Source organism: Microbispora bryophytorum (assembly GCF_006874465.1).
In the GTDB taxonomy this organism is placed as follows: Bacteria; Actinomycetota; Actinomycetes; order Streptosporangiales; family Streptosporangiaceae; genus Microbispora; species Microbispora bryophytorum.
This window is the reverse complement of sequence record NZ_VIRL01000023.1, coordinates 1-113,232: the sequence shown is the minus strand read 5'-3', so window position 1 is coordinate 113,232 and position 113,232 is coordinate 1. Positions and strand designations below refer to the sequence as shown.

The window sequence follows — 113,232 nt, the reverse complement described above, 5'->3', positions numbered from 1 at the left end:
CTCGAGCTCGTCGAGGATGTCAGCCATCTCCGACGTCGGCACGAGGTTGCCTGAAATTGCGGTCACGGTCGTGGCTTTCGCTTATCGATGGTGGATGCACGGGCTTCCGTACAAGCCTGCCTGATCACGAAACCTTATCGCCACTTCTTACCTACGCGTCAGCTCATGGCTCGGCCTCGACGCCGGGGAACGTGGGCGCGGTATGGCGAGACGGTGGGGTCGCCGTCGATCCAGAACCTCCAGGGCGTCTCGGCCCCCGTCGACACGCCGGTGCGAGGACCTGTCCTGATCTGGCTGGACGGCACGGGCCGGCCCTCGTGCGCCCGGATCGGACCGCCGGAGCAGCAGTCCGTTCCGTTGTGGTCCCTGACCAGGCCGAGCGCCACGGTGAGCCTGGCCGGCCCACGCGCGAGATCGCGATCCGGGACACGCCGCACCAACCCCTCCAGGTCCGGCCCGTCGGCGTGCGGCATGCGCCGGATGCGCGCGGTGTGCACACCCGCGATCACTTCGCCGGCGCGTAACAGGACGGCCGAGGCGCTGCCCGCGGGCATGCACACGAGATTGGCGCAGAAGTGCATGCCGTACGTGAAGTAGACGTAGAGGTGCCCCGGGGGACCGAACATGACCGAGTTACGCGGAGTGCGACCCCGATAGGTGTGGGAGGCCGGGTCCTGCCCCGGCCCGCCGTACGCCTCGACCTCACTCAGCCGCACCGCCACCGACCCGTGCACGACCACGCGCCCGAGCAGGTCGGGCGCGACCACGTCGGAAGGGCGGTCGAAGAAGTCGCGGCCGAGCGGGGCGCCCGCGACGTCCCCGATCAGCTCTCGTTCGCCCATGCCGCCTGACCGTCGACGACCTCACGGAGGTTCGCGATCTGGTCGCGGACCCGGTCGGGCGCGGTGCCGCCGAAGGCGCTGCGGGCGGCCAGCGCGCCGTGCACGTTCAGCACGTCGCGAACGCTCGCACCCGTGGCGTCGACGGCGAAGTGCGGCGATACCTTGGCCAGCTCGTCGTCGGTGAGCTCACCGAGGTCCTTGTCGTTCACCTGGCACCACACCACCAGGTGGCCGACCGCCTCGTGCGCCTCGCGGAACGGCACCCCGCGGCGGACCAACAGTTCGGCGAGGTCGGTGGCCAGGGCGAAGCCGTCGGGCGCGCTGGCCTCCAGCTTGGCCTTGTTCACGCGCATCGTGGAGATCATGCCCGACACGGCGGGGAGCACCAGGAGTAGGGTGTCGACCGCGTCGAACACCGGCTCCTTGTCCTCCTGCAGGTCGCGGTTGTAGGTGAGCGGCAGGCCCTTGAGGGTCGTCAGCAGCGACATCAGCGCACCGATCAGCCGGCCGCTCTTGCCCCTGGCCAGCTCGGCCACGTCGGGGTTCTTCTTCTGCGGCATGATCGACGAGCCGGTGGAATAGGCGTCGTCCACCTCGATCCACCGGAACTCCTGCGAGGCCCACAGCACGATCTCCTCGCCGAGCCGGGAGATGTGCACGCCGATCAGCGCCGCGCAGAACAGGAACTCGGCCGCGAAGTCGCGGTCGGCGACGGCGTCCATCGAGTTCGGCGCGGGCGCGTCGAACCCGAGTTCGGCGGCGACGGCGGCGGGGTCGAGCGGCAGGGAGGACCCGGCCAGCGCGCCCGAGCCGAGCGGCGAGACCGCCGCGCGCGTGTCCCAGTCACGGAGGCGGTGCACGTCCCTGGTGAGCGCGTGGACATGGGCCAGAAGCTGGTGGCCGAAGGACACGGGCTGGGCGTGCTGCAGATGCGTCATGCCAGGCGCGGCGACGTCGGCGTTCTCCTCGGCCTGGCTGATCAGCGCCGTCTCCAGCTCGACAAGCCGGGAGACGATCACGCGGACGTGGTCACGCAGGTAGAGGCGCAGGTCGGTGGCGATCTGGTCATTGCGGCTGCGGCCGGCGCGGAGTTTGCCGCCCAGGGAGCCGAGCCGTTCGAGCAGGCCGCGCTCCAGCGCCGTGTGCACGTCCTCGTCGGCCACGGTGGGGCGGAACTCCCCCTTGCGGCATGCCTGATCGAGGTCGTCGAGCGCGCCCAGCATGCGGCCGAGCTCCTCCTGCGTGAGCAGCCCGGCGCGGTGCAGCACGCGCGCGTGCGCGCGCGAGGCCAGCAGATCGTACGGCGCGAGCCGCCAGTCGAACTGCACGCTCACCGACAGGCGCGTGAGGGCGTCCGCGGGTCCCCCCTCGAACCTGCCACCCCAGAGCCGCATCGGCTTGTTGTCCGCCACCGTCTTCTCCCTCCGATATTCAAGTCCCTGCAGAAAAAAATGACCGCGCGCCGTTCCCGCCCGGGGCCGTCATATATGGATCCGTGCGCCTTATCCGGTTTCTCGGATGAACCTTCGACGCGAATCCTTCACGCGGATCCTTCTGCGGGACTAATCCGCGACCTTAGCCGACGTACGCCCCGGTCCCTGCACCGGAACCGGGGCGTATACCGGGTGAATCAGGCCTGGCGGGTATCCGCGCGGCCGCGATTTCCGTGTGGTCCATCGAGTGCGGCGATCTCCTGCCGACCTCGGCCGGCGGGCCCTTCTCCCACGGTCTGCGCACCGGTCCTCCCGGTAAGGGAGAAGACGGCCACCGATGCGCCGAGTCCGCCCGTGAGTGGGCCCGGCACGTCATGGTTCCTGTTTCTCACTGCCATGATCGCGGACCTCCACGGCGAGCTTGTGCCTGGTCACGTCGGGCGGGCGGCGGGTCGCCAGGTTGAGCAGGGTCTTGGCCAGCGCCTGCCCCCCGGTCGGATCACGGCTGATGACGAGGATCGTGTCGTCGCCGGCCACCGTGCCGAGAATCGACTCCCAGCCCGCGTGGTCGATGGCCGAGGCGAGGAACTGTGCCGCTCCCGGCGGCGTGCGCAGGATCACGAGGTTGGCCGACGCCTCGGCCGACACCAGGAGCTCCTCCGCGATTCTCCGCAGCCGCGCGTCGGGGTTCTCCAGCACGCTGGTGGCGGCACCGGTCCGGTAGATCGGTATCCGTCCCCCGCCCTCGCCGGGCAGCGCGTAGACCAGCGTGCCGTCGTCGGCCCGCAGCTTCAGCGCGCCCAGCTCGTCGAGATCGCGGGAGAGCGTGGCCTGGGTGACCTCCACTCCCTGCTCCGCCAGGAGCTTGGCCAGCTCGGGCTGTGAGCGGACCTTGTGCCTGGTCAGCAGCTCCACTATCCGCGCGTGCCGGGCCGCCTTGGTCAGCGGGATGGTCACGACCCCTCCGCACCCCGCGTCGCCAGCCAGTGCAGCAGCGCCTTCTGAGCGTGCAGCCGGTTCTCCGCCTGGTCCCACACCACGCTCTGCGGTCCGTCGATGACATCCGCGGCGATCTCCAGCCCTCGGTACGCCGGGAGGCAGTGAAGCACGATCGCGCCCGGATCCGCCAGGCCGAGCAGGGCCGTGGACACCTGATAGGAGGCGAAGGCCGCGACCCGCTCGTCCTTGCCGTCCTGGCCCATGGACACCCAGGTGTCGGTCGCGACGACGTGCGCCCCGGCCACCGCGGCCTCCGGATCGGTCACCGCCGTGACGGATCCGCCCGTGGCCGCCGCGATCTCGGCAGCCCGCTCCATGACCAGGGCGTCGGGCAGGTAGCCCGCCGGCGCCCCGATCCGGACGTGCATGCCGGCCGTGGCCCCGCCCAGCAGGTAGGAGTGGGCCATGTTGTTGGCGCCGTCGCCGAGATAGGCGAGCGTGAGGCCCCGCGGCGTGCCCTTGTGCTCCCGGATCGTCTGCAGATCGGCGAGGATCTGGCAGGGATGGAACTCGTCGGTCAGCGCGTTCACCACCGGCACCGTGGAGTGGGCCGCCATCACCTCGATGCGCTCCTGGCCCGCCGTCCGCCACACGATCGCCGCGACCTGCCGGGACAGCACCCGCGCGGTGTCCTCGATCGGCTCTCCGCGTCCCATCTGCGACGTGCCGAGGTCCATGAGCAGAGGCTGGCCGCCCAACTCGGCGACACCGACGGTGAAGGAGACCCGGGTGCGGGTGGACGGCTTGTCGAACAGCACGGCGACCGTGCGGGGGCCCTCGAAGGGCCGGTAGCCGAACCGGTCCTTCTTCATCGCTTCGGCGAGGTCGAGCACCTGCGCCTGCTCTTCCGGCGAGAGGTCGTCGTCCCGCAGGAAGTGTCTTACCTGCGCCGGGTCCGCGCCCTGGCCGACTCGCGCCGGGTCCGCGCCCTGTCCAACTTGCGCCGGGTCCGCGCCCTGTCTCACCCACTCCGTCTGACCACCCTGGCCCGGGCCGGCGACGGGGTTCACAAGGTCGTTGTCAGGCATCTGCGGCCTCCAGGATGCCGGGCAGCGCGTCGAGGAAGGTCTGCACATCGGATTCGGTGATGACAAGCGGCGGCGCGAGCCGCACCGCGTCGGGCTGCAGGGCGTTGACCAGGAATCCGGCCTCCTGCGCCGCCGCCTGCACCTGCGCCGACTTCGGCGCGGTGAGCACGGCGGCGAGCCAGAGCCCGCGTCCCCTGACTCCCTTGAGCAATGGATGCCGCACGGCGGCGATTCCCTCGGACAGCAGCGCCCCCACCGTCGCGACATTGCCGAGCAGTCCGTCGCGCTCGATCGTGTCGAGCACCGCGAGTGCCGCCGCGCACGAGACCGGGTTGCCACCGAAGGTCGAGCCGTGGTCGCCCTTGGCAAAGACCTCGCCGGCCTCGCCGAAGCCGATGCAGGCACCGATGGGCATGCCTCCGCCGAGGCCCTTGGCCAGCGTCAGGACGTCGGGGACGACCCCCTCCGCCTGGTGGGCGAACCAGTGCCCGGTGCGGCCGATGGCCGACTGGATCTCGTCGGCGACGAGCAGCGCCCCCGCCGAGGAGCAGATCTCCCTGGCGGTGCGGAAGTAGCCGTCGGGCGGCGGTATGACACCGGCCTCACCCTGGGTGGGCTCCAGGAAGACCGCGGAGCAGTCCTCGGTCACCGCGTTCTTGAGCGCGTCCGCGTCCCCGTACGGAACGAACCTGACGTCGAGTGGGAACGGCCCGAACTGGTCGCGGATCGAGGGCTTGCCCGTCAGTGACAGCGCGCCGAGCGTGCGGCCGTGGAAGCCGTTCTCCGCCGCCACCATGTAGCCGCGGCCATGCGTCTTGCCGTACTTGATGGCGATCTTGACTGCCGCCTCGTTGGCCTCGGTGCCGGAGTTGGACAGGAAGACCCGCGCGGGCTCTCCGAGCAGGGCGAGCAGCTTCTCGGCGAGCAGCACCTCGGGCTCGTTCAGGAACAGGTTCGAGGTGTGCGCGAGCGTGGACACCTGCCGGGACACCGCCTCGACCAGGACCGGGTGGTTGTGGCCGAGCGAGGTCACCGCGATGCCGCCGATGAGGTCGAGGTAGCGGCGCCCGTCCACGTCCCAGACCGCGCAGCCCTCGCCGCGTGCTATGGCGACCGGCGGCACCCCGTAGTTGCGCATGAACACCGCTTCGAAGCGTCCGCGTAGTTCGTCGTTGGTGGTCACCTGGCAACCTCCCCGTTCACGGCGCCGTCCGCCGTCGCTCCGATCCCGCCTCGCCCCGCCGGGGCGGCGTCGTCGGGCTCGACCATCGTCCCGATGCCCTCGTCGGTGAAGACCTCCAGCAGCAGCGCGTGCGGCACCCGCCCGTCGAGCACGTGGGCCTGTGGGACGCCACCGCGCACGGCCGCCAGGCATGCCTCCATCTTCGGCACCATGCCACTGGACAGCGAGGGCAGCAACCTGGCGAGTTCGGACGCCCCGATGCGGCTGATGACCTCCTCACCCGAGCCTGATTCCCCGCCTTCGGCAGGAGGTTGCCAGTCGGCGTACAGCCCTTCGACGTCGGTGAGGACGATGAGCTTCGACGCCTGGAGCGCCACGGCGAGAGCGGCCGCGGCGGTGTCGGCGTTGACGTTGTAGATCCCGCCGTCCTCGCCCCGGGCCACGGACGACACCACCGGGATGCGGCCGTCGTCCAGCAGGGCCCGCACGGCGCCGGCCTCGACCCGGACGATCTCCCCGACCTGTCCGATGTCGACCTTGACGCCGTCCACGACGACGTGCTTGCGCTCGGCGGTGAACAGGTGGGCGTCCTCGCCGGACATGCCGACCGCGAACGGCCCATGCCCGTTGATCAGCCCGACCACGTCGCGGTTGACCTGGCCGACCAGGACCATCCGGACGACCTGCATCGCCTCGGGCGTGGTCACCCGCAGCCCGGACACGAAGTGGCTGTCGATCCCGAGCAGATCGAGGTGCGACTGGATCTGCGGGCCGCCGCCGTGCACGATCACCGGCCGCAGGCCGGCGTAGCGCAGGAACACCACATCGGCCGCGAACTTGGCCCGCAGGTGCTCCTCCGTCATCGCGTTGCCGCCGTATTTGATGACGATGGTCGCGCCGTGGAAGCGCGCGAGCCAGGGCAGCGCCTCGATCAGGGTGTGCGCCTTGTCCAGGGCGCCGTTCCGTCTGACGTTCATGACGAGTACGCCGAGTTCTCGTGCACGTAGGCCGCCGTGAGGTCCGTGGTGTGCACGGTCGCGGAATGCGGGCCGGCGGACAGGTCGATGGTGATGGTCACGTCGCGGGGCCGCAGGTCGACCTTGGCGCGGTCGTCTCCCGCCGCGCCGCCGCGGCAGATCCAGATGCCGTTGACCGCCACGTTCACCCGCTCCGCGTCGAACACGGCGTCGGTGGTGCCGACCGCGCTGACCACCCGGCCCCAGTTGGGGTCCTCACCGTGGATCGCGCACTTGAGCAGGTTCGAGCGGGCGACCGAACGGCCCACCGCCACCGCGTCCTCCTCCGACGCCGCGCCGACGACCTCGATGGCGATCGCCTTCGAGGCGCCCTCGGCATCGACCAGAAGCTGCCGGGACAGGTCCCCGCACACAGCGGTGACGACCTTCTCGAACTCGGCGACGTCGGGGCGCACGCCCGACGCTCCGCTCGCGAGCAGCAGCACGGTGTCGTTGGTCGACATGCAGCCGTCGGTGTCGAGCCGGTCGAACGTCACGGAGGTCGCCCTGCGCAGCACCGTGTCGAGTTCCTCCGACGTGAGGTCGGCGTCGGTGGTCAGCACGCACAGCATCGTGGCGAGCGCGGGCGCGAGCATTCCAGCACCCTTGGCCATGCCGCCGACCATGTAGCCGTTCTCCCCGCGGCGGAACGAGATCTTGCTTACGGTGTCGGTGGTCCGGATCGCGTCGGCCGCCGCCAGGCCGCCGTCGCGGCTGAGCTGGGCGGCCGCGGTCCCGACGCCGCCGAGCAGCGCGTCCAGCGGCAGCCGCTCACCGATCAGGCCGGTGGAGCAGACCGCGATCTCCGCCGCGGAGTCGTCCAGGACCTCCGCCACCTTCTCGGCGGTGGCATGGGTGTCCTGAAAGCCCAGCGGACCGGTGCAGGCGTTGGCGCCGCCGGAGTTGAGGACGACGGCCCTCACCCGGCCGCCGTTGAGGACCTGAACCGACCACAGGACGGGCGCGGCCTTGAAGCGATTGCGGGTGAAGACTCCGGCCGCGGCACGTGAGGGGCCGTCGTTGACGACCAGGGCCAGGTCGCGGGCGCCGCCACTCTTGATTCCGGCGACAATTCCTGCGGCGCGGAAGCCAAGCGGTGCGGTCACGCTCATGCGTGCTCCTCACAGGGGACGATCTTGGTCACGGTGCGACTCCATTGATGGGAAGGCCGACTTCTTCCGGCAGGCCGAGAGCGAGGTTGGCACTCTGGATCGCGCCGCCCGCCGTCCCCTTGGTGAGATTGTCGATGGCGACGACGGCGACGATCCGCCCGGCCCGCTCGTCGACGGTCACCTGCAGGGCCGCGGTGTTGGCCCCGACCGTCATCGCGGTCGCCGGCCAGACCCCCTCGGGCAGCAGGCGGAGGAACGGCTCGTCCTTCACCGCCGCCTCGTACGCCTCCCGGACCGCGGCGGGGGTGACGCCTGGGGCGGCGGGAGCCGTGCAGGTCGCCAGGATGCCGCGGCTCATCGGCGCGAGGGTCGGCGTGAAGGACACCCGCACCGGCCCTCCGGCGACCGCCGACAGGTTCTGCTCCATCTCCGGGGTGTGCCGGTGCACCCCGCCCACGCCGTACGCGCTGACCGAGCCCATGACCTCACTGCCGAGCAGGTGGGTCTTGGGCGCCCGGCCGGCTCCGGAGGTGCCGCTCGCGGCGACGACCACGACGTCGGGCTCGGCCAGCCCGGCCGCGAAGGCGGGGAACATCGCCAGCGTCGCGGCCGTCGGGTAGCAGCCCGGGACCGCGATGCGCCGGGCGCCGCGCAGGACCTCTCGCTGACCGGGCAGCTCGGGCAGGCCGTAGGGCCACGTGCCGGCGTGGACGCCGCCGTAGAATGCCGTCCACTCTTGTGCGTCGGTCAGCCGGAAGTCGGCGCCGCAGTCGACGACGAGCGTGTCGTCGCCGAGTTCGGCGGCGACCGCGGCCGACTGACCGTGCGGGAGGGCGAGGAAGACGACGTCGTGACCGGCGAGCACGTCGGGGGTGGTCTGCTCGATCACCCGGTCGGCCAGCGACGGCAGGTGGGGCTGGTGGGCGCCGAGCCTGGTGCCCGCGCTGGACGCGGCGGTCAGCGCGCCGATCTCGACGGCGGGGTGTCCGAGCAGCAGACGTAGCAGCTCTCCTCCCGCGTAGCCGCTGGCTCCGGCGATCGCCGCCCTCATCCGTGCCCCCCGACTCCTGACGAGCCCTGCATGATCATGCAGGAGACCTCATGTTCTTGCTGGTGTAGAGAGTATGCATCGCAAAGCATGAGCATGCAAGCGGCGTTCCGAAGAATGGACATCTAGCAGACGTACCTACCGGTCGGTATCGTGAAACCTCCGGTTAACGAACGAATCCGGGAGTGCGCCAGCATGACGATCACGAACGAACAGGTCCAGGCCCAGCTCACGGCGCCGGGGCAGCTCTTCGAGATGGAAGAGGTCGAGGTCGGCGGTCACAAGATCCGGGCGTGGAAGCACGCGCCAGCGACCTTCCGGGCCCTCCTGGAGATCACCCGGTTTCACGGGGACAAGGTGTTCGTCGTCTACGAGGACGAGCGCATCACGTACGAGGAGCACTTCCGGCTGGCCGCGACGCTCGCCAACCGCCTGGTTGACGACTACGGCGTACGCGAGGGCGACCGCGTCGCCGTGGCCATGCGCAACTACCCCGAGTGGATCGTCTCCTTCTCCGCGGTGCTCGCCGCCGGGGCGGTGGCCGTGCCGCTCAACGCCTGGTGGACCGAGCAGGAGCTGGAGTACGGCCTGAGCGACTCCGGCGCCAAGGTCGTGATCGCCGACGGCGAGCGGGCCGCCCGGATGGCCGGCAGCGGCCTGCCGATGATCGTCACCCGGGGCGAGGGGGCCAACTGGGCGGAGGTCCTCGGCGAGGTCCGCGCCGACGTGACGCTGCCGGCGGTGGAGATCGGCCCCGACGACCCCGCCACGATCTTCTACACCTCCGGCACCACGGGCAGGTCCAAGGGCGCCCTCGGCAGCCACCGCAACCTCGGCCAGGCGCCGATGACCGTCGCGTACGCGATGATGCGGACGGTGGCGATGGCCGGCAGGGACGTGGCCGCGGCGGCGGAAAAGCGCAGGATCACCCTGCTGACCGTGCCCCTCTTCCACGTCACCGGCTGCTTCGCCGTACTGATGACCACGATGTTCAGCGGCGGCGGGCTCGTGCTGATGTACAGGTGGGACCCCAAGCGGGCCCTGGAGCTCATCGAGCGCGAGAAGGTCACCGTGATGAGCGGCGTGCCGACCAACGCCTGGCAGCTGCTGTCGCACGCCGACCTGGACAAGCACGACATCTCCTCGCTCGGCTCCATCTCGTACGGTGGCGCCCCGGCTCCCCCGAAGCTGCTGGAGCGGATCACCGAGTCGCTCCCCAACCGCACGCCCGCCAACGGATACGGCATGACCGAGACGACGGCGCTGGCGATCTACAACAGCGGCGGGGACTACCTGGCCAAGCCCGACAGCATCGGGCTGCCGCTCGCCGTCGTGGACGTCAAGGTCTGCGACCCGCTCGGTGCCGAGCTGCCGCGCGGCCAGGTCGGTGAGCTGTGCATGCGCGGGCCGATCGTGATCATGGGCTACTGGAACCGCCCGGACGCCACCGCGGAGACGCTCGTGGACGGCTGGCTGTACACGGGCGACCTGGCCCGCATCGACGAGGACGGCTACGTCTACATCGTCGACCGCGCCAAGGACATGGTCATCAGGGGCGGCGAGAACGTCTACTGCGCCGAAGTCGAGGCCGCCCTGTTCGAGCATCCCGCGGTGGACGACGCGGCCGTGATCGGCATCCCGGACGACGAGATGGGCGAGCAGGTCGGCGCGGTCGTACGGCTCAGGCAGGGCGCCGAGGCCGGCGGCGAGGAGCTCCAGGAGTTCCTGCGCGGCCGCATCGCGGCGTTCAAGGTGCCGGTGCGGTTCTGGTTCAGGGAGGCCGAACTGCCGCGCAACCCCGGCGGCAAGGTGCTCAAGACCCACCTGCGCAAGGAGACCCTGGGCCTCTAGCCGTCCGCAGGGCGACGGGGCAGCGATCGGCGGGGGCCCGGTTACCTCCCGCGTAATCGCCTCTTCTCGGGGCCGCGTGACACCGTTCACGTGTCGTCACGGAAGACATCCCCGAAGGAGTGGACAATGACCGACTACACCGCCCTGGCCGAGCGTTACATCGCCACCTGGAACGAGCGCGACGACGAGGCCAGGGCGAAGGCGGTGGCGGACCTGTGGACCGAGGACGGCGGCTACGTCGACCCGCTGGCCGCCGTCGCCGGGCACGAGGGGATCGCCGCCGTGATCGCCGGGGCGCAGGAGATGTTCCCCGGGTTCGTGTTCACCCTGGGCGGGCCCGTGGACGGCCATCACGACATCGCGCGCTTCACCTGGCACCTGGGCCCGGAAGCCGCCGGCGAACCCGTCGTGATCGGCTTCGACGTCGTGACGCTCACCGGAGACGGCCGGATCCGCAACGTGTACGGCTTCCTCGACAAGGTCCCCGCCTGATCGCGCACCCGCTCCGGAGCCGCGCGGGACTTCCACCCCCGGGCGGCTCCGGAAGGCCGGCCACGTCGCCGCGTTCCTCAGGCTGCCGGTCGCCCCATGCGCCCTCGGGAGAGGGCCGGGCGCGGGCCTCGCGGAGTCGCCGGACGCAGTGCTCGCCGGCGTGAAATGTTCATCGGCGTTTCGGCATTACAGGTCGTCTTTTATCGGTCCGTGGCCCCGAAATTTTTCAGCCGTTCTTTGACATGTTTCAAAGCCGGTTCTCACAATGATCCTCCGGCGAACCCCGGGGCCGGGCGGCGCTCCCCTACCGGCGATAACGCCGCCCGGCCGTCCCCCTCGATCGGAGGAGCAGACATGGTCGACAGCGCCGCGCCCAGTGCAAGACGTAAAGGCTTACGCAGAACTCTCGCCACGGCGCTCGCGGGCGTCGTGACCGCGGCGCTCGCCACCGTGACCTTCTCGGCCACCGCCGCACAGGCGGCCGACTGCAGCAGCGGGTACGTCGGCCTGACCTACGACGACGGCCCCAACCCCAGCAACACCACCAACCTGCTCAACACCCTCAGATCGAACGGCCTGCGCGCCACGTTCTTCAACATCGGCCAAAACGCCCAGAACAACCCCTCCCTGGTCAGAGCCCAAGTCGACGCAGGCATGTGGGTCGGCAACCACAGCTGGACCCACCCCCACCTCACCCAGATGAGCAGCTCCCAAATCCAGTCAGAACTCCAGCGCACCCAGCAGGCCATCCAACAGGCCACCGGCACCGCACCCAAACTGTTCCGCCCCCCATACGGCGAAACCAACTCCACACTCAAGTCAGTCGAACAACAACTCGGACTCAGAGAGATCATCTGGGACGTCGACTCCCAAGACTGGAACGGCGCCAGCACCTCACAAATCGTCCAAGCCGCCGGCCGCCTCCAGAACGGCCAAATCATCCTCATGCACGCCCAATACTCCACACCCGTCCAAGCCATCTCACAAATCGCCGCCACCCTCCGCAGCCGCACCCTCTGCGCCGGCATGATCTCCCCCCCCACCGGACGCGCCGTCGCCCCCGACGGCAGCGGACCCGCCTCCCCGTCCCCGACAAGCCCCCAGTCCCCCAGCCCAAGCCCCAGCCGCAGCCCCTCTCCGTCTCCGTCTCCCTCGTTCACGCCTCCGCCGGGAACGGGCGGCTGCACCGCGACGATTGAGACCGTGAACTCCTGGACCGGCGGGTTCCAGTCCAACGTGACGGTGCGTGCGGGCAGTTCGGCGATCAGCGGCTGGACGGTGACCTGGAGCTGGCCCGGTTCCCAGACCATCAGCCAGCTGTGGGGAGGCCTCCTGGCCGGTTCCGGCTCCGCCGTCAGTGTGCGCAACGAGTCGTGGAACGGCACTTTGGGCGCGAGCGCCTCCACCACCTTCGGCTTCCTCGGCAACGGCACCGCCGCCACGCCGACGCTGACCTGCAGCGCGTCCTGACGGAGAACACGACGGGACTCCCTTGATCTCAGGGAGACCCGACGGCCGTACGGCGGGAGGGGACGACCCTCTCGCCGTACGGCCGTCGTGTTTCCGGGTGCTCCACACCGGCACGCGCGAGGCGGAAAAGCAGTTGCCCTCGTAGGGGCGTCTCGTTGAGATGACTCGCCGAGTTCGTACCGATGGTGGTGTGCGGCCTGTGGGGCGGCGCGATCGCCGACGCGCGCGACCGGCGCACGATCGTGATACTGAGCGAGCCGGGTTGTGCCTCTCCTCGGGTGCTCCTGCTCGTCAACGCGCTGCTGCCCAGGCCGCAGGTGTGGGTGCTGTACGCCGCGGGGGCGCTGGCCGCCGGGCTCGGCAGCGTACGCAGGCCAAGCGAGCAGGCACTGATCAACCGGGTGCTGCCGCTGGACCGGATGCCCGCGGCGTTCGCCTTGCAGGGCCTGGTCCTCAACGCCGCCATGATCGCGGGACCGGCCGCGGGGGGTCTCATCGTGGCCACCCTCGGTCCGGCCGCCTCCTACGGCGTCGACGTCGCCACGTTCCTGCTGTCCCTGGCGCTGCTGGTGAGGGTCGGCGCGGTCCCCCGCGCCGAGGAGCCCACCCCCGCGTCACTGCGTTCCTTGCTGGAAGGCGTGCGGTACGCGCTGCGACGGCCGGATCTGATGGGCACCTATCTCGTGGACATCGCCGCGATGGCCTTCGCCAGTTCCACCGCCCTGTTCCCCTTCCTGGCCGAGAACCTCGGCGCGCCCAAGGCCGTCGGAGTGCTGTACGCGGCCGGCGGCGTGGGCGTGGTGATCGCCTCACTCACCTCGGGCTGGACGGCCCACGTCCATCGGCACGGGCTCGCCGTCATCGTCTCGGCCACCCTGTGGGGCGTCGCCGTGGCGCTCGCCGCCCTGATGCCGGACATCTGGCTCGTCTTCCTGTTCCTCGCCGTCGCGGGCGGCGCCCGCCTCTCCTTGGGGGTGGGCGGGCTGCTGTGCGTGGCCGCGGTCGGCATGATGGCGGCGGCGCTGCCCAAGTTCCGCGGGTACGACGCGCGGACCGACGAGCACGCGATCGCCCTCCGCCCTCGGGAGACCGTAGAGGCATGAAATGTTCATCGGCGTTTCGGCTGGGCAACGCGGACTTGATCGGTTCATCCAGCTGAAACATTTCTAATGACCCTTTGACATGTTTCAGTGATGCTTTCCAGAATGATGCCCCGGCGAACCCCTGGGCCGGGCGGCGCTCACCCACCGGTGGACAGCACCGTCCGGCCCTCCCCGATCCGAGGAGCACACATGGCCGACAGCGCCGCACCCATCGGAAGACGTAAAGGCTTACGCACGACCCTCGCCACGGCGCTCGCGGGCGTCGTGACCGCGGCGCTCGCCACCGTGACCTTCTCGGCCACCGCCGCACAGGCGGCCGACTGCAGCAGCGGGTACGTCGGCCTGACCTACGACGACGGCCCCAACCCCAGCAACACCACCAACCTGCTCAACACCCTCAGATCGAACGGCCTGCGCGCCACGTTCTTCAACATCGGCCAAAACGCCCAGAACAACCCCTCCCTGGTCAGAGCCCAAGTCGACGCAGGCATGTGGGTCGGCAACCACAGCTGGACCCACCCCCACCTCACCCAGATGAGCAGCTCCCAAATCCAGTCAGAACTCCAGCGCACCCAGCAGGCCATCCAACAGGCCACCGGCACCGCACCCAAACTGTTCCGCCCCCCATACGGCGAAACCAACTCCACACTCAAGTCAGTCGAACAACAACTCGGACTCAGAGAGATCATCTGGGACGTCGACTCCCAAGACTGGAACGGCGCCAGCACCTCACAAATCGTCCAAGCCGCCGGCCGCCTCCAGAACGGCCAAATCATCCTCATGCACGACCAATACTCCACAACCGTCCAAGCCATCTCACAAATCGCCGCCAACCTCCGCAGCCGCAACCTCTGCGCCGGCATGATCTCCCCCACCACCGGACGCGCCGTCGCCCCCGACGGCAGCGGACCCGCCTCCCCGTCCCCGACAAGCCCCCAGTCCCCCAGCGCGACTCCCACCTCTGGTGGTGGCAGTGGGTCGATCAGGGGTGTCGCCTCGGGCCGCTGCGTGGACGTGCCGAACGCGAGCACCGCCGACGGCACGCAGGTGCAGCTGTACGACTGCAACGGCCAGACCAACCAGACCTGGAGCTCCACCTCTGCCGGTGAGATCCGCGTGTACGGCAACAAGTGCCTGGACGCGGCCGGCACCGGCAACGGCGCCAAGGTGCAGATCTACGGCTGCTGGGGCGGCGACAACCAGAAGTGGCGCATCAACTCCGACGGCTCCATCCAGGGCGTTCAGTCCGGGCTGTGCCTGGACGCCGTCGGGCAGGGCACCGGCAATGGCACCCAGATCCAGCTGTATGCCTGCCACGGCGGCACCAACCAGAAGTGGACCTGGAACAGATAGCCCGACCTGTGGCCCGTAGTGCGGAACACCCCCGGCACATCGCGGGCCACGACCCGGCCGCCCTTGTCGTATGAACCTGGCCGTCGGTCTCCTGCCGCGTGGGCTGACCGCCAGGAACGGTGCGGCGCTCTCCCTGAGCGCCGCACCTTCATCGACGCTCTCTGCGCAGGACGGACCGGCGCTCCCCGGCCGCCGGAACACAAACAGCCGGGTAAGACGACGGCTCAACCGCAGATGTCCCTCGCGATGAAAACCGTGATCCAGCGGCGCGGGGGTCGTCGCACCAGGTGACGGCGACGGAGGGGGCGCCGTCCTGGGACCTCATGACGCTGACCGCGCCCCCTCTCGTTGCGTGCAGGCGGCGAGTACGGCCACAAGCGTGGAGGTGGCCGCGACGGCGGATAGGAAGCGGCCTCCTAACGTTGCGTGTATCTTCCGCCCTTCCATCCGGCCTGCTGCTCGAACGTGATTCCCCAAGGATCAGAGCCTTTCAGGAAGTAGAGGATGGCGAAGGCGTACCATCCGCCCGTCCTATCCGCAGAGCAATTCCACTGCTGAGCGCGATGATATTCGTGGTGCAGTAGATCCCGGCGCTTGTCAGCCGACACGACGCCCTCGGGAAGCTCGGTCAGGAACACACCTTCGATCGTGACCCGCGCCCCCTGCGACGCCGTCACCGACCGGAAACGCGAACGCGAAAAAGGGCGCGCCGGCCCCCTGCGTTCCGGTCGGGAAAAAGAGAAAGCCCACACGGCCGTTCCAACGCACCGAGAATTTCATATGCCGGACCGGTGTTCCGGCCGCGATCAGGCGGGCAGACGTGATCACCGCTGAATGGGCATTGATCCTCTGGTTACCCGCGCGTATCGTCCGGAGTTGAGCACCACTCACATTCACGCGCGTGAACAGCACGAACCTTGGTCCCTTCACACCCCCCCGACATCGCGAAGGGAAGTTCCCCCATGTACGCGCGCCTTCGACGGGCGATCACCGCTGCCGCCGCGCTGGCTCTCGTCGCCGTCTGCCTGCCGGCGGCGCCGGCCGCCGCGGCCCCCTACTACCCTCCCGACGACTACTGCCTGGGCCAGTGCGCGGACGTCCTGCCACCCGGGCAGAACGGTAACGCCACCCTCGTCGACATCCTCGGCAACCAGGCCCTCGGCACGTACCCGGTCCACAGCAAGGACCAGCTCGGCAAGTACGCCGACCTCGTCTCGGGCTACACCGGCCTGACCGACGAGCAGATCACCGCGTTCTTCAACGACAGCTCGTTCGGCGTGCCGGCGGACCAGGTCGGCAGCACGGTCAGCCCGCGCTCGGATGTCACCATCGTCCGCGACAAGGCGACCGGTGTCCCGCACGTCACCGGCACCACCCGCGAGGGCACCATGTTCGGGGCGGGATACGCCGGTGCGCAGGACCGCCTGTGGCTGATGGACCTCATGCGCCACGTCGGCCGGGGCGAGCTGACGCCGTTCGCCGGTGGCGCCGCTGGCAACAGGGAGCTGGAGCAGAGCGTCTGGCGCAACTCCCCCTACACCGAGGCCGACCTCCAGGCCCAGATCGACCGGTTGAAGACGGCCGGGACCCGGGGCGCCCAGCTCTACGCGGACGTGCAGAACTACGTCGACGGGATCAACGCGTACATCGACCACTGCATGGCCGGCCGCAACTGCCCGGGTGAGTACGTGCTCACCGGCCACCTCGACGCGATCACGAACAAGGGCGGCCCGGAGGCCTTCCGGATGACCGACCTGATCGCGGTCTCCGGCGTGATCGGCGGTCTGTTCGGCGGTGGTGGCGGCGCCGAGATGCAGTCCGCCCTCGTACGCGTGGCCGCGCGGGCGAAGTACGGCGCCGCCGAGGGCGACCGAACGTGGGCGGCCCTCCGCTCGCAGAACGACCCGGAGACCGTGCTCACCCTGCACAACGGGCAGAGCTTCCCCTTCGGGACGGCCCCGGCCGGCGCGACCGGAGTGGTGCTGCCCGACGCGGGCACGACCGCGCCGGTCGACATCACGGCCAACGAGACCGGCACCGCGACGTCCGCGACCACGCAGGTCAAGAGCGCGCTGACCGGGCTCACGGTGGACAACTCCAAGCCGGAGATGTCCAACGCCATCGTGGTCTCGGCCGCCAAGGCGACCGGCGGCCATCCGATCGCCGTATTCGGTCCGCAGACCGGCTATTTCGCGCCGCAACTGCTCATGCTGGAGGAGCTGTCCGGGCCCGGTATCCGGGCGCGTGGCGCGGCCTTCGCCGGGCTCAACCTCTACGTGCTGCTCGGACGCGGCACCGACTACGCCTGGAGCGCCACCTCCGCCGCCGAGGACATCACCGACACCTACGCCGTGACGCTGTGCGACCCGAACGGCGGCACGCCCGCGGTCTCCAGCGACCACTACCTCTACCACGGCGTCTGCACGCCGATGGAGACCCTGAAGAAGACCAACTCCTGGAAGCCCAACACGGCCGACTCCACCGCCGCCGGGTCGTATGACCTGGTCATCAAGCGGACCAAGTATGGCCTGGTCACCTGGCGGGGCACGGTCGGCGGCGTGCCGACGGCGTTCACCGCGCTGCGCTCGACCTATCAGCACGAGGCGGACTCCGCGATCGGCTTCCAGATGTTCAACGACCCCGCGGAGATGGGCTCGGCGACCGCCTTCCGCGACTCGGCCTCCACCATCGGCTTCGCGTTCAACTGGTTCTACGTGAATTCCGCAGACGCGGCGTACTTCATGTCCGGCAACGTTCCCGTGCGGTCGGCGGTGTCCGATCCGAACCTGCCCATGACGGGCGACGCCGCCCACGAGTGGAGCGGCTTCGACCCGGCGGTCAACACGGCGTCCTATCTCCCGCCCTCGGCCCACCCGCAGGCGGTCAACCAGGACTACTTCGTGAGCTGGAACAACAAGCAGGCCACCGACTTCGGCGCGGCCGACGGCAACTTCAGCTTCGGCGCGGTCCACCGGGCCGACCTGCTGGACGCACCGGTCAAGGCGGCCCTGTCCTCGGGCACCCTCGACCGCGCCGGGGTCGTGAAGGTCATGGCGTCGGCCGCGACGACCGACCTGCGCGGATGGAAGGTGCTGCCCACGCTGCTGCGCGTGGTCAACAGCACGTCCGTCTCCGACCCCGCCCTGGCCTCGGCCGTCTCCAAGCTGTCCGCCTGGGCCGCCGCGGGCGCCAAACGGCAGGAGACCGCCAAGGGCAGCAAGACCTATGCGCACGCCGACGCCATCCGGATCTTCGACGCGTGGTGGCCGAAGCTGGTGCGGGCGCAGTTCCGGCCCGGGCTGGGCGACGGGCTCTACCAGGCGCTGGTCAACGCGCTGCAGATCAACGAGTCGCCGTCCGGGCACCAGCAGGGCGACGTCTCCTCGCTGCCCGGCTCGGCCGGCGAGGCGCAGGCGCACAAGGGGTCGTCGTTCCAGTACGGGTGGTGGGGCTACGTCGACAAGGACATCCGGGCCGTGCTGGGCGACCCGGTGGCCGCTCCCCTGCCCGCGAAGTACTGCGGGGCGAGTGTGGTGGCCTGCCGTACGGTCCTGCTGGACAGCCTGTCCGCGGCGCTGGCCGAACCGGCGGCGACGACCTACCCGGGTGACGACTCCTGCTCGGCGGGCGACCAGTGGTGCGCCGACGCCGTTCGGCAGTCGCCGCTCGGAGGCGTCAAGCACTCGCTGATCTCCTGGCAGAACCGGCCGACCTACCAGCAGGTCGTCTCATTCCCCGCGCACCGCGGCGACGACGTGACCGACCTCGCCCTGGGCCGTACGGCGAGCGCGTCGAGCACGCAGGGCTCCTACAGCCCCGCCAAGGCCGTCGACGGAGACCCCGCCAGCCGGTGGGCCAGCGGGTGGAGCGACAACCAGTACATCCAGGTCGATCTCGGCTCGGCGAAGACCGTGGGACGGGTGATCCTGCGCTGGGAGACGGCCTACGGCTCGTCGTACCGGATCCAGACCTCGGCGGACGGCGCGACGTGGACCAGTGTCGCGCAGACGACCACGGGCGACGGCGGCGTGGACACGATCACGTTCGCGCCGACCGGCGCGCGGTACGTGCGGATGCAGGGCGTCAAGCGCGGCACCGGCTACGGCTACTCGCTGTACTCCTTCGAGGTGTACGGCAGGTAGGACGCCGGTCAGCCCGGCTCGCGCCAGCCCTCGCCCTCCTCGGCGAGGGCGTCGAGCCGGGCGAGATCGGCCGGGCCGAGGGCGCCGGCCGGGTCGTCCACGACGACCACCCACTGGGCGTCCTCGGCGTCGTCCTCACCCGCGAGCAGCTCACGGACGACGCCGGGAACGCCGAGTGCCGGGAACAGCTCGGCCACGCTCTCGGCGGACTCCTCCGCGCTGTCCCGCTCGGGGAACACCAGCAGGTGACGCACCGATCCTCCGGAAGAGACGACCGCGGGTGCCGGCACCGTGCCCACTGAAGCACGGTGCCCCATCAGAGCACCGTGTTCCACTGAAGCACGATGCCCCCGTGAAGCACGATGCCCGGCTAAGCACTGTGCCCGGCTGGAGCACGCGAGGCGAAGCACGCTTGCTTCGCCTCGTGCCGGCACCCGCTCAGGCGATCATGCCCTAGTGATCATTGCTCAGGCGCCGCGGAGCTGGGCTCCGGTGCGCTCGGCGGCGAGGGCGACGGCGGCGTCGCGCGCCGCCGTGGTCTCCTCGACCGTGAGCGTACGGTCGAGCGCCCGGAACCGCAGCGTGTAGGCCAGGGACTTGTTGCCCTCGCCCACCTGCGGGCCGGTGTAGACGTCGAACAGCCTGATCGACTCCAGCAGCTCGCCCGCCCCCGCCCGGAGGGCGGCCTCCACCTCGGCGACCGGGGTGGACACGGCGACGGTCAGCGCGACGTCCTGCGTGGCCACCGGGTAGGCGGACACGGCGGGCGCCTGCACCGGCCCGTCGGGGCTGAGCAGCGACAGCTCCAGCTCCATCGCGCAGGTGCGCGGCGGCAGCCCGTAGGCCTCGACGACCCGGGGGTGCAGCTCGCCGGCGTGACCGACCGGCACCGGCTCGCCGGTCTCCGCGTCGGTGACGGTCAGCGCGGCGCACCGCCCTGGGTGCCACGGCTCGTGCTGGTCGGCCCGGACGCCGAGCTCCACGCCCGCCGCCCGCGCGACCGTGCGGGCCGCCTCGACGGCGTCCGCCCAGGACGCCTGCCGGCCCTCACCCCACCAGCCGGAGCGCTCGAACTCGCCCGCCAGCACCACGGCCACCCGGAGCGGCTGCCTCGGCAGCGCCGTCTCGATCGCCGCCAGCTCCTCCTGCGTGGGCCTGCGGTCGACCGGCAGGACCGGAGCAGTCGCGGGGGCCTGCGGCTCGGGCCGATAGACCAGCCCGGACTCGAACAGCGCCACGTCGGAGAAGCCGCGGCCCACGTTGCGCACCAGGGTCTTCAGCAGGCCCGGCAGCAGCGTGGTCCGCATGTACGGCTCGTCCTCGCTGAGCGGATTGACCAGCCGGGTCGCCCGCCTGCGCGCGTCCTGCTCGGGCAGCAGCAGGTTGTCGAGGTCGCGCGGCCCCATGAACGGGTAGGCGAGCACCTCCACGTAGCCCGCCTGCGCCAGGGCCCGGCCCACCCGGCGGCGCAGCCGCTGCGCCTCGGTCAGCCCGCCCCCGGCCGGAGCGGGCGGCAGCACCGACGGGATGCGGTCATACCCCTCAAGCCGGACGACCTCCTCCGCGAGGTCGTTCGGGTCGGTCAGGTCGGGGCGCCACGTCGGCGGCGTCACCGTGATCAGGTCGTCGCCGTGGACGGCCAGCCGGTCGGCGAGGTCGCCGGAGGCGAGCACGCCGGTGGCCGCGACGCCGTGCCCGGCCGAGGCGGCGGGGGCGGCGCCCTCCGTCACCACGCAGCCGATCTGCTCCAGCCTGCGGATCACGCTCTCCCGCTCGTACGTCACGCCCGCCACTCGGCTGGGGTGGTCGGCCGGGATGGTGATCCGCACCGGCGAGACGTCCACCTGTGCGTGGGTCACGCCGGGATCGGCGACGGCCCCGCCCAGCTCGACCAGGAGCTGGACCGCACGCCACGACGCGGCCAGGGGCAGCTCGCGGTCGACGCCGCGCTCGAACCGCTTGGACGCCTCGCTCACCAGGTTGTGCCGTCGCGACTCACGGGCGATGCCGGTGGCGGAGAAGTGCGCCGCCTCGATGACGATGTCGATCGAGGTCTCGGAGATCTCCGTGTGCAGGCCGCCCATCGTGCCGGCCATCGAGATCGGGCCCGAGTCGTCGGTGATGAGGATGTCCTCGTCGTGGAGCGTGCGCACCACGTGGTCGAGCGTCTCCAGCGTCTCCCCCGGCCGGGCACGCCGTACGACGATCGGGCCGGACAGGCGCGACCGGTCGAAGGCGTGCAGGGGCTGGCCGAGCTCCAGCATCACGTAGTTGGTGATGTCGACGGCCAGCGAGACCGAGCGCATGCCGGCGCGGGCCAGCCGCATCCGCATCCACAGCGGAGACTCGGCGTCGGGGTCGAACCCGGTGACAGAGCGCAGCACGAAGCGGTCGCAGGCGGTGGGGTCGGCGATCGCCGCGGGCCAGGACTCGCCGCCGCCGGACTCCGCCTCGCTCGCGGCCGGGTCGCGGAACGGCACGCCGAACGCGATGGCCGCCTCACGGGCGACGCCGCGGATCGACAGGGCGTACCCGCGGTCGGTGGCGACCTCCAGTTCGAGCACGTCGTCACGCAGGCCGAGCAGCTCGACCACGTCGGCGCCGATCGGGGTGTCGCGCGGCAGCAGCAGGATGCCCGGGGAGGACTCGGCGATGCCGAGCTCTGCCTCCGAGCAGATCATGCCGTCGGACAGGCGCCCGTAGGTCTTGCGGGAGCCGATCTCGAAGCCGCCGGGAAGCACCGCGCCGGGCAGCGCGACCGGGACCACGGCGCCCTCGGAGAAGTTCGTCGCGCCGCAGACGATCTCGCGCGGCGTCGCCTCCCCCACCTCGACCTTGCAGTGCCGGATGGGCTTCTTGAACCCGGCCAGCTCCTCGATCTCGAGGACCCGGCCGACCACGACGTTCTTGATCTCGTGGCCGTGCGAGTGGATGGCCTCCAGCTTGAGGCCGGCGGCGGTGAGCCGGTCGGCCACTTCCTGGGCGGTGACCGCGGGGAGATCGACGTACTCCCGCAGCCATGAAAGCGGGACCTTCATCAGACCTCCATTCCGAACGGCAGGGTGAACCGGATGTCGCCCTCGACCATGTCACGCATGTCCTCGGCGTTGTGGCGGAACATCAGCGTCCGCTCCACGCCCATGCCGAAGGCGAATCCCGAGTAGACGGCGGGGTCGACGCCGCAGGCGAGCAGCACGCGCGGGTTGACCATGCCGCAGCCGCCCCACTCGATCCAGCCCTCCGACTTGCAGGTGCGGCAGGGCGGATTGCCCGGCACCGCCGAGGAACCGCGGCAGACGAAGCAGCGCAGGTCGAGCTCGGCCGACGGCTCGGTGAACGGGAAGTAGTGCGGCCGGAAGCGGGTGGTGATCCCCGCGCCGAACATCACCTCGGCGAACCGGTCGAGCGTGCCCTTCAGGTGGGCCATCGTCAGCCCCTTGTCGATCGCCAGGCCCTCGACCTGGTGGAAGACCGGGGTGTGCGTGGCGTCCAGCTCGTCGGTACGGAAGGTCTTGCCCGGCGACACCACGTACACCGGCAGCGGGCGCGACAGCAGGGCCCTGATCTGCACCGGCGAGGTCTGGGTGCGCAGCACCTTGCCGGAGTCGACGCTCTCCACGAAGAACGTGTCGTGGTCGGACCTGGCCGGGTGGTCGGGGGCGATGTTCAGCGCGTCGAAGTTGAACCACTCGCCCTCGAGCTCTGGCCCCTCCGCCACCTCGTACCCCATCGCCACGAACGCGTCGGCGATGCGCTCCTGCAGGGTGGTCAGCGGGTGCCGGGCGCCGCGCGGCGCCCGATCCCAGGGCAACGTGACGTCGACCGTCTCCTCGATGAGGACCCGCGCGTCCCGCTCGGCCTCCAGCTCGGCCTGGCGCGCGGCGAGCGCCTCGCCGATCGCCTTGCGCGCGGTGCCGATCCGCTTGCCCGCCTCGGCGCGCGCGGCGGGCGGCAGCGCGCCGATCTCACGGTTCGCCAGCGCGATGGGCGAGCGGTCGCCCACGTGCGTCAGCCTGGCCTGCTTCAAATCGTCGAGGTCGCGGGCCGCGGCGATGGCGGCGAGAGCGTCGGCCTGCGCCCGCGCGACCTCGTCGGCGTGCAGCGGCGTCACCTCGACCGGGTCATAGGTATTCGACAAGAGAGAGCTCCGTATCCAGGGGCCTGCGAGCGCCCTGCGCTCAGCGTGGTCAGTTTAGTCCGATCAGCCCACCGGGCCGTCCTCCGCGCGATCGGCCTGTGGAAAAGGCTCAGGCGAAGTCAGGGGTGCCGGTGGGCAAGGTAAATCGGAACTCCGCGCCGCCGCCGGGCGCGCGCTGCACGCTGATGGTGCCGCCGTGGGCCTCGATGAGGCCCTTGACGATGAACAGGCCGAGGCCGGTCCCCCCGCGGCGGCGGCCGTTGCCCCGCCAGAACTGGCGGAAGACGCGGCCGACCAGCTCGGGCGCCACGCCCTCACCCTGGTCCCGCACCGACACCGCCACACCCCATTCGACCGGCTCCACCACTATGGTCACCGTACCGCGCCCGTGGCGCACCGCGTTTTCCACCAGGTTCGCGAGAATCTGGTCAATCTTGTCCTGGTCGAGCCACATCTCCGGCAGTTCGCCGAGGATTTCCAGCCGGAAGCGGTCCTCGGGCTCCCCCGCCGCCACCCGGCCCGCGACGATCCTGCGGACCCGGGCCGGCACGTCCACGATCTGGCGGTGGATCTCCACCCTGCCCGACTCGATGCGCGAGACGTCGAGCAGCTCGGTGATCAGCCGCGTCACCCGGTCGGCGTCGGCGTTGACCGTCTCCAGCATGACGCGCTTCTGCGCGTCGGTGAAGCGCTCCCACTTTGCCAGCAGCGTCGCGGTGAACCCCTTGACGCTGGTCAGCGGCGAGCGCAGCTCATGGGCCACGGTCGAGACCAGGTCGGCGCGGCTGCGCTCGATCCGGGCACGGGCGGAGGCGTCGCGCAGCGTGATCACGACGCGCTCCACCTCTCCGCCGCGCGGCGGCGTGCGGACGAAGCGCGCGGCGACCAGCATCTCCTGGCGGCCGGGCAGGTGCAGCGGCCGTTCCGGCTGGCGACTTCGGATGGACAGCCCGCCCTGCGGGTCGAGCCACTTCCACCAGTCGCGACCGTCCTGGTCCCGCATCGGCAGCACGTCGCCGACGAACCTGCCCACCGCCGCCTGTCTGGTCACCCCGGTCAGCCGCTCCGCGGCCCGGTTGACCATCAGGATCACACCGTCGGCGTCGGTGGCGACGAGGCCGTCGGGAAGGTCGTCGACGTCGATGCGCGCCCGCCCTCCGGCGTCCCCCTCAAGGGTGCCGCCGGGGGTGTCGTCACCTCGCACGAGAGCGCCTCCTCGAGCTCCGGAACTGCGCGCGCCGCCGCGTCCTGCGCGACTCCTTCGCCGACAATAGCGGGTTTCCCGGGCTCGGCAGCAGCCTCAGAGCGTGGGGGTAGTGGGATCTTCCACGGAATGTAAGGTCTGCCTCTGAGCGCGCGCGGAGGCGTACAGGCAGACTGCGGCCGCGGTGGCGAGGTTGAGGCTCTCCGCCCGCCCGTAGATCGGGACGCGCACCACCTCGTCGGCCAGGGCGAGGAGCTCGGGCGGCAGCCCCCACGCCTCGTTGCCGAACAGCCAGGCGGTGGGCACGTCGAGGGCGACCTCGTCGAGCGTCCGGGTGCCCGCGCCGTCGGCCGCGAGCACGCGCAGCCCCGCCTCCTTAGCGTGCCGTACGGCGTCCGCCACGGGGATGCCGGTCACGACCGGCAGGTGGAACAGGCTGCCCGCGCTGGCCCGCACGCACTTGGCGTTGTACGGGTCCACGGACGCGTCGGTGAACACCACCGAGTCGGCGCCCGCGGCGTCGGCCGTACGCAGGACCGTGCCCGCGTTGCCGGGATCACGCACATGGGCGAGGATCGCCACCAGCCGGGCCCCCCGCGGCACCGCCTCGGCCGCCGGGACGTGCACGAACCGGCACACGGCCAGCAGGCCCTGCGGAGTGACCGTCTGGGTCAGCTCCGACATGACCTCACCGCTCGCGCGGTGGACCGGGACGCCCGCCGCGACGGCGGCGGCCACGATGTCGGCGTGCCGCGTCTCCGCCTCGACCGTCGTGAACAGTTCGACCGTGACGTCCTTGAGCGCGAGTGCCTCGCGGACCGCCTGCGGCCCTTCCGCCAGGAACGCCCGGTCGCGGTCCCGGAAAGCCCGCTTGGTCAGCCTGCGGGCCGCCTTGACGCGCGGCGACTTGATGTTGGTGAGCTCCGCCATGCCCGCTTGTCCCCCTTGACGTGAATGAGGGCCCGCCGTAGGCGGCGGGCCCTCGTCTGTGCGCAGGTGTCAGGCGACCGGCGCGTTCACGTCGGACGGGAGCGCCTTCTTGGCGGACTCGACCAGCGTGGCGAAGGTCTGCGTGTCGTTCACCGCGAGGTCCGCGAGGATCTTGCGGTCCACCTCGATGCCGGCCAGGCGCAGGCCCTGGATGAACCGGTTGTAGGTGACGCCGTTCGCGCGGGCGGCGGCGTTGATCCGCTGGATCCACAGCCGGCGGAACGTGCCCTTCTTGTCCTTGCGGTCCCGGTACGCATAGGTCATCGAGTGGAGCATCTGCTCCTTGGCCTTGCGGTAGAGCCGCGACCGCTGCCCGCGGTAACCGCTTGCCCGCTCAAGGACGACCCGGCGCTTCTTCTTGGCGTTGAGCGCCCGCTTCACGCGTGCCATGTTGTTCTATCTCCCCGGGTCGTTACTTCGCGAGCAGCTTCTTGATCTTCTTGGTGTCGGCGTCGGACATGACGACGACACCCTCGAGACGGCGCGTGCGAGTGGACGGCTTGTGCTCGAACAGGTGCTTCCGGTTGGCGCGGCGGCGGACAACCTTGCCGGTTCCGGTGAGCCGGAACCGCTTCTTCGCACCGCTGTGCGTCTTCATCTTCGGCATCTCAGCCGTCTCTCCTCTTTCGTCCGTGCCGACGGCCCGGGCCGGTGACCCGGGCCGACGGCCTGCCTTACCGCGAGACCGTCCCGGTCTCGGTTTCCATGTGCGTCTGCGGCGCCCCGCCTGGTGGCTCAGGCGGACGTCACTGCGGCTGCGCGGCCTGCTCCTCGGCGGGCTCCGCCTCCAGCGGGTCGGTGTCGGTGCCGCGGGCCTTTGCGGCGGCCTTCTCGGCCTTCGCCTCGGCCTTCTTCTTGTGCGGCCCGATCACCATGATCATGTTGCGACCGTCCTGCTTCGGCTGCGACTCGACGAACCCCAGGTCGGTCACGTCCTCGGCAAGGCGCTGCAGGAGCCGGAAGCCCAGCTCCGGCCGGGACTGCTCGCGACCCCGGAACATGATCGTGACCTTGACCTTGTCTCCCGCCTTGAGGAAGCGCACGACGTGACCCTTCTTGGTCTCGTAGTCGTGCGGGTCGATCTTCGGCCGGAGCTTGATCTCCTTGATGATCGTGTGGGCCTGGTTGCGGCGGGCCTCGCGCGCCTTCATGGCCGACTCGTACTTGAACTTGCCGTAGTCCATGAGCTTGCAGACGGGCGGGCGTGCCGTGGCCGCGACCTCCACCAGGTCGAGATCGCTCTCCTGCGCCAGCTTCAGTGCGTCGCCTATGGAGACGATGCCGACCTGTTCGCCGTTCGGGCCGACGAGGCGCACCTCGGGCACGCGAATACGGTCGTTGATGCGGGGCTCGGTGCTGATGGGACCTCCAAAAGACTTCCGCTTGTCTCGACCGCGCGGGGCAAAACAAAACCCCGCACGTCACGCATGCGGGGTCACTGAGCTCTCCTGCCGAAAACTCCGGTGGATCCTGGACCCGTCCGCCTTTCGGCGGAGCAGGTGGGAGGTGGACCTCCGCTTGCGCGTCCAGCTCATGCCGGACCGATCGAGTTCCTACGCTACCACAAGCCCGAAGACCCCTCGACGTATTCCGGGCCTGCCACCAGAGCGCCACGGGAGCGCTCCCCCCGTGGCGCTCCTGTGGTGCTCCCGCGGCGCTCAGGGGCCGCTCAGCCGGCGCTCAGGCGGCCGCGCGCCGGGCGATCTCGGCCTCGCCGGCGGAGCGCATCGCCTCCACCGGCACGTCCGCCTGGCCGGTCATCAGCTCGACCTGCCGCGCCGCCTGGTGCAGCAGCATCGGGAACCCGCCGATCACCGTGCGGCCCCGCGCGCCTGCGGCCGCGGCCAGCGGCGTCGGCCAGGGCGCGTAGACGACGTCGAACAGGGCCGCCTTCTCGGGCAGGCCGGCCGCGACCCGCTCGGCCAGCGCGTCGGCCGCGCCGGACGGCAGCGTGGAGACGACCAGGTCGGCCGCGGGGTCGAAGTCGCCGAAGGAGCGCACGGTCACCGTGGTGCCGAGGTGCTCGGCGACCCGCAGAGTCTCTCCCGCGCGGGCCGGGTCGCGCACGACCAGCGTGACCTCCGCGAGGCCCGTCTCCCGCAGGGCGGCGACGGCCGAGGCCGCGGTGGCGCCGCCGCCCAGGACCACCGCCGAGGCGGGGGCGGGCACGCCCGCCTCCGCGAGCGCCTGGACGATGCCGTACACGTCGGTGTTCTCACCGTGCCGCGCGCCGTCGCGGAACACCACCGTGTTGGCGCCGCCGACCGCGACGGCGAGGTCGGAGACGGTGTCGAGCAGCGGCAGCACGGCCCGCTTGAGCGGCATCGTGAGCGACAGCCCCGCCCACTGCGGGCCGCACCCGCCGACCAGGTCTGCCAGCCCGTCCTCCGCGCACTCGATCGCGTCGTAGCGCCAGTCCGCCAGGCCCATCGCCGCGTACGCCGCCCGGTGCAGCACCGGGGACAGCGAGTGCGCGATCGGGGAGCCCAGCACGGCGGCACGCCTGCCGGTGGCGGTCATTTGTTGTTCCTGTTGAACTCGTCGCGGAGCTTCCAGAACTCCGACTCCTTGTCGGTGAACTTGGTGATGCCCCGCTTGGGGTCGACCGTCACGAAGTACAGCCAGTTGCCGTCCGCCGGGTGCAGCGCGGCCTCGATCGCGTGGTCGCCGGGGTTGGCGATCGGGCCGGGCGGCAGGCCGAAGTACTTGTAGGTGTTGTACCGCGAGGTGCTCTCCAGGTCGGCGTGCGAGGCCGCGATGCCGTACTTGTTCAGGCCGTACATGACCGTGCTGTCCATGCCCAGCTTCATCTGGGGATTGGAAGTCAGCCGGTTGTAGATGACCCGGGCGACCTTCGGCATGTCCTCGGCGCTGCCGGACTCGGCCTGCACGATGCTGGCGATGACGATGATCTGCTTGGCGGTGAAGCCGAGCTGCTTGGCCTGGCCCTCCAGGTCGACCCGATCCGCGGTCTGGTTGAACCGGTCGACCATCTTGGTGAGGATCTGCTGCGGGGTGAGCTTGCTGCTGATCTCGTACGTGGCCGGGAACGCGAAGCCCTCCAGCCGGCCCTTGGCGTACGAGGGAAGCCCGATGTCGGCGCGGGCGGCCTTCTTGAAGTCCTCGACCGGCTTGCCGGTGGCGGTCGACAGCTCCTCGTAGATCTTGCTGAGCCGCAGCCCCTCGCGGATGGTCAGGCGGTTGAGCATCCGGTTCTTGGGGTCGAGCAGGGTCAGGGCCGAGGCGGCGGACATGCCCTTGCGCATCTCGTACTGGCCCGGCTGGAGCGAGGAGCTCTTGCCCGCGGCGCCGATGGCGTTGACGAACGCCCTGGCGCTGGCGACGACGCCCTCGTCCTCCAGCATCTGGGCGACGTCGGTGGCGCTCGCGCCCTCCTCGATCTCGACGACGACCTCCCCGCGCCCCTCCCCGCTGTAGTCCTTGGGGATCATCACGCTGCGCGCCCAGGTGAACCCGAAATAGCCGAGGCCGCCGAGGACCCCGATGATGATCACAACGGCGAAAAGCGTGGCGACCCTGCCCTTGCGCCGCTGCTTCTTGCGGCGTCTGCGGCTGCGCCGCTGCTGGGTCCGGCTACCAGAGGTCCGGCGCCGGGGAGAACCGTCGTCGTCCTCGGCGCCGAGCAGGATGTCCATGTCCAGATCATTCATAGTGCGCTGGCCAATCTCTCGGTACGAGAGGCCTCCCGTCAAGCGAGTGTGCCAAACCGAGGGGGTTCGGGACAGGGGGTTCCGCGGGGGGCGTTCCCGATATGTGGAGCCCCGCCCGGGGGCGGCGGGGCCGTGCGGACGCACCGGGCGCGCTCCGGAACGCCGCGGGACGGCGCCACGCGGATGACCCGGCGGCGGTCAGTTCGTCCCGAGATACCTGTTCAGCTCCTCCCGATATTTCCTGAACTCCGCCTCTTTGTCAGTGAATTTGGTGATTTTACGCCGGGGATCTGTGGTGACGAACCACCACCACGCGCCCTCGGCGGGGTGGAGGGCGGCCGCGAGCGCGCTCTCCCCCGGATTGCCGATGGGCCCGGGCGGCAGCCCGGGGCGCGCATAGGTGTTGTACGGCGAGTCGACCCGCGTGTCCTGAGTGCTGACCTTGAGGGTGTGGCGGTTCAGCACGTAGTTGACCGTGCTGTCCATCTCCAGCTTCGCGCCGCGCGCGAGACGGTTGTACACCACTCTGGCGATCTTGGGGTAGTCGGCCGGGACGCCGCCCTCGGCCTGCACGATGCTGGCGACCGTCACCGCCTGTCTGGGCGTGAGCCGCACCCGCGGCGCCAGCTCCTCCAGCTTCACCTTCGTGGCGGCGACGCGGAACCGGGCCGTCATCTTCCTGAGCAGATCGACGGCCGTCATCCCCGGCTCGATCTCGTACGTCGCGGGGAACAGGAAGCCCTCCGCCGCCCCCTCCGCGTACGCGGGCAGCCGCAGGCGCCGCGGCTCGGCGACGGCGTCGGTGAAGTCCTTCAAAGGGATGCCGGTCCGGTCGGCAAGCGTGCGCAGCGCCTCGCTCGTGCGCAGTCCCTCGGGCACGGTGACCGTGCGCATGACCCTGCTCGCGGGCGACAGCAGCAGATCGAGGGCTCCGGCGGCGGCCATGCGACGCCGCAGAGTGTAACGGCCCGGGTGCAGGCCGCTCTCCTTGGAGCGCGTGATCACCTGCTCGACGAACGACCGGGCGCTGGCCACCACGCCGGCCCGCTCCAGCGTCTCACCGATCTCGGCGGCGCTCGCCCCCGGTGTGATCTCGACCGTGACCGTGCCCGAGCCGCCCCCGGAGTAGTCGGGAGCCTTGTCGGCCTGCCCGACCACCTGGTGCACGCCGTACGCCACCGCCACCGCGACCAGGGCGAGACCCCCGGCCACGGCGGCCGCGGTCCGCCTCACCGCGGTGTCCCGCCGCTCGCTTCCTCACCGGGCCCGTTGCCGGGCCGCGGTGGTTCGAGAGGTCTGCCGGGGGGATTGCCGGTGGCCCGCTCGCCGTCGAGCGCGGCCTGCAGCAGCACGACGGCCGCCGCCTGGTCGATCACGTCACGCTGGTTGCGCGCCTTCACACCGCTGGAGCGCAGGCCCTGCTGGGCGCTGACCGTGGTGAGCCGTTCGTCCACCAGCCTGATCGGGACCGGAGCCACCCGGGCGGCCAGCCGCACGGCGAACTCGCGCGCGGCCCCGGCGGCGTGGCTCTCCCTGCCCGACAGCGACGTGGGCAGCCCGACCACGATCTCGATCGCCTCGTACTCGGCCGCGATCTCCTCGATCCTCGCCAGGTCGCCGCGGCCGCGCCGTACGGTCTCCACCGGCGTGGCCAGCAGACCGGACGGGTCGCTGCGGGCCACGCCGATGCGGACGGAGCCGACGTCGACCCCGATCCTGGCACCGTGCCTCATCGGCGGCTCACACCACCGCGGAGGAGATGGCCTCCTCGACCGCGCGAAGCGCGTCCCCGATCGCCTCGGGCCGCGTGCCACCGCCCTGGGCCACATCGTCCTTGCCGCCACCGCCACCCCCGAGTGCCTTGGCGGCGACGCCGACGAGCCGGCCCGCCTTCAGGCCACGCGCGCGTCCCGCCTCGTTGACCGCGGCGACGACGACCGGCCGGTCAGAGGGGACGCCGGAGACGACGACGACCGCGGCGCGATCGCCAGGGAACCTGCCGCGCACATCGAGGGCGAGTTTACGCAGGTCGTCGGCGGTGGTGCCATCAGGCGCGCGGTGCGTCACGACGGAGACGCCCTGCACGTCGCCGGCCTGTGCGGCGAGTTCGCCGGCCACCGCGAGCACCTGGGCCGAGCGGAGCTTGTCCAGCTCCTTCTCCGCCGTCCGCAGCCGGGTGACGATGCCCTCGATGCGCTCGGGCAGCTCCTCGCGGCGGGTCTTGAGCTGCTCGCTGAGCTGGGCGACCAGCACGCTCTCCCGGGCCAGGAACCGGAATGCGTCGAGGCCGACGAGCGCCTCCACCCGGCGCACCCCCGCGCCGATGGACGACTCGCCCAGCACCTTCACCAGGCCGAGCTGGCCGGAGCTGGCCACGTGCGTGCCGCCGCACAGCTCGCGGGAGTAGTCGCCGACCTCGACCACCCGGACCTCGTCGCCGTACTTCTCGCCGAACAGCGCGAGCGCGCCCATCGCGCGGGCCTGCGCCTGGCTGGTGTAGAAGGCGTTGACCTTGAGGTCGTTTATCAGGACGGCGTTCACCTCGTCCTCGACGTCGCGCAGCATCGACGGGGAGACGGCCCCGGCCGCGGTGAAGTCGAAGCGGAAGCGGCCCGGGGAGTTCTCCGAGCCCGCCTGGGCCGCCGACTCGCCGAGGGCGTTGCGGAACCCGCGGTGGACCAGGTGGGTCGCGGTGTGGCTGCGGGAGATCGCGCGGCGCCGCTCCAGGTCGATGTCGGCATGCGCCTGGTCGCCCACCCGCACCTCGCCGGTGCGCACCTTGCCGCGGTGCACGACCAGGCCGGACACCGGCGACTGGACGTCCACGATCTCGATCTCCGCGCCGCCGGTGCGGATCAGGCCCTGGTCGGAAAGCTGACCGCCGCCCTCCGCGTAGAACGGGGTGCGGTCGAGCACGACCTCCAGCGTGGTCCCCGCGCCGGCCGCCGGGACGGACGCGCCGTCGACGAGCAGGCCGATGACGTTGGCCTCGGCGGTGGTGTGGTCGTATCCGAGGAAGTCGACCTTCCCGGCCTTCTCCAGGATGCCGGTGAACACCGAGATGTCGGCGTTGCCGGTCTTCTTCGCCGCGGCGTCGGCCTTGGCCCGGTCCCGCTGCTCCTTCATGAGCCGGCGGAAGCCCTCCTCGTCCACCTGGAGGCCCTGCTCGGCGGCCATCTCCAGGGTGAGGTCGATCGGGAAGCCGAAGGTGTCGTGGAGCTGGAACGCCTGGTCGCCGCTGAGTGTCGCGGCGCCCTTGCGTTTGGTCTCCTCCACCGCGACGTCGAAGATCGCCGTGCCGGTGCGGAGTGTGCCGATGAACGACGCCTCCTCGGCGTCGATGACCGTGTGGATGTTGGCGGCGTCGGCCTTGAGCTCGGGATACTGCTCGCCCATCACGTCGATGGTCACGGCGGTGAGCGCGTGCAGGTGCCGCTCCTCGCCCGCGCCGAGCAGGCGGAGGTTGCGGATCGCGCGGCGCAGCATGCGGCGCAGCACGTAGCCGCGGCCCTCGTTGGACGGCAGCACGCCGTCGCCGACGAGCATGACGCCCGCCCGCATGTGGTCGGCGATCACCCGCAGCGACACGTCGGCGCGCTTGTCACGCCCGTAGCGCGACCGGGTGAGGTCGGCCGCCGTGTCGAGGATCTTGTACGTCGTGTCGATCTCGTAGATGTTGTCGACACCCTGCAGGATGGCCGCCATGCGCTCCAGGCCCATGCCGGTGTCGATGTTCTTGGCCGGCAGCTCGCCCGCCACGTCGAAGTCGATCTTGTTGCGGACCGTGCTGAGCTGGAACTGCATGAAGACGAGGTTCCACACCTCGAGGTAACGGTTCTCGTCCGCGATCGGCCCGCCCTCGCGGCCGTACTCGGGCCCGCGGTCGTAGTAGATCTCCGAGCACGGGCCGCCGGGCCCGGGGACCCCCATGTGCCAGTAGTTGTCGGCGAGGTCGCGGCGCTGGATGCGGTCGAGCGGCAGGCCCACCTCGCGGTGCCAGATGTTCTGGGCCTCGTCGTCGTCCAGGTAGACGGTCGCCCACAGGCGGTCCTCCGGGAAGCCGAAGCCGCCGTCGGACTCGGGCCGGGTGAGCAGCTCCCAGGCGAACGGGATCGCCTGGGCCTTGAAGTAGTCACCGAAGGAGAAGTTGCCGAGCATCTGGAAGAAGCTGGCGTGCCGGGTGGTCTTGCCGACCTCGTCGATGTCGAGGGTGCGCATGACCTTCTGCGCGCTTGTCGCCCGCCGGAACGGCGGCGTCTGCTGCGCCAGGAAGAAGGGCTTGAACGGGACCATCCCCGCGTTCACGAGGAGCAGTGTCGGGTCCTCGGCGACCAGGCTGGCCGAGGGCACGACTGTGTGCCCGCGCTCCTCGAAGAAGCGCAGGAAGCGGCGCGCGATCTCTGCCGACTCCATTTCAGCGGCCATCCTTTACGTCGTAGATTCTGTTCTTGCCTGTGGTGGTTCCATCAACCGTGTCGAGCCCGAGCTCGGCGCGCAACTCGGTTTCCCTGCTCGCCGACAGGTGGCGCACCTCGCCGGCGAAGTCCCTGAGCTGGTCGGCGAGGGTCACCGCGCGGTCGGCGGTGCGCCTGGCCACGTGGTCGGGCCGCAACGACTGAAGCTTACGCATGGTCCAGACCGTGAGGAACGCGCCCAGGGCCATGTAGAAGAGCCGCCGGATCATCCGCGTCCCCTCCCGATCGCCCGGCGCTCCACGGCACGCTCGGCCGCGTGCCGCTCGCTGAGCCTGTCCCCGGCGCGGGGGCCGGTGCGCGGTGCCGTACGCGGGCCGCCGCGGGCCACCCGCCGGGCCGGGACCCTGCGGGCGGCGCGCCGGGCCAGCGCCATGCGCAAGCCGTCCCTGAAGGCGGAGATCTTGAGCACCGGACCCGCGAACAGCGTGGACGCCACCCCGGTGATCCTGACCATGTTGCCGCTGACGTCACGCATGTTGTCCGTGATCTCCTCGGCCGCCACCAGCCGCCGGTTGGCCTCGGAGACGGTCTGGCTCATGTCGTCGAGAAGCGGGGCGATGCGGTCGCTCAGCTCGGCCACCGACTTGCGGGTCTCGGTCAGCAGTCTGGCCAGCCTGACCAGCACGACGACCATGAAGCAGACCAGGATCACCCAGAAAATGGCGACCACGAGGCCCGCCAGCTCTCCCGCGGTAAGCATGTGCCGATCTCCCTGGATCAACGGAGCTGGAATGGCAAGACCTTACCGCGAACGACCTGCCCGCCGTTCCGCACCACACACCCGGGCCGCTCCGCATCACGCGCACCGGGCCTCATACCGGACGGCACAGCGGCGGTGCTCAGCCGCCGCGCAGGAAGCTCCGGATCTTCGCCCAGCGCTCGGCGAACCGCGCCTCCGCGCCGTGCGTGGTCGGCTCGTAGTAGCGACGCTCGCGGAGCTCCTCGGGCGCGTAGTCCTGGCGGACGAGGCCGTGCTCGAAGTCGTGCGGGTACTGGTAGCCCCTGCCGTGGCCGAGCTTCTTCGCGCCCGGGTAGTGGGCGTCGCGCAGGTGGTCCGGGATGCGGCCCACCATGCCGCGCCGCACGTCGTCGGAGGCCGCGCCGATCGCCTTCACGACCGCGTTCGACTTGGGCGCCAGCGCGCAGTGGACAACCGCCTGCGCGAGGTTGATCCTGCCCTCGGGCAGGCCGATGAACTCCACCGCCTGCGCGGCGGCCACCGCGACCTGCAGGCAGGTCGGATCGGCCATTCCCACGTCCTCGCTCGCGAAGATTACGATCCGGCGGGCGACGAACCGCGGGTCCTCCCCCGCCTCCACCATCCGGGCGAGGTAGTGCAGCGCCGCGTCGGCGTCCGAGCCTCGCATGCTCTTGATGAACGCGCTGACCACGTCGTAGTGCTGGTCGCCCTGCCGGTCGTAGCGCACCGCCGCCTTGTCGACGGCCTTCTCCACCACCTCCACCGTGACCTCCGCGGCGACCTCCGCCGTGCGCTCCGCGGTGGGCCCCGCGGTGGGCTCGTCGGTCAGCATCGCGGCGGCTTCCAGGTAGGTCAGCGAGCGCCGCGCGTCGCCGCCGGCCAGCCGTACGAGCTGGTCGAGGGCGTCGGGGTGCAGCGTGACGCGCCCGCCGAGGCCGCGCGGGTCGGCCACCGCGCGTTCCAGGACGGCGCGGACGTCGTCCTCGGCCAGCGGCTCAAGGGTGAGCAGCAGCGAACGGGACAGCAGCGGGGAGATGACGGAGAAGAACGGGTTCTCCGTCGTCGCGCCGATGAACGTGACCCAGCGGTTCTCCACCGCGGGCAGCAGCGCGTCCTGCTGCGCCTTGTTGAACCGGTGGACCTCGTCGACGAACAGCACGGTCTGCCTGCCGGACATGCCGAGCTCGCGGCGGGCCTGGTCGATGGCGGCGCGCACGTCCTTGACCCCGGCGGAGACCGCCGAGATCTCCACGAACCTCCGTTTGGTCGCGCCCGCCACGACGTAGGCCAGCGTGGTCTTGCCGGTGCCCGGGGGTCCCCACAGGAACAGCGACATCGGGGCGTCGCTCTCCACCAGCCGGCGCAGCGGCGTGCCGGTCCCCAGCAGGTGCCGCTGGCCGATCACCTCCTCCAGCGAGCGCGGCCGCATCCGCACGGCCAACGGCTCCTGGCCCCGGTGCGCCTCCTCGGCGGCCGAATCGAACAGGCTCTCCACGTCGCCGACATTACCGTCAGCCGCCCCACACGGCCGTCGCGCCCGTGTGCCCGGTCCGTACGACGTAGTAGCCGACGACCACGGCGAGGATCACGGCGACGGCCGACACGACCAGGGCGACGGCCCGCGAGCGGCCGCCCTCGGGGGCGCGGCGGGCCCGGGTGAGCCACACCATCAGCAGCGACGCGACGGTCAGCAGCGCGGTCACCGGCACGAGGATGTCCGCGAACCCGCTGTGAACCTCGATCGCCGGGGAGGGCTGGCCCTGGAACATCCGGGCCTCCAGCGCCTCCCCGCTCTCCTTGGCCGCGTACGCCGCGCCGAGGGCCACCACGGCGGTCGCCACCAGGGCCCAGTCGAGCTTGTGCCGCAGACGGGGCAGCGCGGCGTACGCGATCGACAACGCCGCGAGCAGCGGCACGAAGATCACTGCCGCGTGGACGATGAGAGCATGGGCCGGGAGCCCGAGGACCTGGTCGAACATCGTGCATCGCTCCTGGAGACGGCGGCCGGGGCACGAATCGCGGGTTGTCCCCCGGTGTACGGATTCGCTCGGCAGGAGGTTCCCAGGCAGATCTGAGAGCAAGATGAGCGCAAACCGTCGTGATACCCCTGGGACGTCCGTTTTACACGAAGCCAACGGGATCACGGATAGAGTGACGCCTCAGTCGTAACAAAAGGGGAAAGGGAAGGCATAGCGGTGACCGACACTGATCGGCAGAAGCAACCGGCTTCGCGCGTGAGCACGGCCGGGCGCGCGACCACACCCCGTCGCCGCCTGCGTGGCACCCTCGGCGCCGGGCTGGGGCTCCTCGCACTGGCGGGCAGCCTGGTGGCCTGCAGTGACGGCTCGGCCGACAACGCAGCGCAGGCCACCCCGTCGGCCTCACCCTCGGCCTCCGATTCCACGGGCCCCACGGTGAAGCACACCGAGCTGACGCAGCCCACGCCGTCGGCCGCGCCCACCAGCCTGCGTCAGGTCACCTGCGAGTACCGCAAGGACGACACGGGCGCCCCGTCGAAGTTCGTGGGCTTCCCGCCCAGCAAGCTGAGCAGAGGGGTCATCGCGGCCAAGAGGATGGTCATCACCACGAACCAGGGCCGGATCATCATCGACCTGGCCACCAAGGACGTGCCGTGCGCGGTGAACTCCTTCGCCTTCCTGGCCAAGAAGAACTTCTTCGACAACACCGTCTGCCACCGCCTCGCGACCGTGGAGACCGTCGGCCTTGGCATGCTGCAGTGCGGCGACCCGCTGGCCAAGGGCGACGGCAAGAGCAAGGACGACGGCGCGGGCGGCCCGGGATACCTGTTCAACGACGAGAACCTCGGCGGCCTGCCGCTCAGCCGCGGCACGGTGGGGCTGGCGCAGGCCACGGAGGACGCCAACTCCAACGGCAGCCAGTTCTTCATCTCCTTCACGGACGAGAACACCCAGCTGACCGCCATGGGCGCCGCCTTCACGATGATCGGTGTCGTGACCAAGGGCATGGACGTCATCGACAAGATCGCCAAGGGTGGGATCATCCCGTTCAACGGCGACCCCACGGCCGACGTACGGGGCGAGGGCTCCAACGCCCCCAAGAAGAAGGTCGTGATCAGGGACGTGTCCATCGTCTGACCGGGCCTCAGGCACAGGACGGCCCCCGCGACCGGTGTCGCGGGGGCCGTCTCGCGTTCTACCGCCGTTCTACTGCGCGGGCGCGGGCTCGGGCTTGTCGGACTCGCCCTTGTCGGCCTTCGGCGTGGCGTCCACGCCGGCCTCCTTGCGCTGCTCCGGGCTGATCGGGGTGGGCGCCCCGCTCAGCGGGTCGTAGCCGGACGCCGTCTTCGGGAAAGCGATCACGTCCCGGATCGACTCGCCGCCCGCCAGCAGCATGCAGACGCGGTCCCAGCCGTAGGCGATGCCTCCGTGCGGCGGCGGGCCGTACTTGAACGCCTCGAGCAGCCAGCCGAACTTGCTCTCGGCCTCCCCCTTGGAGATGCCGAGCACGTCGAACACGCGCTGCTGCATCTCGGCGCGGTGGATACGGATCGAGCCGCCGCCGATCTCCATGCCGTTGCAGACCATGTCGTAGGCGTAGGCCAGAGCCTCGCCCGGCTTGTCCTGGAAGGTGTCGGCCCACTCCGGCTTCGGGGAGGTGAACGGGTGGTGGACGGGGGTCCAGCCGCCCTCTCCATCCTCCTCGAACATCGGGGCGTCGACGATCCACAGGAATGACCACTGCGACTCGTCGATCAGGTCGCAGCGGCGGCCGATCTCCAGACGGGCCGCACCCAGCAGGTCGCGGGAGGCCGCGCGTGCGCCGGCCGCGAAGAAGATCGCGTCGCCGGGCTTGGCTCCGGTCTTCCCGGCGAGGCCGGCCAGCTCGGTCTCCGACAGGTTCTTGGCCACCGGGCCGCCCAGCGTGCCGTCCTCCTGCACCAGCACGTACGCGAGGCCGCGGGCGCCGCGCGACTTGGCCCACTCCTGCCAGGCGTCGAGCTCCTTGCGGGTCTGCGAGCCCCCGCCGGGCATCACGACCGCGCCCACGTACGGCGCCTGGAAGACGCGGAACGAGGTGCCGGAGAAGTAGTCCGTGAGGTCGGTCAGCTCGACGCCGAAGCGCAGGTCCGGCTTGTCCGAGCCGTACCGCGCCATGGCCTCGGCGTACGTCATCCGGGGCAGCGGCGTGGGCAGCTCGTAGCCGAGCGTCTCCTTCCAGATCCGCCCGATCAGCGCCTCGCCCAGCTCGATCACGTCGTCCTGGTCCACGAAGGACATCTCGATGTCGATCTGGGTGAACTCGGGCTGCCGGTCGGCCCGCAGGTCCTCGTCGCGGAAACAGCGGGCGAGCTGGTAGTAGCGCTCCAGGCCGGAGACCATGAGGAGCTGCTTGAACAGCTGCGGCGACTGCGGCAGGGCATACCAGCTGCCCGGCTGGAGCCGCACGGGCACCAGGAAGTCGCGGGCGCCCTCGGGCGTCGAGCGGGTCAGGCTCGGGGTCTCGACATAGACGAACCCGCGCTCGCGCATGACCTCGTTGGCGAGGTAGGTCGCCTGCGAGCGGATCCGCAGGGCGTCGGCGATGTGCTGGCGGCGGATGTCGAGGTAGCGGTACTTCAGCCGCGCCTCCTCCGACACGCCCGAGCCGCCCTCGATCGGGAACGGCAGCGGGGCCGACTCGCTCAGCACCTCCACCTCGGAGGCGACGACCTCGATCTCGCCGGTGGGCAGATCGGGGTTGTCGTTGCCGGCCGGGCGGTGGCGTACCTCGCCGGTGACCTTCACGCAGTATTCCGCGCGCAGGTCGTGGGCGTGGTCCTCCTCGCGGAAGACCACCTGGGCCGAGCCGGAGGCGTCGCGCAGGTCGATGAAGACCACGCCGCCGTGGTCGCGCCGGCGCGCCACCCATCCGGCGAGCGTCACCTTCTGGCCCGCGTGCTCCTTGCGGAGCGTGCCTGCCTCGTGGGTGCGGATCACGAGAGTTTCCCCTTCAAGAACTCGACGACCTCCGCGAGTGGAACCGCGGTCTGGTCGGCTGTGGTCAGGTCTTTCACTTGCACGGCGCCCGCCTCGATATCTCGGTCGCCGAGGATGAGCGCGTACCGCGCGCCGCTGCGGTCGGCGGCCTTCATCGCGCCCTTGACGCCACGGCCGCCGAAGGCCATGTCCACGGCGAGACCGGCCCGGCGCAGCTCGCTCACGAGCGGGAACACGCGCCGCCTGGCCTCCTCGCCGAGCGGCACGGCGAACACCTCGACGCCGCGGGGCCGCTCGGCCAGCAGGCCCTCGGCCTCCATCGCGAGCACCGTGCGGTCCACCCCGAGGGCCCAGCCCACGCTGGGCAGCGCCGGGCCGCCGATCTGCTCGCTCAGCCCGTCGTAGCGTCCTCCCCCGCCGACTGCGGACTGGGCGCCCAGGCCGTCGTGCAGGAACTCGAAGGTCGTACGCGTGTAGTAGTCCAGGCCGCGCACGAGCCGGGGGTCGTCCTCGTACGCCACCCCGGCGGCCGTCAGCAGGCCCCTGACCTCCTCGTGATAGGCCTTGCAGGCCCCGCACAGGTGATCGGTGACCAGCGGCGCGTTCTCCAGCTGTGCGCGCACCTCGGGGCGCTTGTCGTCGAGCACCCGCAGCGGGTTGATCTCGATCCGGTCGCGGGTGGGCTCGTCGAGGTCCAGACCGCGCAGGAAGTCCTGCAGCGCGGCGCGGTAGGCCGGGCGGCACTCCTTGCAGCCCAGCGAGTTCAGCAGCAGCCGGACGCCGCGCAGGCCCAGCGAGGCGTAGCCGTCCATCGCGAGGACGATGAGCTCGGCGTCGAGCGCCGGGTCCTCGGCACCCAGGGCCTCCGCCCCCACCTGGGAGAAGTGGCGGTAGCGTCCGGCCTGGGCCCGCTCGTAGCGGAAGTAGCTGCCCGAGTACCACAGCTTGATCGGCAGCGGCCCGCCGTACAGGCCGTGTTCGAGCACGGCCCGCATCACGCTCGCGGTGCCCTCGGGGCGCAGCGTCAGCGACTGGCCGCCCCGGCTCGTGAACGTGTACATCTCCTTGGTCACGATGTCGGTCGACTCGCCGACGCCGCGCGAGAACAGCGAGGTGTCCTCGAAGGCCGGCGTCTCGATGTAGCCGTAGCCGGCGCGGCGGGCCGGCGCGGCCAGGGCGTCCCGTACGGCGAGAGCCCACTCCGAACGCGGGGGCATCCAGTCGAAGGTGCCCTTGGGCGCCTGAAAGGTCATCACAATCCCCTGGTCGGGCCTGCGTGCGGCGCGACGTCCCTGAGGAAGGGGTTGGTCGCGCGCTCGCGGCCGATGGTCGTCTGAGGTCCGTGGCCGGGCAGGACCGTTGTCTCGTCCGGCAGCGTCAGCGTCTTGGCGAGGCTGCGCAGGATGGCGGCGTGGTCGCCGCCGGGCAGGTCGGTGCGGCCGATGGAGCCGGCGAACAGCAGGTCGCCCGCGAACAGGACCTGGAAGTCCTCGACGGGGGTCCGGAACGTCACCGACCCCCTGGTATGCCCCGGCCTGTGCTCGACCGTGAGCTCGAGCCCGGCCAGCGACAGCACGGCCCCGTCGGCCAGCTCCCGCACGTCGTCGGGCTCGGAAAGTTTCAGCCCGCCGAACACCTGGCCCGTCTGCGGCGAGAACCCCTTCGCCGGGTCCGACAGCAGATCGCGGTCCTCCGGGTGGATCCACGCGGGCACGTCGCGGGCGCCGCACACCGGGGCCACCGACCACACGTGGTCGATGTGGCCGTGGGTGAGCAGCACCGCGACCGGCTTCAGCCGGTGCTCACCCAGCAGCGCGTCGAGATCCGCAACAGCGTCCTGACCTGGGTCGATGACCACGCACTCCTCGCCTGCTGCGGGAGCGACGACGTAACAGTTGGTCTGGAACGACCCTGCGGGAAACCCGGCGACGAGCACGGAAGCGGCCTCTGCGTCTCTACGGATCAATCAAGGATTGCGCGAGCGAATGTAACCGAAGGGTACCGGTGCGGGTCGGCAGGCTGCGAACCAATACCCGTCAGCCGATACGATTCGCCCACCTCAATAGTCATTCTTGGAGCAGTCGAGCCGGATGCTATAGAACAGGCCACCGTTCCCGGAGCACCTCCCGGGTGTGGCGGGCCGCCCCGGCGAGATCGCGTCCGGGCGTACGACCATGAGAAACAGGACGAGTCGGGAGGTCGAAGTGGTCACCGGCAAGGACCGGCAGAAGCAGCTGGCCCGGGAACACTACGAACGGCAGTTGCGGGCACGCGTGGAGCGCGAGCAGAAGACACGACGCAACGCGATCATAGGCACCACCGCGGCCGTGGTGGTGGTGATCGGCGGCGTGGTGGCGGCGACGACCCTGATGGGCGGCGGCGACGGCGACGCCACGGCGTCCGCGTCCGCGTCGGCCTCGGCGAGCAGCCAGCCCCTCGCGAACGACCCCAAGCCGTACGACCCCGCCAAGGGCACCTGCGGCTACGTCGCCGACGAGAGCAGCGGTCAGGTCAAGAACGTGGGGACGCCGCCGGAGAAGGTGAGCACCGCCCCGGCGACCATGACCATCAAGACCAACCTCGGCGACATCGTCGCGAGGCTGGACAGCGAGAAGGCGCCCTGCACGGTCAACTCGTTCAAGTTCCTGGCCTCCAAGGACTACTTCGACGACACGAAGTGCCACCGGATGGGCACGGACTTCCCGATCCTGCAGTGCGGGGACCCGCTGGCCAAGGCCGACGGCAAGAACCCGACCGACGGCCAGGGCGGCCCGGGCTACCGCTTCGCCAACGAGAACCTCGCGGGCGCGAAGTACACCCGGGGCGTGCTCGCGATGGCGAACAGCGGACCGAACACCAACGGAAGCCAGTTCTTCATCGTGTTCGGAGACACCGGGCTGACGCCCGACTACACGCCTTTCGGTACGGTGACCAAAGGACTCGAAATCGTGGACAAGGTCGCCAAGAAGGGCGTCATCGCCAGCGCCGGCGGGGACGGCACTGGTGCCCCGAAGCAGCCCGTGGTCATCAAAGACGTGACAATCACCAGCAAGAGCTGACGTAATACAACCAAGGGCACATCGAGCCCTGGAGGCTGATTCAAGTGCGGGAGGACACGGTGAGCACCGACCCGTGGGGCCGGGTAGACGAGGACGGCACCGTCTACGTGCGTACGGCTGAGGGAGAACGGGCCGTCGGGTCCTGGCAGGCCGGTGAGCCGGAGGAGGCGCTGGCCTACTACCGCCGGAAGTTCGACGAGCTGGCGGGCCAGGTGCAGCTCCTGGAGCAGCGGGTGCGCGGCACCGACCTCGCGCCGGCCCAGGCCGAGGCGAGCATCACCAAGTTGCGGGAGTCGGTGACCGAGGCGCACGCGGTCGGCGACCTCGGCTCGCTGCAGGACCGGTTGACGGCGCTGACCGAGCTGGTCGGCAAGCGGCGCGAGGAACTGCGGGCCGCGCGCGACCAGGCTCGGGTGCACGCGCGCGAGGTGAAGGAGCGCATCGTCGCCGAGGCCGAGCGCATCGCCGAGGAGACGACGCACTGGAAGTCCGGCGGCGAGCGGCTTCGGCAGCTCGTCGAGGAGTGGAAGGCCGCCGAGCGGGTCGACCGGGCCACCGAGGCGACCCTGTGGAAGAAGCTGTCCACGGCGCGTACGGCCTTCGCCAAGCGGCGCAAGGCGTACTTCTCCTCGCTCGACCAGCAGCGTGACGCGGTGCGCGGCACCAAGGAGCGCATCGTGAGCGAGGCGGAGGCGCTGGCGGACTCCACGGACTGGAACGCCACCGCGGCGGCCTATCGGGAGCTGATGCGCGAGTGGAAGGCCGCCGGGCGCGCCTCCCGCGAGGTCGAGGACGAGCTGTGGACGCGGTTCAAGGGCGCCCAGGACCAGTTCTTCCAGGCCCGCTCGGCGGTGTTCGCGGAGCGGGACGCCTCCTTCGCGGCCAACGCGGAGGCGAAGGAGGCCCTGCTGGCGGAGGCCGAGAAGCTGCTGCCGGTCACCGACGCGCGCACCGCGCGCTCGGCGCTGCGCGGCATCCTGGAGCGCTGGGAGGCCGCGGGCCCGGTGCCGCGCGAGCAGCGCGACCGCCTGGAGGGCGGGCTGCGCAAGATCGACGACGCGGTGCGCAGGGCCGAGGACACCGAGTGGAAGCGCTCCAACCCGGAGGCCAGGGCCCGCGCCCAGGACACGGTCAACCAGCTCCTCAGGTCGATCGACCAGCTGGAGACGCGGCTGGCCAAGGCCCAGACGGCCGGCCGGGACAAGGACGCCAAGGAGGCGGAGGAGGCGCTGGCCGCCCGGCGCTCCTGGCTCCAGGAGGCGGAGCGGACGCTCGCCGAGTTCTCCTGACCCCTCCCTCCACCCCCCACTCCCCCTCGGCGTGATCTTGTAGTTTGTCGCACGCCGGGGGGCTGAGCTGGGCAGACGCATTCCGTGATCTTGCACTGATTCGGCCCCACTCCACCCCGGCCTGGGCGAAGAGGCTTCGTGATCATGCATCGAGGTCGGGACGCGCGGCTGCACGCCCGTCGATTGCATGATCACGCACAGCGTGTCTGCAGCTCGTTCATGCCGTGAATGCGTTCAGTGCAAGATCACGGAGTGCGTCCGCGCACGTCGCGCGCCCTCCCTGCGACAAACTACAAGATCACGCCCGTGGAGAGGGTTAGCTGGTGACGCGGTAGACGTCGTAGACGCCCCCGACGGTGCGCACCGCCTTGAGCACGTGGCCGAGGTGCTTGGGGTCGCCCATCTCGAAGGTGAACTTGCTGATCGCCACCCGGTCGCGGCTGGTCGTCACCGAGGCCGACAGGATGTTCACGTGCTGGTCGGACAGGGTCCGCGTGACGTCCGACAGCAGGCGGGGCCGGTCGAGCGCCTCCACCTGAATGGCGACGAGGAAGACCGAGTCGTCCCCGGGCGACCAGGAGACCTCCACCAGCCGGTCGGGGTGGGAGTTGAGCTGCTCCACGTTGGGGCAGTTGTTGCGGTGCACGGACACGCCGTGCCCCCGCGTCACGAACCCGACGATCTCGTCTCCCGGCACCGGGGTGCAGCAGCGCGACAGGCGGACCCACACGTCGGGGTCGCCCGCGACCATCACGCCGGCGTTCGAGTTGGCCCTCAGACGGCCCTTGAGCCGCGTGGGCACCTGGGCCTCGGCGATGTCCTCCTCGGCCCCCTCGACGCCGCCCAGGGCCTGTACGAGCTTGTCCACGACCGACTGCGCGGTGAGGTGCCCCTCGCCGACGGCCGCGTACAGGGCCGAGACGTCGGCGTAGCGCAGGTCCCTGGCCAGGGCCAGCAGCGCCTCGCCGGACATCAGCCGCTGCAGCGGCAGGCCCTGCTTGCGCATGGCCCGCCCGATCGCCTCCTTGCCCGCCTCGATGGCGGTCTCGCGGCGCTCCTTGGTGAACCACTGGCGGATCTTGTTGCGGGCCCGGCCGCTCTTGACGAACTTGAGCCAGTCCCGCGACGGCCCCGCGTCCGGCGACTTCGACGTGAAGATCTCGACGGTGTCGCCGTTGCCGAGGCGGGACTCCAGCGGGACCAGCCTGCCGTTCACCCGCGCGCCGATACATCGGTGGCCGACCTCGGTGTGCACGGCGTACGCGAAGTCGACAGGGGTGGCGCCCTCGGGCAGGGCGATCACCTGGCCGCGCGGGGTGAAGACGAACACCTCCGACACCGACAGGTCGAAGCGCAGCGACTCCAGGAACTCCCCGGGATCGGAGGTCTCCTTCTGCCAGTCCAGCAGCTGGCGGAGCCAGGCCATGTCGTTGACCTGCTTGACCTTGCCGGGACCGGACCCGACCGTCTCCTCCTTGTACTTCCAGTGCGCGGCCACGCCGTACTCGGCGCGGTTGTGCATGGCCCGCGTGCGGATCTGGAGCTCGATGGCCTTGCCCTCGGGGCCCATGACCGTCGTGTGCAGCGACTGGTACATGTTGAACTTGGGCATGGCGATGTAGTCCTTGAACCGCCCCGGCACCGGCTTCCACTGGGCGTGGATCGTTCCGAGCGCCGCGTAGCAGTCGCGGACCGTGTCGACCAGCACGCGGATGCCCACCAGGTCGTAGATGTCGTCGAAGGCCACACCCTTGGCGATCATCTTCTGGTAGATCGAGTAGTAGTGCTTGGGCCGGCCGCGCACGGTCGCCTTGATCTTCGCCTCGCGCAGGTCGGCGGAGACCTTCTCGATGACCTCGTGCAGGAACAGGTCGCGGCGCGGCGCGCGCTCCGACACCATCCGGGCGATCTCGTCGTACCGCTTCGGGTAGAGCATGGCGAACGCGAGGTCCTCCAGCTCCCACTTGATGGTGTTCATGCCGAGCCGGTGGGCCAGCGGCGCGAAGATCTCCAGCGTCTCCCGCGACTTCTGCTGGCGCTTGTGCTCGGGCATGTAGCGCATGGTCCGCATGTTGTGCAGCCGGTCGGCCAGCTTGATCACCAGCACGCGGATGTCGCGCGACATCGCGACGACCATCTTGCGCACGGTCTCGGCCTGCGCCGCGTCGCCGAACTTCACCTTGTCGAGCTTGGTCACGCCGTCGACGAGCAACGCGATGTTGTCGCCGAAGTCGGCCCGTAACTCGTCGAGGCTGTAGGCGGTGTCCTCGACGGTGTCGTGCAGCAGGGCGGCGCACAGCGTCTCGTCGTCCGTGCCCAGCTCAGCCAGGATCGTCGCCACCGCGAGCGGGTGGGTGATGTACGGGTCACCGCTCTTGCGCTTCTGATCGCGGTGATGATACGCGGCGACGTCGTACGCGCGCTCGATCAGCCGCAGGTCTGCTTTGGGATGGGTGGCACGGACCGTCTTGAAGAGCGGTTCCAACACCGGATTCATGGCACCCCACTGCCCCCCGAAACGGGCGAGCCTCCGTCGCGTGGCCGGCGACGCCGGCTTGTCCTCCGGGACCGCCGCAGGGTCGCGCGCCGCGTCGGGGGGCACGTCTGCGACGGGCTCGGGGACGTCGCGGGAGATGACTCCGCGATCGACCCGCGCGCTGTCGGGCACGACCACATCACGGGGCACACAGACTCCTCACGTCGAGTCCAGATTCCACAGTGTATCCGTGCTGCCACAGCACTCTCCGCCGCGTGCCCCCTGACCGGCCCACGGCTCAGACGGTGAGCAGAGTGCGCACGTCCAGGCCAGGCAGCCGGTCACGGCCGGAGAGGAAGGACAGCTCCATCAGGAAGGACACGGCCACGATCTGCGCGCCCGTCCTTTTGACCAGCTCCACGGCCGCCCGAGCCGTGCCGCCCGTGGCGAGGACGTCGTCCACGATCAGAACACGGTCGCCGGGGTCGAAGGCATCGGCGTGCACCTCGATCGTCGCGGAGCCGTACTCGAGATCATAGGACGCCTCGTACGTGTCGGCGGGCAACTTGCCCTTTTTGCGCACCGGTACGAACCCCGCGCCGCTTCGGTAGGCCACCGGCGCGGCGAGGATGAACCCCCGCGCCTCGATGCCGACCACCTTGTCGAACGCCAGGCCGTCCCCGAGCTCGTCCACGACCTGCGTGAAGGCCGCGTGGTCCGCCAGTATCGGGGTGATGTCCTTGAAGAGGATGCCCGGCTTGGGGTAGTCCGGGACATCTCTGATGAGAGCCGTCCAGTCAGTCACGACGCCCAAGCCTAACGTGGCCGGGGAAGACGACAGCGCCCCCGGAACGGCGGGTTCCGGGGGCGCCTGCGAACGAGCCGGGGATCAGCGCTTCTTGCGCTTCTCCGCGACGGTGACGTTCTGCGAGCCGGCGGAGACGGGCTCCTTGGTCGCGCGGCCGGCCTTGGCCGCGGAGACCTCCTTGGCGTGCACCCGCTGGGCCAGCGCCTGCCACTTGGGCTCCCGCTCCTTGAGCGTGACCAGGATCGGCGTCGCCACGCACAGGGACGAGTAGGTTCCGACGATCATGCCGACGAACAGGGCCAGCGACAGGTCCTTCAGCGTGCCCGCGCCGAGCAGCGTGGTGCCGATGAACAGGATCGCCGCCACCGGCAGGATCGCCACCAGCGAGGTGTTCAGCGACCGGATCAGCGTGTGGCTGAGCGCGTTGTTGGCGGCCTGCGTGTAGGTCATCTTCGCGCTCGTGCCGAGCTTGCCCGTGACCTCCTTGATCATGTCGAAGACGACGACCGCGTCGTACAACGAGTAACCGAGGATCGTGAGGAAGCCCAGCATCGTCGCCGGGGTGACCTCGAAGCCCGACCAGGCGTAGACGCCCGCCGTGATCACGAGGTCGTGGACGAGGGCGACGATCGCCGCGAGGGCCATCCGCCACTCGAAGGCCACCGACAGGTACAGCATGATCGCGATCATGAAGACCGCGAGGCCGATCCAGGCCTTCTGCGAGACCTCGCCACCCCAGGTCGCGCCGATGACCTGCGAGCTGACCTCGTCCTCCGTGACGCCGTACTTCTGGGCGACCGTCCGCTGGACCTTGGTCACCTCCTCGCCCTTGAGGGCCTCGGTGGTGACCCGCCAGTTCGGTCCGGCCTGCTGCACGATGACCTGGTGGACTCCGGCGTCCGTGACCGTGTCGCGAACCTGCTCGATGCTGGAGCCCGGCGTGCGCTTGAAGTCGAAGACCGAACCGCCGCGGAACTCCACGCCCAGGTTCAGCCCGTTGAGCGCCAGGCCCAGGATCGAGACGGCCAGCAGGAACACCGACAGGCCGTACCAGATCTTGCGCTTGCCGACGAAGTCGATGTTGATGTCGCCGCGGTAGAGGCGGCTGATCACTCCCGGCATCACGCCTCCTGCAGGGTCTGCTCGGCGCTGGTACGGCCCATGCGCTCCGCGTCGAGTCCGGACAGCTTGTGGCCCTTCGAGAAGAACCGCAGCTTCGCCACAAGGGACATCAGCGGCTTGGTGAACAGGAACACGACCACGATGTCGATGAGCGTCGTCAGGCCCATCGCGAACGCGAAGCCGGCCACGTCGCCGACCGCGAGGAAGAAGAGCACCAGCGCGGCGATGAACATGACGGCGTCGGCGACCAGGATGGTCCTGCGGGCGCGCCGCCAGGCCACCTCGACCGCCGAGCGCAGCGTGCGATGGCCCTCCTTGATCTCGTCGCGGATCCGTTCGAAGTAGACGATGAACGAGTCCGCGGTGATGCCGATCGAGACCACCAGACCGATGATGTGCGGCAGCGAGAGCCGGAAGCCCGCGTTGTGGCTCAGGATGTCCACGGTCAGGTACGTGAACACGGTGGCCACGCAGAGGCTGGCGATGCCGATGACCCCCAGGCCGCGGTAGTAGAGCAGCAGGTAGATCATGACCACGATCAGGCCGAGCGCGCCGGCGATCAGACCGCCGTGAAGCTGGTCCTGGCCGAGGGTCGAGGAGACCGACACGACCGAGCTCTGCTGGAACTTCAGCGGCAGCGCGCCGTACTTGAGCTGGTCGGCCAGCTCGGTGGAGGTCGTCTGGGTGAAGCTGCCGGAGATGCGGGCGCTGCCGCCGGGGATGGCCTCTTCGATCGTCGGAGCGACGATGACCACGCCGTCCAGCACGTTGGCGAGCTGGTTGCGCGGGGCGGGCAGAGTGGTGATGCGCCGGGTGATGTCGGCGAACTGCGTGGCGCCCTTCGACTTGAAGTCGACCTGGACGATCCACTCACCGGTGGTGGGGTCGGTGCCCGCCTGCGCGCCGCTGATCTCGGTGCCCTGCACCGCGGCCTTGTCCAGGATGTATCGCGCCGAGCCGTCGTCGCTGCAGGCGACGATCTGCTTGTTCGGGTCGTCGATCGCGCCCTGGCCGCGGTTCTTCGCGGTGCAGTCGATCGTGCGGAACTCGTTGAGCAGCGCCGGGTCGATGCCGCTGGTGTCCTGACCGGCCAGTGGGTCGCCCATGTCCTGCGGAGCGGCCGTCGGCGTGGGGGTCGGAGCCGCCGAGGGCGAGGCCTTGGCCCGGGCGGCCCGCGTGGACCGGGCGGTCCCTGCGTCGGCGCCCGCCCTGCGGTGCGTCGTGGCCCTCGTCGAGGTGCTCGGGTCCGGCGACGGCGCGGTCAGCGCCTTCGACAGGGCACGCCCGGCGGGAGTCGCGTTGCCGTTGGGGGCCGCGCTCTCCGCGGCCGGCGCGGACGCCTTCGACGTGGCCGCGGGCGTCGCCGCCGCCGACCCGCTGGGCGTGGGAGCCGCTGTGGGCACCTCGGCCGGCTGGTTCGTGGCGGCGGCCACCGCGAGCACCTGCCGCATGCGCAGTTCGGCGGTGGTCGACACCAGCCGGAGCGCCTCGTCACGGCCCGCGCCCGGGATCTGGATCACGATGTTGTCGTTCGACTTCGCGACCTGGGCGTCGGAGATGCCGGTGCCGTTGACGCGCTGCCGGATGATCGTCACGGCGCGGTCGAGGCTCTCCTGCGACGGTGCCTTGCCGTTCTGCGTGACCGGCGAGAGCGTCACCGTGGTTCCGCCCGCGAGGTCGAGGCCGAACTTGGGAACGAACGCCTTCTGGAGGGCGACCGTCGCGCCCATGACGAGGATGAGCGCAAGGAGCAACAGGAGTGTGCGTCCAGGCTTGCTCTGGCTACTGGTCGGTGGGGCCACTGGAGGTCAGTTCTTTCGTCGAAAGGTTGTGATCAGCCTACTCAGGACTGCTTGGTGCTCGTGTCGTCACCGTTCCCCGTGTCGGAGCCGTCCGTCACGGTCTCCTCGCTTGTCACCTCGTCCACGGGAGTGAGCACCCTGCCGATCGCCGCCTTGGTCCAGCGCGTCTCGACGCCGGGGGCCACCTCCAGCACGACGTCGTCGTCCTGGAGGGCGACGACCGTCGCGAACAAGCCTGTCGTGGTCATGACCCGGGCGCCCGGGCTGAGGGAGTTCTGCATCTGGACCTGCTCCTGCTGCCGCTTGCGCTGGGGGCGGATCAGGAGGAAGTAGAACACCACTACCAGCAAGATCAGTGGCAGGAACGTCCCAAGCGGGTTGTTACCCACGGGGGCCACCCTTCCGTTACGTGATGAACCGGCCTGACGCCGGAGGTCTTGTGCGCTTCACACGCGGGCCCACCGCGAGTGCTCGCGTGTGCGGCCAGTCAAGCCACGCAGTGTATGCGAGCTCGCAGAAGCCCGGCAACGAACCCACGGCCTGGCGGGCAGGAAAGTTCCCGTTTCATGGGCTTCGCAATCGGTCTGTTACCTCTTTGCCCCGGTTTCCGCTTCCGTCCGCCACGCCGGCGCAAAGCTCGGCGAGACGGGCATCAGGCGTCGTCGAAGAGCGTGGACACCGCCACCGAGCCGACCGCGTCAGGAGGCGGAGTCAGGCCGAGGTGCGCCCAGGCGGCGGCGGTGGCGACGCGGCCCCTCGGGGTGCGGGCCAGCAGCCCCTGCCGCACCAGGAAGGGCTCGGCCACGACCTCGACGGTCTCCGGCTCCTCCCCCACGGCCACCGCGAGCGTCGACAGGCCGACCGGGCCGCCGCCGAACTTGCGCAGCAACGCGTCGAGCACGGCGCGGTCGAGCCGGTCCAGCCCCTCGGCGTCGACCTCGTACAGGTTGAGCGCCGCCGCCGTGACCTCCCGGGTGATCACGCCCTCCGCGCGGACCTCGGCGAAGTCGCGCACCCGCCGGAGCAGGCGGTTGGCGATGCGGGGTGTGCCGCGCGACCGGCGGGCGATCTCGTGGGCGCCCTCGTCCGGCAGCTCGACCGACAGCAGCCGGGCGGAGCGCCGCAGCACCTGTTCGAGCTCGGCCACCTCGTAGAAGTCCATGTGGGCGGTGAAGCCGAACCTGTCGCGCAGCGGTGCGGGCAGCAGCCCCGCCCGGGTGGTGGCCCCGACCAGTGTGAAGGGGGCGATGTCGAGGGGGATCGAGGTGGCGCCGGGGCCCTTGCCGACGACGATGTCCACCCGGAAGTCCTCCATGGCGAGATAGAGCATCTCCTCCGCCGGGCGGGCCATGCGGTGGATCTCGTCGACGAACAGGACCTCGCCCTCGGTCAGCGTGGACAGGATCGCGGCGAGGTCGCCCGCGCGCTCCAGCGCCGGGCCCGAGGTCATCCGCAGCGGCGCGCCGAGCTCGGAGGCGACGATCATGGCGAGCGTCGTCTTGCCGAGCCCCGGGCCGCCGCTCATCAGGACGTGGTCGGGCGGGCGGTTGCGGCGCAGGGCGCTCTCCAGCACCAGCGACAGCTGCTCGCGCACCCGGCCCTGCCCGATGAACTCGTCCAGGCGCCGGGGGCGCAGCGCGGCCTCGATCGCCCGCTCGTCGCCCTCCGGTTCCGGCGACACGAGATCCCGCTCGAAGCTCACTCGACACCATCCGCTCGACCTGCCGGGACCCGTCCGCTTCCCGGTGAAACTTTCATCGAACCGTCAGCCCGCCGTTCGTCCCGCACGGCGGGCGAGGCGCGGCCCCTCACGAGGTCACCGCACGCTCAGCGTGCGCAGGGCGGACTTGAGCAGCGCGGCCACCTGCGGGGTGCGGCCGGCGGCGACCTCCGTCTCGGCCTCCGGGGTGACCGCCGCGACCGCCTCGTCGGCGTCCCTGGACGAGTAGCCGAGCCCGACCAGTCCCGCGTGCACCTGGTCGCGCCAGACGGGCGGCGCCGCCGCGCCGTTGATCGCGGCGCCGACGGCCGCCGACGGGGTGCCGAGCTTGTCCTTGAGTTCGAGCACGATGCGCTGCGCGCCCTTCTGGCCGATGCCGGGCACCATCGTCAGGGCCTTGATGTCGGCGCTCGCCACCGCGACCCGCAGCGCGTTGGGCGCGTGGACCGCGAGCATGGCCAGGGCCAGGCGCGGCCCGACCCCGCTGGCCGACTGGAGCAGTTCGAAGACCGTGCGCTCGTCGTCGGAGGCGAAGCCGTACAGCGTGAGCGATTCCTCGCGGACGACGAGCGAGGTCGACAGCCGCGCGGGTTCGCCGACGCGCAGCCCGGCCAGGGTGCCCGGGGCACAGTGCACGAGCATCCCGACGCCGCCCACCTCGACCACGGCGCTGTCGGCTCCGATCGCCGCCACCTGCCCCGCAACGGATGCGATCACCGCGTGTCCCCTCCCCGGTCCGGACGCCCGGCCGCGACTTCGCCGGGCCTCCCAGTCCTACCAGAGCTCCCAGAGCCCCCACTGCCTGCTGAGCCCCCAGAGCCCCCAGATCCGACAGTGCCGACAGAGCCGGCAGTGCCCGCACCCGCCGAACGGGCCCGGGCCAGGGCGTCGGCCAGGCGATTCTGCGCGCCGCCGCGCCAGACGTGGCAGATGGCCAGGGCGAGCGCGTCGGCCGCGTCCGCGGGCTTGGGCATGGCGTCGAGCCGCAGCAGCCGGGTGACCATCGTGCCGACCTGCTTCTTGTCGGCGTTGCCGTTGCCCGTGATGGCGGCCTTGACCTCGCTGGGCGTGTGCAGCGCGACCGGCAGCCCCCGCCGGGCCGCGCAGACGATCGCGACCGCCGACGCCTGGGCCGTCCCCATGACCGTACGGACGTTGTGCTGGGCGAAGACCCGCTCGACGGCGACCGCGTCGGGCCTGATCTCGTCGAGCCAGCGCTCGATCTCCGCCTCGATGACGACCAGCCGGGATCCGATGTCGTCCTCAGCCGGGGTGCGGACCACTCCGACCGACACCAGGCTCAGCGGCGCGCCCGGACGGCCCTCCACCGCGCCGAGACCACACCGCGTCAGCCCCGGGTCCACGCCCATCACCCGCAGTTGGGGCAACCGCACCGGCACGCCTCCCTGATCCCGGCGGCGGGGCCGCCGCCGACCGAACATCTGTTCGGCCGGTCACTCTATCGCGATCAGCGGCCGCGCGGGCGCGTCAGAAGTAATCAATCATGTACGCGGCGCAGCCGAACGCGGCGTCCAACGCGTCGTCGGCGTCGGGAGAGCCGCCGCTCAGCAGGCCGGAACGGCGGAGCGTGGCCGTGGGCACGCCGGCGAACAGCGCGGACATCCCGCCGATCGTGAGCCTCGTCGCGTCCCCGGCGGGCGCGTCGCGCCGCGTCACTGAGCCGGCGCCGCCGTCCACCCGCAGCACCCAGGCGCCCGCGTTACCCGGGCGCAGGGAGTCGGTCACCTCGACGGGGGTCTCGACGCGGACCCCGGCGGGGAAGCCGCGCCCCCCGACCGCGGCGGGCAGGTCGATCAGCCGGAACATCCACCGGGTCTGGGTGACCTCGTCCTTCGACCGCTCCCGCAGCATCCAAAGCACCGGATCGGCGGGGTCGGCGCAGGCGGTCACCGACTTCGCGACGGTCGAAGCGCTGCCGACGATCGACCACAGGGCCCTGGCCGTCGCCTCCGAGCCCGCCAGCAGGTTGTCGACCTCGATGTCCCCATCGCTCCACCGATAGACGACGAACCCGTCCTCGGCCAGGTAGCAGAAGTCGTCGTCGTCCTCCAGCCACAGCCGCCAGGTCCGCTCGTCGAGGCACAGCGGCCCGCTCGCGCGGGTGGCGGCGTACACCCTGCCGATCAGGGCCACGAGCTCGGCCGCGTCGGCGGGGCCCATACGGCGCAGCTTGACCGCTGCCGCGGCCGCCGCCCCGGAGGCGCCGCCGGGGCCACCCAGCGTGCGCAGCGCCTCGGCGGGCACGGTGATCCGCTGGAGCACGCCCGCGTGCTCGTAGCCCGCGCTGCGGTACACCGGCGTGGTGGCCGGATAGAGCGCGGAGACCGCGTGGCCGAGCTCCGCGCAGCGCTCGACGGCCGCACGCGTGAGCGCCCGGCCCACCCCCCTGCCCCGGTCCTCCGGCGACACCGTCACGCCCGCAACGCCGCCCATGGACAGGGGACGGCCGTGCCACCACTGGACGTACGGGTTGATCCTGGCCGCGCCGACGAGGCGGGGACCGTCGAAGGCGCCCAGGTAACGGCCCTCGGGCAGCATCGGGGAGACGAGCTTGCGCCAGGTCTCGGCGCCGCCGCCGGACAGCGGGCCGAAGGCGCGCCTGCGGTTGTCGAGGACGGCGTCCAGGTCGTCGCTCGCGATATGACGGATCTCCACAACCGGCCAAGCTATGCGGGGCCCGGCGGCCTCTGCCACCGGTTTTCCGCCCCCTCGCCCACTGGGGCCAGGGGCCCGTGCCCGTCTCGGACCAAGGGCCTGCGCCCACGCGGGGCCAGGGGCCCGTGCCGACTTGGGGCCAAGGGCCCGTGACCGCCTCCGGCGTCAGGCCTCGACCTTCTCCATGACCTCGTCGCTCACGTCGAAGTTCGCCCAGACGTTCTGGACGTCGTCGCTGTCCTCAAGCGCGTCGATGAGCTTGAAGATCTTGCGGGCGCCGTCCTCGTCCAGCGGGACGTTGAGCGTCGGGACGAAGCTCATCTCGGCCGACTCGTAGTCGACGTCGGCGTCCTGCAGCGCCTTACGCACCGGGATGAGGTCGGAGGCCTCACAGACCACCTCGAAGCTCTCGCCGAGGTCGTTGACCTCCTCGGCCCCCGCGTCGAGGACGGCCATGAGCACGTCGTCCTCGGTCAGCGACCCCTTGGGGACGATCACGACGCCCTTGCGGTTGAACATGTACGACACCGAGCCGGGGTCGGCGAGCGAGCCGCCGTTGCGGGTCAGCGCCACGCGCACCTCGGACGCCGCACGGTTGCGGTTGTCGGTGAGACACTCGATGAGGACCGCGACGCCGCCGGGGGCGTAGCCCTCGTACATGATCGTCTGCCAGTCGGCGCCGCCGGCCTCGAGGCCGCCGCCGCGCTTGCGGGCCCGCTCGATGTTGTCGATCGGGACCGAGTTCTTCCTGGCCTTGGTGATGGCGTCGAACAGCGTGGGGTTGCCGTCCGGGTCGGGCCCGCCGGTCCTGGCCGCGACCTCGATGTTCTTGATGAGCTTGGCGAAAAGCTTGCCGCGCTTGGAGTCCAGCGCCGCCTTCTTGTGCTTCGTCGTCGCCCATTTGGAGTGGCCGGACATCGCCTAGAGCTCCCTCACCATCTCGACAAAATACGAGTGCACTCGCGCGTCGCCGGTCAACTCCGGGTGGAAGGACGTCGCGAGCAACGGTCCCTGTCGGACCGCGACGATCCTATCCCCAGCTTCGGTGCGGCCCAGCACCTCCACGTCGGGCCCCACCGACTCGACCCAGGGCGCTCGGATGAAGACGGCCCTGATCGTCCCGCGCCCGGCGAAGTCGAGATCGGCCTCGAACGAGTCGACCTGGCGGCCGAACGCGTTGCGCCGGACCGCCATGTCGATGCCGCCCAGCGTCTCCTGGCCCTCGATGCCGCCCTCGATCCGGTCGGCCAGCATGATCATCCCGGCGCACGAGCCGTAGGCGGGCATGCCCTCCTTGATCCGCAGCCGCAGCGGTTCGAGCAGCTCGAAGGTGGAGGCGAGCTTCCACATCGTGGTCGACTCCCCGCCCGGGACGACCAGCGCGTCGACCGCGGCGAGCTCCTCCTGCCTGCGCACCGGCGTGGCGGACGCGCCCGACTCCTCCAGAGCCCGAATGTGCTCGCGCACGTCGCCCTGCAGGGCGAGCACGCCGATCTTGGGTGCGGACGTCACGGTTTCCCTTCCTGTGTGACCCCGTTCAGGGTATGGCCACGGTCCTGCGCGCCCCAAACGACGGATCAGGAGCGGCCCAGCTTGGCCAGGGCGGGCAGGGCGCGGGCGATGTCCGCGCGCTCCTCGGGGGTCAGCGCGCCCAGCCGGCCGGACAGGTAGGCGATCCTGGCCCGCCGTACGGCCCGGAGGCGGTCGCGGCCCTCACCCGTCAGCTCGACCGTGCGCACCCGCGCGTCGGAGGCGTCGGTGCCCCGCGCGACGAGACCGGCCTCCTCCAGGCGGTTGACCTGCACGCTCATCGTCGGCAGCTGCACGCCGTGCTCCTCGGCCAGCTCGGTCATCCGGCACGCGCCGTTCTCCAGGGAGCCGAGCACGGAGTACTGCTGGACGGTGACCGGCTGCCCCGCCGTCGTGCGGCGCAGCAGCATCACGATGTGGCGCAGCTCGCGTGACAGGTTCTCGGCGAGCCGTCCGGTGTCGTCGGTCGTCATAGCAGGTCACCATAACGGTGGCCGCGGACAGCGAGACGCCCGGCTGGGATGTCCAGCCGGGCGTCCGCCCCGTGGCCTCCGGGGACGTCTACCAGCCGCGCTCGGCGAGGCGGTGCGGCGCCGGGATGTCGTCGACGTTGATGCCGACCATCGCCTCGCCCAGGCCGCGCGAGACCTTGGCGATCACGTCGGGGTCGTCGTGGAACGTGGTGGCCTTGACGATGGCGGCGGCGCGCTTGGCGGGGTCGCCGGACTTGAAGATGCCCGAGCCGACGAACACGCCCTCGGCGCCGAGCTGCATCATCATCGCGGCGTCGGCCGGGGTGGCGATGCCGCCCGCGGTGAACAGCACCACCGGCAGCTTGCCGGTCTTGGCGACCTCGGCCACCAGCTCGTACGGCGCCTGCAGTTCCTTGGCGGCGACGAACAGCTCGTCCTCGGGCAGCGAGGTGAGGCGCTTGAGCTCGCCCCGGATCTTGCGCATGTGGGTGGTGGCGTTGGAGACGTCGCCGGTGCCGGCCTCACCCTTGGAGCGGATCATCGCGGCGCCCTCGGTGATGCGGCGCAGCGCCTCGCCGAGGTTGGTGGCCCCGCACACGAAGGGGACGGTGAACTGCCACTTGTCGATGTGGTTGGCGTAGTCGGCCGGGGTGAGGACCTCGGACTCGTCGATGTAGTCGACCCCCAGCGCCTGGAGCACCCGGGCCTCGACGAAGTGGCCGATCCTGGCCTTGGCCATCACCGGGATCGAGACGGCCTCGATGATGCCGTCGATCATGTCGGGATCGCTCATTCGGGACACGCCGCCCTGGGCGCGGATGTCGGCGGGGACACGCTCCAGCGCCATGACCGCGACGGCTCCGGCGTCCTCGGCGATCTTCGCCTGCTCCGGGGTGACGACGTCCATGATGACACCGCCCTTGAGCATCTCGGCCATGCCGCGCTTCACGCGGGCGGTGCCGACGGCGGTGGTCTCGTTGACTTCGGGGGTGCTGCTGGACACGGTGCTACCTCACGACGGCGGGCCTACGGATTCCCCTCCATGGTAGGCGCTGGCCGATCCCGCACCCGACGCGCCCTTATGTCAGAGTCGATCACGCTGTTTGTCCGTCACGGCGCGACGGGCTTGCGCGAGGCGAGCACGACCCAGACCTGGCCGCGCGCGAACGGCATGGGCGTGCCGTCGGCCATGGTGTAGGTGGTGCCCTTCTTCTCCGAGGGGCGCGACCACTTCACCCGGTAGGCCTGGCCGTCCCTGAGCACGACGCCGGTGCCCTTGCCCACCGTGTGCACGAGCGGCGTGTAGCTGCCGGTGAAGTCGTGGAACTCCGAGCGATCGGTCTTCACCCACTGGATGACGATCGTCGGGGCACCCTGCTGGCCGCCCTCCGCCGCCATGTCCTTCTCACCGTCCTGCGTCACCAGCCAGCGCTTCTGGGCGGCCGACCAGGCGAACGTGAAGCGGGCCGCGGGATAGCGGACGCTGACGCTCTTCTGCGGCGTGCCCCCGGCCGGCGGTTCGTCGGAGAAGACGAAGCCGATGTCGTCCGCCTTGCTCGCCTGCGGCGCCTTGGCCAGCAGCTTCCTTGGGCTGCCGACCAGGTTGTACGGCGCGACCCGCCCGGCGGCGCGGGTGTAGGCGCCGGGGACCCGGCTGTCGGACACGTCGAACAGCGAGGCCTTCTGGACGTAGGGGATCATCTTCGTCTGCACGCCGGAGTAGGCCAGGGCGGGCTTGCCGAACATGGGGAGGATGTGCAGGTCGGAGATGCGGGCGCTGCGGACCGGCCCCACCTGGGCGGGCAGCTTCGAGGAGAAGATCGCCATGAGCCGGGTGAGTCCGCCTTCGACCTGCTCGACGAAGACGACGTCGGCGCTGCGCAGACCCATCTGCGGCTTGCCCGCGTGGGTATTCTCGATCTTCACGGCGAGGACCGGTCTGCGGGCGGCGACGGGGCGGCCCGTGAACGGATGCTCGGGAGGCGGCGTCGGCGAGGGGGACGCCAGCGGGCTCGCGTCCTGAGACTGGGCGGCAGGCTTGTCACCGCCCGAGCACGCGGTTCCGGTCAGGATGACCGCCATGGCCAGCGTGAAGCCGATCCCTGCCCGCACCGTACCCGCTCCTCCCGGTGGAGAGCCCCCCGCCGCCAGGCACGACGAACCTGGCCCACGCGGACCCGTTGATCAGCATGGCGATGAAACGCGATGAGCTTACCGGGATCAGACCGTAATGCCCGACAAAAGGTGACTATCCAGTAGCGAGGGATTCGGGTGGTTCGTCGTCGATGTCGAAGAAGCGGGGCGGATCGGTGTGCCCGGCCAGGCGCAGCGACCGGGCCAGCCAGCGCCGCTGCGCCGTACGGGTGACGCCGGCGGCGTTGTTGTAGAACCGGCGCGAGTAGCCGACCTTGGCGACGGCCGTGTCCAGCTCCTCCAGCAGCGCCGCCCCCGCGGGATGCTCGGCCAGCTTCTCCCGGAACCGCTCCTGGCCGACCACCGCCCGCAGCGTCCTCGACAGGTCGCTCTCTGCGTGCTCGCGCTCGTCCGGCCCCGCCGTACGGGCCTCGTGGGCGGCCGCGGCGAGCACCAGCGAGGTGGCGGGGTCGAGGATGCGCGAGCCGGCGAGCTCAAGGCAGACCGCGGCGCGGCGCAGCAGCGCGGCGTCGAGCGCGGCCTGCGCGGTCTCCAGGCGGATGTGGAGACGGTCGAGCCGCCCGGCCCGCCAGGAGACGTAGACGGCGAACAGCACGACGACCACGGCGGCCACGAGGATCAGGGTCGTGGTCACGCAGGCACCTCCCCGTGCGGCGCCGGGCCGCAGGGCCCGGCCGCGCCAGTGTCGACGGTCACGGCAGCGCCTCCTCCACCACGCCCCCGCCGGCGTGGGTGACCGTCTCGTAGACGCGCACGACCTCCCGCGCGACCGTCGACCAGTCGTACTTCCACACCGCGTGGCGGGCCTCGTCGGAGAGCTTGGCGCGCCGCTCGGCGTCGTCGAGCAGCCGGGCGGCCTCCCCGGCCAGGGCGGCGGGGTCCCCGGTGGCGAACAGCGCCCCCGCCTGCCCCTCGCCCAGCACGCGACGGAAGGCGGGGATGTCGCTGGCGAGGATCGGCGCCCCGGCCGACATGGCCTCGGTGAGCACGATGCCGAAGCTCTCCCCGCCCAGGTTGGGCGCGCAGAAGACGTCCACGGAGTGGTAGGCGCGCACCTTGTCGGCCTCGCTGACCAAGCCGAGCAGCCCGACCCTGTCCCGGTACGGCTTGGGCACCCGCCCGAGCACGTCGTCGGGGTCGCCGGGGCCGGCGATCAGCAGGCGCAGCGCGGGCCGCTCGGGGGCCAGCAGGGCGAACGCCTCCAGCAGCACGGCCAGGCCCTTGCGCGGCTCGTCCATCCGCCCGAGGAAGCCGATCACGTTGCCGTCCGGGCCCCAGCCCGGCAGCGGCTCGCCCTCGGCGTACCTGCGCACCGTGACGCCGTTCGGGATCAGCACCGCGTCGCCGCCGAGATGCTCCACCAGCGTCTTGCGGGCGGCGTCGGAGACCGCGATCCTGCCCGTGATCTTCTCCAGCGCGCTCTGCAGCATCGGCGCGGCCACCGACATCGCCCGCGACCGCTCGTAGGAGGCGTGGAAGGTCGCCACGATGGGCCCGCGGGCGACCCAGCAGGCGAGCACGCCGAGGGACGGCACGCCGGGCTCGTGCACGTGCAGCACGTCGAACCCGCCCTCCCTGATCCATCTGCGCACCCGGTTGGCCGACAGGAACCCGAAAGCCAGGCGGGCGACCGACCCGTTGTACGGCACGGGCACGGCGCGGCCCGCCGAGGTCACGTACGCGGGCAGCTCGGCGTCGTCGGCCGCGGGGGTGATGACGGACACCTTGTGCCCGTCGTCGATGAGCGCCTCGGCGAGGTCCCTGATGTGCGCCTGCACACCCCCGGGGACCTCCCAGGTGTAGGGGCAGACGATGCCGATCTTCACGACTCGGTCCCGGCGCGGGGCTCCAGGTCGTCGAGCCACAGGCGCTGGAGCATGTGCCAGTCCTCCGGATGCTCGGCGATGCCCTTCTCGAACACCGCCGCCAGGGCCTGGGTCATCACCTGGGTCTTCTGCTTCCGCGTCCCCTCGGTGGGGACGGGGATCTCCTCGTGGATGCGGATGCCCCAGCCGTCGCCGTCGAACCACAGCACGGCGGGCAGCAGTGCGGCGCCCGTCTGGATCGCCAGCACGGCGGGGCCGGCGACCATGCGCGTCCTGGCGTCGAAGAACTCGACCTCGACCCCGGAGGCGGTCAGGTCGCGCTCGGCGGGCAGGCAGACCGGCCTGCCCGCGCGCAGCCGCCTGGCGAGCGTGCCGAACGCCATGGCGCTGCCGCCGTCCCTGCCGGTCAGCGGCAGCACCTCCATGCCGAGTCGCTCGCGGTAGACGGCGAAGCGCTCGAACAGCGACTCCGGCTTCAGCCGCTCGGTGACGGTGGTGAAGCGGTGACCCATGTGGACCAGCCAGGCGCCGGCGAGGTCGTAGTTGCCCATGTGGGGCAGCGCGACCACCACTCCCCTGCCCCGGGCCAGGTTGTCGAAGATGTGCTCGCCCCCGGTGGCCCGGGTGCCGTCGAGGATGCGCTCGCGCGTGTAGGCGGTGAAGCGGAACGACTCCATCCAGTACCGGAAGTAGGAGCGCATGCCGGCCCGGCTCAGCTCGCGTACGGCGTGGTCGCCGGGGTCACCGCCGACGACGCGGGCCAGGTTGGCCTCCAGGCGGCGCACGGACTTGCCCCGCCTGAGCCACAGCCAGTCGGCGAGGACCCGGAAGAACCAGGCGGCCGCCCGTTCCGGCACGTATCGGACCACGGCCCAGCCGGCGGTGTACGCCGCCGCGACCAACCGGTCGGCGAGCGGCACCCTGCCGGATCGCGGGGGCCGCCCGGGGGGTGGGCCGGCCGTGCCCTTCATTTGACCACCGCCTGTCTGTAGACGTGCACCATCCGCTGGACCACCGTGACGGAGCTGGCCGCGGCGAGCAGCCAGAGCCCGGCCGCCAGGATGTACGGCACGCCGAGGCCGGACAGTCCGGCCGCGACGAGCACGACCACGAGACGCTCCCCCCGTTCGGCGATGCCGACGTTCGCGGTCATGCCGAGGCCCTCGGCCCTGGCCTTGGCGTAGGAGACCAATGCTCCCGCGACGAGGCAGAAGAGCGCGACGATCGCGAGGACGATCTCAGGCTCGTCCTTGAGGACGAAGTAGAGGATCAGCCCCGAGAAGATCGAGGAGTCACCGAGACGGTCGAGGGTGGAGTCCAGGAAGGCGCCCCACGTGCTCCCCTTGCCCGTCATCCGGGCCAGCACGCCGTCCAGGAGGTCGGCGAGCACGAAGAACGTGATGACGAGCGTTCCCGCGAACAGATGCCCGAGCGGGTAGAAGACGAGGGCCGAGGCCACCACTCCGAGTGTGCCGATCGTGGTGATCACGTCGGGCGAGATCCCCCAGCGGGCGAGGGCTCGCCCCAGCGGGGTCATGACCCGGGTGACGGCGGGGCGCAGGATGTTCAACATCGCCGTCCGATCGTAGGCCATCCGGCGCCGCCGCACCTCGCAAGCACATTCCGCCGAAAAGTCTTGTGATATGCGCCACATGGGTAAAGGGTGAAGAACACGCGCCCGCAGGACCGCGCGGAGATGTCACGGAGGTGAACCGCCGTGTCAGCCGCCGCCGCACGGTCCTGGAAGGGCGAGGCCCCCGGGCGCGGACAGCGACGGCACGAGCGGCCGGCGCGGGGTGCGTGCCACGTGCCCATCCCGACCGCTCAGAGATTCGGGAGGCGATGTGGCCGAAAGATCAACCGGCGCGACAGCAGGGGCCGCGGGCAGGGCACCCGCGGCCGATCGGCCGGACATGGTGCGCAATGTCGTGCTGGTCGGCCATTCCGGGGCCGGGAAGACCACGCTGGTCGAGGCGCTGCTCGCGGAGACGGGCACCATCCAGCGTCCCGGCCGGGTCGAGGACGGCACGACGGTCAGCGACTTCGACGAGGTGGAGGTGCGCCAGCAGCGTTCCGTCAACCTGTCGGTCGCCCCCGTCGTCCACAACGGCATCAAGATCAATTTTCTGGACACCCCCGGGTACGCGGACTTCGTCGGCGACCTGCGGGCCGGGCTGCGCGCGGCCGACGCGGCGCTGTTCGTCGTCTCCGCGGCCGAGGGCGTGGACGGGCTCACCCGCATGCTCTGGGAGGAGTGCGCACTCGTCGGGATGCCCCGCGCCGTGGTCATCACCAAGATCGACCACCAGCGCGCCAACTTCGACGAGGTGCTCGCCACCTGCCAGGACGCGTTCGGCGACGGCGTGGCGCCGCTCTACCTGCCGGTGGACGGCACCGGGCTGCTCGGCCTGCTGTCGCATCGGCTGTTCGACTACAGCGGCGGGCGCCGGACCGAGCGGGAGCCGGACGCCGACCAGCTCGCGCTCATCGAGCAGTACCGCGGCGACCTCATCGAGGGGATCATCCAGGAGAGCGAGGACGAGTCCCTGATGGACCGCTACCTCTCCGGCGAGACGATCGACACCAAGGTGCTCATCGACGACCTGGAGAAGGCGGTCGCCCGGGCCGGCTTCTACCCGGTCCTCGCCACCGCGCCGGGCGTCGGCATGCTGGAGCTGCTGGAGATCGTCACACAGGGCTTCCCGTCGCCTCTGGAGCACCCGCTGCCGAAGATCACCTCGATCGACGGCAAGCCGTGCAGGCAGATCACCGCCGATCCCGACGGCCCTCTCGTGGCCGAGGTCGTGAAGACCACGAGCGATCCGTACGTGGGACGGATCAGCCTGGTCCGGGTCTTCTCGGGCACACTGCGCCCGGACATGACGGTGCACGTCTCCGGTCACGGCCTGGCCGAGCGGGGGCACGAGGACCACGACGTCGACGAGCGGGTGGGCGCGCTCTCGTCGCCGCTCGGCAAAGCGCAGCGGACCCTGGGCAAGTGCGTCGCCGGGGACATCTGCGCGGTCGCCAAGCTGTCGCGGACCGAGACGGGCGACACGCTCTCGGACAAGGACGACCCGCTGCTGGTCGAGGCGTGGACCATGCCGGAACCGCTGCTGCCGGTCGCCGTCAGGGCCAGGTCGAAGGCCGACGAGGACAAGCTCAGCCAGGCCCTGAGCCGCCTGGTGGCCGAGGACCCGACCCTGCGGCTGGAGAACAACGCCGAGACCCGCCAGCTCGTGTTGTGGTGCATGGGTGAGGCGCACTCCGACGTCCTGCTCGACCGCCTGGCCAAGCGGCACGGGGTGGAGGTCGAGAAGATCGGCCTGCGCGTGCCGCTGCGGGAGACGTTCGCCGGCAAGGCGCAGGGCCTGGGGCGCAACGTCAAGCAGACCGGCGGCCACGGTCAGTACGCGATCTGCCACATCGAGGTCGAGCCGCTGCCGTCGGGCGGCGGGTTCGAGTTCGTGGACAAGATCGTGGGCGGCGTGGTGCCGAGGCAGTTCATCCCGTCCGTGGAGAAGGGCGTGCGGGCCCAGATGGAACGCGGGGTCGTCGCCGGCTATCCGATGGTCGACGTGCGCGTCACGCTCTACGACGGCAAGGCCCACTCGGTCGACTCCTCCGACATGGCCTTCCAGATCGCCGGTCAGCTCGCGCTCAAGGAGGCCGCGTCCAAGGTGGCGACGCACCTGCTCGAACCGGTGGACGAGGTGTCGGTGCTCGTGTCGGACGAGTACGTCGGAGCCGTGATGTCCGACCTGTCCTCCCGCCGCGGCAGGGTGCTCGGCACCGAGCCGGTCGGCACCGGCCGCACGCTCGTGCGCGCCGAGGTGCCGCAACTGGAGATCACGCGGTACTCGATCGACCTGCGGTCGCTGTCCCACGGGGCGGGCACGTTCAGCCGCTCCTTCCTTCGGTACGAGCCCCTGCCCGCCCACCTTGCCGACAAGGTGGCCGCGACGGGCGAGTAGCGGAGCGATTCGCAGCCCCGGCGGCCCGCCTCCCGGCCGCCGGGGTTTTCGCAGCTCACCCATGCCGTCGCCGACGCCGGGTTTCGCGCCTCCCGGGTAAGGGGAGCCCCAGAAGGTGCCCCGCGTCACGTCTGTATCACAAATGTATTTCGTTTTTCTGGCTAAACCGCTCTTTTGCCGATGTAAGACTTGTGGCCGGACTTACTGGCAAATCGGAGGGGTAGCCACGTGACCGAGCGGAGACAGGTCGTCCGCCCGCTGATCGCGACCACCGTCATCGCCGCCCTCGCCGTCGGAGCCGCATACACGTTCGGTCCCGGCGCCCAGGCCGAGAAGGTCAGCGCCGAGAAGGACGGCCGTACGGCGGTGCCGAAGGCGACGCGGCAGCACGTCGACGCGGAGACTCTCACGGCGGCGGCCACCTGCGCCACCAGCGCGCAGTACCCCAAGCGCCAGCTTCGCGGCGTCTGGATCGCCACCGTGCACAATCTCGACTGGCCGTCGAAATCGGGGCTGTCACCCGATAGGCAGAAGGCCGAATATGTGAAACTCCTCGACAACGCGGTCAAAAGGCATCTGAACGCGGTGTTCTTCCAGGTGCGGCCCGCCTCGGACGCGATCTACCGCTCGTCGCTGGAGCCGTGGTCCCAGTGGCTCACCGGCACGGCCGGCAGGGACCCGGGCTGGGATCCGCTGCCGTTCCTCGTGGATGAGGCCCACAAGCGCGGCCTGCAGTTCCACGCGTGGTTCAACCCGTACCGGGCGGCCGACTCGGCCTCCTCGAAGCTGCCCGCCGGGCACCCGGCGCTGCTGCATCCCGACTGGACCGTCAAGCACGAGGGCAAGCTGTACTACAACCCCGGCCTGCCGCAGGTGCGCGACTGGGTGACCAAGGTCGTGACGGACGTCGTCAAGCGCTACGACGTCGACGGCGTCCACTTCGACGACTATTTCTACCCCTACCCCGGCCAGGGCACGCGCTTCGCCGACCAGGCCGCGTACAAGAAGTACGGCAAGGGCCTGACGCTGGCCGACTGGCGGCGGCGCAACGTGAACCAGCTCGTCGCCCAGGTCTCGCGGGCGGTCCACACGGCCAAGCCGTACACCGTCTTCGGGATCAGCCCGTTCGGCATCTGGCGCAACAAGAACGAGGACCCGGCGGGCTCGGCCACCAAGGGCATGTCCGCCTACGACTCGATCTACGCGGACGCCAAGGCGTGGATCAAGGCGGGCTCGGTCGACTACGTGATGCCCCAGCTCTACTGGCCCCGGGGATTCGCCGCCGCCGACTACTCCGTGCTCGCCAAGTGGTGGGCCGACGCGGTGAAGGGCACCGGCGTCGGCCTCTACATCGGGCAGGCGCTCTACCGGGTGGGCACCGCCGACACCCCGGCCTGGACCAAGGCGGGCGAGCTGCCCGCCCACCTCACACTGAACCGCAGGTATCCGGAGATCTCGGGCGACGTCTACTTCAGCGCCGCGCAACTGGTGAAGAACCCGCTGGGCGTGCTCGACCGGATCGTGAAGAGCCACTACGCCCGCCCGGCGCTGCCGCCGGTGCTCAGGCAGGGGTCCGCGCCCGCGGCCCCGCGCGGGGTGAAGGCCGCCGGTGGGACGCTGACGTGGCAGGCCCAGCCGGGCGCCCAGTCATACGGGATCTACCGGGTGACAGGTAAGAACGCCTCCTGCGCCACGGCGGACGCGCGCAACCTGGTGGCCGTCGTGGCGGCGTCCCAGGCTCCGTCGTACGCCACCCGCGGCCCCGGCGCGTATTACGTCACCGCCGTCGACCGCCTCGGCAACGAGAGCCCCGCGACCCGGGCCTGACCACCCGGGCCGCGGCCCTGCATCCGCCGGAACGGGTCGCCGTGGATTGCTGCGCGGCCGTCAGCGGGTCCGATAGCGTGGTCGCGAGTTTTTTCAAGATCACGCACCGGGACTGCACGTACGGGGACTGCGTATACGGGGACTGGGGGTCGCCGGTGAGAGGCACGTGGATGAAGCGGGCGGTCGTCGCCGTGGTGTTCGGCGTGTCGGCCGTGGCCTCCGCTCCCGCGGCGTCCGCGTCCGCCGGGCTCACCGCCGCGTCCGCCGGGCTCACGACCGCGTCCGCCGGGCTCACCGCCGGACCGGCGACGGCGGCCGGTGAACGGGTCGTGCTCGTCGGAATCCCCGGCCTGATGTGGAGCGACGTCACCCCGGCCGACACCCCGAACCTCTGGCGGCTCGCCGGTGACTCCGCCGTCGGCTCCCTGTCGGTGCGGGCCGTGCGCAAGGACACCTGCCCGTACGACGCCTGGCTCACGGTCTCGGCCGGGGTGCGGTCGGCGGTGGGGGGAGCGTGCGGCATGGCCCCCACGCCGAAGGCCGACGGCGAGGGGGCGGTGATCCCCGAGTTCTCCTGGCTGTGGGAGGTGCGGGAGCAGCGCGAGGCGGGCACGCTCGGGCAGGCTCTGCACGCGGCCGGGCGGACGACGATGGCCGTCGGCCCGGGAGCGGCGCTCGCGCTGGCCGACCGCGAGGGCCGGGTGGACGTCTACGCCCCCTCCCCCGCCGAGGTCGCGCAGTGGACGCGCGGCGACGTGGTCGCCGTGGAGATCCCCGACCTCGTGGCGCCCTACGTCTCCGGCGACCGGCTGACCGACGTGCCCGAGCGCCTGCCCGCCGACGCGCGGCGGGCCGCCGCGCGGGCGGCCGACGCGAAGCTGGGCGCGTTCCTGCCGCGGCTCGGATCGGCGACGGTGCTGGTCGCCGGGCTCTCCGACCACGGTTCCGTCCCCCACCTCAGAACCGCGATGCTGCACGGCCCCGGCAGTGACCCCGGCAGTGCATCCAGCGGCGGACCGGCGCGGACGCTCGGCGCCCGGTCCACCCACAGGGACAACATGATCATCCTGCCGGACATCACCGCCACGATCCTGGCCAGGACCGGGGTGGCCGCTCCCCCGGCCGTCGTCGGCGTGCCGGTCGAGACCCACGCGACGGATGCGAACCTGGACGAACGTGTGGCGGCCCTGCGCACCGCCGACGTCGCCGGGCAGACCATCCGCGACACGACGGGCGTCTTCTTCACCACGCTCGCCGTGCTCCAGGTGGTCTTCTACGTCACCGCGTTCCTGCTGCTGCGCCGCCGCGACGGGCTGCCCGCCGTACGGGCCGCCGCCGTGGCGCTCGCCGCGATCCCCGTCTCGACCTATCTCGTTAACCTCACCCCGTGGGCCCGTACGGCGCAGCCCGCCGTCATGCTCTTCGCCTCGATCGCGGCGATCGCCGTGGCGCTGACCGTGGCGGCCCTCGCGGGACCGTGGCGGCGCGGCGTGCTCGGGCCGCTGACCGTGATCGCGGCGGTGACCGCTGCCGTGCTGCTCGGCGACCTGCTGACCGGCACGCCCCTGCAGCTCAACAGCCTGATGGGCTACACGGGCGTGGTCGGCGCCCGCTACTACGGCCTCGGCAACATCCCCTTCGCGTTGCTCGCCACGGCCGTGCTGCTCGTCACCACGGCCGCCGCCGACCGGCTGGTCAGGGCGGGTCGCAAGACCGTCGCGGTGGCTCTGGTCGCCGCGCTCGGGGCCTTCGCGATGCTGCTCGACGGCTGGCCGGGCGTGGGCAGCGACTTCGGGGGCGTCATCGCCTTCGTCCCGGGCATCGCGGTCACCGCCCTGATCGTGGCGGGCAAGCGGGTGTCGATCGTCAAGCTGGGCGCGTTCTGCGCCGCGGGCGGCGTTCTGGTGATGGCCATCGCCTACCTCGACTATCTGCGTCCCCCGGCCAGCCAGACGCACCTGGGCCGCTTCGTGGGGCAGGTGGCCGACGGCACGTTCCTGCCGGTGATCTCCCGCAAGCTCGGCGCGATGCTCTCCACGCTGCTCAGCCCCAACCTGATGCCCGTGGTGATCACCGCGTTCGCGTTCCTCGTCTTCGCGCTGCTGCGGCCGGGGGCGGCGAGCGCCGGCGTCCTGCCGATCGCGTTCGAACGGGCGCCCATGCTCAGGGCAGGCCTGCTCGGCGCGCTCGTGAGCGGCCTGGTCGGCATGCTCGTCAACGACTCGGGGGCCGCGGTGCTGTCCATGGCCCTGGCTCTGGCCGTGCCGCTCGTCCTCAGCGCCGGCATCCGCGCCCTGCAGCACGGCGAGGCGGTCCTGCCCGCCGGATCGCCGGGCCCGGCCGCGAGCCCCGCGGCGGCCTGACGGCCGTCCGGGCAACCGGGCTCGTGGCCGAGGAGCGGTCGGTCAGGAGGCGGGCCAGGCCTCGGCGAGCAGGTCGCGCGTGTCGCGCAGCAGTTGCGGCAGCACCCTGGTGTGCCCGACCACCGGCATGAAGTTGGTGTCGCCGCCCCACCGGGGCACCACATGCTGGTGAAGGTGGGCGGCGATGCCCGCGCCCGCCACACCGCCCAGGTTCATGCCGACGTTGAAGCCCTGCGCCCCGCTCGCCTTGCGCAGCGCGTGCGTCGCGCGCTTGGTGAACTCGGCCAGCTCTGCCGTCTCGGGCCCGTCGAGGTCGGCGTAGTCGGACACGTGCCGGTAGGGGCACACCATCAGGTGCCCGGAGTTGTACGGATAGAGGTTGAGGACGGCGAAAACGGCCGATCCCCGGGCCACGATCAGCCCGTCCTCGTCGGGGAGCCGGGGAATCTCGCAGAACGGGCAGCCCTCATCCGCGCCGGACCCGCTGGGCTTGTTCTCGCCCTTGATGTAGGCCATCCGGTGCGGGGTCCACAGGCGCTGGAAGCTGTCGGGAATCCCGGCGCCCGCCTGCTCGATCGGCTCTGAATCCACGGCCGCGATCTCCTCCGCTCCCGTTGCCCCGGTGCGTTCAGCACTGGCAGCAGCATATGACCCCGCGGATCTCCTCTCACCGGCCGGGTTGCACCAGACTCTCGACCATCAGGGCCGCACCCACCCGGACTCTCGACCACCCAGACTCTCGACCACTCAGCCCGCGACCACCGGGGCCGCGACCACCGGGGCCGCGACCGACGGACACCGATATCCGCGGACACCGGACGGCTCGGGTGATCATCGGGCAGAATGCACCTGCCGGACGCCCACCCCCCGAGGAGCCGTCACATGAGCGAGGCCGCCGCCGTCGTCGAGGAGCGAGTGGAAGACCAGACCGACGCGTACGCCGAGGGGAGCCTCGACGACCCGGCGGGCGTGGAGGCGGCCGTTCCGGCCGAGCCGGACCTCTCCCCGGAGACGCCGAGGCCCGGGACGCCGGCCGCCGACGTCCTCAAGGGCCGGATCAAGGTCGCCGACGAGGTGGTGGAGAAGGTGGCCGCGCTGGCCGCCCTTGAGATCCCCGGCGTGGCCGACCTGGGTGGCGACCTGGAGCGTGCCTTCGAATCCGTGCGCGACCGCATCGGCGTGGGGACCAAGCGGGCGACGCAGGGCGTGCAGGCCAGCATCCAGGACCGGCAGGTCTCGGTCGACGTGACCATCGTCATCGTGTACGGCCACGTGGTGATGGACGTCGCCACCGAGGTCAAGGTCAACGTGGCCAGGTCGGTGAGCCGGATGCTCGGCATGCGCGTGGTCGAGGTCAACGTGACCGTCGACGACGTCCGCCTCCCCGGTCAGGACGCCCCCGGCGAGGACGCCCCGGCCGCCTGAGCCCGCCCGGTGTAGGCGCGGTGCTGGCCCAGTGCTGGCCGGTGTCAGCGCGGTGCCGGCCGGTGTCAGCCGATATCGGCCCGGTGCCGGTTTGGTGCCGACCGGTGTCCGGCCGGTGCCGCCGGAGGACCTTCCCACAGCCGCGGGATTCCCCACGCTGCCGGGAGGAGCGAGAACGCGGGGGCCCCGGATGGGGGCCGCCCGCGTTCGCGGCGATGACGGGTCAGACCTGGACGCGGCGGCGGACCGCGTCGACGATCTCGTCGATCGCCTGGTCGATCGGCACACCGTTCTTCTGCTCGCCGTTGCGGTAGCGGAAGGACACCGCGCCGGCCGCGATGTCGTCGTCGCCCGCGAGCAGCATGTACGGCACCTTGGCCTTCTGGGCGTTGCGGATCTTCTTCTGCATGCGGTCGTCGCTCTCGTCGACCTCGATCCTGATGCCCTGCTCGCGCAGCCGCTTGGCGACGTCCTGCAGGTAGGGCGCGTGGGCGTCGGCGATCGGGATGCCGACGACCTGCACCGGGGCGAGCCACGCGGGGAACGCACCCGCGTAGTGCTCGACCAGCACGCCGAAGAAGCGCTCGATCGAGCCGAACAGCGCGCGGTGAATCATGACGGGCTGCTGCCGGGTGCCGTCGGAAGCCTGGTATTCGAGGCCGAAGCGCTCGGGCAGGTTGAAGTCGAGCTGGATGGTCGACATCTGCCAGGACCGGCCGATGGCGTCCCGGGCCTGCACCGAGATCTTGGGCCCGTAGAAGGCCGCGCCGCCCGGGTCGAGGACCAGCTCCAGCTTCTCGGACTCGGCCACCTCCCGCAGGGTCTGGGTGGCCTCCTCCCAGGTCTCGTCGGAGCCGACGAACTTCTCCGGGTCCTTGGTGGACAGCTCCAGGTAGAAGTCCTCCAGGCCGTAGTCGCGCAGCAGGTCGAGCACGAACCGCAGCAGCGAGGTGAGCTCGTCGCGCATCTGCTCGCGGGTGCAGTAGATGTGCGCGTCGTCCTGGGTCAGGCCGCGTACGCGGGTGAGGCCGTGCACGACGCCCGACTTCTCGTAGCGGTAGACCGTGCCGAACTCGAACAGCCGCAGCGGCAGCTCACGGTAGGACCGCCCGCGCGCCCCGAAGATCAGGTTGTGCATCGGGCAGTTCATCGGCTTGAGGTAGTAGCGCGCGCCCTCCAGCTCCATGGGAGGGAACATGCCGTCGGCGTACCAGTCGAGGTGGCCGGAGATCTTGTAGAGGTTGTCCTTCGTGATGTGCGGGGTGTTGACGAAGGAGTAACCCGCCTCCTCGTGCCTGCGGCGCGAGTAGTCCTCCATCACCCGGCGGATCACGCCGCCCTTGGGGTGGAACACCGGCAGGCCGGAGCCCAGCTCGTCCGGGAAGGAGAACAGGTCGAGCTCGGCGCCGAGCTTGCGGTGGTCGCGCTTCTCGGCCTCCTCCAGGAGCTTGAGGTACTCGTCCTGCTTCTCGCGGGTCTCCCAGGCGGTGCCGTAGATGCGCTGGAGCTGCGGGTTCTTCTCGCTGCCCCGCCAGTAGGCGCCGCCGGACCGCATGAGCTTGAAGGCCGGGATGACCCGGGTGCTCGGCAGGTGCGGCCCCCGGCACAGGTCCTTCCAGCACAGCTCGCCCGACTTGGCGTCGAGGTTGTCGTAGATGGTGAGCTGGCCGCCGCCGACCTCGACGTTCGCGCCGTCGGCCGCGTCGGCCGCGCCGCCCTTGAGCCCGATGAGCTCCAGCTTGTACGGCTCGGCGGCGAGCTCGGCGCGGGCCTCGTCGTCGCCGATCGGGCGGCGCCGGAAGGTCTGCCCCTGCTTGACGATCTCGCGCATGCGCTTCTCGATGCGCTTGAGGTCGTCGGGGGTGAACGGCTCGCGGACGTCGAAGTCGTAGTAGAAGCCGTTCTCGACCGGCGGGCCGATGCCGAGCTTGGCGTCGGGGAAGATCTCCTGGACGGCCTGGGCCATGACGTGCGCGGTGGAGTGGCGCAGGATGGCCCGGCCGTCGGGGCTGTCGATCGCGACCGGCTCGACCACGTCGCCCTCGGCGACCTCGGTGGCCAGGTCGCGCAGCTCGCCGTCGATCCGGGCGGCGATCACCGACCTGCCGTCGGCGCCGAGCGCCTCCCCGGCCGTCGTACCCGCCGCCACCACGCGCTCGGCTCCGGCGAGGGTGATGCGTATCTCAAGGGCGGCGGACACGGTGGCTCCTTAGGACAGGTCGGCGCATGGATCTCGGATGGCCGCGCGCCCGAGGCGGCGGCTCCGGTCGCATCCGATGCTACCGGTGCCGTCGCCCCCGAATGGCGGTGATGCGCCGCGTCCGCCGCCATGCCCGCCGCCATGCCCGCCGTCGGACTCGCCGCCGTCCCCGCTGCCGACTCGCCTCCCGGAATCAGTAGGGCCACGTCCAGTCGCGGATCTCGGCGGGGTCCTCGCCGAACTCGCGGGTGTACGCGCGGGCGCGCAGCCGGGCGTCGGCCATGCGCTGGCGCAGGTGGGCCGTCCTGCCGCCCAGGCCGGGCACCCGGTCGATCACGTCCATCACCAGGTGGAAGCGGTCGATGTCGTTGAGCATCGCCATGTCGAACGGCGTGGTCGTGGTGCCCTCCTCCTTGTAGCCGCGCACGTGCAGGTTGTCGTGCCCAGTGCGGCGGTAGGTCAGGCGGTGGATCAGCCACGGGTAGCCGTGGAAGTTGAAGATGATCGGCTTGTCCGTGGTGAACAGCGCGTCGAACTCGGCGTCGCTCATGCCGTGCGGGTGCTCGGAGGCCGGCTGCAGCCGCATGAGGTCGACCACGTTGATCACCCGGATCCGCAGTTCGGGCAGGTGCTCGCGCAGCAGCGCGGCGGCGGCCAGGGTCTCCAGCGTGGGCACGTCACCGGCGCAGCCGAGCACGACGTCGGGCTCGGCGCCCGCGTCGGTGGAGGCCCACTCGAGGATGCCCAGCCCGCGGGTGCAGTGGACGACCGCCTCGTCCATGCTCATCAAGTCGAGCACGGGCTGCTTGCCCGCCACGACGACGTTGACGTAGTCGCGCGAGCGCAGGCAGTGGTCGGCGACCGACAGCAGGGTGTTGGCGTCCGGCGGCAGGTAGACCCGGACGACCTCGGCCTTCTTGTTGAGGACGACGTCGAGGAAGCCGGGGTCCTGGTGGCTGAAGCCGTTGTGGTCCTGACGCCAGACGTGGGAGGACAGCAGGTAGTTCAGCGAGGCGACCGGCCGCCGCCACGGGATCTTGCGGGAGGACTCCAGCCACTTGGCGTGCTGGTTGAACATCGCGTCCACGATGTGGATGAACGCCTCGTAGCAGTTGAACAGCCCGTGGCGGCCGGTCAGCAGGTAGCCCTCCAGCCAGCCCTGGCACTGGTGCTCGCTGAGCACCTCCATGACCCTGCCCCGGGGGCCGAGGTTCTCGTCGGTCGGCAGCAGGGCGGCCTCCCACTCCTTGTCGGTCGCCTCGAATACGGCCGACAGGCGGTTGGAGGCGGTCTCGTCCGGGCCGAGCAGCCGGAAGTTCGCAGGGTTGGCCGCGATGACATCGCGCAGGAACGCCCCGAGGACGCGGGTCGGCTCGCTGGAGGCGCTCGCCGGCGCCTTGACCTCGACCGCGTAGTCGCGGAAGTCGGGCAGCACGAGCGGGCGCAGCAGCTCCCCGCCGTTGGCGTGCGGGCTGGCGCTCATCCGCAGCGGCCCGTCCGGGACGGTCCGCGTGATGATCTCGACCGGACGTCCGTCGACGTCGAAGAGCTCTTCGGGCCGGTAGGAGCGCATCCACTCCTCCAGGGCCTCCAGCCGGTCGGGCCGGTTCCGCACGTCGGTCAGCGGCACCTGGTGGGCGCGCCACGTGCCCTCGACCGGGAGCCCGTCGACCTCGCGCGGCCCGGTCCAGCCCTTCGGCGTACGCAGGATGATCATCGGCAGCGGGCCGCGGTCGGCCATCTGCTCGAAGACGGTGTCGAGGGTCTCGGCCATGAGCTCGTGCATCTCCGCCGGTTCCTGGCCGGCGACGATGTGCGGGCGGTAGCCGTACCCCTCGAAGAGCTTGACCAGCTCGTCCTCCGGGATCCTGGCCAGCACGGCCGGATTGGCGATCTTGTAGCCGTTCAGGTGCAGGATCGGCAGGACCACCCCGTCGGTGTCCCGGTTGAGGAACTTGTTGGAATGCCAGCCGGTGGCGAGCGGGCCGGTCTCGGCCTCGCCGTCGCCGACGACGCAGGCCACCACCAGGCTGGGGTTGTCGAAGGCCGCGCCGTACGCGTGGGAGAGGGCGTAGCCGAGCTCGCCGCCCTCGTGGATGGAGCCCGGCGTCTCGGGGGCGACGTGGCTGGGGATGCCACCGGGGAAGGAGAACTGGCGGAAGAGCCTGCGCATGCCCTCGGCGTCCTGGGTCACATGGGGGTAGCGCTCGGTGTAGGTGCCTTCGAGCCACGCGTGGGCGACCGCCGCCGGGCCGCCGTGACCGGGGCCGGCGATGTAGATCATGTCCTGGCCGCGCTCCCGGATGATCCGGTTGAGGTGCGCGAAGCAGAAGTTGAGCCCCGGCGTCGTGCCCCAGTGGCCGAGCAGCCGCGGCTTGACGTGCTCGGGGCTGAGCGGCTCGGTCAGCAGCGGGTTGTCCATCAGGTAGATCTGGCCGACGGACAGATAGTTCGCGGCCCGCCAGTAGGCGTCGATGTTCCCGTATGCGTCCATGCCCCTGACACTTTCCCAGCGGTGGCGGGTGAACCAGGGTCTTTCGCCCACAAAACAGCGTGCCCACCGACGGTAGTCTTGGCGCCATGTCCGGCACCCGATGGCTCGACGAGGAGGAGCAGCACACCTGGCGTTCCTACCTGCGGACCAGCCAGCTCCTGCAGGAGGCCCTCGAACGGCAGCTGCAGCGCGACTCGGGCATGCCGCACGCCTACTACATGATCCTGGTGGTCCTCTCCGAGTCGCCCGGGCGGACCATGACGATGACCGAGCTGTCGGCCATCCTCCAGTATTCGGTGAGCCGCCTGTCCCACGCCGTCTCCCGGCTGGAGGAGAAGAGCTGGGTGCGGCGGCTCAAGCGGCCGGAGGACCGGCGAACGACCGTCGCCGAGCTCACCGACGAGGGCTTCGCCGCGCTCGTGGAGGCGGCGCCGGGCCATGTCGAGGAGGTCCGCCGGGTGCTGTTCGACCCCCTCACCCCTGGTCAGGTGCGGCAGTTCGGCGAGATCCTCGACACGATCCTGTCGGCCTTCGAGTACCACAGGGCCGCGGAGGCCGAGGGTTCGCCCGCGCTCGACGCCGCCGCCCAGTGAGATCCGACCGCACCGAGATCCGGCCGCAGCGAGATCCGGCCGCACCAAGATCCGGCGCAGTGAGATCCGGCCGCGGCCGGTCTCGCGCGCGACATGGTCACGCCTGATCAGCGCAGCAGGAGATCGATGGCTACCTCCAGCCGTTCGAGGTAGACCTCCCGTGACGCGACCTGATGCTTGATTCCGATCGACGCGCTGATCATCGTCTGCGCGACAAGGGGAGCCGCCTCGCGTCCCGACGTGATGGCGACCGCGTCTGTGATCAGTTCCTCGAAACGTCGCCGCGGAGTCTTGATGATCTCTCCGAGGAGGTCGGGATTGTCCTCGATGACCATCGCGACATCGCTCGCCAGCGGGCCGATGTAGCGGCCTGCCCACTGATCGAACGCTTCGACGAGACGCTCCGAAAGGGGTCGGCCGGTGTCGGCCAGGACGTGTTCGACCGCTGTGATATCGCGATTCAGGGCCTGGGTGACCGCCGCACGGAACAGAGTCTCCTTCGAGGAGAAGAGGAAATAGAGCCCGGGCCGCGAGATGCCCGCCGCCCGCGCGACCTCCTCCATCGAGGTCTTCCGGTAACCGAATCGCGCGAACGTGACCATCGCGGAGTCCAGAACCGTGATCCGACGATCGGTATCGGCGACTGTCGACGGTGGGTGACCGACCTCGGGACTGCTCATGAAACGAGCATACGAGCGAGCGGCGCACTATACAAAACCCATCTAGTGTGTATAGTCACCGCCATGACCATGCGCGAACTCATCACTACACCCTTCACCTCCTCCAGCACCGCGGACGAGGTGCTGCGAGGCGTCGACCTCACCGGGGTCCGCGCGATCGTGACCGGAGGTTCCTCCGGAATCGGCACCGAGACCGCTCGTGCGCTGACCTCCGCCGGAGCGGAGGTAACGCTCGCCGTCCGGAACACGACCGCGGGCGACGCCGTCGCCGAGACGATCGCGAAGTCGACCGGACAGATCCGGCCCCGAGTCGTCCGGCTCGACCTCGCCGACAGAAGCACCGTCGCGCGATTCGTCGACGCGTGGAACGGTCCACTCCATCTGCTGATCAACAACGCGGGCGTGGTCACCGGTGGCCTCGAACGTACGCGTGAGGGCTGGGAGCTGCAGTTCGCGACGAACCATCTCGGCCACTTCGCCCTCGCCACCGGCCTGCACGACGCCCTGACCCTGGGAGCGGCCGACGGTGACGGAGCACGGATCGTCTCGGTCAGTTCGACCGCGCACATGCGTTCCGGCATCGACTTCGACGACCTCCACTTCGAGCGTCGCAGCTACGACCCGCAGATCGCCTACGCCCAGTCGAAGACGGCGAACTCTCTCTTCGCCGTCGAGGCGACTCGCCTCTGGGCCTCCGACGGCATCATCGCCAATGCGGTGAACCCCGGCGGTGTCGCGACGGGACTGCAGCGCAACTTCACCGCGCAGCAGAAGGCATCGCTCGACGCGGCCGAGGCCGCCGGAATCTTCACTTACAAGACGGTCGAGCAGGGAGCCGCCACCAGCATCGTCGCGGCCGTCGCCCCAGAGTTCGCCCACTTCGGAGGCCACTACCTCGACGACTCACAAGAGGCTTACACCGTGCCGGACGACGCCGACCTCGCGCAGCACCCGCACGGCGTCAAGGAATGGGCGCTCGACCCCACTGCCGCCAAGCGCCTCTGGACGGTCTCGACCGACCTGCTCCGCGTCTGACCCTCGACGTCGCAGCAACCGACAGGAGTCAGCCTGCGTGGCTTCGAAGCACCAGTCAGCAGGCCGGAGATGGATGCGATCGGCTGACCCTCAGACCTTCGGGTTGTGCTGCGCTTCCGGGTTGTGCCGGGCGATGGCGGCGTTGAGCGCGGTGGCGAAGACCGTCCACCCGGCGTACGGCAGCAGCAGAAGCCCGGCCGTGCGGTCCTGCCGGAGGAGGCGGCGGGTCAGCAGCGCGTTCGACACGTTGAGCGCGAGGATCTCCGCGAGCGCGAGGCGGGGGTTGCGGGCCTTGAAGAACAGCGGCGGCCAGGCCGCGTTGAGCGCCAGGTTGGCGGCGAGCGCACGCCGCAGGGCCGGCCGGGAGCCGTCGTCCCCGTGCGACAGCGCCCGGGCGGAGGCGTAGGCGATCGTCGCGTACAACGGCGTCCAGACCAGGCCGAACGCCTTCGGCGGCGGCTGCCAGGAGGGCTTGCGCAGGCGGGCGCACCAGCCGGAGCGGGCGTCGGTGGACAGGCCGCCGACCGCGGCCGTCGCGGTCACCGCGAGGGCCGTCCGCACCAGCGTCTTCTTCGATGTGCGTCTCATGCGTCCTCTTTCTTCCCCCTCGTCCGCACTCATGCGGGAACGGGGTTACTCCTTAGGCCCCGTGGTCAGGCCGCCGGCCGCAGCAGGGTGGACAGGCGGTGCAGGCCGCGGGCCGTGCGCGCCTTGACCGTGCCGAGCGGGACCCGCAGGCGCTCGGCGATCTCCCGCTGCGTCAGGTCTCCGTAGTAGGCCAGCTCGATCGCCTGGCGCTGCACCTGCGGCAGCGAGGCCAGCGCTCGGCGGATTCGGTCGCGGTCGGCGAACTGGTCGCCGTCCAGCCGGCCGTCACGCCCCGCCGGGTCGGGGACCGCCTCCAGCGGCACCGTCGCCGGGGCCCGCGCCCGCAGGTGGTCCACCGCCCGGTTGCGGGCGATGCCGAACAACCAGGCCGGCAGGCTGCGGCCCGGGTCGAAGCGGTGCCGGAAGCGCCACACCTCGGTGAAGACGACCTGCATGACGTCCTCCACATCCTGGGGCGGCACGAGTTTGCGCAGGTAGGAGCGCACGGCCGGCGAGTGCACCCGGTAGCACTCCCCCAGCGCTCCCGTGTCCCCCGCGGCGAGGCGGAACTCCAGGGTCTCCTCCATCGGCCCCCCTTGGGCAGAAGACTCGGCGAAAACTTATTCAAAACCTATTCATAGCTGCCCGCGCTGGCAGCGGACAACCATGGGGGCCGAACACCGGATCAAAGATGCGCCAAAGAGGGCGAATCACCGCAGAGTGGTCATTACCGCCGACAGGGCGTCACGAAACGTGTTCACCCGGATGACATGCGTGGGCAGGCCGTCGCGCCACCCGGGGCCGCCGACCACGACACGGCAGGCGGGACGGAGCCCCGGCAGACCGGCCAGCGGGGTCGGATCGCCCGTCTCCCGCAGCTGCGACCACACGAACACCGCCGCGGGACCGAGGCGCCGCATCGCGTCCGCCAGCGTGGTGTACGGCGTGCGCGCCCCGAGCACGCGGGTCTCCACCCCGAGCACGCCGAGCGCGGCGGCCAGCGCGTGGATCGGCAGCGCGTGCTGCTCCTCCTCCGCGGCGGCCAGCAGGACAGGACGGGGATGCACGGGCGAGGGCACGCGCGCGGAGAACCGCGCCAGTGCGGCCTGGAGCCGGTCGGAGAACAGGTGCTCGACGTCGATCCCGGCTCCGGTGTCCTGCTGCCTGCGGGTGACGGCCGCGAACACCGGCAGCACGAGCCGCTCCCACGTCCACATCACGCCGTGCGCGGCCAGCGCCGCGTCCAGTCCCGCGTCCACCGTCGCGGTGTCCAGCACCGTCACCGCGCGGGCCAGCATCGCCGCCGACAGCAATCCGGGGTCGGCGGCCGGCCGTACGGCGGAGGCGGACGGCACGGTGGGCTCCGGCCGTCCGGGCGACTCCGGTGACGCGGCCCCCTCCCGGGCCGGGGCGGACGCCGCCCGCTCCCCCGGCGCGGGCCTAAGCCGCAGCGCCTGCCTGGCGGCGTCGGCCGGCGGCATCCCGGCGCGGATCAGCCGGTTCATCTCCTCCAGGCGGCGCAGGTCCGCGTCGTCGTAGCGCCGGTGCCCGCCGGGGCTGCGCCTGCTGGGGCCGATGCCATACCTGAGATTCCACGTGCGCAGCGTGGACGCGGGCACGCCGAGCCGACGGGAGACGGCCCCGATGCCGTAGCCCGGCTCCTCTTCGGCGGCCGCGTGCTCACCGGCCCCCGACCCGCCCTCGCGCGTCACGTGCTCACCCCGTGTCCATCCGGTCGTCGCCGCGCCCATCGCGCCCGGCGCCCGTGCCGCCCCTGACCGTGTTTCGGCCCGGGGGCCTTGCCCGGATGCAACCGCCGGAGCGGGCGGGCGCGAAAACTCTACTGACGGCGCCGCCGATCACCGTAACGATCGAAGGAGCAGTGCGCATGCTGACGTTGACCCGCGAGACCGGCGGCGTTCGGGACGACCCGCGGGAGCCGTTCGATCGCCACCTTTCCGGTCTGTTCGACCACGCCCTGGACGAGCTGCTCCGGCGCGAGCTGAGCCGATTGTCCTTCCTTGGCGCCGACGACCGGGAGGTGCTGCGACGTCACCTCGCCGACTTCGTCGCTCGCGGCGGCAGGCGGCTGCGGCCGGCGTTCGTGTACTGGGGGCACCGGGCCTGCGGCGGCTCACCCGACGACCTCGGGGCCGTGCTGGCGGCGGGCTGCTCGATCGAGCTCCTCCACGCGTGCGCGCTGATCCTCGACGACGTGATGGACGAGTCGCCCCTCAGGCGCGGCCGGACGACCGCCCACCTGGCGCTCGCCGAGCGTCACCGGGAGCTCGGCTGGGCCGGGTCGTCGCAGCGGTTCGGGGAGTCGGCCGCCATCCTGCTCGGCGTGCTCGCCTTCACCTGGGCCGACTCCGCGCTGCTGGCCGACCGCCGCAGGCTGGCCGACGCCCTGGAGGTCTTCACCCAGCTCCGCGTGGAGCTGATCGCCGGGCAGTACCTCGACCTGACCTGCGCCGCCCGGGGCGGCGGCGACCACCGGGAGGCACTGCTGATCTCGACGTACAAGTCGGGCAGGTACACGGTGGAACGGCCGCTGCACCTCGGTCACGCCATCGCCGGTGGCGACCCCGGGCTGCGCCGGGTCCTCAGCGCGTACGCCCTCCCGCTGGGCGAGGCGTTCCAGCTCCGCGACGACGTCCTCGGCGTCTTCGGCGACCCGGCCCGGACCGGGAAGCCCGCCGGGGCCGACCTGCTGCAGGGCAAGCGGACCTACCTGCTGACGTTGGCGCGCGAACGCGCGGACGGCCCGGGAGCGGCGCTGCTGGACGCACTGCCGGGCACGGGCGAGGCGCAGCCGGACCGCCTGGCCGCGGCCCGGGAGGTGATCGTCGCGACCGGCGCGCTGGAGGCGGTCGAGCGGCGCATCCGCGACCTGACCGAGTCCGCGGGCGAGGCGCTGTCCGGGGCGGACATGCCGGCGGACGCCCGGACGGCCCTGCTCGGCCTCGCCCTCCGCCTGGCCCAGCCCCACTCAGCGGCCGACCCCCACCCCGCGGCCGACCCCCACCCCGCGGCTCGGCCCGACCACGCGGCTCGGCCCGGCCAGGCCGGAAACGCGGCCTCCCCCGGCCCCGCCCCTCCGGCCGGCTCCGCCGAGCCCGCCGCCGGCGGGGCGGCCTGATGACCGCGGGCGGGCCGGTCGTGGTGATCGGCGCCGGGCTGGGCGGTCTGTCCGCCGCGATGCGCCTGGCCGGGGCGGGCCGTGAGGTGACGGTCGTGGAGGCCTCCGACGTGCCGGGCGGCTGCTGCGGCACGGCGACCCTGGGCTCCCACCGCTTCGACACCGGCCCCTCGGTGCTGACCATGCCGGGGGTGCTGGCCGACACCTTCGCCGCCGCCGGGCAGGACATGGAGCGCTGGCTGCCGCTGCGGCGGCTCGACCCGTACTACCGGCTGACCTTCCACGACGGTTCGCGGCTCGACGTGGTGGCGGGGGCCGACGCGATGGCCGAGCAGGTGCGGGAGCTGTCCGGGCCCGAAGAGGCCCGGCGCTACCAGCGGTTCCGGCGCCTGCTCGGAGAGATGTTCGAAGCCGAGTGGGGTGCCTTCATCGACCGGGACATGACCCGGCTGCGGGCGCTGGCCCGGCCGTACGCGCTGGCGCGGCTGGCCGCGCTCGGCGGCTTCCGCCGGCTGGACGGGCTCGTGCGGCGTCACCTCACCGACGAGCGGCTGATCAGGGCGCACACCTTCCAGGCACTGTACGTCGGCCTGTCGCCGCGCCGCGCCCTCGGCGTGTACGCGGTGATCGCGCACATGGACACGGTCGGCGGGGTCTACTTCCCCAGGGAGGGCGGCATGCACGCCGTCCCCCGGGCCATGGCCGCCGCCGCGGAGAAGGCCGGGGCGGTCTTCCGGTACGGCGTGCGGGCCACGCGGATCGAGACCGACGGCGCGGGGGTGGTCGCCGTCCGCCTCGCCACCGGCGAACGGCTCGCCGCCCGGCACGCCGTGGTGGCCTGCGACCTGGTCCGGGCGCAGGGCCGGCGGGGCGGCGACGGCCTGCTGCCGGAGGAGGCGGCCGACTGGCGGCTGCGGCGGCCCCGCTTCTCCCCCTCCTGCCTGGTGGCGCACTTCGCGCTCGACCGGCGCCCGGAGGGCCAGGCCCATCACACCCTGCACTTCGGGCGGGAGTGGGAGTCGACGTTCGCGGCTCTGGAGGCGGGCAGGCCGCAATCGGACCCGAGCCTGCTGGTGACCTGTCCCGTTAACCACGGGCCAGACAACCACGGGCCACACGACCACGGGCCGGGCGACGGCGGCCCCGCCGTGCTCAGCGTGCTGGAACCCACCGCGAACACGCGGGGCGGCGCCGACTGGACCGCCCTAACCCCCCGCCTCCTGGACCGCATGCTGAGCCGGCTCGCCGACCTCGGATACGGCGACCTGTCCGCCACGCCCCGGCTGGTGCTCGATCCCCCCGCCTGGCGGCGGCGCGGCCACTCGGCCGGCACGCCCTTCGCACTCGACGCCCGGTTCACCCAGACCGCGTGGTTCCGCCCGTCCGGCGCGGCCAGGCGGGTCCCCGGACTTCACTTCGCCGGCATGTACACGGCACCCGGGGTCGGGGTGCCGCCCGTGCTGATCTCCGGCCGTCTGGCCGCCGAACGCATCCTGGAGAGCGCCCCATGAGCACGCTGAGCACGCCATCCCGGGCACCGGCCGCGACGCTGACGGCCGGCTACGAGCGGTGCCGCAGGTTGCACGCGAGCTACGGCCGCTCCTACTACCTGGCCACCCGCCTGCTGCCCGCGTGGAAACGACCGCACGTCCACGCGTTGTACGGCTTCGCCCGCTACGCCGACGAGATCGTGGACTCGCTCGCGATGACCGGCGACCGCGCCGCGGCGCTGGAGCGCCTGTCCTCCCGGCTCGCCGCCGCGCTCGACGGGGAGCGCGTCCACGATCCGGTGCTCCCCGCGTTCACGCACACGGTGCGGGCGTTCGGGATCGACCAGGCCGACGTGCGGGCGTTTCTCGCGTCCATGCGCGCCGACCTGACCGTGGACCGGTACGCGACCTACGACGACCTGCTGGGATACATGGAGGGATCGGCGGCGGTCATCGGGACGATGATGCTGCCGGTGCTGGAGGCACTGCCGGGCGAGGATGCGCGGGCCCGCGAGCCCGCCCGCCAGCTCGGGCTGGCCTTCCAGCTCACGAACTTCATCCGCGACGTCCGGGAGGACCTGGCGCGGGGCCGCGTCTACCTGCCGCTGTCGGACCTCGAGAAGTTCGGCGTGACCGAGGCCGACCTGGCCGCGCCGTACGCCACGCCGGCCGTGCGGGAGCTGGTGGCCTACGAGTGCGACCGCGCCCGCGACCACTACCGGCGGGCCCGCGACGGGATCGCGCTGCTCGCGCCGTCGTCCCGGCCGTGCATCACCGCCGCGTACGAGCTGTACGGCGGCATCCTGGACGAGGTCGAGGCGGCCGGGCACGACGTGCTGGTGAGGCGGGCCGCGGTGCCCCGACGGCGCCGGCTCGCGATCTTCGTCCGGCACCTGCTCGCCGCGCGTGCCGCCGTGCGGGCCGAGCGCCGGGTGGGGGTGGCCTGACGTGGATCCCGGACAGGACGCCGCGCCCGGCGCCGGTCCGGTCCCCGGGCAGCGCATTCCCGCCCGCGAGCGGGACGTGATGTCCCGGCGGGTCGTGGTGGACGCCATGGGCGGAGACCACGGGCCCGCGCAGATCGTGCGCGGGGCGGTCGAGGCGTGGCGGGAGCACGGCGTGCCGGTGGTTCTCGTCGGCCGGTCCGGAGCCGTGCGCGGAGAACTGGCCCGCGCCGGGGCGGCGGGCGAGATCGACGTCGCGCACGCCGCCGACGTCGTGCCGATGACCGAGCGGGGCGCGGGCGCGATCCGCATGGCCTGCTCCAACCTGGCCGTCGGCTTCGATCTCCTGCGGGCCGGAGCGGGCGCGGCCTTCGTGTCGGCGGGGTCCACCGGGGCCGTGGTCGCCTGCGCGGTCGACCGGCTGGGCACCGCGCCCGCCGTGCTGCGCCCCGCACTGGCCGTGGCGCTGCCGACGACGGCGGGCGGGGCCACCGTATTGATCGACGCCGGGGCGACCGTGGACCCGACGCCCGAGATGATCGCCCAGTTCGCGCTGCTCGGGGCGTCGTACGCGCAGGTCGTGCTGGGCGTGCCCGACCCCCGCGTCGGGTTGCTGTCGATCGGCGCGGAGCCCGGCAAGGGCAACCGGCTGACCCGCCGCGCCGAGACCCTGCTGCGCGGCATGCCGCTGCGGTTCCACGGCAACGTCGAGGGCGGCGACGTGCTCACCGGGGCCGTCGACGTCATCGTCACCGACGGCTTCACCGGCAACGTCGTGCTGAAGAACGTGGAGGGGACCGTGCGCGCCGCGCTCACCCTCGCGGCGGCGCAGGGCGTGGCCGGGTCCGCCGAGCTCGGCCGGGTGGCGCGCCGTTACGACCCCGAGACGCACGGCGGCGCGGCCCTGCTCGGGCTCACCCGCACCGTCGTCGTGGCGCACGGCTCCTCCCGGGCAGCGACCATCGCCAGGGCCTGCGTGGTGGCGCGCGACCTGGCCGAGGGCGAGGTCGTGGCCCGTCTCGGCGACCGTCTTGCCATCCGCCCCGTGTCGTGACCTCCCACACCGCTGGGCCCGGCCCCGGCTCGCGTTCCGGCTCGCGTTTCGGGTCACGAGGACGCCCGAGCGGCCCGCCGGACTGCTCAGGGATCGGCGAGGGGACCGGCGTAGGGGTCGGCGAGAGGACCGGCGAGAGGGTCGGCGCCGTCCCAGGTGCCCGCGCTGGCGTAGGGGACGAACCGGGCGAACAACTCCTCCGAGTACCAGTCGTGGGCGCGGACCCGTTCGACGACCTCGCGGTGCGCCCGCCCGGCGTAGGCGAACGCTCGTACGGCGGCGGCGTCCCGCCACAGCGAGAAGGTCGCCTGCCTGGCCACCGGCCACTCCCCCATCCCGACGGAGGCGAGGCAGCCCTCCTGGGCCCGCAGCGACCGGTCGACGGCGGGTGCGGACCGGTAGAACGCCGGCAGTCGCGACGGCCGGATCGACGCCCGGGTCAGCACCGCCACCGGACCGCTGCGCGGCTCGCCGTCCAGGCCGCCGTACGGGCCGCCGGTCACGGGGGCGAACGGCTCTGCGCCGTTCCAGCGCCCGCGCGAGGCGGTCGGCGCGAGCCGCACGTGCCAGGTCTCGATCGCCTCGCGCCGCCACCTCGCGGGGATCGGCGAGCGTGCCAGGAACTCTTCGACCGCCTGCTCGTCCCGCCAGACGGCGAGCAGCGCCCAGCGGCGCAGGTCGGCGCCGAGGGTCGTCGACGCCCCCCGGCCCGTGCCCAGCAGCCGCCAGAACAGCAGGCCCCCGGTGCGGCGCAGCACCGGACGGTCGAAGGCCATGTGCCGCATCGCCCCCCGGCCGGCGTATCTCTGGAGGTGGAACGTGACGACGCTCCCGCCGCTCGTCCCCATGCTGGTGGCGCTCATCGGCGGCTACCTTCTCGGCTCGATCCCGGTGGCGGTGCTGGTCGCGGGGCGTCGGGGCGTCGATCCCCGGGAGGTGGGCGACCGCAACCCCGGCTTCTGGAACGTGCGCGAACGGCTCGGCCGCCGGGCCGCCGCGCCGGTCTTCGCCGGGGACACGGCCAAGGGCGTGCTCGCCGGGCTGCTCGGGCTGCTGGCCGGGGGCGCGCACACGACCGGGCCGGGAGTGGTCACCGGCCCGAGCGCCCCGGCCGCATACCTGGCTGTGGGGGCCGCGATGATCGGGCACGCCTGGCCCGTCTTCGCCGGGTTCCGCGGCGGGCGGTCGGTGCTGACCTTCGCCGGCGGCGTCGCGGTGATCTGCCCGCCCGCGTTCGTGCTCGCGCTCGCCCTGCTGGCGGTGACGTTCCTGCTCACGCGGTCGTTCGCGATCGGGGCCAGGGCCGGGGTCTTCGCGATCCCGCTGCTGCAACTGCCGTTCGCGCCGATCGGCCACATCGCCGCGACCGGCGCGCTGATGTGCCTCATCGGGCTGCGTTTCGGTCAGGCGGCGCTGGCCGCGCGCCGGACGTGACGGCTGGGCGGCCGAGGCCGTAGGCGCGGCTCCGCCAGGTCCTGACGGGCCGCAGCGTCGCCTGCGTCAGCCGTACGGCCGTGACCGGGTCGAGCAGGAACGACAGCATCACGCCCGCGCCCGGCCGGGCGTAGCTGCGCCGCAGCGCGGTGGTGAGCAGCACCCGTACGGCGAGCAGCGTCAGGTCGAGCCGGGTCGGCCGCCCGGCGGCCAGGCGGAGCGCCGGCAACGCGGCGGCGAGCCAGACGACGGCGAGATCGGCCGCCTGCCAGGCGGGGCGGGTGACGTCGCGCAGCGGCAGCGAACGCCCCCACTCCCGCCACACCTCGGCCGCCGACTCGTGCATGTCGACCTCCAGCAGGCCCCCCGCGTCGAGGAAGCCGACCCTCCAGCCGTCGGCGGCCAGGGTCCTGGCGAGGGCGACGTCGTCGGTCATGTGGCCGCGTATCCGGGCGAAGCCGTCGGCCCGCCGCATCGCCCCCCGGCGGAAGGCCAGGCACTGGCCGTTGGCCACCACCCGGTGGGGCGGCGGCGGGGCCGGGGGCCCGATGGGGCCGAACCGGTAGACCAGCGTGGCGAGGAACGACGCGTGCAGCGCCTGCTCGGCGAGGCCGTCGCAGACGAAACGCGGGCCAGCGCTGACCAGGTCGTGGTCCACGAGGGCGGCGGCGAGCGCGCCGAACAGGCCGGGCCGGGGCCGGGTGTCGGCGTCCAGGGTGACCACGATCTCGCCGCGCGCCTCCCGCAGCCCCTGGTGCAGCGCCCACTGCTTGCCCACCCAGCCGTCCGGCAGCGGGCGTCCGCGCACCACCGTCGCCCCGCTGGCGGCGGCCAGCCGGGCGGTGCCGTCCGAGGACTCGTCGTCTACCACGATCACCTCGGTGACGGCGGGATCGGCCAGCACCGCCCGCAGGCAGGGGCCGATCCGCCGTTCCTCGTCCCTCGCCGGGATGACCACCGAGATGTCCGGATCTCCCCCACCGGGTGTTCCGTCCCGGCCGATCCGCGCCGCCGGGTCGCCCCTAAGAGCTGACTCGCCGCCTCCGGCCCACCCACCGCCTCCGGCCGCGCCGCCACCAGCCCGCGACATCCCGCCTCCGACCGACCCACCGCCTCCGGCCGCGCCATCACCACCCCGCGACATCCCCCCACCGGCGGACGCCCGCGGCGCCCCGTCACCGGCGCCGGGGGACCTTTCGGGCGCGGGCGCGGTGAGCGGGGGGAGGCGCCGGCGGCCTCGGGCGAGCCGCACCAGCACGACGACCGCGGCGACGGCCTGGGCCGCGGCGAGCACCCGGGCGGCGGTCCCGGGCCGCTTGCGCCCGGCCGCCCTGACCGCCCCGGCCGCCCCCACAACCCCAGCCGTCTTCACCGCCCCGGCCACCCTGACCACCCTGCCCACCTTGGCCGCCCTGACCGCCCCGGCCGCCCCGGCCGCCCTGGCCGTCCTGGTCGTCACCGTCCCGCCTCCTCCGGCCGCGGCCTGGAGCGGGGGAAGTCCCTGCGCACCAGCGCGGCCACGATGCGCCCGCCCATCGCCACCAGCGGCAGCCCACCTCCCGGATGCGCGGACCCGCCGACGAGGTACAGCCCGCGCCGCGGCCCCCGGTTGCCGGGACGGCGGAAGGGGGCGAACGGGTCGCCGTACGCGCCGCCGTAGACCGCCCCGCCCCAGGTGCCGTACCGGTCGCGCAGGTCGGCCGGGGTCAGCAGGTCGAGGAAGCGCAGCCGTCCGGACAGGTCGTGCCCCCGGCGGGCCAGCCGGTCGAGGACCAGCTCCGCGTACGCCTCGGGCGGCGTCGGCCAGCGCCCGGGGTCGCCTGCGGGGACGTTCACCAGCATGCTCCAGCTCTCCGCGCCGGCGGGAGCCTGGGTGGCGTCGGTCACCGCCGGGCAGCCGATGTAGACCGTGGGGTCCTCCGGCGGCCGCCGCCGGTCGAAGATGTCGCCGAACTCGCGCCGGTAGTCGGCGGAGAACACGACCGAGTGATGCGGCAGGCCCTCGGTTCGCCCCTCCACGGCGGCGAGCATCAGGAAGGCGGACGACGACAGGCCCAGCCGGGCGATCCGGCGCAGCCGCGCGCGGTCGGGCAGGAGCCGCCCGTAGAGGGAGGCCGCGTCGGCGTTGACGATCACGACGTCGGCCCTGACCACCTCGCCGAGGACCGTGCGGACGCCGCCGACCCGCTCGCCGTCGGCGACGATCTCGGCGATCTCGGTCTCCAGACGGATCTCGACGCCCGCCTTGTCCAGCGCAGCGGCCAGCGCGTCGGCGAGGCGGGGCAGCCCGCCCCGCACGTACCATCCGCCGTCACCGTGCTCGATGGCGGGGACGCAGCCGAGGGCGGCGGGCGCCCGGTAGGGGTTCGACCCGGCGTAGGTGGCATAGCGGTCGACGTACTGGCGCAGGCGGGCGTCCCGGAAGAATCGGCCCGCCAGAGCATGCAGGGTGCGGCCCGGCGCGACCGCGAGCAGGTCGCCCAGCCGGGGACGCGGGAGAGGGCCGCTCGGCTGCCCGCCCGCCGGTCCGACCGGCCGTTCGCCGGGCCGCCGGCCCGCGAGCCGGAACGGCGGCTCGACGACGGGCCCGGACGGCGGTCCCGCGAAGAAGGTGCGCGTGGAGGCGTCCAGGCAGCGCTCGGCCCAGCGGTGGAAGGCCCGCCAGTTGCGGCCCTCGCCCGGCGCGAGCCGGTCCACCGCCTCTGCCGTACGCTCCGGGTCGCGGCAGGTGGACAGCGTCGAGCCGTCCGCGAACCGATACCGGCACAGCTCGTCGAGTTCGACCAGGTCGAGCGGCACGCCGAGGTCCAGGAAGAGGCCGGGCAGCGTGAGCAGCGAAGGGCCGATCGAGAACGTGAACCCGTCCCGCCTGTGTTCGGCCAGCTTGCCGCCAAGCCGGGGCAGCCGCTCGTAGATCCGCACGTCGTGCCCGTCCCGCGCGAGCAGCAGGGCGGCCACCATGCCGCCGACGCCACCCCCGACCACGATCACCTCCGCCACGCGCGCCTCCAGGCGAGCAGGGCGAAGGCGCCCATCGCGAGCCCTCCGGCGGCGGCCACGAACGGATCGGGCGGCCGGAAGACCACGGCGAAGCCGACGGTCTCCATCATCGCCATGACCGTGTAGAGCGTGACGAGCCCGGTCGTCCCCGCCGCTTGGGCGCCGCTCACGGGCCGGTTCGCGGCGGCGCGGCCCGTGACGCGGTCGACAAGCACCATGACCAGGACAGAGACCAGCAGCCAGCCGGCGAAGTTGGTGAGCGGCACACCGTGGTACGGCCCCGGCTCCGCCCAGACCCACAGTCCGAGCCTGAGCATCTGGGGGTCGAGGAACAGGTCCCACGCGGTGAGCGCCAAAGCTCCGGCGAGGATCGGCGTCAGCCGCCCGCGCGGCGCCATACGGCGGGCGACGGCGTGGGCGGCCAGGCCCATGCCGCCCCAGGCGAGGGCGACGACCAGCGGAACGCCGCCGGGCCGCGGCCACAAGGCGTCGGTGTAGCGGTAGTCGCCGAAGGGCAGGCCCGTCCTCGTGCCGATCCACTCGGCGGCGTAACCGGCCGCCACCGCCGCCGCGAACGCGCCCGCCGCCCTGCGCGGGGTGTGCGCCGCCGCCGCGAAGGCGAGTGCGCTCACCGCGAGCAGAACCACGACGGCGGTGGTGAGGCGCAGATCCTGGGGCCGCAGTCCCGTCGCGATCTGGGCGGCCACCATCGCGACCAGCGCGGCCACGCCGGCCGCGATCGGCCACGCGCCTGCCAGGCGGGGCGCGTTCGCCGGCGGTGTTTCGTCAGCCTCGGCCGCGCTCTTCCGTGCGGTCTCCCAGGTCTCCACGTAGGGTCATTCGAGCGCATCCCCCTGATCGGATGCGCTCCGCCTCACGCGGGTGCGGCCGGCGGGGTCGCCCCGCCGTACGCACCGGCCCGGCGATCACCAGCGGTGGTGCACCTGCGGGCGGATCAGGTCGTCGTAGACCTGGCGGACCGCGTCGTGGGTCTCGGCCGACAGCGGCGGGAACTGCGCCGCCGCCACGTTGGCCCCGGCCTGCGCGGGGTTGCGGGCTCCGGGGATCACGACGCTGACCCCGGGCTGGTCGATGATCCAGCGCAGCGCGAACTGCGCCATCGTCATGCCCTCCGGCACGAGGCCGCGCAGCCGCTCGACCGCCTGGAGGCCCACGCCGTACTCGACGCCGGAGAAGGTCTCGCCGACGTCGAACGCCTCGCCCTGGCGGTTGAAGTTGCGGTGGTCGTCCTCGCCGAAGACCGTCTGCGGGCCGTACTTGCCCGACAGCAGGCCGCTCGCCAGCGGGACCCGGGCGATGATGCCGACTCCGGCCTTCTCCGCGGCCGGCAGGACCTCGTCCAGCGGCTTCAGCCGGAAGGCGTTGAGGATGATCTGCACGCTGGCCACGCCGGGGCGCGCGATCGCGGTCAGCGCCTCGGCCACCGTCTCCACGCTCACGCCGTACGCCGCGATGCGGCCCTCGGCGACCAGCGTGTCGAGCGCGTCGAAGACCTCGTCGGTCTCGAAGACGGCGCTCGGCGGGCAGTGGAGCTGCACCAGGTCGAGCGTGTCGACGTCCAGGTTGGCGCGGGAGCGGTCGGTCCAGGCGCGGAAGTTGTCCAGAATGTAGGCATCGGGGGTCTGCTGCACCCTGCGGCCCATCTTCGTGGCCACGGTCAGGCCGGTCCGCTCCTTGAGCAGCTTCCCGATGACCTTCTCACTGCGGCCGTCGCCGTACACGTCGGCCGTGTCGATGAAAGTGGTCCCGGCGTCGACCGCGGCGTTGAGCGTGGCCAACGCGTCGGCCTCGCTCACCTCGCCCCAGTCGGCCCCGAGCTGCCACGCCCCCAGCCCGACGACGCCGACCTGCCTGCCTGTCCTGCCCAAAACGCGCTGTTCCATGAGGTCAGATCGTAGCGGGGCGGCTCAGGTGGAGGCCCCTCCACCCGCGAGGTGGTGCAGGAACCAGTCGCGGGCGAGCCGCGCGACCGTCTCCAGTGCCCCGGGCTCCTCGAACAGATGCGTGGCGCGGGGCACCGTCTCCAGCCGGACCGGCGCGGTGATCGCCCGCATCGCCTCCCTGTTGAGGTCGAGGACGACGGTGTCGCGCTCCCCCACGATCAGCAGCGTCGGCTGGCGCACCGAGCGGAGCGCGTCCCCGGCGAGGTCGGGCCTGCCGCCCCTGGACACCACCGCGCTGACGCCGCCGGGCCGCGTCGCCGCGGCGACGAGTGCGGCGGCGGCGCCCGTGCTCGCGCCGAACAGGCCGATGGGCAGACCTCCGGCGACCTCGTCCTCGGGCAGCCGGTCGGTCAGCGCGCCCACCCGGTCGGCGAGCAGGCCGATGTCGAAGCGCAGGTGGCCGGTGACCGCGTCGACGCGCTCTTCCTCCGCCGTGAGCAGGTCGGCCAGGACCGTTGCCAGCCCGGCCCGCTGCAGCTCCCTGGCGACGTATCGATTGCGCGGGCTGTGCCGGCCGCTGCCGCTGCCGTGGGCGAACAGCACCGCCCCCCGGGCCTGCCGGGGAACCGTCACGTCGGCGTCGAGCACAACATCGCCGACCGGCATCCGCACGCTGAGTTCGACCTCGCCCATGGCGCCCGCCCCTTCCGGCCGCGCCCGGCTCAGCGGCGCTGGACGACCAGGACGACGCCGCACAACCAGGACGGCACTGGACAATCGGGGGGCCTACCCCCGGCCTGCCGGGGCAAACCGGGGACGACGTGGCCTCCGCCTGCGGAAGAGGCGTCGGCGGCGGTGATGTCAGGCGGCGGGTGACAGGCTGCGGGTGACAGGCGGCGGGTTTCAGGCGATGTCAGGAGCGCGACGAGCATCACCGCGCCAGGAGTGACGCGTGCATCGCCGCGTCAGGAGCGACGTGAGCGCATCGCCTTGAGCACCCGCACGCCGCCGCCCTCCCCGGTCCGTACGCCGCGGGACGCGCCGTCCGCCAGGCGCCGGTACTCCTCCGACTCCATGGGACACAGCGCGATGCGGCCGTCCGGGTCGAACAGCAGCCCCCAGCCGTACCTCTTCGGCAGCGGGGACGCCCTCAGGCACGCCTGGGAACGGGAGAAGAACTCCTCCCTGAGCTCCGCGCGCCGCCCGGCCGGCAGGTCCGCCGGCAGGTCCTGGCGGCGCAGCCAGGTCTCGAACAGCACGTCCTCCTGCGTCAGACCGTACGGCGCGCCGGAGATCAGCTCGTACTGGAGGGAGGCGACGGTGGGCTTGCCGCCCCGGGCCACGGGCACCTCCGCGGCGGTCACCGGGCAGTCGTCGGCGACCGCGATGAGCGTCGAGTAGTAGTTCAGGTCCTCGGCCATCTCTTCACTATGCCGCGGGAGACCGGACGGCTCACCCCGCTACGGGCGGGCCCGCGGAACGCTTGCCGAAGGCGGCGGTCGGGCGGGTCTCACAGATGAGGCCCACGTCCTCGGGCAGGCCGCTCACGTGCACCTCCGCGCTGTCCTCCCATGCCTCCAGATCGACCCGGGTGCCCGCGATCGGGAAGCCGCAGATGCTCAGCTGCCCGAACCCCTTGGGCAGCACCGGCGCGATCCACACCTTGCCATGCGGCACCCACGGGTCCACGCGGAGCAGGAGCCGTACGAGCTGGATCGGGGTGGCCGAGGCCCAGGCCTGCGGCGAGCACGAGGTCGGGTACGGCACCGGCATGTGGAACTCCCCGCGGTCGAACCCGCAGAACAGCTCGGGAAGCCGGCCGCCGAAGGCGCGGGCGGCGTCGAGCAGGCCGGTGGCGACGCGCTGGGCCTCCTCCACGAATCCGTAGCGCATGAGGCCGGCCGCGGCGAGCGCGCTGTCGTGCGGCCAGACGGACCCGTTGTGATAGCTCATCGGGTTGTAGGCGCCCATGTCGGAGGCGAGGGTGCGGATGCCGAAGCCGGTGAACATCCGGGGCGACAGCAGGTGCTCGGCCACGGCCGGGGCCTTGTCGCGGTCGACGATCCCCGACCACAGGCAGTGGCCCATGTTGGAGGCGAGGGCGTCGATCGGGCGGCCCTCGTGGTCGAGCCCGACGGCGAAGTAGCCGCGGTCGGGCAGCCAGAACCGTTCGTTGAACCGGGCGCGCACCTCCGCGGCCCGGTCCCGGTAGTGCCGCTCGGTCTCGGTGTCGCCCTCCTCCTGGGCGAAGTAGTGGCGGGCGATGCAGGCGGCGTAGACGTATCCCTGCACCTCGGCCAGGGCGATGGGCGCCCGGGCGATCGTGCCGTCGGCGAAGTTGATGCCGTCGAAGGAGTCCTTCCAGCCCTGGTTGAGCAGACCCTGGTCGGTCTTCCGCTGGTACCACAGGAACCCGTCACGCATGCCGTACCGCTCGATCCACTCCAGCGCCGCGTCCGCGTGCGGAAGCAGCCGCTCCACCGCCGTCCGGTGCAGACCCCAGCGGCGCAGCTCGCCAAGCAGGATGACGAACAGCGGGCTGGCGTCGACCGAGCCGTAGTAGGCGTGCCCGGCGGCCGACGTGTCGTCCTGCCGGGCGCCGTAGCGCAGCTCGTGCATGATCTTCCCGGGCTCCTCCTCGGTCAACGGGTCGATCTTGGTGCCCTGCAGCGCGGCCAGCCGGCCCAGCGTGCCGTACGCCAGCTCGGGGTCGAGCGTCAGCGCCATCCACGCGGTGAGCAGCGAGTCGCGGCCGAACAGCGTCATGAACCAGGGCGCCCCGGCCGCGACGGTGGGCGGCAGCTCGGGATGCCCGGGGTCGAACAGCCGCAGCGCGCCGAGGTCGTTGTGCGACTGGCGCAGGATTTTCGCCAGAGCGGTGTTGGTCGTCGTCACCTTGGGCAGGCGCTTGTCCCACTCGAACAGCTGTCCCGCCCGCCGGGCCAGCGCGGGCGACAGCCGCTTCTCCGAGTACCACGGCTCGGTCTCGACCCCGTCGATGATCGGGTTGGCCTGCACGCAGGCCGTCCACTCGCCGCGCGGCGGCACCACCACACGGAAGATGATCACCCGCGGATTGAGCATCGGCAGCACCGGGGTGCCACCGGCCTTGGCGGCCACCCGCACCCCTCTGCCCTTGCTGATCGAGAACATCCGCAGCGACCCCTCCTCCGCCGCGGTCGACACGTCGGCCACCCAGTGCACCCGGTGGGTCTTCACCTCGAACAGGTCGCACACGTCGGAGCCGACGTGCAGGGCCACCATGCAGCCGGCCGGCTCGTGCGACATGTTGCGGATGGTGAGGTCCTCCGACAGCCCGCCGCCGACGTACCGGTCGCGCACGACCAGCAGTGTGCTCTCCGCCTGCCCCGGCCGCGGCGCCGCCCGGCCGATGAAGGTCGCGTGGAACGGCTCGCCGGTGATGACCTGGAGCTCCTCGATCAAGCCGTCGTCCACGCGCAGTTCCCAATGGGACAGCAGCCGGGTGTCGGCGTAGTAGATCCCCTGCGCCGACCCGGGGAGGATGTCGCCGTTGCGGGCGGACACGCAGAACGATCCCCCGGCCACAAGCGTCATGGCGCCCCCGCCGATGGCGTTGGGCTGCCCCTCGAACGTCCACCCGCTCGTCATGCCGATCACCCCGGCCCGTCCCTGGTCCTGACGGTTGCCCTCATACCCATAGGTCGAGCCGGTTTTCGCCAACTTTGCCGCATCGAGGGGTCTACAGTGGCCTTTACTAGCCTATGACCTGCGGTTTCCTACTCTTCCGGCATGCGCAGGTGGGTGAGCTCGGAGGGGCACGAGGTGGACCCGGTCGTCATCGAGGGCCGCCCACTGCTGCGCGTACGGCACCGGGGCTACCACATCGGCTACTGCGCGTCCGTCGCGGAGGTGGCGGCCCACGTCGATCTCGCCGACCTGGTGGAGGTCGTCGACCTGCGTCACGCCGCCAGGGCGCACGGACAAGGATGAGGGGTGAGCCGGACCGGCTCACCCCTCCCTCTGGCCACCGCGTCGCCTCACCGCGGCGCGGGCGCTCAGTCCTCCCAGCCCGGCATGTTCCAGAAGTCGCCGGCGCCCGCCTTGGGCTGCGCCTTGACCTGGGTCTTGGGCTTGGCCTTGGCGGCGGCGGGCTTCGCCTTGCCCATCTGCGGCATCCCCCAGCCCGGCATCTCCCGCACCCAGGCGTCGGCGGCCTCGTCGTCGGTCTTCGCGCTCGACGGCTTACCCGTGAAGTCGTTGCCGGACATCTTGGTGTACGTCGGCTGGTTGGACGTCGGGTGAAGGAAGACGTCCTGCGGCGCGCCCTGGCTGTTGTTCTTTCCGGTGGCGGGCATCGTGAACATGGAGCCCGGCTGCGATCCGTTCGCCTGGTTCCCGTTCATCGGGATGCCGGCGAGGGGGTTGCCTCCGGAGGGGCCTCCGGCGGGCTGCTGGCCGGCCTGCCGGCTGTCGGCCGTGTCGCCGCCGGGCGCCTGCCTGCCGGTCATCGAGCCCTGGGGGCTCTGGCCGTTCGCCATCGGTCCGTTCGCCTGGTCCTCGGCCTCGTCGTCCGCCGGCATGTACGGGCCGACCTTGGTGCCCTTGTCCAGAATGTCCAGGGCATTGGACGCGACGATGTCGGGCTCCTCCGGGTGGTTCATCGCCATTGCGGCGATCTGCTTTCCGGGCGACATCGGCTCCTTGGCGGACAGCGGAGCCGGGTCCGCGGAAACGGGACCCGACAGGAGAGCCGCGGCCAGTACGGCTGTGCATATAGGCATGAGAATTTCCCCCGAAATCTTGTGGACGGTACAAGAACGAAGGTAAGCGCACGATGCCGGACCATCACGGACCCGATGCCCAGTGTCCGGTCAAAGAAGAGGATCAGCCGCTTCAGGGCATAGCCCCCAGGCCACCCCTGCTCCGCCGATTACCGGCACCACAGCGCGAAGCCGGTCACGGCCGGGACGGCCGCGCGTCGTGGCCACCGCCTCCGGGGGCGACACGGCGGCGGTCGGGGAGGCGGGACACGGCGGCGGGACACGGCGGCGGTCGGGGAGGGGGACGCGGCGGCGATCCGGGAGGCGGGACGCGAAGTCCGCCCGCACCCGGGACCTGTCCGAGACGGGGAAGGGGCAGGAAGGGGCGGGGAAGGGGCAGGGAAAGGGGCGGGGAAGACGGTGGAGAAGGGGTGGGAACGGCACGGGGGCGAGCCGCGAGCGGCTCACCCCCGTCAATGCCGTCGCAGGACGACGGCCGGTTACCTCGGCATGAGGACCTTGTCGACCTCGTAGATGGTGGCGTTGCTCGTCGCGATGTTCCCGCAGGTCACGGCGGCGTCGTTGACCTTGAGGCTGGAGTCGGAACCCGAGACGGTGAGCTTGCGCCCTTCGAGGGAGGTCAGCTGGCCGTGCATGTCCGCCGGCGCCTTGCGTCCCTTGACCACGTGGTAGGCGAGCAGCCCCCTGAGCGACTTGCGGTTCGACATCAACTGGTCGAGTTGGTTCTTCGGAATCTTGCTGAACGCGTCGTTCGTGGGCGCGAACACCGTGATGTCCTGCGCGGAGTTGAGGGTCTCGGCCAGCCCGGCCTTCTTCACGACGCGCGCCAGCGTGGACAGCGTCGGGATGTCGGCGAGCGCCGTGCCGACCGGCACCTTGGCCAGCTCGGCGGGGCTGCCCTTGCCCGAGGCCGGCAGCGAGGAGCAGCCCGCCCCGACGGGCGCCCCGGAGACCGACGGCGTTGCGGACGCGGTGGCGCTCTCGCTCGCCTCGGCGCTGGGGGTCTCGCTGGTCATGTCTGTGGCGGTCTCATTGGCCGCGACAGGAGCCGCGGGACTGCCGCCGCCCTGGCTACCGCACGCGGCGGACATCGAAAGCGCCGCGGTCAGGGCGGCGAGGGCGAGCAAACGGGTATTCATGATCGTGTTCCCTTGGTCGTGGAAAGGTCGTTGCCGGGTGGCGGGTCGGGTGCGTGATGAAACACGGAACGGACGCACCGGTCGGCCCTGGGGCCGGAGGCGGTGCCCGGCGTGCCACCCGCACGACCGCACGCGCCCTGCACCCCTGCGGACGGCGACACCGGAAGAGCCCGCCGCACCGGTTCAGAACCGGTGTGGCGGGCCGTTGAGATGGGCCGGGTCACACGGGCCTGTTCAGTCAGGCCGTCTGTGACGGGCTCACCGGTCGCGTCCGCTGATGCTGGCGGGGCCGTGTGATCGTCTTCTGGCGCGCCGTCTTCGGCTGCGCGGTCTTCTGCTCCCCCCTCGGCAGCGGATAGGTCCTGGTCGACTGGACCCCCTGCATGGGACCGAAGGTGAACGGCTGCGGCGTCTGTCCGGCCTTGCCGGAGGCGAGGACGGGTTGAATGAAGACGTCGCGTGTCTTGGGATCGATCACCGGAACGTACTTGGTCCCCGCGGTTCCTCCGTCCGCCCCGTCATCCGCCCCGTCATCCGCCCTGTCGTCCGCCGTCGCGGAGGGTCGTCCGGTGTCCCAGCGCGGGCCGGAGGCTCCGGCCGGCGACCGAGGATCGGCGGCGCTGTCGTCGCGCCCGCCGTCCATCCCGCCGGGAGCCATCCATGGCGGCGCCTTGGGGAGGGTGAACGGAAGCTCCCCGGCCTGGGGCGCCATGCCGGGCAGCGACGCGAATTGAGGCCGGCCCGCGGACGGCGGTGCGGCGTTGTTGTTGTCCGTGGTTGCCCTCGTCCCGGGCGGGGCCGGGTCCGGCGGCACGGCGACCGGCCCGGACAGCAGGGCGGCGGCCAGCACGGCTGTGCAGAGAGGCATGAGACTCCCCCGAGGTCATCGATGGTACGAGCACGACGGTAAGCGCCGCACCGGGGAGTGATCACGCATCCGACGACCAATGTCCGGTCAAGCATGGCGATCGGGCGCTTCACCCGCAAAGATCCCCCGCACCCGCAGGCGGCCCGGGGAACGCCGCCGGGCCGGCGTGATAGGCCACCGAAGACGCCCTCATCCGAGAAGGACGCCGCGGGCCCGGGGTGAGGAGCGCGACGGGCTCAGTCCGGCAGCCTGACCTCGATCGGCACCACGAGCGGCGGCTGCGAGGGCGGGCGCGGCGCGGGCCGGCGCGCGAAGTAGTGCTCCAGGGCGTGCCGCAGCCGGTCGAGCGCCTCGTCGACCGTCTGCCCTTCGCAGGCCACCTCGACCTGGACGCACCGCGCGCAGTACGTGCCACCGTCCTCGGCGTTGACGGTCGCGGTCAGCCGCACGGTCCGTCCCATGCTTCCTCCGTGCGCGGCAACCGATCGGGGTAATCCCGGCGCGCGGGCAACAGCGCGGAGATTCCCCACCCCCGCCGGCTGCGGCCCGCGCGCGCCGCGCCCGGATTTTGCCTGATGAGGAGGCCCGCCGACGTCCCGCCGCGGGAGCGGCTCGTTTCCTGGGGTAGGGCCGGGCGCATGGGCAGGAAAGACAAGAAGCAAGAGCCGTCGGTGGGCGACGAGGTCACCTGGAAGAGCCACGGCGGCGAGGCGGCCGGCAAGGTCGAGAAGAAGATCACCGAGCGTACGGAGGAGGCGGGCCGCACGGTGGCCGCCTCGCCCGAGGACCCGCAGTTCCTCGTACGCAGTGACAAGAGCGGCGGGACGGCGGTGCACAAGCCGTCGGCCCTGCGTCCGAAGGAGTGACGTGACCACCGACGCAAGGCGGACCGCGGCCGGGTTCGGCCAGGCGGGCGACACGTGCGCTGCCGAGCCGGAGCGCTGACTGCGCGAGGAGCGGCCGAAGGGGGTCGGTGCGACAACCCGGACGACGGCGAGCCGACGGGCCACGAGTCCGGCCGGCACGTCGTGGCCAGGGCCGCGGGCGCGCGCGGGGATCGCGCCCGCAGTGCCGGCTGTCCGTTCCCGCTTGATGTTCCCCTGAGGTGTTCCCGCTTGGTGTTCCGCTAGTTGAGCGTCTTCTTCCAGTGGAAGCCGCCGGGCAGGTTCACGGTGAGGGTGCGGCGCCCGTCGGCCGTCTTGGTGACCCGGAAGGCGCGTCCACCGTAGCTGTGCCCGACGCCGCCGCGCGAGAGGTTGAGCCTGAACGGCCCCATCTTGATCGATTTCCGGTAGCTCCAGCCCATGGTTCCTCCATGAATTGTCCGTGACCCCGCGACTACCCCGGAAGACGATCAGCACACCGGCCGACCGGTTCACCGCTGTTTAGTGGCGTGCCGCCGGGTATGGCCAACAAAGGGGCTTTCGGCCGTCAGGAACGCGATCGGATCGCCGGGCGGGCGCCGGGGGCTCACCGTCCCGACCTCATCGGCGGGGTCTGCGCGTCCTCACGGGGACGCCCGTCCAGGACCGGAAGGAGCGAGCCATGGGACACGCCGGAGTGATGCTGGAGACCTATCCCGCCGACCTCGGCGGCGTGGACAGGCAGGCGCTCGCGAAGTGCATCGAGGCCTGCTTCGACTGCGCGCAGACCTGCACGGCCTGCGCCGACGCCTGCCTGAGCGAGCACGCGGTGGCGGAACTCGTCCGCTGCATCCGCACCAACCTCGACTGCGCCGACATCTGCGCGACGACGGGCCGGGTGCTGTCACGGCACACCGGTTACGACGCGAACCTGACCCGCGCCCAGCTTGAGGCGTGCGCGCAGGCGGCACGCAGTTGCGGCGACGAGTGCGGCCTGCACGCCCACATGCACGAGCACTGCCGGGTCTGCGCCGAGGCGTGCCGCCGCTGCGCCCAGGCCTGCAACGAGTTGCTGGCCGCGCTCGGCTGAGCACCTCCGCCCTGAGTTGTTCTCAAGGCGCCGCCCGCGCCCGCCGCACGTTTGGCGGTGCGATGACACGGCCGTGAGAAGGACCGTGTAAAAACGGTTCCTATGGCAAAGGAAGCGGACGAAGAGCCGACCGGCGACGACATGGAAGCCGTCACCGCCGCCGTGCTCACCGCCTCGCGTGTGCTCGTCGCGATATCGGCGCGGTCCCTGGCCGCCGCGGAGGACAAGGTCACCCTGCCGCAGTTCCGCATGCTGCTGGTGGTCGGGCAGGACGAGACCAAGCTGGTGACGCTGGCGGACAAGCTCGGCGTCAATCCGTCGACCGCCATGCGCATGGCCGGCCGCCTCGCCGTCGCCGGTCTGCTGAAGCGCGAGGTGAATCCGCAGAACCGGCGGGAGACGCTGCTGCGGCTGACCGACAACGGACGGCGGATCGTGGAGGAGGTCACCTCCCGGCGCAAGGAGGAGATCGCCGCGATCCTCACGCGGATGCCGGCGTCCCAGCGGCAGGCCCTCATCACCGCCATGCGGGAGTTCAACGACGCGGCGGGCGAACCGCCCGCCCGCATCGCCTTCCCGCTCGGCTGGCCCGGCCCGTCCTCCTGACCACCGCCTGACGCGGCCTCCTCACCGGGGATTCAGCAGCCGGAGGCGGCGCAGGCCCCGGGAATGAGCCCAGGGGCTCCGTCGGCGCCCGACGGCACCTCACCCTGGTCCTGGCTGCCGCCGCCCTTCGAGGAGCCGCTCGTCTTGCCCGACGAGCCGGTCCCGGCCCGGCCCGCGCCGGCGCTCTTCCCCCCGGAGGAGGGGCCGCCCGAGGAGCCGGAGGCGGTGTCCACGCCGCCTCCGCCGGGCACCTGCGCTCCGCCGGAGCCGATCGCGCTCTGGTCCGCCGCGCCTTGATTCCCTGAGCCCTGATCCGCCGAGTCCTGATTCCCCGTGCCTTGATCCGCCGAGCTCTGATCCGCCGGGCCCTCCGCGTCCTGTCCGCCCTCCGCGGCGGAACCGGCGTCCTGGGCGGGGGCCGACTGCCCCGCGCCGGTCCCGGCGGGCGGGCCCGCGGGACCGGAGCCGCCGCGGAGCGCGAAGCCCGCTCCCCCGGCGGCCAGCACGGCCACCAGGGCCGCGGCGGCGATGACGACGGGCTTCCTGTTCTTGGTCGTGGGGGGTGGTTCCCCCTGGCTGGAGAGGATCTCCTGCCGGAACCGGTCATCCTGGCTCGTCTGTGACGGGACGCGCCCTTGCATGTGAGACAACTCCCAGCGGTCGTTTCGGGGGAAACCTCCACGGCTTCCGCGGGTGGCTGCCCACCCTAACCCCACTGGTGACCGAAGTTCACAAAGACGACTAAACAATCATGAATGGCCCCACGCGCCAACAGACCGATCGCATGAACGCGGCGAGCCCCGCCCGGCCGGACCGTCAGGTCACGGAGCCGCCCGACGCACCGAGGACCGCCTCGGCGGCGCGTGCTCACCGCGGGCCGGTCCATCTCCCGCGCTTCGGCGTCGGCCGGTCCCCGATTCCGCGCGGAAGTGGACGAGAGATCAGCGGCTGTGCGTCGCGGCGCTGTGGTAGTCGGTGTACGTGTAGGGGTTGTCGAGGATCTTCGTCTCGGGGACGTCGGGGTTCATCCCCTTCTGCCATGCCTCCTCGCCCAGGGTCGAGCGCAGGTAATCGACGGTCCGCTCCACCTCGCTCCTGGCCGCGACGAGATCCACACCGACCAGACGGTGCTCGTGCTTCACCACGCGGCCGTTCACGAGGACCGTGTGCACGTCGCCGCGCTGCGCCTGGAACGCGACGTGCCCGTACGGATTGAGCAGCGGGAACGACACGGGCGACGCGTCGTTCTTGATGAGCACGATGTCGGCCTTCTTGCCCACGTGGATGCTGCCGAGGTCGTCGCTCCGGCCGATGGCGCGGGCGCCTCCGCGCGTCGCCCAGTCCACCACCTGGTCGGCGCGCAGGCTGCAGTGGGTGATCGTCTCTCCCCTGGCGTGCGCCTCCATGTGCTCGCGGGAGCGGTCGGCGCCGAGCGTGGTGCGCATCGCCGAGAACAGGTCGCCGCTCCACCAGACGCTGGTGTCCATCGACAGCGAGACCGGGATGTCGTGCGCGCGGATGGCCCAGGTGGGCGGGTAGCCCTGGCCCGCGCTCTGCTCGCTCTCGGTGGAGACCGAGATCGAACCGCCGGTGGCGGCGATGCGGTGGTAGGAGTCCGCCGACAGCGAGGCGGCGTGGACGTAGACCGTCTCGGGCGTCATGAAGCCGTGCTCGTGCATGAGGCGGATGCCGTCGTCGCTGGTCGCGCCCCACACGCCCGCGTGGGTCGTGACCGGGACGCCGAGCTCGCGGGCCACCTCGAAGGCCGGCTTCTCGGGGAAGGCCGGGTCGCCGGTGACGTCGAAGGCGATCTGGAAGCCCAGCATGTCGTCGCCGGTGATGCGGCGCCGGACGAAGTCGCGGAACTCCGGCGCGCCGGTCCACTCGGCCGGCGGCGCCTGGATGTTGCCGTAGGCCAGCACGAACCGGCCGGGCACCGCGTTCAGGGCGTCGACGGCCGCGTCGGCGTGGTCCACGGTCCGCAGTCCGTGCGACCAGTCCACGACCGTGGTGACGCCGGCGTCGATCGCCTCGATCCCGGCCAGCAGGTTGCCCGCGTGCACGTCCTCGGGCCGCCACAGCTTGCCGTACTCCAGGTAGTACCAGACGAAGTACTGCGTCAGCGTCCAGTCGGCGCCGTAGCCGCGCATCGCCGTCTGCCACATGTGCCGGTGAGTGTCGATCATGCCGGGCATGACGATGCCGCCGGTCGCGTCGACGACGACGGCGCCGTCCGGCGCGGGCAGGTCGGGCCCCACCTCGGCGATCCGGTCGCCGACGACGAGGACGTCGGTGCCCGGCAGCACGCTGTGCGCGTCGTCCATCGGCAGCACCGTGCCGCCGCGCAGCAGCACGGGCCGGTCCGGTCCGAAATCGGTCGGGTCGTTCATCGTCGAACTCCTCACCTTCCCACTGGCCGAGCGCGATCAGCGATGGCGAACACTTGTCCGCTATACGGTCAGCGCTGCTTCCGCTGTTACTGTCCCGAGCCCCACCCTTGCTGTCAACCATACGTTTCTCGTATCAACCGGCGACGAAGAGCCGGTGGACCATTTGACGAGCGAGCCGCCTGTGCCAGAATCGGCGTCACGGACTTCTGTCCGTTCAGCGGACAGTGCTGCGACAAGCAAGGAGGGGAGCCGGATGACAGACGACACCGCGCCCGAGCGGGGAGGCGGGCCGCTGTCCGGCGTGCTTGTGGCCGACTTCTCGCGGGTCCTGGCCGGGCCGTACGCCACGATGCTGCTGGCCGACATGGGCGCCGAGGTCGTCAAGGTCGAAGGGCCCAAGGGAGACGACACCCGCACCTGGACGCCGCCGGTGCGCGGCGACGTGTCGACGTACTACCTGGGGGTCAACCGGGGCAAGCGGTCGATCGCACTCGACCTGCGGGACCCCGGTGACGCCCGGGTGGCCCGGGAGCTGGCCCGCCGCGCCGACGTGCTGGTGGAGAACTTCAAGCCGGGCGGGCTCGCCAAGTACGGCCTCGACTACACCGCGGTGAGCGCGGCCAACCCCGGCGTGGTGTACGCCTCGATCAGCGGGTTCGGCTCCGGCGCGGGCCGCGACGTGCCCGGCTACGACCTCATGGTGCAGGCCATGTCGGGGCTGATGAGCCTCACCGGGGACCCGGAGGGGCCGGCGTACCGCGCGGGCATCTCGGTCTTCGACGTCATGGCGGGCAACCACGCCGCCATCGGCGTCCTCGCCGCCCTGCGCCACCGCGACGCGACCGGGCAGGGCCAGCACGTCGAGGTCAATCTGCTGTCCTCGGCGCTGACCGGCCTGGTCAACCACAGCTCCGCGTACGTCGCCGGCGGTGTCGTCCCCTACCGCATGGGCAACGCCCACCCGAGCGTCTTCCCCTACGAGCCGCTGCCCACCGCCGACAACGACATCATCGTCGCGGCAGGCAACGACGGCCAGTTCCGCAAGCTGTGCGAGGTGCTCGGCATCCCGGAGATCGCCGACGACCCGCGCTTCGCGCGCAACGCCGACCGCACCGCGCGCCGCGAGGAGCTGCGGCCCGTCCTGGTCGGACGGCTCGCCACGCGCGGCGCGCTGGAGTGGTTCGAGCTGCTGGTCGCGGCGGGGGTGCCCTGCGGGCCGATCAACACCATCGACGGCGGGTTCGCCATGGCCGAGCGCTTCGGGCTCGACCCGGTCGTGGAGGTGGGCGAGGGCGACCGCGCGGTCCCGACCACCCGCCACCCCATCCGGTTCTCCGCGACCCCCGCCGCCTACCGGCTGCCGCCGCCGGAGCTGGACGAGCACGGGGACGAGCTGCGCAAGTGGCTGACCCAGGAGGAGGACGACGATGTCTGACCGGCCCGAGATGATCGAGCGGCCGTCGTACCCCACGGCGTTGGGGGCGTCCTCGCTGAAGTCGATCACGCTCCTCGGCTGCGACCTGGCCGAGGACGTGATGGGCAAGGTCGGGTTCGGCGAGCTCGCGTTCTGGCTCGCCGCCCAGCGGCGGCCCACGCCGGGAGAGACCCGCGTGTTCGAGGCCGTGCTCGCCGCGCTGGCCGATCACGGGTTCACCCCGACCGCGATCGTCACCCGGCTGACGTACCTGTCCGCGCCCGACTCGATCCAGGGCGCGCTCGCGGCCGGGCTGCTCGGCGGCGGATCGCGCTTCCTCGGCGTGACCGAGGACTCCGGCCGGTTCCTGCACGACGTCCTGGCGGCGCACGACGGGCCGCTGCCGCCGGACGACGCCGGCTGGGACGCCCTCGCCCTGGAGACCGTACGAGCCCGGCGGCAGGAGAGGCGGTTCATCCCCGGCCTCGGCCACCACGTGCACAAGGAGGGCGACCCCCGCACGCCCCGGCTGCTGGAGATCGCCGCGGAGGAGAACCTGTTCGGGCCGCACCTGTCGCTGTTCGCCGCGATCGGCCGCGTGCATCCGCAGGTGCTGGGCAGGACGCTGCCGCTCAACGGCGCGGGCGTCTGCGGCGCGGCGCTCGCCGACCTCGGCCTGCCGCTGGAGCTGCTGCGCGGCTTCGCCCTGCTCGCCCGTACGGCCGGCCTGATCGGCCAGCTCGCCGAGGAGCTGCGCCGCCCGGTGGCGAACGAGATCTTCCTGTCGGTGGACCTCAACAACCGGTCCGTCGACCCCGAGCCCTACACCCCCTGAGGCCACTGGAGGTTCGCATGGCCGAACTCGTCGCGGTGATCGCGTCCACCCATCATCCGTTCTACTACCGCGCCAGCACGGCCACCGGCGAGGACCGCCCGCCGTTCGCGGACGAGTGGGTGCGCAAGGTCGAGGCGTTCCGGGAGACGCTGACGAAGGCGCGGCCCGACGTGCTGGTCATGGTCGGCTCCGACCACTTCCACCAGCTCTGGCTCGACAACATGCCGCAGTTCCTCGTCGGCAAGGCGCCGTTCTACGACGCGAACTGGCACAACGAGGAACGCGAGTTCGGCCTGCCCCGGATGTTCTTCACCGGCCAGGAGGACCTGTCGGCGTACATCCTGCGGGAGGGCCTCGACGCGGGCTTCGACCTGGCCTTCTCCAACGAGCTGCGGATCGACCACTCGATCACCTGCCCGATCATCACGCTGCGGCCGCAGAACGATCTGCCGATCGTGCCGATCTACACCAACATCTTCGCCCCGCCGCTGCCGCGGCCGCAGCGGTTCGTGCAGCTCGGCCGTACGATCCGGGAGCTGGTGGAGTCGTGGCCGGCGGACAAGCGGGTGGCGGTGATCGGCACCGGGCACCTGTCGCTGGAGCTCGGCGGGCCGCGCCAGTTCGGCCCGCACGGGCCCGATCCGGAGTTCGACCGCAAGGCGGTCGAGTGGATCTCCTCGGGCGACATCGAGGGGTGCCTGTCGGAGGTCACCCTCGACAGCCTCCACCTGCCCGGCAACGCCACCCACGGCTTCATGGACTTCATGCTGATGATGGGCGTGGCCGGTGAGGGCGCCAAGGCCGACTACGTCGACACCTACGACCTGTTCCACACCATGGAGGCCTACTTCACCTGGTACCCCGACGGAGGCGTGGCGTGAGCAAGTACCTGCTGAACAAGTTCCTGTTCACCGTCGACCGCGATCCGGAGCTGGTCGAGCGCTACCGCGAGGACCCTCGCGGCACGGTGGAGTGGTGGGAGGCCGAGTACGCCAACCGGCTGCTGAGCTGTCACGGCGGGGAGGCGTCGACCTGGCTGCGCTTCGAGGACGCCGAGCGCGAGGCCCTGGCCGGCCACGACTACCCCCGGCTGTTCGAGCTGGGCGCGCACCCGTTCCTCACGCTCACGCTGTTCATCGCGATGTTCGAGCGCGACCACGAGCCGATGGGCTTCCAGACCGATTACGCCAGGCGGCTGGCCCACATGACGATGCCGTACCCCGACATCGCGACGTGATCGACCTGCCAGCCTCCCGAAGGCGGGCCGGGCGGCGGAGGCGCCGGGCACGCCGTGCGGGGCGTGCCCGGCGGCCGTCGCCGATGACCATGTGCGGTGTCCGGGAGAAGAGGTGGAACATGCGGGCGGCGCAGATCGTGGAACCCGGCAGGCCGCCGCTGGTGGCCGACCTGCCCGTGCCCGTCGCCGGGCCCGCCGAGACGCTGGTCGAGGTCGGCGCCGCGCCCGTCACGCCCCTCGACCTGCTGTGCGCGACCGGCACGTCCTACTTCGGCAGGCCGCGCACGCCGTACGTGCCGGGCGTGCAGGGGGCCGGCGTCGCGAACGGGCGGCCGGTGTGGTTCGCGACCTCGGCCGGAATGGCCCCGGGCGACGGCAGCATGGCGCAGTTCGCGGCGGTGCCTGCGGACGACCTCGTCGAACTGCCCGCCGGGGCCGACCCGGTCGCGGTGGCCGCGCTCGGGCTCTCGGCCGTCGCCGCGCACATGGCGCTGACCTGGCGCGGCGAACTCGTCCCCGGCGAGCAGGTGGTGGTGCTCGGCGCGGGCGGCGTCGTCGGGCAGGCCGCCGTACGGATCGCGCGCATCGCCGGCGCCCGCAGGGTCGTCGCGGGCGCCCGCTCCCCCGCCGCCCGCGACCGCGCCTGGCAGGCGGGCGCGGACGCCGTGGTGGCACTCGACACCGGCGACGTCGCCTCGCTCGCCGCCCGCTTCGCCGAGGCCTGCGACGGGCCCGCCGACCTGGTGCTCGACCCGCTCTTCGGCCCGGCGGCCGCCGCCGCTGCCCGTGCCCTGCGCCGGGGAGGCCGGTGGGTCAACCTCGGTTCCTCGGCGGACGAGACCTGCCCGATCGAGTCCTCCACGCTGCGCGGCAGGTCGCTGCGGCTGCTGGGATACACCAACAACGAGCTGACCGCCGAGCAGCGGGCCGCCTCGATCGTCTTCGTCGCCGAGCAGGCGGCGCTCGGGCGGCTGGCCGTCGCCTGCGAGACGGTTTCGCTGGAGGACGCCGGCGCCGCCTGGCTCCGTCAGGCGGCCGGCGCCGCCTCCGGCAGGATCGTCCTGATCCCCCGGCGCGGCCTCCTAGACGAGAGCCTGTCCGACTGATGATCACAGCTGGTGCGGTTGCGTGATCGTTCACGGTGAGACGTGGCGGGTTCACCGATCGGGCCTGGCAGCGTGCGATCACCGGTCTCGGCCCGCGAGAGCCCTGCGCGGGATCATCGACGGCGCGTTGAGCACGTTCGCCCAAGGACGGCCGTAGGCGACAGTCTTTCGCCGGGCGGACAGGATGGGCATATGGATCACAGGCGGATGGAGTCGTACTTCGACCGGCGAGCCGCCGGTTACGGGCATCTGAGCTGGCACACCGGCTACGCCGAGCGGCTGGTGGAGCTCGCGGGCCTGACGCCCGGGATGCGCGTGCTGGACGCCGCCACCGGCACGGGTCTGGCGGCGCTGGCCGCGGCACGGGCGGTCGGTCCCTCCGGTCAGGTGGTCGGCGTGGACATCTCGGCCGCGATGCTGCAGGAGGCCGACCGGCTGTGCACCGCGTCCGGTCTGACCAACGTGAGCTATGTGAAGGCGGACGCCACCGCTCTCGACGGGTTCGACGACGAGGCGTTCGACGTGGTCCTGTGCTGCGCGGGGATGCTCTATCTGCCGGCCTCGACGGCGTTCGCCGCCTGGCATCGGGTGCTGAAACCGGGCGGGCTTGTCTGCTTCTCCGCGATGCGGGCCGGCTTCCCCCGCGCGGCTCGTGTGTTCCGGGAATGCGCCGCGGACTTCGGCCTCGCCCTCACCGATCCGATGGCTGAGGTGGGCACGGAGGAGAGCAGCCGCGCGGCGGTGGCCAGGGCCGGCTTCGTCTACGAACGGGCCGTACCGGATGTGATCGCGCTCCCGCCCAGAAACGCGGCGGACCTGTGGCGGGGCCATGTGGCGAACCCGAACTACACCGAAGTCGCGTCGCTCTCCGCGGAGGAAACGGCCGCCTTCGAGGCGCGCTACCTCGCCCGGGTCTCCGAGCTGTTGAACGAACCGGACGCCTTCGATCTACCGGTCATGTACTTCTACGCCCGTAAGCCCGGTCAGGCGGGCCGCCGGGAACCGCGGCAGCCAGGTCATGACCGGCGGATTCCTAGGACGCCGTGACCTGCGGGACCGACTCGTAGAGCGCCCAGTCGGCGCTGATCGCGCCGGCGGTCTTCAGCAGCAGCGGCAGATGCTCCTCGGTCAGCTTCTCCAGCGAGGTCTCGGCCGCGTGGCTGTTGACGTTCACGGCCGCGATGACGGTGCCGGAGCCGTCCCGCAGCGGCGCGGCCACCGAGCGTATCCCGAGCGCGAGCTGCTCGTCGGTCAGCGCCCAGCCCTTCGCCCGCACCTCGCGCAGCACGGCGTCGCGCTCCCGCTGATCGGGCCGCCAGCGCGGCTCGATGCCCGACCGGCTCGGCTCGGCCAGAACCCGCTCCAGCTCGTCCGGCGGGAGCGCGGCCAGCAGCACCTTGCCCAGGGACGTCTGCATCGCCGGGAACCGCGTCCCGATCTGCACCGAGAGGGCGACGATCTTCGGTACGGCCACGCGGGCGACGTACACGATGTCGGACCCGTCGAGCTGGGCGATCGACGACGACTCGCGCGTCTGGGCGACCAGCCGTTCCAGATGCGGCCTGGCCACCTCCCACAGGCCCGTCGAGCGGACGTAGGAGACGCCGAGTTCGAGCACCCGCGGGGTCAGGGCGAAGCCGCCCTGCGCCGAGCGCGCGTATCCCAGCTCCTGCAGCGTGAGCAGGATGCGCCGCGCGGTGGGCCGGGCCAGGCCGGTCGCCGCCGCCACCTCCGTCAGGGACATGACCGGGCGCCCCGGCTGGAACGCCCTGATGACATCGAGGCCGCGCGCGAGCGCCTCGATGAAGTCAGGTCCGGTGTCGCCTCGTGCCATGAACGCCTCTTCCGCTCGAACTCGCCGAGTCAACTTTAGACCCTGATCGCGGTTCGATGTCCGCCTGACGGCCGTACGCGTGGTCCGGAATGCCCTGCGTCACACCGCCGCAACCCTGCAGTCGGCGAGATCAGTCCTCATCATGACCGCTAAGCGGACCCCTGTCCGTTCGAGCGACACCCTGACGGCGCCACCTGCCACCCGCGTCTCTGCCACCCGCGCCCCGTGCCCTGCTCGTCCGGGCCGCGCGCGGCCGGCGCTCATCACTCCCGGCCGGCCGGGGCTCGCACGGCACCACCGTCTCCACTTTCACCACAAAGGGGGCGCGATTTCGCCGCAGAGGTCGGCTCCGCCTATGCCGAAGGCGGGGAACGCCGCCGCCGGCTTTTCACCACCGGAGACGGCGGGGAAACCGGGGAATTCGCGCCCGGCGGGGATCGGCGAGCTGCCGGCCATTCTCGACGCCCTGCGCGCTGCGGCCGATCACCTGCACACCTTTCTCGCCGACAAACTGATCGGGAACACGCTCGCCGTGTACGCCCTCATCCAGGCGCGGCGTAGTGGCACAACCCCCTCGCTTGAGCGAACCGCCGCCACCGCCGGCCCCTCGGCGCCTGCCGAGCTGAACCCCGGCCAGGGGCGCCTGCTCGACCAGGCGATCGCCGTCCTGACGGAGCGCCTGATCGCCTACGGCCTCAGCAGGGAGAGAGCCGAGCAACAGACCTACCGCCTTCTGGAGACGATCTTCGAACCGGGCAACACCCTGGAGGAGGTCCAGGCGCTGCTCGCGGCTCTTCTGGCCACCGACCCCGCTCAGCCGCTGCCGGAACCCCGGCTCGGCGGGCGACCGCGTTCCTGGATGCTGCCACCGTGGCTCTGGTTCTACCTGATCGCCTACCTTCTGGTCGGAGTGCCCTGGTTGATCGGCGACTGGACCCGCCAGGCCACGGACTACTGGACCCTGATCACGAACAGCCCTCTGGGCGTCGCCCGCACGGCGGGCATCGTGCTCGGGGTCGCGAGCATCGCCCAGCTCTTCCCTGTGCTGATCCTGTGTGGGGCGGTGGCGAGCCTGCTGCTGCCGGGGTTCCGCGGACAAAGGGTGGAGCGGCGCCACGGTCTGAGAGTCAGCGACAACCCGGTCATCGAGGAGATCGGCGCGTTCGTACGGCGGCAGGACCCTTCCATCGAGATCAGATTCAGCGAGAGCACCCGCATGCCGGCGCGCGTCTATCCGGTGGGCTGGAACAAGGCGCGGATCGCCGTCTTCCTCCCGCTGACCGTCCTGTGGCGGGCGGACCGCGAAGCGGCCGAGGCCGTACTGCTGCACGAGATCGCCCACCGTCGCCAGCTCGATCACCACGTCGTCGGTCTCGCGAGCCCTTTCACCTGGCTGGTGCGCGCCTGGGGCCCGGTCTTCGTGCTCGTCGGGCTGCTGCCGATCACCTTGTACGTCGTGCTCGGAGGCGCGCGCCGGGGGGCGCCTCTGCGGCCTCACGGGGCTGGCCGTGGCATGGCCCGCGACCCTCGTCGTCCGGCTCGCGCTGGTGTCGGCCCTCGCCCTGCCCGCATTCATGCTCACCGGTGAGGACATCGGCGTCGCGATCGCCCACGTGCTCCGGAGCGTCGTCGACGGGCTCGCCTTCGACCGGCTTCTCGTGGGCGGGAGCGCGGTGCAGCTGGTCGTCTGGCCGTGGATCGTACGGACACGACATGCCGGCGATCGCCATTCTCAGCTCGCTCCCTATGCACTGGCCGCCGTCCTTCCGCTGGCGCTCTATATGACGAGTTTCGTCTGAAAAACGGCCCTCGATCGACGTACGACAAGGAGGGAATTACTTCATGAACCGAAAAGCACGCAAATGCGGATTAGCGGCGGCCGTTTCGGTGACCGCGGCGCTCTGGACGGTGATCCCGTCCAGCCCGGCGGCCGGCGCGCAGTCCGCCGTGCGGACCTATCGCGGCACCGCCACCGTGGTGGTCGACTCATACGACTACTGCGGAGGTCCCCTCTCGGGTGAGCGCCGGTTCATCGGCACCAGCCGATACAAGATGGCCGCGAGATTCGTCACCGGCCCGCGCAAGTCCGCCGCGGGCCGGGTCGAGCGCAACCCCTTCTACTGGGAGTTCTACGTGGGGACCATCGGAGCCGTCGGATCCTTCCAACTCGGCTCCGCCCACGTCGTCACCGCGTCGGCCCGCGATCTCGGCGGTAACGCACGCGACCCGCGGCTCCTGCTGGGCTACTGGGTCACCAGCCGATCGGGCACCTCCTGGTCCGGCAAGCTGGTCGACACTCATCGCGCCGAGGGGGCCACGTTCAACCACTTCTACGGCGAGAAGACCATCGTCCCCTGCCGTAATCTCGGCACGTCTCCCTTCCTCTACGCCGTCAACGCCGGGGCGACGGTCTCGGGCTGGGTGAGCTCGGGAAGCGCGGCGTTCACCATCAGCGGCTCGACCTACGGTGACAACTACCGGTTCCGCATCACGTTCAACGGCTGACGGGAACGTTCCTCAGCGCGGGGTACGACAAACGAGAGGCCCGCTCCCGGACGTACGGAGGTGTTGGCCGATGAAGGGACGTGTTCTGCCGGCGGCCCTGCTGACGGCCGGCCTGCTGGCCGGCGTGGGCGGCGCGTACGGCTCCGCCGCCTGGGCCAGGGCGCCTTCTCCGCCCGCCGCACCCGCCGCACCCGCCGTCCCCGTCGTGCCCGCCGGGCCTGGCGGCACGACGCCGACGGCCGACCACAACGACCAGGACGTCATGTTCGCCCGGATGATGATCCCGCATCATCGTCAGGCGGTGGAGATGGGGAGGCTGGCCGAGGGCCGCGCGGCGGACGCCCGGGTCGCACGGCTCGCCCAGCGCATCGAGGCCGCGCAGGCTCCCGAGATCCGGACGATGAGCGGCTGGCTCACGGCCTGGGGCGAGCCGGCGCCCATGGAGAGCCACGCGCCGGCGCACCACGCCATGCCCGGGATGATGTCCCCCGAGGACATGCGCCGACTCGCGGGGCTGTCCGGACGGGCCTTCGACCGGGCCTTCCTCACGATGATGATCCGGCACCACGAGGGCGCCGTCGCCATGGCGCGCGACGAGCTGCGCACCGGGGTCTACGAGCCGGCCCGGCGGTTGGCGGCGTCCATCGTCTCCAGCCAGTCCGCCGAGATCACGGAGATGAAGAGCCTGCTGGGTTGACGCGGCCCGAGCAGGCGACGTGCCACGACGGCCCGCCGCTCCGGAGGGCACGGGAAGTCACCGCGCGTGTCACCGTGGGCGGTCATCTCTTGCGGTGCCGCCCGCCGGACGACGCCGCCGCGGCCTTGGACCGGAGCCCGGTCACGGCGGTGGAGACCACCGCGAACAGCAGACCGGCCGGCAGGACGGCGTCGCCGGGCGACCACACGACGTCGAGGGACTTCCCCTGCGGGGCGGTCACGTTCCCGCCGGTGGACGCCGCGGCGCCCTGGACGCTCGCGTTCACGGCCGCCACGGGCTGGATCGTCACCGGCGCCTTCGGCGCCACCTTGACCTTGCGCGGCAGGCCGTATCCGACGATCTTGCTTGTGTCGCGCACCTTGCGCTTCAGCCACACGCCGTCGACGTTGCCCTCGATCGTGTGGACCTTTCCGCCGACGACCTTCTCGACGATGCCGACGTGGTCGATGTCGTGGATCTTCTTGGATCCCGACCAGTCGAAGAAGACCACGGCCCCCGGCTCGGGCTTGCCGCTCCAGGCGTGATGCTCCTTGAACCACTCGGCGTGCCGTGTGGTCAGCGCGAACTCGCCGACGTGGCCCTGCACCCCGGCTTGGTCCGCCGCCCAGGAGACGAACATGTCGCACCAGGGGGCGGCCTTGAAGTCGGAGTCCTTGGCGACGTTGTCGGCGTACCACTCGCCGAACTTCGTGTGTTTCCCGGCTCGTTCGCGGTAGCCCAGTTCGGGGCGGACGGCGTCGAGCAGCTGTCGAGCTATCGGATCGGTGGAAATCGGAGGCTCCTCATGGCGCGCTTCGAGACATGACGAACCGGCCCGCGGGGCGTGGCGGCATGACGGCATGGCCGTCCGAGGCCACAGCCGCGGCGGGGCGGATCAGAAACGGGAGATGCGGCAGCCCGTCACGGGCGCGCCATCACCCCGGAAGCCTGGAGACGTTCCAGGGCAGGCAAGTGGTCCGGCGATGCGACGCGGACCGGGTGGGCAGGTGGAGCCGACACTCCACGCGCTCTCCTCTCCTTGGCCGCCTACCGGGTTAGCTGACGGGTTCGGGCCAGGAGCAGCCCTACCGGATTGTCCGGATTCACCCCAGGAGACGTGGGTCCCCGGTTCCCGGGATCGATGACTTCCGGGATTCGGCGGTCGCCGGTCGTCCTCGGGTTGAGGACCGCTCACCGGCGAGACACACGGGAAGTTTAATAGATAACAAGTAAGACACGGCGGAAACCACAGCAAACGGCATCATTGTGGCCGCCGCCGTTCCGTGCTTCCGCAGGTCCTCACGGCCGCGGGCGGTCGGTGGTGACATGCGCCACACCGCGCCCTACGGCATCAGCACCCGCCCGCCCGCCCTGCGGCCCGCCGGGCGGGTGCTCATGCCGTACGGCGGGCGGCCGGGCCGAAGGCGACCCGGCCGGCCTACTCACACGCGCTCGCTCACGCCCGCCTCGCTCACACCCGCCTCGCTCACGCCTGGCCCACCCGCTGCCGCTGACGGCCCAGACCCTCGATCTCCAGCTCCACCACATCCCCCTCCCGCAGATACGCCTGCGGGCCACGCCCCAGCGCCACACCCGCC

105 protein-coding genes, 1 pseudogene and 1 riboswitch (1 of these 107 only partly in view) are annotated in these 113,232 nt (G+C 71.5%); of the genes and pseudogenes, 34 read left to right on the top strand and 72 right to left on the bottom strand.

The genetic code is table 11. The features are described from left to right. The 9 genes from tyrS to argC form a co-directional block, all read right to left on the bottom strand. Positions 1–27, bottom strand: partial view of a tyrosine--tRNA ligase gene (gene tyrS, locus FLX07_RS31005; protein WP_142575245.1) — the 5' end (the start) only. 1,239 nt of this gene lie to the left of the window's left edge; 27 of the gene's 1,266 nt are visible here — the first part of the coding sequence; the start codon lies at positions 25–27; its stop codon lies off the left edge, out of view. A 131-nt stretch (positions 28–158) separates the two neighbouring features. Then, positions 159–842, bottom strand: coding sequence for a DNA-3-methyladenine glycosylase (locus FLX07_RS31000; RefSeq protein WP_142575233.1), 684 nt, complete (start codon positions 840–842; stop codon positions 159–161). Then, positions 824–2,236, bottom strand: a complete 1,413-nt coding sequence (gene argH, locus FLX07_RS30995; protein WP_142575244.1) for an argininosuccinate lyase — start codon at positions 2,234–2,236, stop codon at positions 824–826. The genes FLX07_RS31000 and argH overlap by 19 nt, the downstream gene beginning before the upstream one ends. A gap of 411 nt (positions 2,237–2,647) precedes the next feature. Continuing rightward, positions 2,648–3,232: an arginine repressor gene (locus FLX07_RS30990; RefSeq protein ID WP_142575232.1), complete on the bottom strand. Its 585-nt coding sequence runs from the start codon at positions 3,230–3,232 to the stop codon at positions 2,648–2,650. Beyond that, entirely contained in the window at positions 3,229–4,302 is a 1,074-nt protein-coding gene (gene argF / locus FLX07_RS30985; protein WP_142575231.1) for an ornithine carbamoyltransferase, read from the bottom strand. The genes FLX07_RS30990 and argF overlap by 4 nt, the downstream gene beginning before the upstream one ends. Then, a complete protein-coding gene (locus FLX07_RS30980; protein ID WP_223854450.1) occupies positions 4,295–5,440 on the bottom strand; it encodes an acetylornithine transaminase in 1,146 nt (381 codons plus the stop codon). Before FLX07_RS30980 ends, argF begins: the two co-directional genes overlap by 8 nt. Before the next feature lie 41 nt (positions 5,441–5,481). Further along, entirely contained in the window at positions 5,482–6,462 is a 981-nt protein-coding gene (gene argB / locus FLX07_RS30975) for an acetylglutamate kinase (RefSeq protein ID WP_142575229.1), read from the bottom strand. Next, the gene (gene argJ, locus FLX07_RS30970) at positions 6,459–7,613 is read right to left on the bottom strand and encodes a bifunctional glutamate N-acetyltransferase/amino-acid acetyltransferase ArgJ (RefSeq protein WP_142575228.1); all 1,155 of its coding nucleotides are present in this window, start codon (positions 7,611–7,613) and stop codon (positions 6,459–6,461) included. The genes argB and argJ overlap by 4 nt, the downstream gene beginning before the upstream one ends. Positions 7,614–7,641: 28 nt before the next feature. After that, entirely contained in the window at positions 7,642–8,664 is a 1,023-nt protein-coding gene (argC, locus tag FLX07_RS30965; RefSeq protein ID WP_142575227.1) for an N-acetyl-gamma-glutamyl-phosphate reductase, read from the bottom strand. Between the two features lie 192 nt (positions 8,665–8,856). Here argC and FLX07_RS30960 point away from each other — a divergent pair, with 192 nt between their 5' ends. The 5 genes from FLX07_RS30960 to FLX07_RS30940 all read left to right on the top strand — a co-directional run bounded on the left by FLX07_RS30960 (position 8,857) and on the right by FLX07_RS30940 (position 14,930). Further along, on the top strand, positions 8,857–10,512 hold the full coding sequence (locus tag FLX07_RS30960; RefSeq protein WP_142575226.1) for a class I adenylate-forming enzyme family protein: 1,656 nt from the start codon (positions 8,857–8,859) through the stop codon (positions 10,510–10,512). 126 nt (positions 10,513–10,638) lie between these two features. Continuing rightward, positions 10,639–11,004 (top strand): nuclear transport factor 2 family protein, encoded by a 366-nt coding sequence (locus FLX07_RS30955; protein ID WP_142575225.1) that lies wholly within the window; start codon positions 10,639–10,641, stop codon positions 11,002–11,004. A gap of 354 nt (positions 11,005–11,358) precedes the next feature. After that, on the top strand, positions 11,359–12,474 hold the full coding sequence (locus FLX07_RS30950; RefSeq protein ID WP_142575224.1) for a polysaccharide deacetylase family protein: 1,116 nt from the start codon (positions 11,359–11,361) through the stop codon (positions 12,472–12,474). A 182-nt stretch (positions 12,475–12,656) separates the two neighbouring features. Continuing rightward, positions 12,657–13,577, top strand: a complete 921-nt coding sequence (locus FLX07_RS30945; protein WP_142575223.1) for an MFS transporter — start codon at positions 12,657–12,659, stop codon at positions 13,575–13,577. Positions 13,578–13,766: 189 nt separating this feature from the next. Then, positions 13,767–14,930, top strand: a complete 1,164-nt coding sequence (locus FLX07_RS30940) for a polysaccharide deacetylase family protein (RefSeq protein WP_142575222.1) — start codon at positions 13,767–13,769, stop codon at positions 14,928–14,930. A 416-nt stretch (positions 14,931–15,346) separates the two neighbouring features. On the opposite strand, the gene FLX07_RS30935 is transcribed toward FLX07_RS30940, so the two are convergent. Beyond that, positions 15,347–15,568, bottom strand: a complete 222-nt coding sequence (locus FLX07_RS30935; protein ID WP_142575221.1) for a hypothetical protein — start codon at positions 15,566–15,568, stop codon at positions 15,347–15,349. A gap of 324 nt (positions 15,569–15,892) precedes the next feature. Here FLX07_RS30935 and FLX07_RS30930 point away from each other — a divergent pair, with 324 nt between their 5' ends. Further along, a complete protein-coding gene (locus FLX07_RS30930; protein ID WP_142575220.1) occupies positions 15,893–19,072 on the top strand; it encodes a penicillin acylase family protein in 3,180 nt (1,059 codons plus the stop codon). Between the two features lie 8 nt (positions 19,073–19,080). Here FLX07_RS30930 and FLX07_RS30925 read toward each other — a convergent pair whose 3' ends face one another. The 17 genes from FLX07_RS30925 to FLX07_RS30845 form a co-directional block, all read right to left on the bottom strand. Continuing rightward, entirely contained in the window at positions 19,081–19,371 is a 291-nt protein-coding gene (locus tag FLX07_RS30925; RefSeq protein ID WP_229689704.1) for a hypothetical protein, read from the bottom strand. Positions 19,372–19,539: 168 nt separating this feature from the next. Beyond that, positions 19,540–22,110 (bottom strand): phenylalanine--tRNA ligase subunit beta, encoded by a 2,571-nt coding sequence (locus tag FLX07_RS30920; RefSeq protein ID WP_142575219.1) that lies wholly within the window; start codon positions 22,108–22,110, stop codon positions 19,540–19,542. Next, positions 22,110–23,210 (bottom strand): phenylalanine--tRNA ligase subunit alpha, encoded by a 1,101-nt coding sequence (gene pheS, locus FLX07_RS30915; protein WP_142575218.1) that lies wholly within the window; start codon positions 23,208–23,210, stop codon positions 22,110–22,112. The genes FLX07_RS30920 and pheS overlap by 1 nt, the downstream gene beginning before the upstream one ends. Before the next feature lie 109 nt (positions 23,211–23,319). Then, positions 23,320–24,414 (bottom strand): sensor histidine kinase, encoded by a 1,095-nt coding sequence (locus FLX07_RS30910; RefSeq protein ID WP_142575217.1) that lies wholly within the window; start codon positions 24,412–24,414, stop codon positions 23,320–23,322. Between the two features lie 96 nt (positions 24,415–24,510). Next, the gene (locus tag FLX07_RS30905; protein ID WP_142575216.1) at positions 24,511–25,344 is read right to left on the bottom strand and encodes a TrmH family RNA methyltransferase; all 834 of its coding nucleotides are present in this window, start codon (positions 25,342–25,344) and stop codon (positions 24,511–24,513) included. 69 nt (positions 25,345–25,413) lie between these two features. Next, positions 25,414–25,794, bottom strand: a complete 381-nt coding sequence (rplT, locus tag FLX07_RS30900; protein WP_142575215.1) for a 50S ribosomal protein L20 — start codon at positions 25,792–25,794, stop codon at positions 25,414–25,416. Positions 25,795–25,816: 22 nt separating this feature from the next. Then, positions 25,817–26,011 carry a 50S ribosomal protein L35 gene (gene rpmI, locus FLX07_RS30895; RefSeq protein WP_142575214.1) on the bottom strand — a complete coding sequence of 65 codons (195 nt, stop codon included), beginning with the start codon at positions 26,009–26,011 and terminating at the stop codon, positions 25,817–25,819. Between the two features lie 139 nt (positions 26,012–26,150). Next, positions 26,151–26,747: a translation initiation factor IF-3 gene (gene infC, locus FLX07_RS30890; RefSeq protein ID WP_268239482.1), complete on the bottom strand. Its 597-nt coding sequence runs from the start codon at positions 26,745–26,747 to the stop codon at positions 26,151–26,153. 337 nt (positions 26,748–27,084) lie between these two features. Next, the gene (locus tag FLX07_RS30885; RefSeq protein WP_142575212.1) at positions 27,085–27,924 is read right to left on the bottom strand and encodes a shikimate dehydrogenase; all 840 of its coding nucleotides are present in this window, start codon (positions 27,922–27,924) and stop codon (positions 27,085–27,087) included. Further along, positions 27,921–29,060: an endolytic transglycosylase MltG gene (gene mltG, locus FLX07_RS30880; RefSeq protein WP_223854214.1), complete on the bottom strand. Its 1,140-nt coding sequence runs from the start codon at positions 29,058–29,060 to the stop codon at positions 27,921–27,923. The genes FLX07_RS30885 and mltG (FLX07_RS30880) overlap by 4 nt, the downstream gene beginning before the upstream one ends. Before the next feature lie 213 nt (positions 29,061–29,273). Beyond that, positions 29,274–30,308, bottom strand: coding sequence for an endolytic transglycosylase MltG (mltG, locus tag FLX07_RS30875; RefSeq protein ID WP_142575210.1), 1,035 nt, complete (start codon positions 30,306–30,308; stop codon positions 29,274–29,276). Continuing rightward, positions 30,305–30,808, bottom strand: a complete 504-nt coding sequence (ruvX, locus tag FLX07_RS30870) for a Holliday junction resolvase RuvX (RefSeq protein ID WP_142575209.1) — start codon at positions 30,806–30,808, stop codon at positions 30,305–30,307. The genes mltG (FLX07_RS30875) and ruvX overlap by 4 nt, the downstream gene beginning before the upstream one ends. Before the next feature lie 7 nt (positions 30,809–30,815). Then, entirely contained in the window at positions 30,816–33,488 is a 2,673-nt protein-coding gene (gene alaS, locus FLX07_RS30865) for an alanine--tRNA ligase (protein WP_142575208.1), read from the bottom strand. Position 33,489: 1 nt separating this feature from the next. Continuing rightward, a complete protein-coding gene (locus FLX07_RS30860) occupies positions 33,490–33,759 on the bottom strand; it encodes a hypothetical protein (protein WP_142575207.1) in 270 nt (89 codons plus the stop codon). After that, positions 33,756–34,250, bottom strand: coding sequence for a DUF948 domain-containing protein (locus tag FLX07_RS30855; protein WP_142575206.1), 495 nt, complete (start codon positions 34,248–34,250; stop codon positions 33,756–33,758). The genes FLX07_RS30860 and FLX07_RS30855 overlap by 4 nt, the downstream gene beginning before the upstream one ends. Positions 34,251–34,389: 139 nt before the next feature. After that, positions 34,390–35,745 (bottom strand): replication-associated recombination protein A, encoded by a 1,356-nt coding sequence (locus FLX07_RS30850; RefSeq protein ID WP_142575205.1) that lies wholly within the window; start codon positions 35,743–35,745, stop codon positions 34,390–34,392. A gap of 16 nt (positions 35,746–35,761) precedes the next feature. Beyond that, positions 35,762–36,229: a DUF2231 domain-containing protein gene (locus tag FLX07_RS30845; RefSeq protein WP_142575204.1), complete on the bottom strand. Its 468-nt coding sequence runs from the start codon at positions 36,227–36,229 to the stop codon at positions 35,762–35,764. Positions 36,230–36,445: 216 nt separating this feature from the next. On the opposite strand from FLX07_RS30845, the gene FLX07_RS30840 reads away from it, so the two are divergent. Continuing rightward, positions 36,446–37,366, top strand: a complete 921-nt coding sequence (locus tag FLX07_RS30840; protein ID WP_142575203.1) for a peptidylprolyl isomerase — start codon at positions 36,446–36,448, stop codon at positions 37,364–37,366. A 69-nt stretch (positions 37,367–37,435) separates the two neighbouring features. Here FLX07_RS30840 and aspS read toward each other — a convergent pair whose 3' ends face one another. From aspS to FLX07_RS30825, 3 genes are read right to left on the bottom strand one after another with little or no spacing between them, the layout of a single operon-like run. Next, positions 37,436–39,208: an aspartate--tRNA ligase gene (aspS, locus tag FLX07_RS30835; RefSeq protein WP_142575202.1), complete on the bottom strand. Its 1,773-nt coding sequence runs from the start codon at positions 39,206–39,208 to the stop codon at positions 37,436–37,438. Beyond that, positions 39,205–40,461 (bottom strand): histidine--tRNA ligase, encoded by a 1,257-nt coding sequence (gene hisS, locus FLX07_RS30830; protein WP_142575201.1) that lies wholly within the window; start codon positions 40,459–40,461, stop codon positions 39,205–39,207. Before hisS ends, aspS begins: the two co-directional genes overlap by 4 nt. Next, the gene (locus tag FLX07_RS30825) at positions 40,461–41,144 is read right to left on the bottom strand and encodes an MBL fold metallo-hydrolase (RefSeq protein WP_142575242.1); all 684 of its coding nucleotides are present in this window, start codon (positions 41,142–41,144) and stop codon (positions 40,461–40,463) included. Before FLX07_RS30825 ends, hisS begins: the two co-directional genes overlap by 1 nt. Before the next feature lie 268 nt (positions 41,145–41,412). On the opposite strand from FLX07_RS30825, the gene FLX07_RS30820 reads away from it, so the two are divergent. Together FLX07_RS30820 and FLX07_RS30815 are read left to right on the top strand one after the other, a co-directional pair. Next, a complete protein-coding gene (locus tag FLX07_RS30820; protein ID WP_229689702.1) occupies positions 41,413–42,267 on the top strand; it encodes a peptidylprolyl isomerase in 855 nt (284 codons plus the stop codon). A gap of 59 nt (positions 42,268–42,326) precedes the next feature. After that, positions 42,327–43,556, top strand: a complete 1,230-nt coding sequence (locus FLX07_RS30815; protein ID WP_142575199.1) for a DUF349 domain-containing protein — start codon at positions 42,327–42,329, stop codon at positions 43,554–43,556. Between the two features lie 316 nt (positions 43,557–43,872). Here FLX07_RS30815 and FLX07_RS30810 read toward each other — a convergent pair whose 3' ends face one another. The 18 genes and pseudogenes from FLX07_RS30810 to pgsA form a co-directional block, all read right to left on the bottom strand. Beyond that, positions 43,873–46,242, bottom strand: a complete 2,370-nt coding sequence (locus FLX07_RS30810; protein WP_373292534.1) for a RelA/SpoT family protein — start codon at positions 46,240–46,242, stop codon at positions 43,873–43,875. An 88-nt stretch (positions 46,243–46,330) separates the two neighbouring features. After that, positions 46,331–46,837 carry an adenine phosphoribosyltransferase gene (locus FLX07_RS30805; protein ID WP_142575198.1) on the bottom strand — a complete coding sequence of 169 codons (507 nt, stop codon included), beginning with the start codon at positions 46,835–46,837 and terminating at the stop codon, positions 46,331–46,333. Between the two features lie 84 nt (positions 46,838–46,921). After that, on the bottom strand, positions 46,922–47,962 hold the full coding sequence (gene secF, locus FLX07_RS30800; protein WP_142575197.1) for a protein translocase subunit SecF: 1,041 nt from the start codon (positions 47,960–47,962) through the stop codon (positions 46,922–46,924). Next, positions 47,962–49,716 carry a protein translocase subunit SecD gene (gene secD, locus FLX07_RS30795; RefSeq protein WP_308424411.1) on the bottom strand — a complete coding sequence of 585 codons (1,755 nt, stop codon included), beginning with the start codon at positions 49,714–49,716 and terminating at the stop codon, positions 47,962–47,964. Before secD ends, secF begins: the two co-directional genes overlap by 1 nt. An 89-nt stretch (positions 49,717–49,805) precedes the next feature. After that, positions 49,806–50,153: a preprotein translocase subunit YajC gene (gene yajC / locus FLX07_RS30790; protein ID WP_142575196.1), complete on the bottom strand. Its 348-nt coding sequence runs from the start codon at positions 50,151–50,153 to the stop codon at positions 49,806–49,808. A gap of 263 nt (positions 50,154–50,416) precedes the next feature. After that, positions 50,417–51,466, bottom strand: coding sequence for a Holliday junction branch migration DNA helicase RuvB (gene ruvB / locus FLX07_RS30785; protein ID WP_142575195.1), 1,050 nt, complete (start codon positions 51,464–51,466; stop codon positions 50,417–50,419). Between the two features lie 114 nt (positions 51,467–51,580). After that, positions 51,581–52,201: a Holliday junction branch migration protein RuvA gene (ruvA, locus tag FLX07_RS30780; protein ID WP_142575194.1), complete on the bottom strand. Its 621-nt coding sequence runs from the start codon at positions 52,199–52,201 to the stop codon at positions 51,581–51,583. A 167-nt stretch (positions 52,202–52,368) separates the two neighbouring features. Continuing rightward, a pseudogene (ruvC, locus tag FLX07_RS30775) lies at positions 52,369–52,863 on the bottom strand (crossover junction endodeoxyribonuclease RuvC); the annotation flags it as partial. Between the two features lie 109 nt (positions 52,864–52,972). Further along, positions 52,973–54,160 (bottom strand): GNAT family N-acetyltransferase, encoded by a 1,188-nt coding sequence (locus FLX07_RS30770; RefSeq protein WP_142575193.1) that lies wholly within the window; start codon positions 54,158–54,160, stop codon positions 52,973–52,975. A gap of 165 nt (positions 54,161–54,325) precedes the next feature. Then, positions 54,326–55,078: a YebC/PmpR family DNA-binding transcriptional regulator gene (locus FLX07_RS30765; protein WP_142575192.1), complete on the bottom strand. Its 753-nt coding sequence runs from the start codon at positions 55,076–55,078 to the stop codon at positions 54,326–54,328. 3 nt (positions 55,079–55,081) lie between these two features. Then, on the bottom strand, positions 55,082–55,672 hold the full coding sequence (pdxT, locus tag FLX07_RS30760; protein ID WP_142575191.1) for a pyridoxal 5'-phosphate synthase glutaminase subunit PdxT: 591 nt from the start codon (positions 55,670–55,672) through the stop codon (positions 55,082–55,084). Between the two features lie 65 nt (positions 55,673–55,737). Next, positions 55,738–56,163, bottom strand: coding sequence for a MarR family winged helix-turn-helix transcriptional regulator (locus tag FLX07_RS30755; RefSeq protein ID WP_142575190.1), 426 nt, complete (start codon positions 56,161–56,163; stop codon positions 55,738–55,740). Positions 56,164–56,251: 88 nt separating this feature from the next. Beyond that, positions 56,252–57,166 (bottom strand): pyridoxal 5'-phosphate synthase lyase subunit PdxS, encoded by a 915-nt coding sequence (pdxS, locus tag FLX07_RS30750; RefSeq protein ID WP_142575189.1) that lies wholly within the window; start codon positions 57,164–57,166, stop codon positions 56,252–56,254. 107 nt (positions 57,167–57,273) lie between these two features. Next, the gene (locus tag FLX07_RS30745) at positions 57,274–58,275 is read right to left on the bottom strand and encodes a DUF3048 domain-containing protein (RefSeq protein ID WP_142575188.1); all 1,002 of its coding nucleotides are present in this window, start codon (positions 58,273–58,275) and stop codon (positions 57,274–57,276) included. 136 nt (positions 58,276–58,411) lie between these two features. Next, on the bottom strand, positions 58,412–58,951 hold the full coding sequence (locus FLX07_RS30740) for a hypothetical protein (protein ID WP_142575187.1): 540 nt from the start codon (positions 58,949–58,951) through the stop codon (positions 58,412–58,414). Positions 58,952–59,009: 58 nt separating this feature from the next. Next, positions 59,010–60,143 (bottom strand): glycosyltransferase family 4 protein, encoded by a 1,134-nt coding sequence (locus FLX07_RS30735; protein WP_142575186.1) that lies wholly within the window; start codon positions 60,141–60,143, stop codon positions 59,010–59,012. Further along, complete coding sequence (locus FLX07_RS30730; RefSeq protein WP_142575185.1) at positions 60,140–61,114, bottom strand: phosphatidylinositol mannoside acyltransferase; 975 nt, start codon at positions 61,112–61,114, stop codon at positions 60,140–60,142. The genes FLX07_RS30735 and FLX07_RS30730 overlap by 4 nt, the downstream gene beginning before the upstream one ends. Beyond that, complete coding sequence (gene pgsA / locus FLX07_RS30725) at positions 61,111–61,716, bottom strand: phosphatidylinositol phosphate synthase (RefSeq protein ID WP_142575238.1); 606 nt, start codon at positions 61,714–61,716, stop codon at positions 61,111–61,113. Before pgsA ends, FLX07_RS30730 begins: the two co-directional genes overlap by 4 nt. Before the next feature lie 271 nt (positions 61,717–61,987). Here pgsA and FLX07_RS30720 point away from each other — a divergent pair, with 271 nt between their 5' ends. The 3 genes from FLX07_RS30720 to FLX07_RS30710 all read left to right on the top strand — a co-directional run bounded on the left by FLX07_RS30720 (position 61,988) and on the right by FLX07_RS30710 (position 68,307). Continuing rightward, the gene (locus FLX07_RS30720; RefSeq protein WP_142575184.1) at positions 61,988–64,117 is read left to right on the top strand and encodes an elongation factor G-like protein EF-G2; all 2,130 of its coding nucleotides are present in this window, start codon (positions 61,988–61,990) and stop codon (positions 64,115–64,117) included. A gap of 228 nt (positions 64,118–64,345) precedes the next feature. Further along, a complete protein-coding gene (locus FLX07_RS30715) occupies positions 64,346–65,944 on the top strand; it encodes a glycoside hydrolase family 10-like protein (protein WP_142575183.1) in 1,599 nt (532 codons plus the stop codon). Between the two features lie 170 nt (positions 65,945–66,114). Beyond that, the gene (locus FLX07_RS30710) at positions 66,115–68,307 is read left to right on the top strand and encodes a hypothetical protein (protein WP_142575182.1); all 2,193 of its coding nucleotides are present in this window, start codon (positions 66,115–66,117) and stop codon (positions 68,305–68,307) included. 42 nt (positions 68,308–68,349) lie between these two features. Here FLX07_RS30710 and FLX07_RS30705 read toward each other — a convergent pair whose 3' ends face one another. After that, the gene (locus tag FLX07_RS30705) at positions 68,350–68,898 is read right to left on the bottom strand and encodes an HIT family protein (RefSeq protein WP_229689701.1); all 549 of its coding nucleotides are present in this window, start codon (positions 68,896–68,898) and stop codon (positions 68,350–68,352) included. A gap of 291 nt (positions 68,899–69,189) precedes the next feature. On the opposite strand from FLX07_RS30705, the gene FLX07_RS30700 reads away from it, so the two are divergent. Then, positions 69,190–69,732 (top strand): Asp23/Gls24 family envelope stress response protein, encoded by a 543-nt coding sequence (locus FLX07_RS30700; protein ID WP_142575180.1) that lies wholly within the window; start codon positions 69,190–69,192, stop codon positions 69,730–69,732. A gap of 223 nt (positions 69,733–69,955) precedes the next feature. On the opposite strand, the gene thrS is transcribed toward FLX07_RS30700, so the two are convergent. Both thrS and FLX07_RS30690 read right to left on the bottom strand, forming a co-directional pair. Next, positions 69,956–71,932 (bottom strand): threonine--tRNA ligase, encoded by a 1,977-nt coding sequence (gene thrS, locus FLX07_RS30695; protein ID WP_142575179.1) that lies wholly within the window; start codon positions 71,930–71,932, stop codon positions 69,956–69,958. A 193-nt stretch (positions 71,933–72,125) separates the two neighbouring features. After that, positions 72,126–74,426, bottom strand: coding sequence for a phosphoketolase family protein (locus FLX07_RS30690; RefSeq protein WP_142575178.1), 2,301 nt, complete (start codon positions 74,424–74,426; stop codon positions 72,126–72,128). Between the two features lie 86 nt (positions 74,427–74,512). Here FLX07_RS30690 and FLX07_RS30685 point away from each other — a divergent pair, with 86 nt between their 5' ends. After that, positions 74,513–75,019 carry a MarR family winged helix-turn-helix transcriptional regulator gene (locus tag FLX07_RS30685; protein ID WP_142575177.1) on the top strand — a complete coding sequence of 169 codons (507 nt, stop codon included), beginning with the start codon at positions 74,513–74,515 and terminating at the stop codon, positions 75,017–75,019. A 107-nt stretch (positions 75,020–75,126) separates the two neighbouring features. Here FLX07_RS30685 and FLX07_RS30680 read toward each other — a convergent pair whose 3' ends face one another. Then, positions 75,127–75,699 (bottom strand): TetR/AcrR family transcriptional regulator, encoded by a 573-nt coding sequence (locus FLX07_RS30680; protein ID WP_142575176.1) that lies wholly within the window; start codon positions 75,697–75,699, stop codon positions 75,127–75,129. 63 nt (positions 75,700–75,762) lie between these two features. Between FLX07_RS30680 and FLX07_RS30675 the strand changes: the two genes are divergently transcribed. Beyond that, a complete protein-coding gene (locus FLX07_RS30675) occupies positions 75,763–76,734 on the top strand; it encodes an SDR family NAD(P)-dependent oxidoreductase (protein WP_142575175.1) in 972 nt (323 codons plus the stop codon). 90 nt (positions 76,735–76,824) lie between these two features. Here the strand turns inward: FLX07_RS30675 and FLX07_RS30670 are convergent, their stop codons facing one another. The 3 genes from FLX07_RS30670 to FLX07_RS30660 form a co-directional block, all read right to left on the bottom strand. Next, the gene (locus FLX07_RS30670) at positions 76,825–77,322 is read right to left on the bottom strand and encodes a TspO/MBR family protein (protein ID WP_142575174.1); all 498 of its coding nucleotides are present in this window, start codon (positions 77,320–77,322) and stop codon (positions 76,825–76,827) included. 65 nt (positions 77,323–77,387) lie between these two features. After that, complete coding sequence (locus FLX07_RS30665; protein ID WP_142575173.1) at positions 77,388–77,909, bottom strand: RNA polymerase sigma factor; 522 nt, start codon at positions 77,907–77,909, stop codon at positions 77,388–77,390. A gap of 123 nt (positions 77,910–78,032) precedes the next feature. Then, complete coding sequence (locus FLX07_RS30660; protein WP_229689700.1) at positions 78,033–79,034, bottom strand: MerR family transcriptional regulator; 1,002 nt, start codon at positions 79,032–79,034, stop codon at positions 78,033–78,035. Between the two features lie 176 nt (positions 79,035–79,210). Between FLX07_RS30660 and FLX07_RS30655 the strand changes: the two genes are divergently transcribed. From FLX07_RS30655 to plsX, 4 genes are read left to right on the top strand one after another with little or no spacing between them, the layout of a single operon-like run. Continuing rightward, complete coding sequence (locus tag FLX07_RS30655) at positions 79,211–80,461, top strand: polyprenyl synthetase family protein (protein WP_167748453.1); 1,251 nt, start codon at positions 79,211–79,213, stop codon at positions 80,459–80,461. After that, on the top strand, positions 80,461–81,972 hold the full coding sequence (locus tag FLX07_RS30650; protein ID WP_142575170.1) for a phytoene desaturase family protein: 1,512 nt from the start codon (positions 80,461–80,463) through the stop codon (positions 81,970–81,972). Before FLX07_RS30655 ends, FLX07_RS30650 begins: the two co-directional genes overlap by 1 nt. Beyond that, on the top strand, positions 81,969–82,898 hold the full coding sequence (locus tag FLX07_RS30645) for a phytoene/squalene synthase family protein (protein WP_142575169.1): 930 nt from the start codon (positions 81,969–81,971) through the stop codon (positions 82,896–82,898). Before FLX07_RS30650 ends, FLX07_RS30645 begins: the two co-directional genes overlap by 4 nt. 1 nt (position 82,899) lies before the next feature. Next, entirely contained in the window at positions 82,900–83,949 is a 1,050-nt protein-coding gene (gene plsX / locus FLX07_RS30640) for a phosphate acyltransferase PlsX (protein WP_229689699.1), read from the top strand. An 86-nt stretch (positions 83,950–84,035) separates the two neighbouring features. On the opposite strand, the gene FLX07_RS30635 is transcribed toward plsX, so the two are convergent. Next, positions 84,036–84,812 (bottom strand): spheroidene monooxygenase, encoded by a 777-nt coding sequence (locus tag FLX07_RS30635; protein ID WP_223854210.1) that lies wholly within the window; start codon positions 84,810–84,812, stop codon positions 84,036–84,038. Between FLX07_RS30635 and FLX07_RS30630 the strand changes: the two genes are divergently transcribed. After that, a complete protein-coding gene (locus tag FLX07_RS30630) occupies positions 84,769–85,383 on the top strand; it encodes a glycerol-3-phosphate acyltransferase (RefSeq protein ID WP_229689698.1) in 615 nt (204 codons plus the stop codon). The genes FLX07_RS30635 and FLX07_RS30630 overlap by 44 nt on opposite strands. Here the strand turns inward: FLX07_RS30630 and FLX07_RS30625 are convergent. From FLX07_RS30625 to FLX07_RS30590, 7 genes are all read right to left on the bottom strand, one after another. Then, positions 85,334–86,842, bottom strand: a complete 1,509-nt coding sequence (locus tag FLX07_RS30625) for a glycosyltransferase family 2 protein (RefSeq protein WP_229689697.1) — start codon at positions 86,840–86,842, stop codon at positions 85,334–85,336. The genes FLX07_RS30630 and FLX07_RS30625 overlap by 50 nt on opposite strands. Further along, positions 86,839–88,383: a phytoene desaturase family protein gene (locus FLX07_RS30615; protein ID WP_229689696.1), complete on the bottom strand. Its 1,545-nt coding sequence runs from the start codon at positions 88,381–88,383 to the stop codon at positions 86,839–86,841. Before FLX07_RS30615 ends, FLX07_RS30625 begins: the two co-directional genes overlap by 4 nt. Beyond that, positions 88,371–89,213: a carotenoid biosynthesis protein gene (locus tag FLX07_RS30610; protein WP_229689695.1), complete on the bottom strand. Its 843-nt coding sequence runs from the start codon at positions 89,211–89,213 to the stop codon at positions 88,371–88,373. Before FLX07_RS30610 ends, FLX07_RS30615 begins: the two co-directional genes overlap by 13 nt. 96 nt (positions 89,214–89,309) lie before the next feature. Next, the gene (locus FLX07_RS30605) at positions 89,310–90,287 is read right to left on the bottom strand and encodes an aldo/keto reductase (protein WP_142575166.1); all 978 of its coding nucleotides are present in this window, start codon (positions 90,285–90,287) and stop codon (positions 89,310–89,312) included. Positions 90,288–90,311: 24 nt separating this feature from the next. Continuing rightward, positions 90,312–90,980, bottom strand: a complete 669-nt coding sequence (locus FLX07_RS30600; protein WP_142575165.1) for a dienelactone hydrolase family protein — start codon at positions 90,978–90,980, stop codon at positions 90,312–90,314. 272 nt (positions 90,981–91,252) lie between these two features. Continuing rightward, complete coding sequence (locus FLX07_RS30595; protein WP_208762475.1) at positions 91,253–91,708, bottom strand: DUF6157 family protein; 456 nt, start codon at positions 91,706–91,708, stop codon at positions 91,253–91,255. A 31-nt stretch (positions 91,709–91,739) separates the two neighbouring features. Continuing rightward, positions 91,740–93,917, bottom strand: a complete 2,178-nt coding sequence (locus tag FLX07_RS30590; protein ID WP_142575164.1) for an amylo-alpha-1,6-glucosidase — start codon at positions 93,915–93,917, stop codon at positions 91,740–91,742. A gap of 141 nt (positions 93,918–94,058) precedes the next feature. Here FLX07_RS30590 and FLX07_RS30585 point away from each other — a divergent pair, with 141 nt between their 5' ends. Then, positions 94,059–94,259 (top strand): transposase, encoded by a 201-nt coding sequence (locus tag FLX07_RS30585; protein ID WP_142575163.1) that lies wholly within the window; start codon positions 94,059–94,061, stop codon positions 94,257–94,259. Positions 94,260–94,324: 65 nt separating this feature from the next. On the opposite strand, the gene FLX07_RS30580 is transcribed toward FLX07_RS30585, so the two are convergent. The 4 genes from FLX07_RS30580 to FLX07_RS30565 form a co-directional block, all read right to left on the bottom strand. Beyond that, a complete protein-coding gene (locus FLX07_RS30580) occupies positions 94,325–95,050 on the bottom strand; it encodes a hypothetical protein (RefSeq protein ID WP_142575162.1) in 726 nt (241 codons plus the stop codon). 479 nt (positions 95,051–95,529) lie between these two features. Next, positions 95,530–96,189 carry a fasciclin domain-containing protein gene (locus tag FLX07_RS30575; protein ID WP_142575161.1) on the bottom strand — a complete coding sequence of 220 codons (660 nt, stop codon included), beginning with the start codon at positions 96,187–96,189 and terminating at the stop codon, positions 95,530–95,532. A 238-nt stretch (positions 96,190–96,427) separates the two neighbouring features. Further along, positions 96,428–97,057 (bottom strand): hypothetical protein, encoded by a 630-nt coding sequence (locus FLX07_RS30570; RefSeq protein ID WP_142575160.1) that lies wholly within the window; start codon positions 97,055–97,057, stop codon positions 96,428–96,430. 236 nt (positions 97,058–97,293) lie between these two features. Next, positions 97,294–97,518: a type II toxin-antitoxin system HicB family antitoxin gene (locus FLX07_RS30565; RefSeq protein ID WP_142575159.1), complete on the bottom strand. Its 225-nt coding sequence runs from the start codon at positions 97,516–97,518 to the stop codon at positions 97,294–97,296. A 177-nt stretch (positions 97,519–97,695) separates the two neighbouring features. Between FLX07_RS30565 and FLX07_RS30560 the strand changes: the two genes are divergently transcribed. Continuing rightward, positions 97,696–97,923 (top strand): hypervirulence associated TUDOR domain-containing protein, encoded by a 228-nt coding sequence (locus tag FLX07_RS30560; RefSeq protein ID WP_142575158.1) that lies wholly within the window; start codon positions 97,696–97,698, stop codon positions 97,921–97,923. A 260-nt stretch (positions 97,924–98,183) separates the two neighbouring features. Here the strand turns inward: FLX07_RS30560 and FLX07_RS30555 are convergent, their stop codons facing one another. Beyond that, complete coding sequence (locus FLX07_RS30555; RefSeq protein ID WP_142575157.1) at positions 98,184–98,363, bottom strand: DUF4236 domain-containing protein; 180 nt, start codon at positions 98,361–98,363, stop codon at positions 98,184–98,186. A gap of 239 nt (positions 98,364–98,602) precedes the next feature. Between FLX07_RS30555 and FLX07_RS30550 the strand changes: the two genes are divergently transcribed. After that, on the top strand, positions 98,603–99,010 hold the full coding sequence (locus FLX07_RS30550; protein WP_142575156.1) for a four-helix bundle copper-binding protein: 408 nt from the start codon (positions 98,603–98,605) through the stop codon (positions 99,008–99,010). Between the two features lie 102 nt (positions 99,011–99,112). Further along, complete coding sequence (locus tag FLX07_RS30545) at positions 99,113–99,616, top strand: MarR family winged helix-turn-helix transcriptional regulator (RefSeq protein WP_142575155.1); 504 nt, start codon at positions 99,113–99,115, stop codon at positions 99,614–99,616. A 32-nt stretch (positions 99,617–99,648) separates the two neighbouring features. Here FLX07_RS30545 and FLX07_RS30540 read toward each other — a convergent pair whose 3' ends face one another. Together FLX07_RS30540 and FLX07_RS30535 are read right to left on the bottom strand one after the other, a co-directional pair. Next, entirely contained in the window at positions 99,649–100,257 is a 609-nt protein-coding gene (locus tag FLX07_RS30540) for a hypothetical protein (RefSeq protein WP_142575154.1), read from the bottom strand. A gap of 300 nt (positions 100,258–100,557) precedes the next feature. Further along, positions 100,558–102,006, bottom strand: coding sequence for an amidohydrolase family protein (locus tag FLX07_RS30535; RefSeq protein WP_142575153.1), 1,449 nt, complete (start codon positions 102,004–102,006; stop codon positions 100,558–100,560). 253 nt (positions 102,007–102,259) lie between these two features. Between FLX07_RS30535 and FLX07_RS30530 the strand changes: the two genes are divergently transcribed. From FLX07_RS30530 to FLX07_RS30505, 6 genes are all read left to right on the top strand, one after another. Then, complete coding sequence (locus FLX07_RS30530) at positions 102,260–103,441, top strand: CaiB/BaiF CoA transferase family protein (RefSeq protein ID WP_142575152.1); 1,182 nt, start codon at positions 102,260–102,262, stop codon at positions 103,439–103,441. Next, the gene (locus FLX07_RS30525) at positions 103,434–104,255 is read left to right on the top strand and encodes a citryl-CoA lyase (protein WP_142575151.1); all 822 of its coding nucleotides are present in this window, start codon (positions 103,434–103,436) and stop codon (positions 104,253–104,255) included. The genes FLX07_RS30530 and FLX07_RS30525 overlap by 8 nt, the downstream gene beginning before the upstream one ends. A gap of 17 nt (positions 104,256–104,272) precedes the next feature. Then, positions 104,273–105,136: a DODA-type extradiol aromatic ring-opening family dioxygenase gene (locus FLX07_RS30520; protein WP_142575150.1), complete on the top strand. Its 864-nt coding sequence runs from the start codon at positions 104,273–104,275 to the stop codon at positions 105,134–105,136. Next, the gene (locus FLX07_RS30515; RefSeq protein WP_142575149.1) at positions 105,133–105,492 is read left to right on the top strand and encodes a hypothetical protein; all 360 of its coding nucleotides are present in this window, start codon (positions 105,133–105,135) and stop codon (positions 105,490–105,492) included. The genes FLX07_RS30520 and FLX07_RS30515 overlap by 4 nt, the downstream gene beginning before the upstream one ends. A gap of 119 nt (positions 105,493–105,611) precedes the next feature. Beyond that, on the top strand, positions 105,612–106,598 hold the full coding sequence (locus FLX07_RS30510; RefSeq protein WP_142575148.1) for a quinone oxidoreductase family protein: 987 nt from the start codon (positions 105,612–105,614) through the stop codon (positions 106,596–106,598). 192 nt (positions 106,599–106,790) lie between these two features. Then, a complete protein-coding gene (locus tag FLX07_RS30505; RefSeq protein ID WP_142575147.1) occupies positions 106,791–107,645 on the top strand; it encodes a class I SAM-dependent methyltransferase in 855 nt (284 codons plus the stop codon). Here FLX07_RS30505 and FLX07_RS30500 read toward each other — a convergent pair. Further along, a complete protein-coding gene (locus tag FLX07_RS30500) occupies positions 107,632–108,432 on the bottom strand; it encodes an IclR family transcriptional regulator domain-containing protein (RefSeq protein WP_142575146.1) in 801 nt (266 codons plus the stop codon). The genes FLX07_RS30505 and FLX07_RS30500 overlap by 14 nt on opposite strands. Positions 108,433–108,787: 355 nt before the next feature. Between FLX07_RS30500 and FLX07_RS30495 the strand changes: the two genes are divergently transcribed. From FLX07_RS30495 to FLX07_RS30480, 4 genes are all read left to right on the top strand, one after another. Further along, entirely contained in the window at positions 108,788–110,020 is a 1,233-nt protein-coding gene (locus FLX07_RS30495; RefSeq protein WP_167748452.1) for a M48 family metalloprotease, read from the top strand. After that, positions 109,941–110,231 (top strand): hypothetical protein, encoded by a 291-nt coding sequence (locus FLX07_RS30490; RefSeq protein WP_142575144.1) that lies wholly within the window; start codon positions 109,941–109,943, stop codon positions 110,229–110,231. Before FLX07_RS30495 ends, FLX07_RS30490 begins: the two co-directional genes overlap by 80 nt. 43 nt (positions 110,232–110,274) lie before the next feature. Next, a complete protein-coding gene (locus FLX07_RS30485) occupies positions 110,275–110,937 on the top strand; it encodes a hypothetical protein (RefSeq protein WP_142575143.1) in 663 nt (220 codons plus the stop codon). A 70-nt stretch (positions 110,938–111,007) separates the two neighbouring features. After that, a complete protein-coding gene (locus tag FLX07_RS30480) occupies positions 111,008–111,634 on the top strand; it encodes a DUF305 domain-containing protein (protein WP_142575142.1) in 627 nt (208 codons plus the stop codon). Between the two features lie 82 nt (positions 111,635–111,716). Here FLX07_RS30480 and FLX07_RS30475 read toward each other — a convergent pair whose 3' ends face one another. Next, positions 111,717–112,496: a CHAP domain-containing protein gene (locus FLX07_RS30475; RefSeq protein ID WP_142575141.1), complete on the bottom strand. Its 780-nt coding sequence runs from the start codon at positions 112,494–112,496 to the stop codon at positions 111,717–111,719. 166 nt (positions 112,497–112,662) lie between these two features. Next, a riboswitch (cyclic di-AMP (ydaO/yuaA leader) is annotated at positions 112,663–112,805 on the bottom strand. Between the last annotated feature and the right edge of the window lie 427 nt (positions 112,806–113,232).

What these genes read in the sequence shown, in the direction of transcription:
- FLX07_RS31000 (WP_142575233.1), bottom strand. Translation starts at nt 842, where the DNA reads ATGGGCGAACGAGAGCTGATCGGGGACGTCGCGGGCGCCCCGCTCGGC.
- argH (WP_142575244.1), bottom strand. Translation starts at nt 2,236, where the DNA reads ATGCGGCTCTGGGGTGGCAGGTTCGAGGGGGGACCCGCGGACGCCCTC.
- argF (WP_142575231.1), bottom strand. Translation starts at nt 4,302, where the DNA reads ATGCCTGACAACGACCTTGTGAACCCCGTCGCCGGCCCGGGCCAGGGT.
- FLX07_RS30980 (WP_223854450.1), bottom strand. Translation starts at nt 5,440, where the DNA reads ATGCGCAACTACGGGGTGCCGCCGGTCGCCATAGCACGCGGCGAGGGC.
- argB (WP_142575229.1), bottom strand. Translation starts at nt 6,462, where the DNA reads ATGAACGTCAGACGGAACGGCGCCCTGGACAAGGCGCACACCCTGATC.
- argJ (WP_142575228.1), bottom strand. Translation starts at nt 7,613, where the DNA reads ATGAGCGTGACCGCACCGCTTGGCTTCCGCGCCGCAGGAATTGTCGCC.
- argC (WP_142575227.1), bottom strand. Translation starts at nt 8,664, where the DNA reads ATGAGGGCGGCGATCGCCGGAGCCAGCGGCTACGCGGGAGGAGAGCTG.
- FLX07_RS30960 (WP_142575226.1), top strand. Translation starts at nt 8,857, where the DNA reads ATGACGATCACGAACGAACAGGTCCAGGCCCAGCTCACGGCGCCGGGG.
- FLX07_RS30955 (WP_142575225.1), top strand. Translation starts at nt 10,639, where the DNA reads ATGACCGACTACACCGCCCTGGCCGAGCGTTACATCGCCACCTGGAAC.
- FLX07_RS30950 (WP_142575224.1), top strand. Translation starts at nt 11,359, where the DNA reads ATGGTCGACAGCGCCGCGCCCAGTGCAAGACGTAAAGGCTTACGCAGA.
- FLX07_RS30945 (WP_142575223.1), top strand. Translation starts at nt 12,657, where the DNA reads ATGGTGGTGTGCGGCCTGTGGGGCGGCGCGATCGCCGACGCGCGCGAC.
- FLX07_RS30940 (WP_142575222.1), top strand. Translation starts at nt 13,767, where the DNA reads ATGGCCGACAGCGCCGCACCCATCGGAAGACGTAAAGGCTTACGCACG.
- FLX07_RS30930 (WP_142575220.1), top strand. Translation starts at nt 15,893, where the DNA reads ATGTACGCGCGCCTTCGACGGGCGATCACCGCTGCCGCCGCGCTGGCT.
- FLX07_RS30920 (WP_142575219.1), bottom strand. Translation starts at nt 22,110, where the DNA reads ATGAAGGTCCCGCTTTCATGGCTGCGGGAGTACGTCGATCTCCCCGCG.
- FLX07_RS30905 (WP_142575216.1), bottom strand. Translation starts at nt 25,344, where the DNA reads ATGGCGGAGCTCACCAACATCAAGTCGCCGCGCGTCAAGGCGGCCCGC.
- rplT (WP_142575215.1), bottom strand. Translation starts at nt 25,794, where the DNA reads ATGGCACGCGTGAAGCGGGCGCTCAACGCCAAGAAGAAGCGCCGGGTC.
- rpmI (WP_142575214.1), bottom strand. Translation starts at nt 26,011, where the DNA reads ATGCCGAAGATGAAGACGCACAGCGGTGCGAAGAAGCGGTTCCGGCTC.
- FLX07_RS30885 (WP_142575212.1), bottom strand. Translation starts at nt 27,924, where the DNA reads ATGACCGCCACCGGCAGGCGTGCCGCCGTGCTGGGCTCCCCGATCGCG.
- mltG (WP_223854214.1), bottom strand. Translation starts at nt 29,060, where the DNA reads ATGGACATCCTGCTCGGCGCCGAGGACGACGACGGTTCTCCCCGGCGC.
- ruvX (WP_142575209.1), bottom strand. Translation starts at nt 30,808, where the DNA reads ATGAGGCACGGTGCCAGGATCGGGGTCGACGTCGGCTCCGTCCGCATC.
- alaS (WP_142575208.1), bottom strand. Translation starts at nt 33,488, where the DNA reads ATGGAGTCGGCAGAGATCGCGCGCCGCTTCCTGCGCTTCTTCGAGGAG.
- FLX07_RS30860 (WP_142575207.1), bottom strand. Translation starts at nt 33,759, where the DNA reads ATGATCCGGCGGCTCTTCTACATGGCCCTGGGCGCGTTCCTCACGGTC.
- FLX07_RS30855 (WP_142575206.1), bottom strand. Translation starts at nt 34,250, where the DNA reads ATGCTTACCGCGGGAGAGCTGGCGGGCCTCGTGGTCGCCATTTTCTGG.
- FLX07_RS30845 (WP_142575204.1), bottom strand. Translation starts at nt 36,229, where the DNA reads ATGTTCGACCAGGTCCTCGGGCTCCCGGCCCATGCTCTCATCGTCCAC.
- hisS (WP_142575201.1), bottom strand. Translation starts at nt 40,461, where the DNA reads ATGACCTTTCAGGCGCCCAAGGGCACCTTCGACTGGATGCCCCCGCGT.
- secF (WP_142575197.1), bottom strand. Translation starts at nt 47,962, where the DNA reads ATGCCGGGAGTGATCAGCCGCCTCTACCGCGGCGACATCAACATCGAC.
- FLX07_RS30765 (WP_142575192.1), bottom strand. Translation starts at nt 55,078, where the DNA reads ATGTCCGGCCACTCCAAATGGGCGACGACGAAGCACAAGAAGGCGGCG.
- FLX07_RS30755 (WP_142575190.1), bottom strand. Translation starts at nt 56,163, where the DNA reads ATGACGACCGACGACACCGGACGGCTCGCCGAGAACCTGTCACGCGAG.
- FLX07_RS30730 (WP_142575185.1), bottom strand. Translation starts at nt 61,114, where the DNA reads ATGAAGGGCACGGCCGGCCCACCCCCCGGGCGGCCCCCGCGATCCGGC.
- pgsA (WP_142575238.1), bottom strand. Translation starts at nt 61,716, where the DNA reads ATGTTGAACATCCTGCGCCCCGCCGTCACCCGGGTCATGACCCCGCTG.
- FLX07_RS30710 (WP_142575182.1), top strand. Translation starts at nt 66,115, where the DNA reads ATGAAGCGGGCGGTCGTCGCCGTGGTGTTCGGCGTGTCGGCCGTGGCC.
- FLX07_RS30700 (WP_142575180.1), top strand. Translation starts at nt 69,190, where the DNA reads ATGAGCGAGGCCGCCGCCGTCGTCGAGGAGCGAGTGGAAGACCAGACC.
- FLX07_RS30690 (WP_142575178.1), bottom strand. Translation starts at nt 74,426, where the DNA reads ATGGACGCATACGGGAACATCGACGCCTACTGGCGGGCCGCGAACTAT.
- FLX07_RS30685 (WP_142575177.1), top strand. Translation starts at nt 74,513, where the DNA reads ATGTCCGGCACCCGATGGCTCGACGAGGAGGAGCAGCACACCTGGCGT.
- FLX07_RS30680 (WP_142575176.1), bottom strand. Translation starts at nt 75,699, where the DNA reads ATGAGCAGTCCCGAGGTCGGTCACCCACCGTCGACAGTCGCCGATACC.
- FLX07_RS30675 (WP_142575175.1), top strand. Translation starts at nt 75,763, where the DNA reads ATGACCATGCGCGAACTCATCACTACACCCTTCACCTCCTCCAGCACC.
- FLX07_RS30670 (WP_142575174.1), bottom strand. Translation starts at nt 77,322, where the DNA reads ATGAGACGCACATCGAAGAAGACGCTGGTGCGGACGGCCCTCGCGGTG.
- FLX07_RS30665 (WP_142575173.1), bottom strand. Translation starts at nt 77,909, where the DNA reads ATGGAGGAGACCCTGGAGTTCCGCCTCGCCGCGGGGGACACGGGAGCG.
- FLX07_RS30655 (WP_167748453.1), top strand. Translation starts at nt 79,211, where the DNA reads ATGCTGACGTTGACCCGCGAGACCGGCGGCGTTCGGGACGACCCGCGG.
- FLX07_RS30650 (WP_142575170.1), top strand. Translation starts at nt 80,461, where the DNA reads ATGACCGCGGGCGGGCCGGTCGTGGTGATCGGCGCCGGGCTGGGCGGT.
- FLX07_RS30645 (WP_142575169.1), top strand. Translation starts at nt 81,969, where the DNA reads ATGAGCACGCTGAGCACGCCATCCCGGGCACCGGCCGCGACGCTGACG.
- FLX07_RS30635 (WP_223854210.1), bottom strand. Translation starts at nt 84,812, where the DNA reads ATGAGCGCCACCAGCATGGGGACGAGCGGCGGGAGCGTCGTCACGTTC.
- FLX07_RS30605 (WP_142575166.1), bottom strand. Translation starts at nt 90,287, where the DNA reads ATGGAACAGCGCGTTTTGGGCAGGACAGGCAGGCAGGTCGGCGTCGTC.
- FLX07_RS30600 (WP_142575165.1), bottom strand. Translation starts at nt 90,980, where the DNA reads ATGGGCGAGGTCGAACTCAGCGTGCGGATGCCGGTCGGCGATGTTGTG.
- FLX07_RS30595 (WP_208762475.1), bottom strand. Translation starts at nt 91,708, where the DNA reads ATGGCCGAGGACCTGAACTACTACTCGACGCTCATCGCGGTCGCCGAC.
- FLX07_RS30590 (WP_142575164.1), bottom strand. Translation starts at nt 93,917, where the DNA reads ATGACGAGCGGGTGGACGTTCGAGGGGCAGCCCAACGCCATCGGCGGG.
- FLX07_RS30585 (WP_142575163.1), top strand. Translation starts at nt 94,059, where the DNA reads ATGCGCAGGTGGGTGAGCTCGGAGGGGCACGAGGTGGACCCGGTCGTC.
- FLX07_RS30580 (WP_142575162.1), bottom strand. Translation starts at nt 95,050, where the DNA reads ATGCCTATATGCACAGCCGTACTGGCCGCGGCTCTCCTGTCGGGTCCC.
- FLX07_RS30575 (WP_142575161.1), bottom strand. Translation starts at nt 96,189, where the DNA reads ATGAATACCCGTTTGCTCGCCCTCGCCGCCCTGACCGCGGCGCTTTCG.
- FLX07_RS30570 (WP_142575160.1), bottom strand. Translation starts at nt 97,057, where the DNA reads ATGCCTCTCTGCACAGCCGTGCTGGCCGCCGCCCTGCTGTCCGGGCCG.
- FLX07_RS30565 (WP_142575159.1), bottom strand. Translation starts at nt 97,518, where the DNA reads ATGGGACGGACCGTGCGGCTGACCGCGACCGTCAACGCCGAGGACGGT.
- FLX07_RS30560 (WP_142575158.1), top strand. Translation starts at nt 97,696, where the DNA reads ATGGGCAGGAAAGACAAGAAGCAAGAGCCGTCGGTGGGCGACGAGGTC.
- FLX07_RS30555 (WP_142575157.1), bottom strand. Translation starts at nt 98,363, where the DNA reads ATGGGCTGGAGCTACCGGAAATCGATCAAGATGGGGCCGTTCAGGCTC.
- FLX07_RS30550 (WP_142575156.1), top strand. Translation starts at nt 98,603, where the DNA reads ATGGGACACGCCGGAGTGATGCTGGAGACCTATCCCGCCGACCTCGGC.
- FLX07_RS30545 (WP_142575155.1), top strand. Translation starts at nt 99,113, where the DNA reads ATGGCAAAGGAAGCGGACGAAGAGCCGACCGGCGACGACATGGAAGCC.
- FLX07_RS30540 (WP_142575154.1), bottom strand. Translation starts at nt 100,257, where the DNA reads ATGCAAGGGCGCGTCCCGTCACAGACGAGCCAGGATGACCGGTTCCGG.
- FLX07_RS30535 (WP_142575153.1), bottom strand. Translation starts at nt 102,006, where the DNA reads ATGAACGACCCGACCGATTTCGGACCGGACCGGCCCGTGCTGCTGCGC.
- FLX07_RS30530 (WP_142575152.1), top strand. Translation starts at nt 102,260, where the DNA reads ATGACAGACGACACCGCGCCCGAGCGGGGAGGCGGGCCGCTGTCCGGC.
- FLX07_RS30525 (WP_142575151.1), top strand. Translation starts at nt 103,434, where the DNA reads ATGTCTGACCGGCCCGAGATGATCGAGCGGCCGTCGTACCCCACGGCG.
- FLX07_RS30520 (WP_142575150.1), top strand. Translation starts at nt 104,273, where the DNA reads ATGGCCGAACTCGTCGCGGTGATCGCGTCCACCCATCATCCGTTCTAC.
- FLX07_RS30510 (WP_142575148.1), top strand. Translation starts at nt 105,612, where the DNA reads ATGCGGGCGGCGCAGATCGTGGAACCCGGCAGGCCGCCGCTGGTGGCC.
- FLX07_RS30505 (WP_142575147.1), top strand. Translation starts at nt 106,791, where the DNA reads ATGGATCACAGGCGGATGGAGTCGTACTTCGACCGGCGAGCCGCCGGT.
- FLX07_RS30500 (WP_142575146.1), bottom strand. Translation starts at nt 108,432, where the DNA reads ATGGCACGAGGCGACACCGGACCTGACTTCATCGAGGCGCTCGCGCGC.
- FLX07_RS30495 (WP_167748452.1), top strand. Translation starts at nt 108,788, where the DNA reads ATGCCGAAGGCGGGGAACGCCGCCGCCGGCTTTTCACCACCGGAGACG.
- FLX07_RS30485 (WP_142575143.1), top strand. Translation starts at nt 110,275, where the DNA reads ATGAACCGAAAAGCACGCAAATGCGGATTAGCGGCGGCCGTTTCGGTG.
- FLX07_RS30480 (WP_142575142.1), top strand. Translation starts at nt 111,008, where the DNA reads ATGAAGGGACGTGTTCTGCCGGCGGCCCTGCTGACGGCCGGCCTGCTG.
- FLX07_RS30475 (WP_142575141.1), bottom strand. Translation starts at nt 112,496, where the DNA reads ATGCCGTCATGCCGCCACGCCCCGCGGGCCGGTTCGTCATGTCTCGAA.